This is a genomic window from Brenneria nigrifluens DSM 30175 = ATCC 13028, assembly GCF_005484965.1.
Lineage (GTDB): Bacteria > Pseudomonadota > Gammaproteobacteria > Enterobacterales > Enterobacteriaceae > Brenneria > Brenneria nigrifluens.
Map to the genome: position 1 here is coordinate 346,030 of NZ_CP034036.1, position 115,343 is coordinate 461,372.

Here is a 115,343-nt window from a genome sequence, read left to right on the forward strand (position 1 = left end):
ATCCGCCAGCGGCAATGATGCGGTGATCATGCCCGCCTGTCTGGGGCTGGATGGAGCGGCGGCGCTGGACGGGCTGCGCCAGGCGCTCGGCAAGCCGCTGCTGCTGTTGCCGACGTTGCCGCCTTCGTTGCCGGGGTTGCGTTTGCATCAGGCGCTGTTGCGCCGCTTTCGCCAACAGGGTGGGATCGTCATGCCGGGCGATCGGGTGGAACGCGCCGTGCTGGAAGCGCAGGGCGCCGCGCTCTATACCCGTAACCACCGCGATATTCCGCTGCGGGCGCGACACCTGGTGCTGGCCAGCGGCAGTTTCTTCAGCAACGGTCTGCTGGCGCGCTTCGACCGGGTTAGCGAGCCGGTGTTCGGGCTGGATGTTCGCTTCGCGGCCCGGCGGGAGGAGTGGAGCCGGCAGGATGTGTTCGCCGCCCAGCCTTACCGGCAATTCGGCGTGATAACCGATGACAACCTGCGCCCCGCCATCGCCGGCAAAACGGCGGATAACCTGTATGCCGTCGGCGCGGTGCTGGAAGGGTTCGATCCCATTGCGCAGGGGTGCGGCGCGGGCGTATCGCTGCTCAGCGCGCTGTATGTCGCCGACCTGATACTGCGGGAGGACAACCAATGAGCCTGCTTGACGATAACAGCTTTGAAAATTGCATCAAATGCACGGTTTGCACCACCTATTGTCCGGTATCGCGGGTTAATCCGCTCTATCCGGGGCCGAAACAGGCCGGGCCGGATGGCGAACGTCTGCGGCGCAAAGATCCCGCGCTGTATGACGAGGCGCTGAAGTACTGCACCAACTGTAAACGCTGCGAAGTGGCCTGTCCGTCGGACGTTAAAATCGGCGACATCATTCAGCGCGCGAAAGCCAACTACAGCAGCCATAGGCCCACCTTGCGCGACGCCATTCTGAGCCATACCGATCTGATGGGGACGGTTTCCACCCCGTTTGCTCCGCTGGTGAATACGGCGACCGGCCTGAAACCAGTCCGTCAGCTACTGGATAAAGCCTTAAAAATCGACCATCGCCGTCAGTTGCCGAAATATTCCTTCGGCACCTTCCGCCGCTGGTATCGCCAGCAGGCGCAAAGACAGCAAGGCTACCCCGAGCAGGTCGCCTACTTTCACGGCTGCTACGTTAACTATAACCACCCCCAGTTGGGAAAAGACGTTGTGCGGATTTTTAACGCCATGAATATCGGCGTTCAACTGCTGAGCAAAGAAAAGTGCTGCGGCGTGCCGCTGATTGCCAATGGCTTTCACGATCGGGCAAGAAAGCAGGCGCGGGTGAATATTCAATCGCTGGACGAGGCGATCAACGGCAAGTCCATACCGGTGGTGGCGACGTCGTCCAGCTGCGCCTTTACCTTGCGCGATGAATATCCGCATCTGCTGGGCGTGGACACCGACCGCGTGCGCGATGGCATTGAACTGGCTACCCGGCGGCTGTACCGGCTATTGGAGGAAGAGGACCGTGAACTGCCGTTGCGCGCGTTGCCGCTGCGGGTGGCCTATCACACCCCCTGCCATCTGGAAAAGATGGGCTGGACCGCCTACACGCTGGCGCTGCTGCAGCGCATTCCCGGTATCGAACTGACGGTGCTGGATTCCCAGTGCTGCGGCATTGCCGGCACCTACGGCTTCAAAAAGGAAAATTACGCCACCGCGCAGGGGATCGGCGCGCCTCTGTTTCGGCAGATCGAGGAGAGCGGCGCGGATGTGGTGATCACCGACTGCGAAACCTGCAAATGGCAAATCGAAATGTCCACCGGCAAGCCGTGCGAACACCCGATCACGCTGCTGGCGCGGGCGCTGATTGAGGCGTGAGTGGAGATGGGCAGGGAAGCCCATCATAAAAAAATACTTTACAGACGCGAATGATAATGATTATTATTGCACTGCTTTCCGGGGAAACCAACCGGAGGACCGGGTGGAGACATCCAGGTCACAGGGCGGTTTCTGCGAAGGCACGACATTGCTCACATTGCTTCCAGTATTTATTTAGCCAGCTCGGGTGCTGGCTTTTTTTTTAGGCCATCCCTGCCCGTCCTCCCCTAACCGCCACTGCGTGACGCTGAACTCAGCGTACTTACCCCGTTCTGATTTTTTGAACCGGGCGGTGAGTTTTTTGCGCTATCTTATTCCCGGCTACCCGTTAGACTTTGACTTAAAACCTATCCCATCAGGCTGCTAACGAAACGCGGGGAGAAACCGACATGATCGACGAACGTAAAGCGCAACAGCGCGGACATGCAAACCACGGCTGGCTTGACAGCTGGCATACTTTCTCATTTGCCGATTATTATGAACCGGAGTTTATGGGCTTCTCGGCGCTGCGCGTTATCAATGAAGACCGGATTGAAGGCGGCAAAGGCTTCGGCACCCATCCGCATAAGGATATGGAAATCCTCACCTACGTTCTGGAAGGTACGGTGGAGCATCAGGACAGCATGGGCAACAAAGAACAGATTCAGGCCGGCGAGTTTCAGATCATGAGCGCCGGCAGCGGGATTCGCCATTCGGAATACAACGCCAGCCGTGATGCGTTGCTGCATCTGTACCAGATTTGGATTATCCCGCAAAAAGCCGGGCTGACGCCGCGCTATGAACAGAAACGCTTCGATATGCCGCAGGGGCGCCAACTGGTGCTGTCGCCTGATGCCCGCGACGGCTCGTTGCAGGTTTTCCAGGACATGACGCTGTGGCGCTGGGCGCTGAAGCCGCAGGAACAGTCGATTTATCGGGTGCGGGCTGAACGCCGGATCTGGATCCAGGTGGTGCGCGGCAGCGTGGAGATTAACGGTCATCAGGCGGCAACCAGCGACGCGCTGGCCGTGTGGGATGAAGAAACCCTGTCGGTTCATGCCGATCAAGAGAGCGAAATCCTGCTGTTTGATTTACCGCCGGTATAAGCGTCGAGGCATTAACGCATCCGGATCTTGCCGCGCCTCCCCATGGGCCGTCGTTGCGCAACGTTAAAATATACCCTGCGCGCTTTTTTTGCTAGACTTCCGCTCAATATTTTCAGGCGTGATCCGTGGCTAATGAAGAAAAAAAGACCGGTTCTCCAGGATGTTGCCGACCGGGTCGGCGTGACGAAAATGACGGTAAGCCGTTATCTGCGCAATCCTGCTCAGGTCTCCGTGGCGTTGCAGGAAAAGATAGCCATAGCGCTTGACGAGCTGGGCTACATCCCCAATCAGGCGCCCAATATGCTTGCCAGCGCCACCAGCCGGGCGATCGGCGTGCTGCTGCCGTCGTTGACCAACCAGGTGTTTGCGCAGGTGCTGCGGGGGATTGAACGGGTTACCGAAGCGCAGGGCTATCAGACCATGCTGGCGCACTATGGGTATCACCCTGAAAAGGAAGAGCAGCGGCTGATGTCGTTGCTGGCCTATAACATCGACGGCCTGATTCTGTCCGACCGTTTGCATACCGAACGCACCCGTCAGATGATTGATGTGGCGGGTATTCCGGTGGTGGAACTGATGGACTCGGTTTCTCCCTGCCTGGATATCGCGGTGGGGTTCGATAATTTTGAAGCGGCGCGGCAGATGACCCAGCATATGATTGAACGGGGGCGCCGCCATGTGGTTTACCTCGGCGCGCGTCAGGACGAACGGACGATCATAAAATGCCGCGGCTATCAGCAGGCGATGCGGGATAACGGGCTGGCGAGCTATTGCGTGATGAGCGAGTTGGCCTCTTCCTATTCGCTGGGAGGGGAGTTATTGCGGCAGGCGCAGGCTGAGCATCCGCCGATCGACAGTATTTTCTGTACCAACGACGATCTGGCCGTCGGCGCGATGTTCGAGTGTCAGCGTCAGGGATTGCGCGTGCCGCAAGATATGGGGATCGCCGGTTTTCACGGGCACGACATCGGTCAGGCAATGGTGCCGAAGCTGGCCAGCGTGCTTACCCCACGCGAGCGCATGGGGCAGATTGGCGCGGAGCGCCTGCTGGCGCGTTTGCGCGGCGAGCGGGTTGCGCCGGAGATGGTCGATGTCGGTTTCACCTTGTTGGATGGCGATAGCATTTAGCGCCAGTCCCCGCCGGACGATATCACGCCCGCTGATGGCTGCGCAGCGCCTCAACGCAGCGGTTAACCACCTCTTCCATGCTGCCGTCGATATCTATCGTCAGCACATCCGGCTCGTCGCCGCCCGGTTCTTCCAGCGCGTCAAACTGGCTTTTGAGCAGTTCCGTCGGCATAAAGTGTCCGGCGCGGGCTTTATGCCGCGCCAGAATGATATCGAAACCGCCTTTCAGATAGAGAAAGACCATCCCTTCATTGTCGCGGCGCAGGCGGTCGCGATAGCGTTTTTTTAATGCCGAACAGACGATGATGCCGATTTCATTCTTGTGAAACAGGCTATAGGCGGCGTCGTTCAGACGTTCCAGCCAGGGGGCGCGGTCTTCGTCATTCAGCGGCGTACCACCGGCCATTTTCTGAATATTGGCGCGGGGATGCAGATCGTCGCCGTCAATGAGTTTAGCCTGAATCGCCCGGGCGAACGCGGCGCCTACCGAAGATTTCCCGCTACCTGAAACGCCCATAAGAATAATGCTTTGGCCCGGCATAATTTGATCTCCATCCCAAAATGTAAATTAAATGAAACATATCAGTTCCCGATCTTAACATGTTACCCGTATCATGTTACCGGTATCAAATGGCAATGTGACATATCTCACAAACAATCAGTCATTCCATTCCACTGGGTGATTGAAAGGATAATAACCATGACAGAAATAACATCTGCTTATAGTGCCGGCGTGCTGCTGCTGATTGCGGTAGGTGCAGTGGCCTTGTTACTCGTGCTGATTATGCGTTTTAAAATCCATGCTTTCCTGGCGCTGGTGTCAGTCAGCCTGGTGACCGCGCTGGTAACAAAAACGCCTTATGAAAATATCGTCCCTACGCTATTGAGCGGTTTCGGCAGTACGCTGGCGTCGGTCGCCTTGCTGGTCGGTCTGGGGGCGATGATTGGGCGTTTGCTGGAGATCACCGGCGGCGCCAATGTGTTGGCCGATACGCTGATCATTAAATTCGGCGAGCGCCATGCGCCGTTTGCGCTGGGTATTGCCTCATTGTTGTTCGGTTTCCCCATCTTTTTCGATGCCGGTCTGATCGTTATGCTGCCGATCATCTTTAGCGTGGCGAAGCGTTTCGGCGGCTCAACCCTGAAGTATGCGCTGCCCGCCGCCGGGGCATTCGCGGTGATGCATGCGTTATTGCCGCCTCATCCGGGGCCGGTTGCCGCCAGCGAACTGCTTGGCGCCAATATTGGTCTGCTGGTGATCGTCGGTCTGATTATCGCCTTTCCTACCTGGTATCTGGGCAGCTATCTGTTTGGTCTGTGGGCGGGTAAGAAGTTTCATTTACCGCTGCCTTCCACCTTTCTGGAAGAGGTCAAGGCCGATGAACAACATACGCCGCCTTCGTTTTTGGTGGTATTGAGCGTACTGCTGCTGCCGCTGGTATTGATCTTTCTCGATACCGGGCTGAACACGCTGACGGTTATGGGGATAATCAACGGCGACAACGCCTTGGTGCAGTTCCTGCGGATGCTGGGGAAAACCCCGGTGGCTCTGTTGATCACCGTACTGTTTTCTCTGATCATGTTCAGCGGACAGCATAGCCGCAGGCACCTTGATAAAGCCTGTGAAGGGGCGCTCGGGCCGGTGTGTTCCATTATTCTGGTCACCGGGGCCGGCGGTATGTTCGGCGGCGTATTGCGCGCCAGCGGGATCGGTACGGCGCTGGCCGATATGCTGGCTGATAACGGTATGCCGGTGATTGTCGCCGCATTCGTGGTTTCCGCCGCGTTACGTATCGCCCAGGGGTCGGCCACCGTGGCGTTGACGACCACGGCGGCGCTGATGGCGCCGGCGGTGGCGGCGACCACCGGGCTGAGTCAGTTCGATCTGTGCTTTATCGTTATCGCCATTGCCGGCGGCGCGACGGTGCTATCGCACGTTAACGACTCCGGCTTCTGGCTGGTCGGGCGTTTCCTGGAAATGGATGAGAAAACCACGCTGAAAACCTGGACGGTAATGGAAACGCTGATCGGCACCATTGCCTTCCTGCTGGCCGCGGTAGGCAGCGTTTTCCTCTGACGGTAATCAGACGGGGCCGCAGCGCCCCGTCGATTTAAAGCTTCATATACGCCCGTACGCCGTCCAGAAACATCTGCGTCGACAGCATCACCAGAATCAATCCCATCAGTTTCTCCAGCGCGCTGACGCCTTTCTCGCCCAGCAGCCGTAAAAACAGGTTCGACATCAACAGAATGATGAAAGAGATCGCCCAGGCGATAAATAGCGCCAGCGTCAGGTGGGGCAACTGATTGGGATATTGGTGGGAAAGCAGCATCAGCGCCGCCAGAATCGACGGGCCGGCCACCAGCGGGATCGCCAACGGCACCAGAAACGGCTCCTCCCCGGCGGGCAGGCCGGTGCTGCTGCCCTCCTTGGAGGGAAAGATCATGCGGATGGCGATCAGGAAAAGGATGATGCCGCCGGAAATCGATACCGTTTCGGTGCGCAGGTTAAGAAAAACCAGGATCCGCTCTCCGGCAAACAGAAAGGTCAGCATCAGCCCCAGGGCGATAAGCATCTCGCGGATCAGTACCACGCGTCGCCGCTTGGGATCCAGATGTTTCAGCACCGACATAAAGATAGGCAGGTTGCCGAGGGGATCCATAATTAGCAGCAACAGCACGGTTGCGGAGATCATTTCTGTCATGGTGGTTTTTTGCTCCTGAAATCGAATGCGGATGTACACCATCCTGCGCCACGGCGGCCATATTAGAATGACTGCTGAAAAACGTCTTACTATCGAATAAATTCACTTGCGACTTTGCGTACATTTTGTATGGTGGAAAGTCGTTACTCTTAATGTGTTTACTATCATAACTAATGTGTTTACTACACTAAGACGGCAGCCGTAATTCTTTTTGTTACCCCCAAGGCAGGACAGTTACCATGAAAAATGTTGGTTTTATTGGCTGGCGCGGTATGGTCGGTTCGGTTCTCATGCAGCGCATGGTGGAAGAACGCGACTTCGACGCTATCCGCCCGGTGTTCTTTTCCACTTCCCAGCACGGAGATCCAGCGCCGGCGTTGGGGGGGCAGCAAGGCGTATTGCAGGACGCCTACAATCTGGACGCGCTGCGCGCGCTGGATATCATCATCACCTGCCAGGGCGGCGATTATACCAATGAAGTCTATCCAAAGCTGCGTGAAAGCGGCTGGCAGGGCTATTGGATCGACGCCGCCTCTTCCCTGCGCATGAAGGGCGAGGCGATTATCATCCTTGACCCGGTCAACCACGCGGTGATTAGGCAGGGGCTGGATAAAGGCGTGAAAACCTTTGTCGGCGGCAACTGTACCGTCAGCCTGATGCTGATGTCGCTCGGCGGCCTGTTCGCCAACGATCTGGTGGACTGGGTGTCCGTCGCCACCTATCAGGCGGCTTCCGGCGGCGGCGCGCGCCACATGCGCGAACTGCTGGTGCAGATGGGCATGCTGCATGGCGACGTGGCGAAAGAGCTTCAGGATCCGGCTTCGGCCATTCTGGATATCGAACGTAAAGTGACGGCGCTGACCCGCAGCGGCGCGCTGCCGAACGACAACTTCGGGGTGCCGCTGGCGGGCAGCCTGATCCCGTGGATCGACAAACAGCTGGATAACGGCCAGAGCCGTGAAGAGTGGAAAGGCCAGGCGGAAACCAACAAGATCCTCGGCGGCAGCCGGACGATCCCGGTGGACGGCCTGTGCGTGCGCGTGGGCGCGCTGCGCTGCCACAGCCAGGCGTTTACCATCAAGCTGAAAAAAGATGTGGCGCTGCCGGAAATCGAACAACTGCTGGCCACCCATAACGACTGGGTGAAAGTGGTGCCTAACGATCGCGAAATCACGATGCGCGAACTGACCCCGGCGGCGGTGACCGGTACGCTCTCCACCCCGGTCGGGCGCCTGCGCAAACTGAATATGGGGCCGGAGTATCTGTCCGCCTTTACCGTCGGCGACCAGCTGCTGTGGGGAGCCGCTGAACCGCTGCGCCGTATGCTGCGCATCTTGCTCTAACCGCTGCGCGCTGGCGCAATTCCCTTGACGGATTGCGCCGGCACTGTTTTTATTGCGCCGATAATGTTTTTCCTGCCGATTTGACCGACCTGTTTTTCCCTTGAGGACGACGATGCAAAGACTGACGATATCAATGGATGATCAACTGGCGCGAGACTTTGATGAACTGATGCGGCGTAAGGGCTATGTCAATCGTTCCGAAGCGTTCCGCGATATGTTGCGTCGTGAGCTGGGGGAAATGACGCTGGAGACGGATGAAAACGGAGAGTGCGTAGCGGTACTGAGCTACGTCTACGATCACCACGAGCGCCAGCTTTCCAGCCGGCTGGCCGAAATGCAGCACGACCATCATGATTTAACGGTCTCCACCATGCACACGCATCTGAGCCATGAAGAGTGTGTGGAAACGGTGATCCTGCGCGGTACTTCCTCACGGGTGGAGCATTTCGCGGAATCGGTAATGGCGCAAACCGGCGTGCGTCACGGGAGTTTGAATCTGATCTCATTGTCCGATGTGCCGTAAATTAAGCCCAGATCAAAAAAGTATGATTTTTTTTATAAAGTTCATACTCCGCCATTCAACCAGGCCATCCTATCTGTTATAAGTTGGACATCTTCCGCGCAACGCCGGTGTAGATACCGGCTTGAATAGTTAATAGGACAATCCCGCGTGAGCCAACTTCTTGCCGAAAATGAAAGCCGCGAGCTATTGGATGATGTGCAGTGCTATTGGACGTCCCGCGCCGCCGGCTACGCCCAGTTGAACGCCGCCGAACTGGCCAACGCCAAGCGCGCCGCCTGGCTGAAAAAAATCACTGAATATGCCCCGGACAAACCGCGCTTAAAGGTGCTGGATATCGGCACCGGACCGGGCTTCTTCGCCGTGACGCTGGCGCTGGCCGGGCACCGCGTGACGGCGGTCGATATCACCCAGGCGATGCTGGATCAGGCGCGTGGCAACGCGGCGCATTACGGCGTTGCGGTGAATTTCGTGCTATCGGACGTGCATGCGCTGCCGTTCGCCGACGACAGCTTCGACCTGATCGTCGCGCGCAATGTGACCTGGAATCTGGACGCCCCGCAATACGCATATCGAGAGTGGCGCCGCGTGCTGGCGCCGGGAGGGCGGCTGGTTAACTTTGACGCCAACTGGTATCTGCAACTGTTTGATGAGCAAAGCCGCCTTGGCTATCTGGCGGACCGGGCCAACGCGCGCCGCCTGGGACTGGACGATCACTACGTCAATACCGATACCGTCGCCATGGAAAACATCGCCCGTCAGCTGCCGCTCAGCCGGGAACGCCGCCCGCAGTGGGATACGCAGGCGCTGCTGCAATGCGGTTATCACAAGATCATGCTGGATACGCGCGTCGGCGATGAACTGTGGGATGAGACGGAAAAGGTGAATTACGCCTCGACGCCGATGTTTCTGGTCTGTGCGGAAAAATAGTTATCGGGAGCGGCGATGCCGAGTATCAAAACAGCGTTATCGCAGATGTTTTCCGCCTGTGTCCGGGTCGGGTGCCTGGCGTTGCTCGCGCTGGCGGCATCGGAGGCATCCGCCGCGGTAAGCGTAACACCGGGTTCCGTTTCCTTAAGCTACGCCAGCACCAAAGATATCCGCGATATCAACCCGCATCTCTACGGCGGCGAGATGGCGGCGCAGAATATGGTGTTCGAGCCGCTGGTCGTTAACGGCGAACAGGGCGTACGGCCGTGGCTGGCGCAAAGCTGGGAAATATCGCCGGACGGCAAGCAGTACACCTTCCACCTGCGCCAGGGGGTGAGGTTCAGCGACGGCGAGCCGTTCAATGCGCGGGCGGCGAAACAGAATTTTGAGGCCGTATTGGCGAATTATCAGCGTCACGCCTGGCTTGAGCTGGTACGGCAGATCGATAAAATCGACGCGGCGGATGATGACACTCTGGTTCTGCATCTGAAAAATCCCTATTACCCCACGCTGGTGGAACTGGGTCTGACCCGGCCTTTCCGTTTTATCTCCCCGCGCAGTTTTATCGACGGCCAGACCAAAAACGGCGTCCGCTCCTATGCCGGAACCGGACCCTGGCTGCTGGCGGAGCAGGTAAAAAACCAGTATGCGACCTTTAAGGCCAATCCCCGCTACTGGGGAACGCCGCCCAAACTGCAAAGCGTGACGTGGAAGGTGATCCCCGACCGGCAAAGTATGCTGCTGGCGTTGGAAAAAGGCGACGTTCAGCTGATCTTCGGCGCGGATGGCGACATGATTGACGGCGATACCTTTATGGCGTTGCAGGCGGCGGGCAAATTTCATACCGTCATCGGCGAGCCGGCGGCTTCGCGGGCGCTGGTACTGAACAGCAGCCGGGCGATCACATCCGACCGTCAGGTGCGTCTGGCGCTGCAGTACGCGGTGGATAAGCAGGCGATCGCGCAAGGCGTCATGTCGGGCAGCGAAAGCGTGGCGGATACGCTGCTGGCCCGTAGCGTGCCCTATGCCGATATCGCCGATCTGCCGGTCTACCGCTATGACACGGCAAAAGCCGCCGCGCTGCTGGACGAGGCGGGCTGGCGCTTACCCGCAGGCGGGGCGATCCGTGAGAAACAAGGCAAGCCGCTGCGGCTGGTGTTCTCTTATAGCACCAACAATGCGGGCGAACAGCAGATCGCCGAAGTGGTGCAAAGCAATTTCCGTCAGATCGGGGTGGATGTCTCGCTGCTGGGCGAGGAGAAACAGGCGTATCTGGACAGGCAAAAGTCCGGCGATTTTGATCTGCAATACTCCCTGTCCTGGGGAAAACCTTACGATCCGCAATCTTATCTCTCCTCGTTTCGTATTCCGGCGCATGCCGACTATCAGGGGCAAAAGGGATTGTCGGACAAGGCCGGGCTGGACGCGCTGATCGGCCGGGTATTGATTGAGCCGGACGAGACGCAGCGCCGGGCGCTGTACCGCCGGATACTGCTGCGGCTGGCGCAGGAAGGGGTTTATATCCCGTTGACCTATTCCCGCGCCAAGGCGGTATTCAGCCCCGGACTGCAAGGCGTGACCTTTAATCCTTCCCAGTATGAGATAGCTTTTGAAAAGATGTACTGGCGCTAGGTAAGCGGTGAGCTGATGACGCGTTATATTTTACGGCGCCTGTTGATGATGGTGCCGCTGTTGCTGGCGATATCAGGGATGGCGTTCGCACTGATGCAACTTTCCCCGTCCGATCCCGCCGAAGTCGCGCTGCGGGTGAATATGATCGTGCCCACGGATGACGCCATTGCCGAGATGCGCCGGGAGCTGGGGCTGGATCTGCCGTTGTGGCGACAGTACCTTTCCTGGCTGCAACGCAGCCTGCATCTGGATTTCGGCACCTCGTTCGTCACCCGCACCGGCGTATGGCAAGAGCTGATGCGGGCGCTGCCGGTGACGCTATGGCTGGCCGCCGCCGCGCTGGGCATAATTCTGCTCTTTTCGCTGTCGCTGGCCATGCTGTGCGTGGCAACCCGGGATCGCTGGCCGGATAAGCTGTTGCGGGCGCTGCTGTTTTTGCTTACCGCCATGCCGAACTACTGGATTGGCCTGCTGCTTATCTGGCTGCTGGCGGTCAAGCTGGATTGGCTGCCCGTCGGCGGCGTTCAGGCGTCCGGCGCGGTGATATTGCCGGCGCTGACGCTGGCGCTGGGCTATATCGGCACCTATGTCCGGCTGCTGCGCAACAATATGCTGGGGCAGCTTAACCAGCCCTACGTGGGGTACGCCCACGTTCGCGGCCTGACGCCGCGCCGCATCCTGTGGCGGCATGTGTTGATTAACGCGCTCTATTCGCCGCTGGTGGCGCTTGGCATGAGCATTCCCAGGCTTATCGCCGGCACGCTGATCATCGAAAACATTTTTTCCTGGCCCGGTCTGGGCCGGCTGTGCGTGACGGCGATTTTTAACCGCGACTATCCGGTTATTCAGGCCTATGTATTGCTGATGGCGCTGTTGTTCGTGGCGGCGAACTTTCTGATTGATTTAGTGCAAATGTGGCTGGATCCCCGCTTGCGGCGCGGCATCGCCGGATGAACCGCCGTCTGTGGCTGCGGCTGCGGCAGGATCGGCTGGCGCTGGCCTGCCTGTGTCTGCTGGCGCTGATCCTGGCGGCGGGGTTGCTGGCCCCCTGGATTGCGCCGCACGATCCGCTGCTGGTTTCCTGGCGCGACAAATACCACGGCATCAGCCTGCGTTACCCGCTGGGGGCCGACCATCTGGGCCGCTGCGTATTTTCCCGCCTGCTTTACGGCATCCGCACCACGGTGCTGGTCTCGCTGTCGGCGATGGCGGCGACGCTGGCGATCGGTCTGCTGATTGGCATGCTGGCGGGCTACTTTCGCGGGCGCGTTGATGCGCTCTTGATGCGATTGTGCGATGTGATGCTCTCTTTTCCCGGCGAGGTGATGATTTTTGCCCTGGTGGGAATGATGGGGCCGGGGCTGCAGAATATTATCCTGGCGGTGCTGCTGGTGAAATGGGCCTGGTATGCGCGGATGATCCGCGGCATCGTGCTGCAATACAGCGATCGGCACTACGTCCAGTTCGCCAGAGTTATCGGCGGGCCGGCACGCTATATCATCCGGCGGCATCTGCTGCCGGTGACGGCCGCCGAAATAGCGGTACTGGCCACCACCGACAGCGGCGCGGTGATCCTGCTGCTCTCGGCGCTCTCCTTTATCGGGCTGGGGGTTCAGCCGCCCGCGCCGGAGTGGGGCGCGATGCTGGGCGAAGCGAAAAACCTGATGCTGACGCACCCGGAACAGATGCTGCCGGCGGGACTGGCGATTATGCTGGTGGTCGCCGCGTTTAACTATCTGGGGGACTTTTTGCGCGACGTGCTGGATAAGCAGGGACCGGATTGAGGTTGAGTCGTCGTTCGGCTCTCTGCGGTTATGTTTACATTGCTTTTAGTACTTTGATGAAATCAGGCTTGTTTTTTAGAATGTTCAGGACTTTTAGCGCTGTGCCTGTCGGTTGGCGTCGATGTTGCTCCCATGCCTGAACAAGGGAAGGCGAGACGCCTAGCGCTGAAGCAAAATCATCTTGTTTCAACCCTGATAATGTTCGAATTGCTTTCACGTCAGGCATTTCATAGCGAGTGATACGTGCTGCGGTTGTTTTGCCCTCGCTGATTGCGACAGCTTCGTTGACAGACGTCATTAAGTCATTGAAGAAATCACTCATAAAGCCCCCTTTTTCAAACTTTCAAACGCTCTATTGCTGACTTGAGCACGTTTTTCTCTGCCCCGGTCAACGTGTCTTTCTGCATCCGCCAGTTCCAACAATGACACTCCCCAACTTCAGGTCGGTAACTAACAATTTTTGAAACTCCGTATACTCATCTTCACTAAGAAGTCTTTCACGTTGTTTGCTGAAAAAGTCAGTTTCAATGAACTCAACATATCTCATTGCGGCGTCCTTACCCTGTTTATGTGTAAAATTTACTCTTACAGGGGGGGTGTCAATGTATATAGACCGCTAGCGTGAGACGAAGGGGAAGCAGGAATAGCGGCCAGTTCTCAGGCCGCATCGCCGATATGCGCCAATTCCTTGCGCGGTGAAATAAACGGTACGCGCACTTCCACCCGGGTAAATCTGTCGGCCTTACAGACCACGGTGAGGCCGAAACGGTTGCCGTAGCGGGCCTTGATGCGCCGGTCCACCAGATTCATCCCCAGACCATCTCCGCCGCGAGGCGGTTGATACATGCCGGCGTTGTCTTCCACCGTCAGCTCCAGCGTATTGGCATGCAGACGTCCGCTGATGCGAATATGACCGACGTCGATCATCTGCGAAATACCGTGCTTGATGGCGTTTTCGACAATCGGTTGCAGGGAAAAGGCGGGCAGCCGCGCTTCCAGTAGCTCATCCGGCAGGGATATATCCACCGTCAGATGATCGGCGAAGCGCGCTTTCTCAATCTCCAGATAGGAATTCACGTGTTCCAGTTCGTCGTTGAGCGAGACCTCATCGTTGCTGCGCTTGAGGTTTTTACGGAAAAAGGTCGATAGCGATAGCACCAGCTGGCGGGCGTGAGCGGGATCGCGGCGTATTACCGCCGACAGCGTATTCAGCGCGTTAAACAGGAAATGCGGGTTCACCTGCGCGTGCAATAGCTTGATTTCCGACTGTACCAGCAATTGCTTTTGCCGTTCGAAGCGCCCGGCCAGAATCTGCGCGGAGAGCAGATGGGCGATCCCTTCCCCCAGCGTACGGTTGATGCTGGAAAACAGCTTGTTTTTGGGCTCATACAGCTTAATGGTGCCGATTACGCGCTGTTCTTCGCCCCGCAGCGGGATCACCAGCGTCGATCCCAGTTTGCAGCTCGGTGAAATGGAGCAGGTGTAAGGCATTTCATTGCCATCGGCGTAGACCACCTGATTCTTCTCGATCGCCCGATGGGTGTGGCGCGAGGTGATCGGCGAGTCTACGGTATGGTGATCGTCCCCCAGGCCGATAAACGCCAGCAATTTTTCACGGTCGGTAATGGCGACGGCCCCAACGCCCAGCTCTTCATACAGAATGCGGGCCACGCGCATACTGTTTTGCTGGTTGAATCCCTGTCGCAGCGCCCCTTCGGCGCGGGCGGCGATTTGCAGCGCCTTGGCGGAAAAGGCCGACGTGTACTTTTCGAAAATGGCGCGCCGGTCGAGCAGAATACGCATAAACATCGCCGCGCCGACGGTGTTGGTGATCATCATCGGCAGGGCGATGTCCTGCACCAGCTCCACGGCATCGGCAAAAGGGCGCGCCACCAGCAGAATAATGGCCATTTGCAGGATTTCCGCCGCCAGCGTGGTCAAGGCCACCACCGAGGGCTGAAACAACAGGTCGATGCGGTTGCGCTGCGTCAGATAGCGGTGCAGCAGCCCGCCCATCAGGCCTTCCGCAATGGTGGAGAGCATACAGGCCAGCGCCGTCATCCCTCCCATGGAGTAGCGGTGGAGCCCGCCGGTCAGCCCCACCAGAAAACCGACCGACGGCCCGCCCAGCATGCCGCCCAGCACCGCGCCGGTGGCGCGGGTATTGGCAATGGAATCATCGATATGCAGGCCGAAATAGGTGCCCATGATGCAGAACATGGAGAAAACCAGATAGCACACCAGCTTATGGGGCAGGCGGATGGTGACCTGCATCAGCGGAATAAATAACGGCGTTTTACTTAACAGATAAGCGATAACCAGATAAACGCACATCTGTTGCAGTAAAGAGAGGATTAAGTCGACTTGGCTGATCATAAGAAAATACGCCTTGCTGCCCAAGCGCAGCATTGTAGCGCGTTATCCGCAACAGGAATACCGATCGCGCTCTGTGAGAAATAAACCGACGCCGCCAATCGGTTCCCGTTGCTAAACGTTCTTTATGATTGGCTGTTTTTTACCGTCAGCATGCCTTCCGTTTCAAGGAAACGGATGATGGCTTGCAGTCCGTCGCCGGTCTTCAGATTGGTGAACGTCCAGGGGCGCTGCGGACGCATGCGATTGGTGTCGCGCTCCATCACCTCCAGCGACGCGCCGACGTAGGGCGCCAGATCGGTTTTGTTGATCACCAGAAAATCCGAGCGGGTGATGCCCGGTCCGCCCTTGCGCGGGATTTTCTCGCCTTCGGCCACGTCGATGACGTAAATGGTCAGATCGGCCAGCTCCGGGCTGAAGGTGGCGCTCAGGTTATCGCCGCCGCTTTCCACGAACACTATGTCCAGATCGCCGAAGCGGCGCGCCAGATCTTCGACGGCCGCCAGATTCATGGAGGCGTCCTCACGGATGGCGGTATGCGGGCAGCCGCCGGTTTCCACGCCGATGATGCGTTCCGGCGCCAGCGCGCCGGCTTCGGTCAGAATGCGCTGGTCTTCTTTGGTGTAGATATCGTTGGTCACCACCGCGAGCTGCCAGGCGTCGCGCATGGCCTTGCACAGCGCTTCCAGCAGCGCGGTTTTCCCCGACCCGACCGGGCCGCCGACGCCGACGCGCAGCGGTTGTTTGTAATCCGTCATAGTGCCTCTCAGGAACGAAAAAGTCTGGTGTACTGTGTTTCATGGCGGGCGGAGGCGATCGCCGCCAGCGGCAGCCCCGCGCCCATATCGTCATCTTGCAGCGCCAGCGCGGCCGGCAGCAGCGCCGTCAGCTGTTCGCCCAGCTCCAGCAGCAGGTTCTGCGCGGCCTGCTGGCCGAACGGCACCAGCTTCACGCCGGCCATGACCGCGCCTTCCAGCCAGCCGTAGCCGTAGGCCAGTGCCAGCTCCGGCAGCGGGAGCGACCAGCGCGGCCCTAGCCAGGCCATGCCGCACAGCTGGCTGCTCGCCAGCGTATCACGCCACTCGGCGTCGAGTTCCTGCGCGAATCCCCAACCGGCGAGAATGCGCATAAACGCCTGGCCGCGCTGGCGCTCCTCCGCCCGCAGTTCGCTGGTTTCGCGTCCGGCCAGCAGCAGGTCGCGCCACTGGCGCAGCGCGGATGCGTCGTGCCGTTCGCAGGCATGGTACAGGCGCTGTAATAACGGCCAGTCGAAGCGCGCCAGCGTGTGGGTCATTTGCTGGCGCTGCCAGCGGCGAAAGCTCTCTTCATCATGCACCCAGCCCGCTTCCACCGCCCACTCCAGCCCTTGCGAATAGGTGAACCCGCCGACCGGCAGGGTGGCGCTGGCCAGTTGCAGCAGGCGCGGCAGACGTAAGGAGGCGTGCATCATGCTTCCCATGTCGCGAATAACGCGCTTTTCTTTATGCCTTTCATGCGCGCCGGCCGTTAATGATGCGCATGGTGATGGTGGCCGTGCGCATGCGGCGCGGCCTGATAGGCCCCGCTTTCCGGTTCGAAGGGCGCCATGACCACGCGCACCTCAAGCCCCAACTGGCGCACCATGTCGTCCAGCACGTGGTCGTGGTGATAGCGCACCAGTCCCTTTGCTATCTGCAACGGAACGTGGCGGTTGCCGAGGTGATAACAGGCTCTGGCGAGCAGCAGCGGATCGGCGCATTCCGCCTGCGATACCTGCTCTTCGGCGGCGATCACGCGCACAATTTCCTGCCCCGCGTCGTCGCCGAGCAGGTCGCCGCCGCGAATCAACTGACCGCGATCCAGCATCAGTCCCGCTTCCCGCCCGTCGTCCAGGGTAATTCTGGCGCGGCTTTTCAGCCGGGTCGCCAGATCCAGCGTGGCGGTCGCCGTCGCCGTTTCAGCCTGGTCCAGGCGTTGTGTGAGTAGCTTCATCAACCTTCCTTAAAACAGAAAATAGCGCTGCGCCAGCGGCAGTTCGGTCGCCGGTTCGCAGGTCAGCCGTTCGCCGTTGGCGCTGACTTCATAGGTTTGCGAATCGACCTGAATATCCGGCAGCGCGTCGTTGTGCACCATGTCGCTTTTGCGCACCGTGCGGCACTGGCGCGCCACCCCGATCGGGCTTTGCAGCCGCAGCGCGCCGGCGACGTCGGCTTCGGCCGCCGCCTGGGAAAGAAACGTTATGCGCGTCTGATGGCGCGCCGCGCCCAGCGCGCCGAACATTGGGCGATAGTGTACCGGCTGCGGCGTGGGGATAGAGGCGTTGATGTCTCCCATCGGCGCGCTGGCGATCATGCCGCCCTTGACGATCAGCGCGGGCTTCACGCCGAAAAACGCCGGCGACCACAGCACCAAATCCGCCAGCTTGCCCGCTTCGACCGAACCGACTTCGTGCGCGATGCCGTGGGTGATGGCCGGGTTAATGGTGTATTTGGCGATATAGCGCTTGACGCGAAAGTTGTCGTTGCGTTCGCTGTCTTCCGGCAGCGCGCCGCGCTGTATCTTCATCTTGTGCGCTACCTGCCAGGTGCGCAGCACCACTTCGCCCACCCGGCCCATGGCCTGGGAATCCGACGACGTCATGGAGAACGCGCCGATATCGTGCAGGATGTCTTCGGCGGCGATGGTTTCCCGGCGAATACGCGATTCGGCGAACGCGACGTCCTCCGGAATGTTGGGGTCGAGATGGTGGCAGACCATCAGCATATCGAGATGCTCGTCCACGGTGTTGACGGTGTAGGGCAGCGTGGGGTTGGTGGACGAAGGCAGCACGTTCGGCCGGGCGCAGGCGGTGATGATGTCCGGCGCATGGCCGCCGCCGGCGCCTTCGGTATGGAAGGTGTGGATCGCGCGGTCGCCGATGGCGCGCAGCGTATCCTCAACGAAACCGGCTTCGTTCAGCGTATCGGTGTGAATGGCGACCTGCACGTCCATCTCTTCCGCCACGCTCAGGCAGCAGTCGATCGCCGCGGGCGTCGACCCCCAGTCTTCGTGCAGTTTCAGTCCGATAACGCCCGCCGCCACCTGTTCGCGCAGCGCGTCCGGGCTTGACGTGTTGCCCTTACCCAACAGGCCGATGTTTACCGGCAGCGCGTCGGCCGCCTGTAGCATGCGCGCGATATACCACGGGCCGGGGGTGCAGGTGGTGGCGTTAGTGCCGGTCGCCGGGCCGGTGCCGCCGCCGATCATGGTGGTTACGCCGGAGGTCAGCGCTTCCTCCGCCTGCTGCGGGCAGATGAAATGAATGTGCGAATCGATGCCGCCGGCGGTGACGATCTTGCCTTCCGCCGCAATGATTTCCGTCGCCGCCCCGATGGGGATATCCACGTCCGGCTGAATATCCGGATTGCCCGCCTTGCCGATGGCCCGAATGCGGCCCTCTTTGATGCCGATATCCGCCTTTACAATGCCCCAGTGGTCGATAATCAGCGCGTTGGTCAGCACCAGATCCATCGCCTCGTCCGCCGGCATCTGGCCTTGCCCCATGCCGTCGCGGATCACCTTGCCGCCGCCGAACTTGACCTCTTCGCCGTAGACGGTGAGATCCCGTTCCACTTCCACCCACAGCGCGGTATCGGCGAGTCGCACCCGATCGCCCACGGTGGGGCCGAACATATCGGCGTATGCCTGCCGGGAAATGCTAGTCATCGCGTTGTCCATCCAGTTTGCCCATCACCTCGCCGCGCAGGCCGAAGACCTGACGCCTGCCGGCCAGCGCCACCAGCGTCACCTCCCGCGCCTGGCCCGGTTCAAAACGCACGGCGGTGCCGGCCGCGATATCCAGCCGGTAGCCGCGCGTCATGGCGCGATCGAACGCCAGCGCGGGATTGACCTCATAAAAATGGTAGTGCGAGCCGACCTGGATCGGCCGGTCGCCGTGATTTTCGACCACGACGCTGACGCGCTTTCGCCCCGCATTCAGTTCTATGCGGCCGTCGGCGACCTGTATTTCACCTGGGATCATGCTCAGGCCCTCACTCAATCGGATTGTGTACGGTGACGAGCTTGGTGCCGTCCGGAAAGGTGGCCTCCACCTGCACGTCGGTAATCAGTTCGGCGATGCCGTCCATCACCTGATCGCGCGTGAGGATGTGCCGCCCGAACTCCATCAGTTCGGCCACGCTTTTGCCATCCCGCGCGCCCTCCATAACGGCCGCGCCGATCAGCGCCACCGCTTCGGGATAGTTGAGGCGCAGACCGCGCGCCAGGCGGCGTTCGGCCACCAGACCGGCGGTAAACAGCAGCAGCTTGTCTTTTTCTCTGTGGGTGAGTTCCAAAATCGTTTCCTCAATTCACGTAGACCATATTCTCGGCGGCAGCGGCGGCAGCCCGACGATGGCGCCGCGCAGGCCGAACCAGAGCGCCTGCTGGAGGGATTGCATCTGCCGGTTGTCGCCGGCCAGCATTCTGACGACCAGCAATCCGTCCAGCAGCGTGGCCCCGGCGGGCAGGGCGCTGGACGCCAGCAGCGCGCGCGCCTTTTCCAGCGTTTCCGGCCCGGCGGGCGTCATCAGCATGGTGCCGACCAGCGCGTGTCCGGCAAGACAGTCGAGATCGCCGTCGAGAATGCGCAGCGTTTCATGCAGCGTCAGCGCGCCGTCGCGCAGCACGCGCAGCCGCGTTTTCAGTTCGCCGCTGGCAAAGATTTCCCGCATTACGGGACGGCCGAGACAGAAGGTTTCCCAGGCGATCAGCCGGGCGTCGTTCTCAAGGTGAAAGCAGGTGTCCGCCTGCGCTCTGGCCCCGGGAAAGACAATCGTGTCCTGCGGCAACCATTCCAGACAACTGCCGGACGCCAGACGAAACGTCTGTTGCAGACGCGCGGTTTCGCCCGCGCTGCGATAAAACTTGGTCGCTCCCGGCGTGGTGATCAGCGCCCGCGCTTCCGGCGCCAGACAGATTTCGACGCCGAGCCGGTCGCCGCCCACCACGCCGCCCGGAGGATGCAGCAGGTACACATGGCAGGTTTCGCCCTCGGGATAAAATGGCCGCTGGATCAGCAACGGCCCGCTATGGCGGCGTTCGGCGACCACGGTGCGCCCCGACTGGCGGCGCAGTCCGAGGTAAAGGGACGCGCGCCAGCCCGCCGGCGTCTTATCCGCGGTGATGGTAGTGCCGTTGTCGCTGCTGAACATGTAAATACGCCTAAATATTGTGAACGCGCTATGCCGACGCATACGCTTCTTCAAAACACCGCTATCTATTTGGCATGGCGGGAGAAACGATCAGTAATATTTTTTTCTTATGGCTAGACCGGTCCATGCCGGCAAAGGTCAATGGGCGGCGTCATAAACGCCCATAAACTGCCGGATGCGCCGTAGCGCTGGGTCCGTCCCGCCCGCGCGGATCGCCGCCGGCGACGCGTCCGCCTGAATGTCGCCGTGTTCCATCAGCACCACCCGGTCGGAAATCGCCAGCGCGAAGTCCATCTCATGCGTGACGATCAGCATGGTCATGCCTTCCTGAGCCAGGGAACCGATCACTTTCAGCACCTCGCCCACCAGTTCCGGGTCGAGCGCCGACGTCGGTTCGTCGAACAGCATGATATCCGGCGACAGCGCCAGAGCGCGGGCGATGGCCACGCGCTGCTGCTGGCCGCCGGATAGCTGGTGCGGATATTTTTCCGCATGGGCCAGCAGCCCGACCTTATCCAGCAGGTAGAGCGCCTGCGCGCGCCGCGTGGCGTTGTCGCCGGGCCGACCGTGGTAGCGCGGCGCCAGCATCACGTTTTGCAAAATGGTGTAGTGGGGAAACAGGTTGAAGCTCTGAAATACCATGCCGATGCGCCGGATGCCGCGCCGCAGGGCCTCGTTCTCCCGCGGGCCGCCCGCGACGATAAATTCCTCGCCGAACAGGATGATTTCGCCGCGATCGAGGTTTTCCAGCCCGTTGACGGTACGGATCAGCGAGGTTTTACCCGAACCCGACGGACCGATGATGCTGATCGCTTCGCCGGGCGCCACCGTCAGATGAATGCCTTTAAGTACCTGATGCCGGCCGTAGGCCTTATGGATATTTTTCAGCAGCAGCGCGTTAGGCTCGCCGGGGCGCGCCGACGGCTGGCGGAACACCGGGGCGATCGCCTGCCGCCGCAGCGCGGCCAGCGCGCTTTCCGCCAGCGTGTCCGGCGCGCGCGCCTGAACGTTAACCCGCCGCTCCAGCCACTGAAACAGCAGGGTAAACAGGGATACGATCAGAATGTAGTACGCCGCCACCGCGGCCAGCGTCTCCATCACCAGAAAATTTTCCGCGTACAGGCGCTGGCCGGTCATCAGCAGTTCCGGCAGGGAGATGACCGATACCAGCGACGTCTGTTTGACGATGGTGACGAATTCGTTGACCAGCGCCGGGAGCGAAATGCGCAGCGCCTGCGGGATCACCACCAGCCGCTGTACGCCGAGAAAGCGGACGCCGAGCGCGTGCCCGGCCTCATGCTGCCCTTTCGCCACGGAGAGCAGACCGCCGCGGTGAATTTCGGACATGTAGGCGGTTTCCACCAGTACGGTGGCGACCAGCCCGGCGAAAAAGGCGTTGCCGAGCACTGCGCCGGTGGCCGGCAGCATTTGCGGCAGGTTGTAGACGAATACCACCAGCACCAGCAGCGGCACGCTGCGGAACAGCCAGATATAGACCTGACACGCGCCGCGCAGCCAGAGGGGGCCGGACTGGCGGGCGCTGGCGACGATAAAGCCCAATATCAGGCCGATGAGCCAGGACAGGATGCTCAGCTCCACCACGGTGACGCTGGCTTGCCAGAACGCCCGCATGGAAAACAGCGAGAAAAAGTAGGTCCAGTCGAAAATCATAGCGGCCAAAACTCCCTGAGCTGATAAAACCTGATGTCGCGCGTTAACGCGCGGCGGTGTCGGTGATGCCGTAAGGCCGGTATTTTTCCAGCAGGGCGGCGTATTCGCCGTTATCGCGGATCGTTTGCAGCGCGGTTTTCAGATCGTTCAGCAGCGCCTGATTGCCCTTTTTCACGTAGATGCCCAGCGTCTGCGGATAAATGATCTGCGGCGAACTGATTATCGCCCGGCCGTGGCTGCGCTCGGCGAACATGCGCGCCGCGCCCGCCATCTCGACCTGCGCCTGAATATGGCCCGCCAGCAGCGCCTGCAAGGTTTCCGGCGCGGTAGGGTATTCCTTGACGGCGATGGGCTGTTTGCCGTTGGGCAGACAGTCGTCGGCGGAGAGTTGCCGCAGCTGCTTCACCCAGACGGAGCCCTGTTGCAGGCCGACGGCCAGGCCGCACAGCGCTTTTTCATCCTGCGGCGCGGCCTTGCCGTCGCGGCGCGTCAGAATGTAGGCGCCGGTATCGGCGTATGGGATGGCGTCCGCCTGCGCGGTGCGGTCGGCGGTGACGTACAGGGCGGAAATCACCGCGTCGTGTTTGGCGGCGTTCAGCCCGAGGATCAGTCCGGAAAACTGCGTGTCGGTCAACGCCAGCCGGGTGCCCAGGTGTTTATTGAGCAGGGCGGCGAGCTCGGCGTCAAAGCCGACGACCTGCCCGTCCTGCCAGGATTCGAACGGCGGGTAGGCCACTTCGATGCCCACCTTGAACACGCCCGGCGTCAGCGTGGGGGGAACGGCTGCGGCATGAGATGACGACAGGACGTTTGCGCCCAGCGTCAGGGCAAATAGAGCGGCGACGCGCAGTCGGCGCCTAACAATGAATGATTTCATGGCGGTGCTCCCGTGAGTAGGTCGTAAGTTGATGTTTGATGGCGAACCGGCAACGCAAACGCCGCGGCGCCTGCTCATCGCTGCGCCACTCCCGGCAGTACGCACAGCATTTCGTACAGCAGGTTGGCGCCCATCTGGGCGGTCATGCCGCTGATGTCATAGGGCGGCGAGACCTCAACCAGATCGCAGCCCACCAGATTGAGCCCCTGGCAGCCGCGCACAATCTCCAGTCCCTGCATCGAGGTCAATCCGCCCACTTCCGGCGTACCGGTGCCGGGCGCCCAGGCCGGATCGAGGCTGTCGATATCGTAAGAAAGGTATACCGGCCCGTCGCCCATCCGGGCGCGCACTTCCGCCATCAATGGCGTCAGGCTGCGGTGCCAGCACTGCTCGGCCGGGATCAGGCGAAAGCCCTGATCGATGCCCCACTGGAAATCTTCGCTGGTATAGCCCTGCGCCCGCTGGCCGATTTGCACCACGCGCCGGCAGTCCAGCAGGCCTTCTTCCACCGCCCGGCGGAACGTGGTGCCGTGGGCGATCTTTTCGCCGAACATCTCATCGTTGGTATCCGTATGGGCGTCCACGTGGATTAGCCCTACCGGGCCGTGCTTCTTCGTCAACGCGCGCAGGATCGGCAGCGTGATGGTATGGTCGCCGCCCAGCGTCAGCGGGATCAGCGGCCAGTCGTTGAGCGCGGTGTAGTAGTCTTCGATGATGTCCACCGACTTCAGCAGGCTGTAGGTGTTGATCGGCACATCGCCCAGATCGCCCACCTGCAGAGAGTCGAACGGCGCGGCGCCGGTCGCCATGTTGTAGGGGCGGATCATCACGGATTCACTGCGGATATGGCGCGGCCCGTAGCGGGCGCCGGCGCGCTGGGACGCGCCGATATCCAGCGGAATGCCGATAAAGGCGGCGTCCAGCCCTGCGGGGCTGTCGCTGTAGGGCAGACGCATCATGGTGGCGCGTCCGGCGAAACGCGGCATTTCGTTGCCGCCCTGAGGCTGCTGATACTGTTTTTCCATTGTCACTGTTTCCCACCTCGACTGCGGCCGGATATGCGCCGGCCACGCGCCGGACACGAATTAGCGGGAAAATAGTGCGGTAGACGACGGGTGGGGAAAAATAGCAGAATACAAAAAATCAGTTCAGTAATTAGAAAACTAATCGTCTCTCTTCCTTGCGGAAACAATGTGATGTCCATTGGAAAACTGCCTAATCTGCGCTTGCTGTATATTTTCACCGTCGTGGCGAAACATCAGGGGTATGCCCGCGCCCAGCAGGAGCTTAACCTGACTATTTCCGCCATCAGCAACTACATGAGCGAATTGGAAGAGAAGCTGGGATTCGTACTCTGCCAGCGCGGCCGGGGCGGTTTCGCGCTGACCCTCAAAGGCGAGGCGTTTTTGCAGCAGACGCTGTATCTAATGAACAATCTGGAAAATTTCGATCGCTATACCGCCACGCTACAGGGAGAACAGGGCGGGACTTTGCGCCTAGGCGTACTTGACGCCACGGTCACCGATCCGGTGCTCTCCATCGCCGACGCCATCGGCCGCTTCAGCGACCGGTTTCCTTTGGTGCACATCAATCTGCAAATCAAAAGCCCGCATGCGCTGTTGCAGGGCATTCTGGATAACGAGCTGGATGTGGCGGTAGGCAATTTTCCGCTACAGGGCAACAGCGTGATCGCCCACCCGCTGTACCGCGAACAGCATTGGCTGTATTGCAGCGACCAGCACGAGCTGTTCGGGGTGGCGCATCCCGAAGCGTCGCATGTCGCCCAGATGCGTATGGTGACGCGCAGCTACTGGAGCTCGTCGGATTTGGGCAAACGGGGTTTCAAGCAGAGCACCGCCACCGTGGAAAGCATGGAGGCGCAGCTGTTGTTGATCCTGTCGGGAAAATATATCGGCTATTTGCCTGAGCACTATGCGTTGCCCTGGGTGCAGAGGCGGCGACTGCGCGCGCTGCTGCCCACCGACTATGGCTATCAGGCGCCGTTTTCGTTGATCTTCCGCCGCGGGCGCAGCAAAGAAGTATTGATTCGCGCGATACGCGACCTGTTGCGTTCGGCCTCCAAAGCGCAGCGCGCCCGGCTGTGACCAAGGAAAGCGCCTTAGCGGACGATGTGTTTCGGTTTTCAGACCGATAATGTTTCTAATATCTTAATTAGTAGGCAGTATTTAAATTTCTGCTTAAATAGCGCCGTTTTTCCTCTTGGTGCAAACAGTCTTTTAATCAATATGTGCTAAAGCCCTTTTTCCATAACTTATTTGTATAAATATAAAAGGAAAAATTGGGTAGGGTCTCAGATATTTGCTCATTCTTTGGCTACGCTGAATAATAGTTAGTTGTTATATGCATTATTTCACGCTGTAAATTATTTTTTTCGCGGGTGATTAATGTCTTATTTTTTCAATGCATTGTTTTTATTAATTTTATTTTTAAATGTTAATAAGGAGAAATATAACCGCATCATGGTGGGCTATTTACGTAACATATTTATTTAATTCAAATGGTTAATCAGAGGATGGATACCATGCCGGAGTTTTCTGATGCGATTAATTCACTTATTGCCGGGCATTATGCCGATCCATTTTCACTATTGGGAATGCACCAAAGCGCCAAAGGTCTTGAAGTACGGGCATTATTGCCCGATGCCCGGGAAGTATGGGTGGTGGAGGCCGATAACGGGCGTAAGGTAGCGCAGTTGGGGTGCGATGATGAGCGCGGTTTTTTTTCCGCCGTGCTGCCGCGCCGAAAAAAACCGTTTCACTACCGCCTGGCGGTGACCTGGCAACAGGAAACCTATCTGCTTGAAGATCCCTACCGTTTCGGGCCGCTGTTGCAGGATCTGGATATCTGGCTGCTGGCGGAAGGCACGCATCTGCGTCCGTATGAACGTCTGGGCGCGCATCTGACAACGCTGGATGGGGTGGAAGGAACGCGTTTTGCGGTCTGGGCGCCGAATGCGCGGCGCGTTTCCGTCGTCGGTCAGTTCAATTTCTGGGACGGTCGCCGCCATCCTATGCGTTTAAGAAAGGAGAACGGCATTTGGGAGCTGTTTCTGCCCGGCGTGACGCAGGGACAGCTGTATAAATATGAGATGATCGACCGCGGCGGCAACGTGCGTCTGAAGGCCGATCCCTACGCGTTTGAAGCGCAAATGCGCCCGGATACCGCTTCTCTGATTACCCCGTTGCCGGATAAGGTCCCCACCAGCGAAGCGAGGCGCCGGGCGAATGGCTTACAGGCGCCGATTTCCATTTATGAAGTTCATCTTGGCTCCTGGCGGCGGCATACGGATAACAATTTCTGGCTCAGCTATCAGGAACTGGCGGAGCAGCTTATCGCCTACGTCACGGAAATGGGCTTTACCCATATCGAACTGATGCCCATCAATGAACATCCGTTTGACGGCAGTTGGGGCTACCAGCCGCTCGGCCTGTATGCGCCGACGCGCCGCTTCGGCACGCCGCAGGAGTTCAGAAAATTTATCGACGCCTTTCATGAGGCGGGCATCAACGTGCTGCTGGACTGGGTGCCGGGGCATTTCCCCGGCGACGAATACGGTCTGGCGCAGTTCGACGGCACGGCGCTGTATGAATATGCCGATCCCAAGGAAGGCTACCATCAGGACTGGAATACCCTGATTTACAACTACGGCCGCCATGAGGTGCGCAATTATCTGGCGGGCAACGCCCTGTTCTGGATGGAGCACTACGGCATCGACGGGCTGCGGGTGGACGCGGTGGCGTCGATGATCTATCGCGACTACAGCCGTAACCAAGGGGAGTGGGTGCCGAACCACTACGGCGGAAAAGAGAATCTCGAAGCCATCTCCTTCCTGCGCTACACCAACCAGATGCTGGGCCATGCCGCGCCGGGCGCCATTACCCTCGCCGAGGAGTCGACGGATTATCCGGGGGTGACGCTCCCCCCCGACTGCAACGGTCTGGGGTTTCATTACAAGTGGAACCTGGGATGGATGCACGACACCTTGTCTTACATGCAGCTCGACCCGGTTCACCGCAAATACCACCACGACAGGTTGACGTTCGGCATGCTGTACGCCTACAGCGAAAACTTCGTCCTGCCGATTTCTCATGACGAAGTGGTGCACGGCAAGCGTTCGCTGCTTGACCGCATGCCCGGCGACGCCTGGCAGAAGTTCGCCAACCTGCGGGCGTACTTCGGTTTTATGTGGGCGTTTCCCGGTAAAAAACTGCTGTTTATGGGGTGCGAGTTCGCGCAGGGGCGCGAGTGGAATTACGACGCCAGCCTGGACTGGCATCTGCTGGACGAGCCGGAGGGCTGGCATCGCGGCGTGCAGCAGCTGGTGCGCGATCTCAACCACTGTTATCGCCAACGGCCGCCGCTGTATCAGCTGGATTTCCAGCCGCAGGGCTTCGAGTGGCTGGTGGTGGATGACCGGGAAAACTCGGTGTTCGCCTTTGTGCGGCGCGACGAGCAGGGCAATGAAATTCTGGTGGTGAGTAATTTTACCCCGGTGCCGCGCTACGGCTATCGCATCGGCATCAATCAGCCCGGCTGGTGGCGGGAGATAGTCAACACCGACTCCCATTATTACCACGGCGGCAATCTGGGCAATGACGGACCGGTGCACAGCGAAGATATCGGCAGCCACCAGCGGCCGCAGTCGCTGGTGCTGACCATTCCTCCATTGGCGACGCTGTATCTGGCGAGGGAGGCATGAATGGCGGTATTGCAAGCGGGCAGCCCCACCCCGCTGGGGGCGAGTTTTGACGGCGAAGGCGTTAATTTCGCGCTGTTTTCGGCTGATGCCGAACGGGTTGAACTCTGTCTTTTTGATGAGCGTCAGCAGGAACGGCGGCTGGAGTTAACCGCGCGCAGCGGCGATATCTGGCACGGCTATCTGCCCGGCGCGCAGCCGGGGTTACGCTATGGTTTCCGGGTGGACGGGCCTTTCGAACCGTCGCAAGGCTTACGCTTTAACCCGCATAAGCTGTTGCTTGACCCGTGCGCCCGTCGGCTGGACGGCTGGGTGGCGGACGACGACAGCCTGCAAGGCGGCGTCGACGCCCGCGACGAGCGCGACAGCGCGGCGGTGATGCCCAAGTGCGTGGTCGTCGCCGAGGACTATGACTGGCAGGGCGACCGCCATCCGCAGACGCCGTGGAGCCGGACTGTGATTTATGAAGCCCACGTGCGCGGGCTGACCCAGCTGCATCCCGCTATCCCGCAGGCGATCCGCGGCAGCTATGCCGCGCTGGGCCACCCGGCGATTATCGACTATCTGCAAACGCTGGGCGTCACCGCGCTGGAACTGCTGCCGGTCCAGCAGCACGCCGACGAACCGCGGCTACAGCGCCTGGGGCTGCGTAATTACTGGGGCTATAACGTGCTGCTGCCGTTCGCGGCGGATAACAGCCTGGCCGCCGGCGAGGACGCGCTCAACGAATTCCGCGATGCGGTGAAAGCTCTGCATAGCGCCGGTATCGAAGTCATTCTTGACGTGGTGTTTAACCACAGCGCCGAACTGGACGTGGAAGGGCCGACCCTTGCGCTGCGCGGCATCGATAACCGCAGCTATTACTGGCTGGGCGACCACGGCGAATACCACAACTGGACGGGCTGCGGCAACGTGCTGCGCCTTAACCATCCCGCGGTGGTCGACTGGGTGATGGACTGTCTGCGTTTCTGGCGCGAAACCTGCCGCGTCGACGGCTTCCGTTTCGATCTGGCGACGGTGCTGGGGCGCACGCCGGAATTCGACGCCGCGGCGCCGCTACTGACGGCGATGAAAAACGACCGCCGCCTTCAGGGCTGCAAGCTGATTGCCGAGCCGTGGGATCTGGGTCACGGCGGTTATCAACTGGGGCGTTTTCCGCCGCCGTTCGCCGAATGGAGCGATCGCTATCGCGACGATATGCGCCGCTTCTGGCTGCATGGCGATATCCCGCTCGGCGCGTTCGCCCGTCGTTTTGCCGCCTCCAGCGATATCTTCCAGCATCACGACCGCCTGCCTTATGCCTCGGTCAACAAGCTTACCGCCCACGACGGTTTTACCCTGCGCGACCTAGTCAGCTTTAACCATAAACATAATGAAGCGAACGGTGAAAACAACCGCGACGGCACCGACGGCAATTTCAGTCACAACCACGGAACCGAGGGACTGGACGCTGATGCCGACACGCAGCGCCGCCGCCATGCCAGCCGGCGGGCGCTGCTGACCACGCTGCTGTTGTCGCAGGGCACCCCCATGCTGCTGGCGGGGGATGAACAGGGGCACAGCCAGCAGGGCAACAACAACGCCTACTGTCAGGATAACGAACTGACCTGGCTGCACTGGGATGACGTTGACGAGGATCTGATCCGCTTTACCGCCGGGTTAATCCGCCTGCGCCGCGCCATACCGTCGTTGCGACAGGAGGCGTGGTGGCGGGAGGGGGATGGCGCGGTGCAATGGCTGGATATAAACGGGCAACCGTTGACCGCGCAGCAATGGGAGCAGGGGGAGCGCCAACTGCAGATTTTGCTTTCCGAACGCTGGCTGCTGCTGATTAACGCCGGCGCGCAGGCGGGAGATTTCACCCTGCCGCCGGGGCAGTGGCGGGTCTCTCCACCTTTTGATGACAACACATACCGGATTAACGATGGGGTATGGCAAGGGAATGCACCGGCGGTCTGTATCCTTACAAAATAATGAAAAGGAGTTAGCCATGGTGAGTAACGATAAAAACGATCCCCTGATGCTGGCAAGACAATTACCGCTTAAATCGGTGGCGTTAATTCTGGCGGGAGGCCGGGGAACGCGTTTAAAAGATCTGACGGCTTTGCGCGCCAAGCCCGCCGTTCATTTCGGCGGCAAATTCCGCATTATTGATTTCGCCTTGTCCAACTGTCTCAACTCCGGCATCCGGCGCATCGGGGTGATTACGCAATATCAGTCGCATACGCTGGTGCAGCATATTCAGCGCGGCTGGTCTTTCCTGAACGTGGAGATGAATGAGTTTATCGATCTGCTGCCGGCGCAGCAGCGCAACTCCGCCGCCGAACACTGGTATCGCGGCACCGCCGATGCGGTGTGTCAGAATCTGGATATCATCCGCCGTTATCGGGCGGAGTACGTGGTGATACTGGCGGGCGATCATATCTACAAGATGGATTATTCACGCATGCTGATCGACCATGTGGAAAAGGGGGCGGAATGCACCGTGGCCTGCCTGCCGGTGCCGCTGCGGGAAGCCAGCGCCTTCGGCGTGATGAGCGTGGACAGCCAGCTCCGCATCCTCGATTTCGCCGAAAAACCGGCGCAGCCGGTGCCGATGCCGGATAACCCGGATATGGCGCTGGCAAGCATGGGGATCTATGTTTTTAATGCCGACTACCTCTACCGACTGCTGGAAGAAGATCTCAGCGTGGCGGAATCCAACCATGATTTCGGTCAGGACCTGATCCCGAAAATTGTTTCCCAACGCGACGCCTGGGCCCATCCCTTTACCCTCTCCAGCGTCACCTCTGGCGATAGCGATCGCCCCTACTGGCGGGATGTCGGCACCCTGGAGGCGTACTGGCAGGCGAATCTCGATTTGGCGTCCGTTACGCCGGAACTGGATATGTACGACCGTAGCTGGCCGATTCGCTCGGCGATCGAGTCATTGCCGCCGGCGAAATTCGTTCAGGATCACTCCGGCAGCCACGGTATGACCATGAACTCGCTGGTTTCCGGCGGCTGCATTGTTTCCGGTTCGGTGGTAACGCACTCGGTGCTGTTTCCGCGCGTGCGGGTTAATTCGTTTTGCAGCATAGATTCAACGGTATTGTTGCCGGACGTGGTTGTCGGGCGCTCCTGTCGTTTGCGCCGCTGCGTCATCGACCGCGCCTGTCAGCTCCCGGAGGGCACCGTCATCGGCGAAAATGCGGAAGAAGACAGCCGCCGGTTTTATCGCTCGGAGGAAGGGATTGTGCTGGTGACGCGGGCGATGCTGGAAAAACGGTAATCGGGAAATCAAGCTCGCCATCTGTTTCCCGCGTAAAGTCATTGGGGCAAAACAGGAGTGACAATGCAGGTATTACATGTTTGTTCAGAGCTGTTTCCACTGTTGAAAACCGGTGGTCTGGCGGATGTGGTCGGGGCATTGCCGGCGGCGCAGATTGCGGCGGGCATGGATGTCCGGGTGATGCTGCCCGCCTTCCCCGCGCTGAAAAAAGGGATCGTCAATACGCAGGTGGTACGTGAACTGGATACGTTCGCCGGGCATGTCACCCTGCTGTTCGGCCATTTTAACGGCGTCGGAATTTATCTGATCGACGCCCCGACGCTGTATCAGCGCGCGGGCAGTCCCTATCACGACCCCGCGCTGTACGCCTATGCGGATAACTATTTACGCTTCGCGCTGCTGGGCTGGATGGGGAGTGAAGTGGCCTGCGGGCTGGATCATTACTGGCGGCCCGACATCGTGCATGCCCATGACTGGCATGCCGGATTGACCTGCGCCTATCTGGCCGCCCGCAACCGCCCGGCAAAATCGGTATTTACCGTCCATAATTTAGCCTATCAGGGGTTGTTTGACGCCCGGCATATGGCCGAGCTGCAACTGCCTGCGGATTTCTTTCAGGTTTATGGGCTGGAGTTCCATGGGCAGCTTTCCTATCTCAAGGCCGGGCTGTATTACGCGGATCACGTTACCACCGTCAGCCCGACCTATGCGCATGAAATCACCCTGCCCGAATACGGTTATGGTTTGGAAGGATTATTGAAAACCCGCGAGGAGGAGGGGCGTTTATCGGGCATTCTCAACGGGGTGGACGACGCCATCTGGAATCCGGCGTATGACTCCTTGCTGACCAGCCATTACAACCGGGACGTGCTGGCGAACAAGGCCGAGAATAAACGGCATCTGCAAACGGCGATGGGACTCAAAGTGGATGACAAAGCGCCGGTGTTCGCCATCGTCAGCCGCCTGACCAGCCAGAAAGGGCTGGATATTGCCTTGAGCGCGGTGCCCGATCTGCTGGACCAGGGAGGGCAACTGGTGGTATTGGGGGCGGGCGACGCCCAATTACAGGAGGGATTTCTGGCCGCCGCCGCCAAGTATCACGGTCAGGTCGGGGTGCAGATTGGTTATCACGAAGCCTTTTCTCACCGCATCATCGGCGGGGCGGACGTCATTATGGTTCCCAGCCGGTTTGAGCCCTGCGGGTTAACGCAGCTCTACGGGCTGAAATACGGCACCTTGCCGCTGGTGCGCCGTACCGGGGGGCTGGCGGATACGGTGGCGGATTGTTCGCTGGAAAATCTGGCGGATGGCCTGGCGAGCGGCTTTGTGTTTAACGATAGCAATGTCGGGTCGTTATCCCGGGCGATCCGTCGGGTGTTTGTACTATGGTCGCGCCCGACGCTGTGGCGTTATGTGCAGCGTCAGGCGATGGCGATGGATTTTAGTTGGCAGGTCGCCGCTCAGGCTTATCGTACGTTATATCAACGCTTGTGGTAATCACTACGCTTACTTGGGAATGAATATTATGAACACGCCGTTTACTTATACTGCACCAACGCTCAGTGTAGAAGCGTTGAAACATTCCATCGCTTACAAGCTGATGTTCGCCGTGGGCAAAGATCCGGCCATCGCCACCAAGCATGACTGGCTGAACGCCACGCTGCTGGCGGTGCGCGACCGTATGGTGGAGCGCTGGCTGCGTTCCAACCGGGCGCAGCTGTCGCAGGATGTCCGCCAGGTCTATTACCTTTCCATGGAGTTTTTGCTCGGGCGCACGCTGTCAAATGCGTTGCTGGCGATGGGGCTGTATGATGATTTAAACGCCGCGCTGGACGGTATGGGGCTGGAGCTGGACGACCTGTTGCAGGAAGAGAACGATCCCGGTCTGGGCAACGGCGGATTGGGGCGGCTGGCGGCCTGTTTTCTGGATTCGCTGGCCACTCTGGCGCTGCCGGGGCGGGGCTACGGCATCCGTTATGAATACGGCATGTTCAAACAGAACATCGTCAACGGGCAGCAGGCCGAATCGCCGGACTACTGGCTGGAGTATGGCAACTCGTGGGAGTTCCCCCGCCACAGCACCCGCTACAAAGTACGTTTCGGCGGACGGATTCAGCAGGAAGGCACCAAAGCCCGCTGGCTGGAAACCGAAGAGATTATCGCCTGCGCTTACGACCAGATCATTCCCGGTTTCGATACGGATGCGACCAACACCCTGCGTTTGTGGAGCGCGCAGGCCAGTAATGAAATCAACCTGGGCAAGTTTAATCAGGGCGACTATTTCGCGGCGGTGGAGGATAAAAACCATTCGGAAAACGTATCCCGGGTGCTTTATCCCGATGATTCAACCTATTCGGGGCGCGAACTGCGCCTGCGTCAGGAGTATTTCCTGGTTTCCGCCACGGTGCAGGACATCCTTAACCGCCACTGGATGATGCATAAAACCTACGACAATCTGGCGGAGAAGTTCGCCATCCACCTGAATGATACCCACCCGGTGCTGGCGATCCCGGAATTGATGAGGCTGCTGATCGACGATCACAAATTCAAATGGCAGGCCGCCTGGGAGGTGGTCACCAAAGTCTTTTCCTATACCAACCACACCCTGATGCAGGAAGCGCTGGAAACCTGGCCGGTGGATATGCTGGGCAAGATCCTGCCGCGCCACCTGCAATTGATTTTCGAGATTAACGAGCATTTTCTGGAGTACGTCCAGGAGCAGTTCCCCGGCGACAATGAGCTGTTGGCGAGGGTTTCCATTATTGAGGAAACCAACGGGCGCAGAGTCCGCATGGCCTGGCTGGCGGTGGTGGCGAGCCATAAAGTGAACGGGGTGTCGGAGCTGCATTCGGACCTGATGGTGCAGTCGCTGTTCGCAGACTTCGCGCGTCTGTTTCCCGACCGCTTCTGCAACAAGACCAATGGGGTTACGCCGCGGCGCTGGCTGGCGCTGGCCAACCGCCCGCTGGCCAAGGTGCTGGACGATACCATCGGGCAGAGCTGGCGCACCGATCTCAGCCAACTGAGCGAACTGAAACCGCATATCGACTATCCGGCGTTTGTGCAGAAGATCCGTCAGGCCAAGCTGGAGAATAAACAGCGGCTGGCGCTTTATATCGCGGAAAACCTGAATATCGAGGTGAACCCGGAGGCGTTGTTCGACGTACAGATTAAGCGGATCCACGAATACAAACGGCAACTGCTCAACGTGCTGCATATCATCACGCTGTATAACCGACTTAAGGACGATCCGGGGGTGGATCGCGTGCCGCGCGTGGCGATTTTTGCCGGCAAGGCGGCCTCCGCCTACTATATGGCGAAGCATATCATCAATCTGATCAATGACGTCGCTCAGGTGATCAACAACGATCCCGCGCTGCACGATCGGCTGAAGGTGGTGTTTATTCCCAACTACGGCGTCAGCCTGGCGCAGATCATCATCCCGGCGGCGGATCTCTCCGAGCAGATCTCGCTGGCGGGCACCGAAGCCTCCGGCACCAGCAATATGAAATTCGCGCTTAATGGCGCGCTGACCATCGGTACGCTGGACGGCGCGAACGTCGAAATGCAGGAACATATCGGCGAAGAAAACATATTTATCTTCGGCAATACCGCCGATCAGGTGGACGCGCTGCGTCAAAACGGTTACAACCCGCGTGAATATTACGATAAGGATGAAGAACTGCACCGGGTGCTGACGCAAATCGCCACCGGCGTTTTCAGCCCGGATGACGCCAGACGCTACAGCGACCTGTTTGATTCGCTGGTGAACTTTGGTGACTACTACCAGCTGCTGGCGGACTACCGCAGCTATGTGGATACGCAGGCCCGGGTGGACGAGCTATACCGCAACGTTGACGAATGGACGCGCTGCACGGCGCATAATATCGCCAGCATGGGCTATTTTTCTTCCGATAGAACCATCCGCGAGTACGCCGAGGAAATCTGGAATATCAAGCCGATACGGCTGTAGCGGTTGATTGGCGAGCGCTGGCGTTCCAGCGCTAAATTTTTTGGCAATGTCCGCGCTTGCCGCCGCCGCGTAGCGATGCAATATTGAACTATACCCAAGTTGGGGATAATCTATACCCAAGTTAAGGACAACAAGCGAAAACCATGGAAGCTATTTTCGTAGAATTACCTTTCTTTGAAAGGCACAGGGCAGAATATCTTTCCGATGATGAATATCGGGATTTTCAGCAAATGCTATTGGCTTACCCGCAATGTGGCGACGTTATTCAGCACACAGGGGGGCTTAGAAAAGTTCGGTTTGGCGATAACAGACGAGGTAAAGGGAAACGCGGCGGTATTCGTGTTATCTACTATTGGTGGATTGAAAAATCACGCTTTCTGCTTTTTACGGTTTACGGCAAAAACGAGCAGGACGATTTGTCAAAACAACAACGTGAAATTCTGCGGCACATGCTGGATAGGCTCAAGAAAGGGCAAAGTATATGAGTAATCGTAATCTATTTGATGAGCTGGTTGACGGAATGAAGGCATGGGGTGAGATGAATGCGGGTAAGAAAACGCTGAAATCCCATCGTGTCGCCATCAGAAAACGCGTATCCATGACGCCGGATGAACTCAAATCCGTACGGGAAAAGTTGAATCTGTCGCAGGCGGTTTTCGCTCAGTATCTTCATACCGCGGAAACAACCTATCAGAACTGGGAACAAGGCAGGGCAAAACCTAATCCACAGGCGGTTTTATTGATTAAAATGGTAGAACAAAACCCGGATACGCTTCGCACGCTGGCCGCATTGTGAACGGTATGGGCGCGAGTCTCCCCGTTAATTTTACCCGGTTGCGCCGTAAAGCCTCGGCCTTCAGGCCGGGGATATAAGGCGAGGGAACAGCCTGACTGAGTGTTTCCTGCTGTTATTGCCTGATGATCGAAATCGGAGCGCCCCCGCAGTTGCTGGCAAAATAACTCGGATTCCACAAAACACCCTTGAGGCTGTTAACTATGCTGGACACCGATAACTTGGGTGGGTAGTTGATCAGCAAGTGAACGTGATCCCGCTCTCCATCCATCTCAACCCGTTGCGCAGACGCTGGTGAAGTAACCCCGCAATCTCTCAATAGCATCCTGATCAAAAATTTTTCGCCGCTACCTGGTGACAAACGCCAAATGAACGTGCATCAGGAAAACACAGTGTCTACCACGGTGCATTTCGGTTTTCTTTTTCATAGACCAAAGTACAATCTTCTGTATGAAACGACTACAAGCCTTCAAATTCCAGCTACGGCCGAACGGCCAGCAGGAGCGCGATATGCGGCGCTACGCCGGGGCGTGTCGTTTCGTTTTCAACAAGGCGCTGGCACTTCAGAAAGAAAACCATGAGACCGGGAACAAATATATTCCCTACGCCAAAATGACTTCATGGCTCGTAGAATGGAAAGCCGCCACCGAAACGCAGTGGCTGAAAGAAGCGCCATCGCAACCGCTACAGCAATCCCTGAAAGATCTGGAACGCGCCCATAAGAACTTCTTCCAGAAACGCGCGGAACTTCCACGGTTCAAAAAGCGCGGCCAGCACGATGTCAACCGCACGCCTCCAGTTCGAATGACGCGTTAAGGCGGTATTTTACCCCGGCGGCGACGCCGTTTTCCCCTTCATACACCACCAGAAAGCGGGTGCGCGCGCCGTCGTGGTAGGTTAATGCGGCGCAGCCGCCTTTACCCAGCACCAGCGTGTTCACGCTGCCGGATGACGTCACCACGGCATTCTCGCCGGTTACCGTGATTGACACGTTGTCGCCGCTATTGCTGATGCGGCTTTCATTGCCCGCCGCGCCGAGCTTGCACATATCGCCCACGTTGGCGATGGTCGAACCGTCGCCCGCGTTGCTGATATAGCTGCGCATGCCACTGTTGGCGACGTGCGTGCCGCGTCCGGCGCCGCTGATTTTGGCGGAATTTCCGCTATTGCTGATGCGGGCCCGTCCGCCCAGGCTGCCGATGCGGCAGTGCTGACCGGCATTGCTGATCTTCACGGCAAAACCGGTACTGACCAGTTGGCAGGCGTAGCCTACGCTGGCGATGCCGCTGTTTTCGCCGGAATTACCCATAAAGTTATGGGCGCCGGATAAAGCGACTTTACTTTGCAGGCCGATGCAGCCGATATCCAGCGCCGAGTCGCCGGAGGCCAGCTGGACCTCTCTGGGGATGTTTGCCGCATATTTCCCGGCGCGGGGTTTTACCTGAACGACGCCGTCACCGCCGTGCGTTAACCGTTCAGCCATCGTCCGTGCGGCGCTGATTTCCTGCGCCATAAACTGCGGCGTGTCGAAGCCCAGCGCATAGCCGTACTCCACCAGGCTTTCCAGCCATTCGCTATACCCGTCGCACAGCAGGGCGTAATGAATATCTTGATACTCTCCGCCCTGCGGGAAACGTCGCAGGAACCAGCGATAAATCCGCGGGCTGACCTGTAATGAATGGAGTTGCTGTCGGGTGATTTTGTTCATTTTCGCCTGCTATTCCACATTGTCTGTTTCCCGCCTCAGTGACGATGATAGCCATCAATCATGCAGCGAAAGGTTTGGGCGGGCGTCCGTCCGGTGGTACACAGATAGATATGCCCGCAGAGGAAAAACAGGCCGGCGACGGCCAGCAGCAGATGCAGCGGCAGCAGCCAGGCTTTGAGCAGCACGAAATCAGCCGGGATCCACAGCGGATTGCTTAACAGCACGCCGGTTATCAGCAATGCGGGCAGCAGCGCGTACATCACACCAAGATAAGCCGCCTGCTGCAACGGATTAAATTTGGCGCGCGGCGTGGCCGGGAACGGGTGCTCTTCCCCTTTGATAATGCCGTACAGGTAGAAACGAACCTGAAGAAAGGTGCGCTGCCCCCAGTTTTTACGCTCGATAAGGTAATGGCGTCCGTTGCCGCCGAACGCGTTGATCAACACAAAGGCGACCCAGCTGATTAATAACAGGTAGCCGCACAGCTCATGCAGGGCGACCAGAATAACGGTGTCTTTTAGCGAACCGACGGCGAAGTGGTTAAGCAGGCCGCTGACGAGCAGCAGAATAAACAGCGACGCGTTGCTCCAGTGCCATAGGCGGACGGCCCGCGAATAGAGATACACTTTTTCTTCATGTTCCCTGGCGTGAGGCGGCGCGAGCCGGTAGCGCAGCAACCCGTGCAGGGTTAATACCCCCAGCATGCCGACAAAAAATACCCCCGCCAGAATAAGCCATACCGGCCAGAAGTCAGGCGTATAGATATAAACATATTGATAAAGCTGAGCCTGAAATAGCTCGGCATTCGGCATAATATTCATACGTTCACCTTTGCGACGTCGTGCGGGCCGGGGCGGCGATAAATATGCGGCTTGCCGACGTCGGGCAGTTGGTATTGGTAATATTCATGCGTTTTCAGCCAGGCCTGAACGGGTTCGCTCTCCTCTGGTCCGAAAATAAGCGCATTCTGCGGGCAGGCGCTGACGCAGATGGGCGGAAAGCCCTTTTGCAGGCGCGACTCCAGACAGAAATCGCATTTATCGGCGACGCGGGTCGTCGGGTTGAGATAACGCACCTGGTAGGGGCAGGCTGAAATGCAGTAGCTACAGCCAATGCATTTCGCCTTGTCCACCCGGACGATGCCGTTGCTTTCATCGCGGTAGGACGAACCGGTCGGGCACACGGTGATACAGGGGGCATCGTCGCACTGCTGGCAGGCGTGGCGGAAAAAGTGGTAGAGGTTTCCCTGTTCCGGGGGCGTCATCGCGATATGGGCGATGCTCATCCGTGCCGCGCCCACCGGGACTTTATTCACTTTATGGCAGGCCACGGCGCAAATATTGCAGCCGTTGCACAGCACTTCATCGTGGATCATGGCGTAGCGCACGGGCCTGTTTTTATCCGTTCCGCCCAGGGCGGAGAAGAGCGGCGCGCTGAAAAAAATCACCGATCCCATGCCGAGGACAAATTTACGGCGTGAGCATGTCATCTTCCTTGCCTCCCAGAAAATGAGTCGTTCAAAGTCGGTTGCCGCCGGGACGTTAAAGCTCGCTTTTTCATCAGCTCTCCAGTGAGTCGCTCGCCGCGGCGCAGAGCGGTTTTTTCCCCCGGCGCGCGTTGATAAGAAAATGGTTAAGGATTGTCAAACTGTTCAACCTCAATCCACTCACATAGCCCTTTTGCCTTGCCATAACTCATAAAACGTTCGCTGAACAAATAGGGTTCGCCGTTGGAAGCCGCAATAGGGCGGATATCCTGAAACTCGGCGGACCGTTGGAAAAAAAGCAGCGCCTCGTCGATCTTTTGCCGATCGAAAGAGTAGGGCGGCAACCGCAGCATCTGCACCTTGTAAGGCCGCGGATAGGTCTGGCACTCGAAACGCACGGTGTCGGCAATGGTTTTGCAGATATCCTGCTCATGGGTGAAAATCAGGATCCGCGCATAGTTGTGACTGATGCTGCGATCCGAGTAGTAATAGCGCTCTTTATCGTTGCTGACGGAGAGAATGTCCGCGCAGGCTTCGCTGGCGCCGATCTGTTCAAACAGCCGGCTGGCGGTTTCCTTATCCAGTGCGTAAGGCACCTGCTGAAAGTCCTCTTCGTTGGTCAGTTCGCCCGCCGCCGAACGCCGGCGGATATACTCCGCCACGGCTAAAAACGGCGCCTGGGGTTCGCTAACCTCGTCCGTCGCAACAACGTTATCCACCGCCTGAGTCTGCTGGGATAACGGCAGCAGCAGTCGTCTTTTCGTTAAATCCGGCGGCGAGTCATGTTGTTCTTCAGACTCGGAGCGCCTTGCGGTCAATGATGGTGTCGTCTTCATAATCAATACCCTGCGATAGCGCTTATGCGGGGAGCAAATCCCGGGCGGCCAGATCGTCGGCGACGTCTTCCAAATCCAGCCTGACCAGTGTTTCCCGGGTCGGACAGCCCAGTTCGGGATCCCAGCCCATTTCCGTATAGAACATCGTCAGCGATTTTTGCATATCCGCGCGCTCCATCTTGTCCGTGCCTTCGGTAAACGCCGGGATATCGGGGTCTTTATCAAATACCCAGCTACATATTTGGTCGTGCTCATGGCGCATATCTTTGGTATTCATCTGCTTCACGGTGTAGGCGCGGTGCAGCGTGAAGATACGCTCCGCCGCCAGATCCAGACTCTCTTCCGTGGTGGTTTCGCCGGTTACCGCCGCGAAGAATTTGGCTTCCATTGTCAGGTCGCCGCGATAGTTACGACTCTTCAAGGGCGACACGGTCATCGGCCAGACCCAGTTACACAATGTCACCGCGTCATGCAGACAACATTTGAGGATGGTCCATTTGGCGTATTTGATTTTGTAGGGGTTGATCGGCGTGTAGTTCTTGGTTTCGTCGTAGGCATCCCCTGAACCGAACAGTTCGGCGGCGATCTCTTTTTGCAGCTTTAACGGTAATCCGCTGCCGATGTAGTTGATATGGGTGTGGGTCATGGCGTCACGGTTGAACATGCAGTTGACGATAGCCCCCACCTGCGCCGAGGCTTCATTGGCGTGATGCACCGGAAAACCCATCGGCGACCACAGTTTGTTTTTGGCGGCCGCCCAGTACTCCTCGCCCAGACCCCACCTTTGCGCCAGCAGATAAGAGCCGTCCGCCAGATGGCTGATTTCCCCCTGACGATGCGCCAGACGCAGATAGAGATCTTTGATAAACGCCGGATCGCCCGCCTCCAGAAGATCCCAGCGGATTGATGCGTATTCATCCGCGGGAAGGACGCGTTTGAATACGTCGTGTGAATAACAGTAAACAAAATCGCGCTGTAGCTGGGCGTAGTTGCACCACAGCCCCATATCGTCAAACACGTTTAGCGCCACAAAATTGGCGATGACCTTGCCATCCCCTTTTTCCTCAAAATCTTTAGGGCCGTGCGGGAACATCGAGCTATGCGCGGTTTGCGCGACGCAGGTGTTGCCCCCGGTGGTCGGCACGCCGTACTCGCCGGCCAGTGGAACTTTCAACTGCGCCGAACAGCGGATCGGGCAGGAGTGGCATCCGCCCATTTTCACGGTGTATTTTTCGGCCGCCGGCCCCAGGTCGAATACCGATTTCATGGTACGCAAACCGACGGTATTCTGGTCGCCGGGGGGAATTTCGCCGGTTTCGATCGGGCCGCCTTCGGCCGCTTTCCAGTACAGCCCTTTACGCGCCGTCCAGCGGGATCTCGGATGGGAATATTCCGCCCAGGCTTGCGGCGTACTCGGCACCACGTGGTTATTATTGGCGCCGATTAACTGCGTCATCATGTAATCGTTCAGGTTTTTAAGTTCTTCCCGATTCGAGACGTTGACGCCGCGGGTGCCGATGACCGAGATGGCCTTCAGGTTTTTGGAGCCGAGCACGGCGCCGGTGCCGGCGCCGCCGCTATGATTACGGCTGTTGAGAATGCCGGATAGCGGCACCAGATTTTCCCCCGCCGGGCCGATAGCGGCGACGCAGGCTTCCACATTGGTGGCGCGGCAGATCTCTTCGGTGGTGGCGCGGGTGCCTTTTCCCCATAGAAACGCGGCGTTTTCAATGCTGACCTCGTCGTCCTGAATATTGATCCATACCGGGGCGGCGGCCTTCCCTTCAATAATAATGGCGTCGTAGCCGGCGTATTTCATATAGGCCGCAAAGAAGCCGCCCATATGCGCATCAATAACTAAATTACCGCGGGTAAAGGTGGACAGCGTGGTGATATTAACGCGTGAACTGCAGGGGGCGCCGGAACCGGTTAACGGCCCGACGGCGAACACCACCTTATTGGCTTCGTCAAAAGGTTTGGTTCCGGGGGCGACTTCGTCGTACATAATCTTATAACCAAATCCCATTCCGCCAATAAATTTTTTATATTTGCTGGAGTCTTCTTTGGTAATCGCACCGCTGCTTAAATTGATTCGTAATATATTGCCAGTCCAACCGTTGATCATGATTTATTTTCCTGAGTGTGAAGCATCGTCATGGATAAATGGATAGACGTAAAGCCGGGCGGCTCACACCGTAATTTCCTTCCATTCGATAATGCTTAAAGCACCTGTAGGGCAAGCGGTGGCGCATTCGCCGCATAAATTACACTTACCGGACTTTTTGATCTGCGGATTTACCGTTGCCATCATCCACGGGCAGGCGGTGGTACAGGCGGCGCAGCCGATACAGCGTTTGGCGTCGACCGTAATACAGCCGTGCTCCTCGTTATAGGCGATCGCTTTTATCGGGCAGACCTTCATACATTCGGGATCTTTACACTGTCGACAGGTGTCGGTGGTAAAATTAAGATCGCCGTACAGTCCGCCGCCGGAGCCGATACCGCCGTCGCCGTAATAAAAGTGGCGATGGATCTTCACCCGTGAAAAGAAGGAGCCGACGCTGCCGTCGTTATAGGTGGTACAGGACGTTTCGCAGCGATGGCAGCCGGTGCAGCGGGCCCTTTTGGTCACCAGCACCCCTTTCGGCGTGGTGGTCAGCCCGACGCTGCCGCTGTTAACCTCCTCCTGCCTGCATCCCAGCAGGGAAAGCAGCGCCGGCGCGATGGTGATTCCCGCCAGGCCTTTGCCTGAAATTCGCAGAAATTCCAGCCTTGTTAACCCCAGATCCAATAAAGGACGTTCAACCTGATTAGGCATTTAATTCTCATCCCCCACATCCCCGTCATACTTCAAGCTGCATGTGCGTTGGCTGCATTAACCCGCCATCTTGCAAATTACAGACGCGTTGGTTTCCTGCATCCTGAAATCTGCGGGAATAAATAAATGAGCATGAAATAAGCCCATAGCAAAATATCAAAGACGTCGTGGATTACGTTTTTACTATCGGACCTTTTTATGCATTTCATTAACCGCACTCATGATGTGGTTATAATGTTTTTTATTCTGTGACTAATCTCTTATAAATTATTTATTTTAAATCTGTTTATCGATATTGATTATTATTCTTATTCTTGTTTAGTAATTCAAAAAGTGAAATGTACATGGGTTTTTTAAACTATAAATAAATATAATGCGTCATTTATGTAAAATAAAATAAGCAGTAGTTAATAATATTTATTCTTTTGTTGTTTTATGCGATGTTAATATTTTTCTGGAAACATTCTATTCCATGTGATCGGAATATAATATTTTTTGATTTATGCCATGATGAGCGGGATTAATGGTATTGCTTAAAAATGAGGTATATCCGGGTGAAGAGAAAAAACCGCCGGTAAAAGCGGTTTTTTAGTTTGAAAAATAGCGACGAAGAAAATTCGCTTCTTACCAATGATGCAGAACGTTTGCAAAAATGTAAACGTTCCGCAAAGGCATGTTAGCCTACTTTTGCCACCTGATGATGATAAGCGTCCAACCACTCGCCGATATGCCGCTGCTGCGCTTCATTCAGCCACATACCCAGTTTTGTCCGCCGCCAAATGACGTCATCCAACGTGACGGTCCACTCTTTCTCCACCAGATAGCGCAGTTCCGCTTCATACAGGTCATGGCCGAAATGTTCTCCCAGCGAATCAAGGCCTTTGGCATCGGCCAGAATCAGTTCGCTGTTTGAACCGTAGGTGCGGCTGTAGCGGCGCGCCAGCGCTTCCGGCAGATTAAAGCGGCGGCGCAGGGCGGCGGCGTAGTCATCACGTGTACCGGAAATATCGCCGCCGGGCAGCACGGCATTTTTGGTCCAGGCTTTTCCGGCCTGAGGATAGTATTTTTCCAGTTTATCCAGCGCATGTTCCGCCAGTTTGCGATAGGTGGTCAGTTTGCCGCCGAATACGGATAACAGGGGCGCCCGGCCCTGTTCATCGTCAACCGACAGCGTGTAATCGCGGGTGATGGCCTGCGGCGAATCCGATTCATCGTCGCACAGCGGGCGTACGCCGGAATAAGTCCAGACGATGTCATCGCGGCTTAACGGCTGCTTAAAGTGATCGTTATACACGTCCAGCAGATAGCTGATTTCGTTATCGTCGATCTTCACGTTATGGGGATCGCCATGATATTCCACGTCGGTGGTGCCGATGATCGAGAATTCATCCTGCCAGGGGATCACAAACACAATGCGGTGATCTTTATTCTGCAGAATATACGCCTGAGGCTGATCGTGTACTTTGGGCACCACGATGTGGCTGCCTTTGATCAGGCGGATCCCGTAAGGCGATTTCAGGTGCAGGCCGTCGTCAAAGAACTCCTTCACCCAGGGGCCGGTGGCGTTGACCAGACCTTTGGCGCGCCAGGTGAGCGTTTCGCCGCTGAGTGAATCGACGGCTTCCACCACCCACAGATCCTGTTCGCGCCGGGCGCTGATGACTTTGGTGCGGGTGCGGACTTCGCCGCCGCGCTTGACGACTTCCTGCGCGTTCAGCACCACCAGACGCGCATCATCCACCCAGCAGTCCGAATACTCAAAGCCCTGGGTCAGTTCTGGTTTCAATACCGAGCCGGCGCCGAATTTCACGCTTTTACTGGCGGGCAGGCTAACGCGCTTGCCAATATTGTCATACATAAACAAACCGATGCGGATCATCCAGGCCGGGCGCAAATGCGGCTGATGCGGCAGGCGAAAACGCAGCGGGAAAATGATGTGGGGGGCCATTTTCAGCAGGGTTTCACGCTCGGAGAGCGCTTCGCTGACCAGACGAAACTCATAATGTTCCAGATAGCGCAAGCCGCCATGAATCAATTTGGAGCTGGCGGAGGAGGTGGCGCAGGCCAGATCTTGCGCTTCCAGCAGCAGGACGGATAATCCGCGCCCGGCTGCGTCCGCGGCGATGCCCGCACCGTTAATGCCGCCACCGATCACAATCAGATCTTTGGTTTCCACGTTTTACCTCCACCAGTAAAATAACGGCTAAAATGTTCGTTTTCGCGCATTATGATAATCGAAAACAAACAATACAGCCAATACTTAACCAGATAAAAACATTTATGCGTGATGGAGGTAACAATTTAGTGATGATTGTCACATTAAAATAAGGGTTATTGTGGTGTTTGGGGGCGGTTATGGAGCTTAGCGCTGCCCATAATAAGCATCGGGACCGTGCTTGCGGCTAAAGTGCTTGTCCATCAGATAATCGTCAATCGCCCGCAGGCGCGGATTAATCGAGCAGGCAATCCACGCCATTTTCGCCACCTCTTCCATTACCACCGCATTGTGGACCGCTTCGTCGGCGTCCCTGCCCCAGCAGAAGGGGCCGTGCTGATAAACGACGATCCCCGGTGTGTGCAGCGGGTTGCCGTCGCCAAGGGTTTGGGCGATGGCCACGCCGGTATTCTTTTCATATTCCTCCGCCACTTCCCGCGGCGTTAACGGCCGGGTGCAGGGAATATCGCCATAAAAGTAGTCGGCGTGGGTGGTGCCCAGCGCCGGGATCGCCAGCCCCGCCTGCGCCCAGGCGGTGGCATGGGTGGAATGGGTATGGACGATGCCGCCGATTTGCGGATAGCGGCGATAAAGCTCCAGATGGGTGGCGGTATCGGAGGAGGGGCGGTATTTTCCGTCCACCACCTTTCCCTGCATATCGACCACCACCATGTCGTCGGCCTGCATCACCTCGTAGGCCACGCCGCTGGGCTTGATAACCATCACCTGCCGTTGCCGATCGATGGCGCTGACGTTACCCCAGGTATAGGTCACCAAACCGTGGCGCGGCAGCGCCATATTCGCCGCAAAAACCTGCTGTTTCAGTTGCTCTGGCATACGATTTCCTCCACCGGTAGCCCGGCCAGTGCCATCTGCCGTTTAACCCAGTCGCGGGCGGCGGCGATCTCCGTTAGCGGGTCGGGCGAGGTTTCGCTCCACATTTCAATCAGATAAGGGCCGCAGTAGCCGCTCTCCCGCAGCGTGGTAAAGCAACGGGTAAAATCGACCACGCCGCTGCCGAACGGCACATTTTTGAAAACCCCCGGCCGCGTATCTTTAACATGCACCGCCACGATATGGCCTTTCCCCGCGCTCAGCTCCATCTGCACGTCATTGTCCCACGCCGACAGATTGCCGATATCCGGGTAAAGCTGAAACCAGGGATTATTGAGGTAGCTGGCGTAGCCCAGCGCTTTGCTGATGGAGTTCATTAACGGGTAGTCCATGATCTCCATCGCCAGCGTCACCTGGGCCCGGCTGGCCATTTCCACCGCCAGTTGCAATCCCTGGCGAAAACGCTCCCGGGTCAGGTCGTTGGCCCGCTGGTAGTAGACGTCGTAACCGGCGAGCTGGATAACGCGAATGCCCACATCCTGCGCCAGGCGGATGGCCTTGCCCATGATCTCCAGCCCCTGATTGCGAATGTCGTCATCCTCCGAGCCTAACGGAAAGCGCCGGTGGGCGCTCAGACACATGGACGGAACGCGGATGCCGCTGGCGGAAACGGCGTTGACCAGCTCCAGGCGCTGTTCGCGGCTCCAGTCGAGACGCGCCAGCCGGCCGTCGCTTTCATCCAGCGACATTTCGACAAAGTCAAAGCCCAGCGTTTTCGCCAGTTGCAGCCGCGTCAGCCAGCTTTCGCCCGGCGGCAGGGCTTTTTCATAAATACCGAGAGGAACCGCTTTCGTGAGCATGAGGCCACCTTATCCCCAGAGCTGGGCGATGCGGCGCTTGAATTCACGCGCCGCCTCTACCGGGCTCGCGGCGTCGCGGATGCTGCGCCCGGCGATAAACACATGGATGGGAATGCCTTTGAACAGCGGCAGATCCTCCAGCGCCAGCCCGCCGGTGACGGTGACCTTAAAGCCCATATCGGCCAGGCGCCTAATCGCGTCGATATCGGCCTCGCTCCAGGCGATGCCCGCGGCCTGCGCGTCCCGGCTGCGGTGATAGACCACTTGCCGGATACCGATATCGCGCCAGGCCTGCGCCTGTTCCCAGGTCCAAAAACCGGTCAGCTCGATCTGGATGTCGCCCTGAAACTCGCCGGCGACCTCCAGCGCGCCCGCCGCGGTGTTGATATCCGCGCAGCAAATAACGGTCACCCAGTCGGCCTGCGCGGCAAAGCACATGCGCGCCAGAATTTTTCCGGCATCGGCGATTTTGGCATCCGCCAGCACAATCTTGTGCGGGTAAAGGGATTTCAGGTCGCGGACCGCGCGCACCCCCTCGCCGACGCACAGGATGGTGCCGACTTCAATAATATCCACCTCTTCGGCAATCAGTCGGGTGGTCCGGTAAGCATCGGCCAGCGTCTGGTTATCCAGCGCGACCTGTAACATCGGTAAATGAGACATCGGTAAACTCCTTAATCAGCATGCCGCCGCGGCGGTCCGGTCAATCAAATCCAATACCTCCCGCGCGGTGCGGCAGGCGCGCAGGCGGTCAAAGTTGGCCTCGTCTGCAAACAGATTGACGATTTGCATAATGCCCACCTCCTGATGGGTATTGGCATCGACCGCGGCAAGGGTGATCAGGATGTCCACCGGGTCGTTATCTTCATGATTGAAAATCAGCGGCGTTTGCAAGGTAACCAGCGCAAAGCCGGTTTTTTTGACCCCTTCCTCCGGGCGGCCGTGTGGCATGGCGAGGCCGGGAGCGATAACGAAATAGGGGCCGAACCGTTGTACCCCATCCAGAATGGCCTGGTAGTAGCGCGGCTCGACGACATCGGCGGCGACCAGTAGGTCAACGCCGATTTTTACCGCCTCCTGCCAGCTATCGGCTGCGGCTTGCAGTCGTATGGAGTGATTTTCCGCCAATGAATCGCGTAGTTTCATCGTCACGTCCTTATTGCTTGAGGTCCGCCGGAAAGTGCGCCTTGATGACCTCCAGCAGCTTCGGGCCGAAATCGGCGGCGGAGAGCATATTGCGCACGCCAACCACATATTTATTGCCGCTTACGGTGATTTCATCCGCGACGTGGGTGGAGGCGATAATGATGTCGGCGCCGCTCAGTTCGGCTTTGTATTCGCCCACCGCGCAGCTGTTCAGGCTATGATCGATTCCCTGCTCGGTCAGAAACTGGCCGACCTTCATTTTCATGATCATGGAACTGCCTTGCCCGCAGCCGCAGACGGCCAGAATTCGTACGGTCATAATGATTTCTCCATGGACTCGGTGAGTTTCTTTTCAGCATCTTCTTCAGCCCGTAAGGTGCGGCCGGCGAAGACCATGTAAATCAGCGCAATGACGATAACCACGCTCATAAACCACAGGCCGAGCGTTAGCCCCTGCATCAACGGCGGCGCCAGAATCGACCAGTCCGCCATGCCCATCCAGGCGCTCAGGCCGGTCAGTTTTACCGCCCAGACGCAGCCGAATATTTCGATCATGCCCATCACCAGACAGATCTTCAGCGCCGCGCGCCAGCCGCCGAAGTGGTTGGCGAATACGCCGATGGTGGCGTTGGAGAAGAACATCGGAATAAAACCGGGAATGATCATGATGGGAGAACCGATGCCGATCAGGATGCCGACGGCGATCAACTGGCCGATGGTGCCCCACATAAATCCCCATACCACCGCATTGGGGGCGAAGCTATAGATCGCCGCGCAGTCGATGGCCAGCACCGCGCCGGGGATCAAACGCTGGGAGATACCGTTAAAGGCCTCGGAGAGTTCGGCGACAAACATCCGCACGCCCTGGACGATGATGAAAATGGCGACGGCAAACTGGAAGCCGGTTTGCAGGATATAAATCGTCCAGTGCGTTTTCCCGGCCATTTGCTGCACGGTATTCAGACCGAAGGAGATCAGGATGGCGCCGAAGAAGACCGTCATAACGATGGCGGTGGAGACAATGTTGTCATGGAAAATGTTCAGCCAGCCCGGCAGTTTCAGATCTTCGACGCTCTCCTCTTTTTTCCCCAGGTAAGGCGCGAGCTTGTAGGCCAGCCAGGAGGCGAACTGTTGCTGGTGTCCGATGGAGAAACCGCAGCCGTCCGTTACCGCTTGCGTGGGTTTGTACATCATGTTTGCCGTAATGCCCCAGTAAAGGGAAACCAGTACGGCGCTGCAGATGATGGTGGTCCACATCGGATAGCCGAGAATATAGAAGAAAACCGCCAGCAACCCGGCCTGCTGAAACATGATGTGACCGGTGAGCATAATGGTGCGGATGCCGGTTATCCGGCGCAGCAGGACGTAAAGAATATTCAGCGCCAGCGCCAGCAGCACCGCATAGCCGACCCAGCTGTAGGCGTCGCCCATGCGTTCGACGGTCGCCATCATGGAGGCGTAGGTGTCCGAGATGGCGCCGCTGATGCCGTAAACTTCAGACATTTTGGCGACCACGGGTTTGAAGGTGCTGGTCAGAATGCCGGAGCCGGCCTGCAACAGCATAAAGCCGATGATGGTTTTGATGGTGCCTTTAATGATGACAGTGGCGCTTTTCCGCAGCAGCAAATACCCGAGAAAGGTGACGATCCCCAGCAACAGCGGGGCGTTGGTCATGACCTGATTAAAGAAGATCGTAAAGATGTTATAGAGAGTTTCCATAAGCACTCCGTTCGGCTTTCGGTCATCCTGTGGCGCGTCATATCCGCATGAGTCTGGCGCGGGCAGGCATTTTTTGTAGGGCGCATTTACTCTATCAATCATAAATAATCATAAAAAGACATTTATTGATTATTTGTGAGTAACTTCGCAATTATCCTTTCCAGTGGAAATCATTCTCAATCAGTAAAATTGAGTTGTATTTTTAATCGTTATTTTTCATGTGATTAATTTGTGTTTTCGCTATTTTGGGTCAGCGGAGAATCTGCGGATAACGCGTTTGTTCGGCAAGCCGTCGATTGTCAGTATGGGAAAATGGTGATAGATTCGCAAAATAAAATCATATATTTTCATTTTGTGATTTTATTTGATTTTATTGTTCAGTAATGTACCAAGCCGACCGATGATGAGGTTCACACTATGAGTAAAATCGACAGCATTACCCGTGAGTCATGGATTCTGAATACCTTCCCGGAATGGGGAAGCTGGCTGAATGAAGAAATAGAACAGGAGCAGGTGGCGCCGGGCTCGTTTGCCATGTGGTGGCTGGGCTGCACCGGCATCTGGCTGAAGTCGCAGGAGGGGGCGAATATCTGTGTGGATTTCTGGTGCGGCACCGGCAAACAGAGCCACGCCAATCCGCTGATGAAAACGGGTCATCAGATGCAGCGCATGGCGGGAGTGAAAAAACTACAGCCCAATTTGCGTACCACGCCGTTTGTCCTCGATCCCTTCGCCATTCGTCAGATTGACGCCGTGCTGGCAACCCACGACCACAACGATCATATCGATGTGAACGTGGCCGCCGCGGTGTTGAAAAATTGCGCCGGCGCCGTGCCGTTTATCGGCCCGCAAAGCTGCGTCGATCTATGGATAGGCTGGGGCGTGCCGCGCGAACGCTGCATCGTGGTGAAACCGGGCGATATCATCAGCATAAAAGACGTTGAGATTCACGCGCTGGACGCCTTCGACCGCACTGCGTTGATTACGCTCCCGGCGGATGAGAAAGCGGCGGGCGTATTGCCGGACGGCATGGATAAGCGGGCGGTGAACTATCTGTTTAAAACGCCGGGCGGCAACCTTTACCACAGCGGGGATTCACATTATTCAAACTATTACGCCAAACACGGCAACGAACATCGGATAGACGTGGCGCTGGGCTCCTATGGCGAGAACCCGCGCGGCATCACCGATAAAATGACCAGCGCCGATATGCTGCGCATGGCCGAGGCGCTGAACGCCAAAGTGGTGATTCCCTTTCATCACGACATCTGGTCGAATTTTCAGGCCGACCCGCGGGAGATCCGCGTGCTGTGGGAAATGAAAAAAGATCGCCTGAAATATGGCTTCAAGCCTTTTATCTGGCAGGTCGGCGGCAAGTTCACCTGGCCGCAGGACAAGGATAATCTGGAGTATCACTATCCGCGCGGATTTGATGATTGTTTTACCCTCGAACCGGATCTGCCGTATAAATCTTTTCTGTAAAACCGGCGGGGCGGCGTAGTCAACCCTTGAGATTGCTGACAAAGTCGCCTGTAAGCCTGAGATACCCGGGCCTACCGTACCGAGGGGCGCTCCGGCGGCTTAAGCCGCTACGGCCCCTCGCCACGCTCTCCCTAATAATGGGCTTTGTCTATGGTCTGCAGGGTGAGCGTTTTATTCGCTGATGATATTTCCGTGCGTACTTTTGACAAGTTATGATTCAAATTGCGGCAAACGCTGATTATAATCGGTATCCAGAATCCATTTAGCGGGGCCAGTATGACCGAATCTCAGCGCCATAATGCCATCATTGATTTCCTGCAACGCCAGCGGCAGATTACCGTCGCCGATCTTATCGAGCATTTTGACGTCTCACCGGCAACGGCAAGACGGGATATCAATAAGCTTGATGAATCGGGCAAGCTGCGCAAAGTCCGCAACGGCGCCGAAGCGGTGAATATTCCGCGTCCCGCCTGGTCGCCGCTGAATATTTATCAGGCGCAGAACCTGGATGAAAAAATGCGCATCGCCAAAGCCGCCGCGCAGCTGTGCCGTCCGGGGGAGAGCGTGGTGATTAACTGCGGCTCCACCGCCTTTTTGCTGGGGCAGGAAATATGCGGCAAAGACGTTCAGGTGATCACCAACTACCTGCCGCTGGCGAACTACCTGATTGAGCAGGAACACGAAAGCGTGGTCATTATGGGCGGGCAGTACAATAAAAGTCAGTCGATTACCCTGGCGCCGCAGGAAGGGGACGCCAGCCTCTACGCCGGCCACTGGATGTTTACCAGCGGTAAGGGGCTGACGGCGGAAGGGCTGTACAAAACCGATATGCTGACGGCGATGGCGGAACAAAAGATGCTGAGCTACGTCGGCAAGCTAGTGGTGGTGGTGGACAGCAGCAAGATTGGCGAACGTGCCGGGATGTTGTTCAGCCGGGTGGAGCAGATCGACGTGGTCATTACCGGCAAGCAGGCCGATGCGCAGATTGTGGCGCAGCTGCGCGCACAGAATGTGGAAGTGATATTGGTGTAGTTTTCGCCATAGCCCTATGGTTTGTCTGGTTTAATACGCGCCTTTGCGGGTTACAATAACGCCCTCGGTGATTAACAAGGCTGTAACCTTTAATGGAACAATTTGAAGCGATTGGTATTGAAAACGCCTATTCCCGCTGGCGACAGGGCGGTATGGTGGTGGATATCCGCGATCCGCAGAGCTTCGCCGTGGCGCATGTGCCCGGGGCGACGCACCTGAGTAATGAAAATTTGGCGGATTTCGTTCGCGGGGCGGACCTTGACGCGCCGGTGATGGTGATTTGTTATCACGGCATCAGCAGCCGCCATGCGGCGCAGTATCTGCTTAGCCTGGGGTTTGCCGCGGTATACAGCATTGACGGCGGGTTTGAGGCCTGGCAACAGCGCTATCCCCAGGATATTGACGCGCAGATTTGAGCGTGCCGCGCCGGTATCGCCGCCATCGGCGTTAACGCGCGCCGATGGCGGATTCGCCGTTACGCGCGGTTTTTAAAGGTCTGAATAATACTTTTCCCCTGCATAATAACCACCAGCAGAAAAAGCGCGGCCAGAAAGGCGGATATCGGCCGTTCGACGAATGCCGTCCAGTCGCCGTCCGATTTGATCAGTGAAGACAGCAGGCTCTTTTCAAACATCGGCCCGAGCACCATGCCTAAAATAACCGGCGCGATGGGATAGTGATATTTCTGCAAATAGTAGCCGATAACCCCCATAACCAGCATCACGACCACCGAGGCCATCGAATTATTCATGGCGAAGGCGCCGACGATGCTGAAGACGATCACCACGGGGTAGATAATATCCTTATTAACGGATATCAGCCTTTTCAGAAAATTGACCACAATCAGCGCCAGCGGCAGCAGGGCCAGGTTGGCGATAAAAAACAGCATAAAGATGGCGTACAGCTTTTCAGGGTGAAAGATAAACAGCGAAGGGCCCGGCTGCATATCTTTCATATACAGCACGCCGATAACAATCGCCGCCACCGAATCGCCGGGAATGCCGAATACCAGGGTGGGAATATAGCTGCCCGCCAGGCTGGCGTTGTTGCTTGACGAGGCATTGATCACCGCCTCCTCCGAGCCTTTACCGTATTTTTCCGGGTTGCGGGAGAATTTTTTTGCCACGGCGTAGGAGATCCAGGCGGCAATATCCGCTCCGGCGCCGGGCAGCACGCCAATCAGCGTGCCGATGGCGCTGCTGCGCGCAATGCCGAGCCGGTTTTTCTTCAGCGCCGGGAAAATACCGGCGAGGATATTGAGAGAGGACTTTTCCGCGGCGTGAGCGGGATGGTTTACCGGCGCGGCGCCGTTGCGGCTGGCGTAATATTCAATGGCGTTGGCGATGGCGAACATGCCGATCATCGCCGGGATAAAGCTGATCCCTTCCAGTAAGGATACCTGGCCGAAGGTGAAGCGCGGCTGTCCGGTAAACTCATCGTAACCGATGGTGGCCAACGCCAGCCCCAGTAGCAGCGCCAGCAGGCTTTTAACGATATATTGTCCGGCGATCAGCGTGGAGCAGCTTAGCCCCAGCAGGGCCAGCCAGGCGTATTCGAACGAGCTGAATTTTAAGGCGAACGACGCCAGTAACGGGGAGGCGAAGGTTAAGACGACGGCGCCGATAATGCCGCCGATCACCGAGGTGCTTAACCCCAGTCCGAGAACGTAATTGGTTTTTCCCTGCTGGCTGAGGGCATAGCTGTCGTCCACGTAGGCCGCGGATGCCGGCGTTCCGGGAATGCGCAGCAGGACGCCGGGAATATCGCCGGCATAGATGGTGGAGGCGCCGACGGAGATCATCATCGCCAGCGCGGGGATCGGATCCATAAAAAAAGTAAAGGGAACCAGCAATGCCACGGCCATGGTGGCGGTGAGTCCGGGTATCGCCCCCACGAACAGGCCGAACAGCCCGGCGGCCAGAATAGCGATGATGGCGCTGAGGGTAATATATTCACTGGCGTTAATCAGGATATCCATTAACTGGCTCCATTAAAAAAGCGTGCCGGACGGTAATGGCACCAACAGTATTGTCGAAAAAAGATAATAAATACCGGCTGCAAGACCGACGGCGACGACGGAGGCGAGAATTTTGTTATTTTTCAGAAACAGCAGCAGCAGGCCGACCATGATGACGCTGGCGGTCAGGATAAACCCGAGTAATTCGACGCAATAAATATAGAAAACCACCACCGCCACCAGCAGGGCGACGCTGGCGATATCCTGCCAGCCGGTGACGCCCGGCTGATTTTTTACTTTTCCGCGCCAGACGGCGATAAGATCCAACGCGGACAGCAGCACGATAAGGCAGCCGATGATGGCTGGCATGAAACCGGCGCCGAAAGAGCGGATATCCCCCAGCGCGATATAGGAATAAAGAAAAATACCGCCCCCGAAGAGTAAAAACAGCAGCGGCAGCGCTAACGCTAATCTCATGGCGTATCAGGTGTTATTTGCATAACACCCGCCTGTTTTATTTATCGGTGGAGAGCAGTTCGCCAAAACGGGCATCTTCCTGGCGCATAAACTGATACAGAGCGTCGTCGTATAACGCGCCGACCTCAAAGCCTTGGTTATTGGCGAATTTCTGTAACTCCCCGGACTCATAGACCTTTTTCATCGCTGCGGTCAGCGTGGTCTGAATGTCGGTGGGAAGTCCCTTGGGCGCGGCCAGCACATTCCAGGTGGTGAGTGACCAGTCGTAAGGCGTGGCCTGTTTAAACAGCGGGATACTGGCGTACAGTTCGGAAGGCTGGGCGGACATAATGGCCAGATGGCGCACCATGCCGGCGTCGACCATGCCCTTGGCTTCGCCGGGCGAAGAGGTGACGAAATCGACCCCGCCGGAGACCAGTTCCTGTAAAGCGCCGCTGGCGCCCTGCGACGGAATAAACCTTACGGCATCCTCCGGCAGGCCGGCGCTCTTCAGCATGCCCAGGGTGTTGAGGTGCCAGACCGATTTAAGCCCGCTGCCGGAAGCGCGCAGTTTGCCGGGCTGCTGTTTGATCGCCTCGATCAGCTGATTGGCGTCCTGGTACGGCGAATCCTTGGCGACCTGAAGCCCGCCGTAAATCACCGCCAGCCGGCTTATCGGCGTGTAATCCTGATAGCTGAGCTCGGCCATCTTCTGGTGGTGCATCATGGCGATCTCCACCGTTACGATGCCGAGCGTATAGCCGTCGGGCCTGGCGCGCTTGATGGCGTCATGGCCCACGACGCCGCTGCCGCCGGTACGGTTGACCACGTTGACATTGACGCCCAGCTCTTTTTGCAGTCCGGAAGCAACCAGACGGGCCACGGTATCGGTGTTTCCGCCGGCGCTCCAGGGCACGATAATGGTGATGGGTTTTTCCGGCCATGCGGCGAAAGCCGAGCTGGATATCAGCAGGGTGGCTAAGGAGGTTAACCGGATCATATTCATGTGATGGTTCCTTCTTGTCGGGGTATGAGGCGTAAATTTGTTTATCTTATTGATGCTATTTTCTTTTTATAATGCTCGGTGCCGCTGCGAATCTGATCGAGCAGTACGGTTAACGCCCAGTATTTTTCCAGGACGTTATCTTTGTTGACCCGGCAATGTTCGCTGTCGAAGGTTCCCAGCCGCTGATGGTAGATTTTGGCGTTTTTCGGGTAGCCCAGCGTCTCCGTTACCGCCGCCAGAGAGAGGAATATCGCCAGTTCCTGCGCCAGCGCCGGATCGCGGGCGTGGTGATGGTAAAGCCAGCCATACAGTTCGGGATGAAAATTGGTGAACACGCCGCTGAAGCCTTTGGAGCCGGCCTTGATAGCGTCAAAAGCGATGGCCGCGTTGGCGTTGATAATATTGAGCGGCGTGCCGGCCACCAGTTTCACCCGCCGCGCGACGGTCGGCAGATCGCAGCTGACGTCTTTCAGCACCACAAAACGTCCGCTATCGGCGCAATAGCGCAACTCGTCATCGCTCAGCAGGCGGCGGTAGGGCGCCGGGCATTCATACAGCCCGAGCGGCATCGTTTGCGGCAGCGCCGCCAGCAGGCTATGCAGCGTTGCATGGAATGTCTCGCTGCCCTGATTGCGCGGGTCCAGATGGTTGGTCACCAGCACCAGCGCATCAATGCCGGTTTCGGCCATGGCGCGGAGTTCGGCGATTTGCTCGTTAAGATCGTCGCTGATATGCCCCGAGGCGATCACCGGAATACGGCCGGCGACCCGTTCCACCACAAAACGCGCCAGCGCCAGGCGCTCCGGCAGGCTGAGAAACTGCATTTCGCTTGACTGACAGACGGCGAACAGCGCGTCGACGCCTTGCTCAAGATACCAGTCGATCAGTTTTGCCAGACCGGGATAATCAATGTCGTTGCGTGCGGTAAAGGGGGTCAGCATGACCGGAACGATGCCTTCGATTTTTTTCATTCTTCACTCCTTGCGGCGGATGCGGTGCTTAAAAGCGGAAAGATCGGAAAACGCCCGCGGCTAGCGCTGCGCCAAACGGGCCATGACCTGTTGATGGCGCGGCATATTCGACGCGCCTTCGCGCTCGACCGCCAGGGAAGCGAACGCGGCGGCGTAAGTCGCCGCCTGGGCGATGCTCTGGCCGCCGGCGATGGCGGCGGCAAAGGCGCCGTTAAAGGCGTCGCCCGCGCCGGTGGTGTCCACGCTCAGCGCGGGGAATGCCGGAATATGCCGGAATTGCCCGTCGTCGAGAATCAGGGCGCCGTGCGCGCCCATGGTTATGATGACCCGCGCCGCGCCGAGGGCGACAATCTTCTGCGCGGCCTGTTTCGCGCTGGCCAAATCGCGCACTTCGATACCGGAAAGCAGCGAGGCTTCGGTTTCATTGGGGGTAATCACGTCGACATATTCCAGACAGTTGAGCGCATCGTGGGAATAGGGCGCGGGATTAAGCACCACTTTACTATTTAATGTTTTCGCCAGCTTCATGGCATTAAGCGTGGCGGCGAAATTATTTTCCAGCTGTAGCAATAATACATTCGAGTCGGCAAGCTCCGGCATAATAGCCGCGACTTCATCATCGGTAATGGTTTTATTGGCGCCGGGATAAATGGCAATCATATTTTCGCCATCCTGTTGGGAAACATAAATAATGGCATTCCCGGTCGGTTCGCTATCGGACTGGTAGAGTTTAAAGGAGAGTATTTCCGAGGAAGAGAGATGATCGTAGGCGAACTGGCTGAATTGATCTTTTCCCACCTTGGCGACAAAATGCACCTTGGCGCCCGCGCGGCTGGCGGCCATAGCCTGATTGGCGCCTTTCCCGCCGGGGCCGAGCGTGCTGCCCAGCGCCAGCAAAGATTCCCCGCCTTTGGGGAAGCGCGCGACTTTGGCGACGATATCAACGTTAAACGAGCCCAGGATACAGACCTTACCTTGCATTTTATTTCCCTTCTTCGGCTGGTTTTTATTTCTTTGCCGGCTTTTAAGCTGGGTTAAAAGTACCTCGAAATCGCCTCCGGTATCGGCAATGAGTTTTGACTGTAAGCTGCGGCGGATAATAATGGCGCCGCCGTGGCAGCGCTGCACCAGATTTAATCGGGCCAAGGCATTTAAGTCGCTGCGAATGGTTTCTTTGGATACCGAAAACATATCGGCCAGGCAGTCAACGCCGGCCCGCTCTTTTTTATCCAGATACGCCAGAATATTATTTCTTCGTTCGATGAGAAACATAATCGCTCCCGCCCTTACGGTAAGAGTAAATGAGCCCACCTGGCCAAAAAGTGATTGTGATCATATGTTGTCAGGCAAAACGGAAGTAAACAAAAATCGCATGTTATGTTAGCGGGAACGCCGGGTTTTATCTGTGACGTAAAGAATATTTATCAGGATGGCGCGCTAAAGAAGCGGTACGAAGATGGCGGTGCGATTGTCCTGCCTATTAAAACGAATTTTTATTACTATATTGACCAATCAACTTACTCTATGGTTTGCAACAAGATTATGATCCGAGTGATTGCCCTATCCAACCCGCGTCTGGCACAGGCGTTTGTTGATTACATGCAGACGCGGAACGTCCGTCTGGAAATGCGTACCGCCGGGCAGGAAGCCGAGCTGTGGCTGGCGGACGATCGGCAACTGGACGAGGTGCGGCAGGCGCTGGAAATTTTTCTGCGCGACCCGTTCAATCCGCGCTATCAGGCGGCGAGCTGGCATACCGGCTCCACCGATTCCGGCATCCGCTATCAACGCTTTTCCTATCTGCAAACGTTGCAGCAGCGGGCGGGGCCGCTGACGTTATCGATCATCATTGCCGCCATCGCGGTTTTTTTGCTGATGCAGATTTCGGGTTACGAATCGGTGATGGCGTGGCTGTCCTATCCGGACGCCGGACAGGAATGGCAGCTGTGGCGCTGGTTCAGCCATGCGTTGCTGCATTTTTCCCTACTGCATATTCTGTTCAATCTGATGTGGTGGTGGTATCTGGGCGGGCCGGTGGAGAAAGTTCTGGGCACCGGTAAACTGTTGATGATTACCCTGATTTCCTCAGTGGCGAGCGGCTGGGCGCAGTCCTGGTTCAGCGGGGTTCACTTCGGTGGATTGTCCGGGGTTGTTTATGCTTTGATGGGATATGTCTGGCTGCGTGGGGAAAGGGAGCCCGAAGGCCGTTTATTTATGCCGCGTAGTCTGATGGCTTTTGCCGTGCTGTGGCTGATAGCCGGATATTTCGATATTTTGGGTATGTCGATAGCCAATGCGGCGCATGTGGCGGGATTAGTCGTCGGGTTATTGATGGCCTTTTGGGATACTTACAATAAAACCGATACCCGGTAAAGCCGGGCGCTTAGGGGATTAACGTGAAGCAAACACAACGGCATGAGGGCATCATTGAACTGGTGCGTCGTCAGGGGTATGTCAGTACCGAAGAGCTGGTGGAACATTTTGCGGTGAGTCCGCAAACCATTCGCCGGGATCTGAACGAGTTGGCGGAACAGAATAAAATCCATCGCCATCATGGCGGCGCGGCCTTGCCTTCAAGTTCGGTTAATACCGCTTATAATGACCGTAAAATGATGTGGTCGGAAGAGAAAGCCCGCATCGCCCGCAAGGTCGCCAGCCAGATCCCGGATGGCGCGACGCTGTTTATCGATATAGGCACCACACCCGAAGCCGTCGCCCATGCGCTGATGCAGCACAAAAATCTGCGCGTGGTGACCAATAACCTGAATGTGGCGACGCTGCTGACGGCCAAGGAGGATTTTCGCTTGATCCTCGCCGGCGGGGAAGTGCGTAGCCGCGACGGCGGCATTATGGGCGAGGCGACCCTGGATTTTATTTCTCAGTTTCGTCTGGATTTCGGTATTTTGGGTATCAGCGGCATTGACATGGACGGTTCATTGCTGGAGTTTGACTACCATGAAGTACGAACCAAGCGGGCAATCATTGAAAATTCCCGTTGTGTCATGCTGGTGACGGATCATTCTAAATTTGGTCGCAATGCCATGGTAAACCTGGGCAATATGGATTTGATCGATTATCTTTTTACCGATCAACTACCACCACCCAGCGTGCTGAAAATCATTGAACAATATAAGGTGCAGTTGGAGTTGTGCTGATCCAGGCGTGCCTTTTTCCGTGATGGACTAGAGGGGATAGGCGCCATGCCATTGTTTCCGTTTAACCGAGTGTTTTCATCTGCGTTTAACCCATCACAGTTCGCCGCGGCGTTGCTGCGCCAGCGGCAATATTACGGCGTCGCTTCCCTAAGCCGGATGACGCCGGCGCAACGCTGGCGCGCCGTCAGCGCCGCACTGGCCGAACAGCTGGCCGCGTCCTGCCCTTTTCCCGCGCCGCCGGACGACGCCGGAGCCCGGCCGGCGGCGCGCCACGTCAATTACCTGTCGATGGAGTTTTTACCCGGCCGTCTTACCGGCAATAATCTGTTGAATCTGGGGTGGTATGACGCCGCGGCCGAGGTGTTGGCGCAGCAGCAGATTAACCTGAGCGACGTGCTGGAGCAGGAAACCGACCCCGCTTTAGGCAATGGCGGACTGGGGCGGCTGGCATCCTGTTTTCTCGACTCCATGGCCACCGTGGGGCAGCCGGCGATCGGCTACGGCCTCAACTATCAGTATGGCCTGTTCCGCCAGCATTTCGCCCAGGGACGGCAGCAGGAGACGCCGGACGACTGGCGGCGCGACGGCTATCCGTGGTTTTTCCCGCGTCCTGAACTGGCGGTGGACGTCGGCTTCGGCGGCGAATTGCAGCGGCAGGATGACGGCGGCGAATTGTGGCGGCCCGACTTTTTCTTCCGGGGCGAAGCCTGCGATCTGCCGGTTATCGGCTACCGCAACGGCCAAACCCAGCCGCTGCGCCTGTGGCGGGCGTGCCATCGCCGGCCGTTTGACCTGACGCTGTTCAACGCCGGGCGCTATCTTAAGGCGGAACAGGCCGGCGTGACGGCGGCCAGCCTGACGAAGGTGTTGTACCCGAACGACGATCATGCGGCGGGTAAACGGCTGCGGCTGATGCAGCAATACTTCCAGTGCGCCTGCTCGGTGGCCGATATTGTGCGCCGGCATTTGCAGGCGGGGCGAAAATTGGCGGAACTGCCCGATTACGAGGTTATCCAGCTTAATGATACCCACCCGACGCTGGCGATCCCGGAACTGATGCGGCTGCTGCTGGACGAACACCGGATGAGCTGGGACGACGCCTGGTCGGTTACGTCGCGCACCTTCGCCTACACCAATCATACCCTGATGCCGGAAGCGCTGGAGCGCTGGGACGAAAGGCTGTTCGGCCGTCTGCTGCCGCGCCATCTCGCCATTATCAAGCAAATAGATGTTCAGTTTAAAGCGCAGGTGGAGCGGCAGTGGCCCGGCGATCGCCGGGTGTGGGCGAAACTGGCGGTGTGTCATCGGCGCCAGGTGCGCATGGCCAACCTGTGCGTGGTGAGCTGCTTTGCGGTAAACGGCGTGGCGGCGCTGCATTCGGAGCTGGTGGTGAAGGATCTGTTCCCGGAGTATCACCAGCTCTGGCCGCACAAATTTCACAACGTCACCAACGGCATTACGCCGCGCCGCTGGCTGAAACAGTGCAATCCGGCGCTGTCGGCGTTGATTGACGACGCACTGCGCGCCGAATGGGTGAACGATCTGCCCGCGCTGCAAGGGCTGGAGCCTTATGCCGATGACGCCGCATTTCGCGAGCGTTACCGGCGGATAAAATATGACAACAAGGTGAAGCTGGCGCAATATCTGCAACATGGCTACGGGGTGACGCTCGACCCCCAGGCGCTGTTCGATGTGCAAATCAAGCGGTTGCATGAATATAAGCGCCAGCACCTGAACCTGTTGCATATCCTTTCTCTTTACCGGCAATTGCGTGATAACCCGCATCTGGATATAGTTCCGCGCGTCTTTCTGTTTGGCGCCAAGGCCGCGCCGGGATATGCGCTGGCAAAAAATATTATTTACGCCATTAACCAGGTAGCGGAAAAAATTAATCGGGACCGCCGCTGCAACGATCGCCTGAAAGTGGTATTTATTCCCGATTACCGCGTCTCGCTGGCGGAACGGATCATTCCCGCCGCCGACGTGTCCGAGCAGATCTCGACGGCCGGCAAAGAAGCCTCCGGTACCGGCAATATGAAGCTGGCGCTGAACGGGGCGCTGACGGTGGGAACCTGGGATGGCGCCAACGTCGAGATGGCGCAACAGGTTGGCGCGGAGAACCTGTTTATTTTCGGCCATACGGTTGAGCAGGTAAAAGCATTACAGGCGCGGGGATATACCCCCGCGGACTACATTGTTGATACCCCTTTGCTAAGTGAAATATTGGATGAACTGGCCAGCGGCGCGTTTAGTCAGGGAGACAGGCAAGCGTTTGCTCCGCTGTTGAACAGCCTGCTGGAAGCGGGCGATCCCTATCTGTTACTGGCTGATTTCAACCCTTATTGTCAGGTGCAGCGGCAGGTGGATGCGCAATATCGTGAACCGGAGGAGTGGACTCGCCGTTGTGTACTGAATACGGCCAGAATGGGGATGTTCAGCTCGGATAGAGCGATTCATGATTACCAGAAGCGCATTTGGCAAGGGCGTCGTTAAGGAAAAGGAAGATGGTATTCAAGGCGGAGAACGCGGCAATCCAGCAGGTGGGTATTGCGGAAAAATATACCGATGCTTATGGCAATGAGCACATTGTCGACGCATCGATCAGGGACAGGTTGCTGGCGATGATGGATGTCTCCGGGAGCGACGGTGCGCCGCTGCCGCCGGTAAAGGTTTTTCTTCAGGGGCGGGATGCCGTTATCGAACTGGCCGGCAACGGGGAATTTCACTGGACGCTGATGTATGAAAATGGCGGACAGGTTCAGGGCCAGGTGACCGGCGCGACCAGTCTGACGCTGCCGGGGGCGCTTCCGCTCGGGTATCATCATCTCACGCTGACGCAGGCCGACCAGCGCTGGAACTGCCGGATTATCGTGGCGCCGCCCCGCTGTTACGAGCCGCAAGCCCTGTCGCAGGGTAAGCGCTGGTGGGGAGTGACCGTCCAACTGTACACACTGCGTTCGCAAAATAACTGGGGCGTGGGGGATTTTGGCGATTTGCGCCAACTGGTGGAACAGATCGCCCGCCGCGGAGGCGCCTTCGTCGGGCTGAATCCGCTGCATTCGCTGTACCCGGCGGAACCTGAGGCGGCGAGCCCGTACAGCCCCTCCTCCCGTCACTGGCTGAACGTCATCTATATTGACGTCAATCGGGTGGATGATTTTCAGCAGAGTTCGCAAGCGCAGCAGTGGTGGCGGCAAGAGGACATGCAACAGCGGGTGGCGGCGCTGCGCGCGGAGCGTTGGGTGGATTATGAAGCGGTCACCGCGCTCAAGCTGAACGCATTACGCATGGCGTTTAACTATTTTACCACCCGCAGCCCGCTGGACCCGCGCATCAGCGCCTTTCGCCAGTTTGTGGTGAACGGCGGGCAAAGTCTGCAGCTACAGGCGACCTTCGACACCTTGCAGGCCTATCTGAAGCGCCAGGGGGAAAACTATGCCGACTGGCTACAGTGGCCGGCCCGCTATCATGATGTTCACGGCGAGACGGTTAAGTCGTTTCGCCATGAATACGCCGATGAGATCAGGTTTTATTGCTGGCTGCAATGGGTGGCTTATGAACAGCTGGCGGAGTGCTTCGCGCACAGCAAGCAGCTTGGTCTGCCTATCGGCCTGTATCGCGATTTAGCCGTGGGCGTGGCGCAGGGGGGGGCTGAAACCTGGGACGAGCGGCAGCTTTACTGCCTGGACGCCTCCGTGGGCGCGCCGCCCGATCCGCTGGGGCCGCAGGGGCAAAACTGGCAGCTATCGCCGATGAACCCCAGGATGCTGCGGCTGCGCGGCTACCAGCCGTTTATCGATGTGCTGCGCAGTAATATGGCGAACTGCGGCGCGCTGCGCATCGACCATGTGATGGCGCTGCTGCGCTTATGGTGGATACCCAAAGCGGAGTCCGCGGTTAACGGCGCCTATGTGCATTACCCGCTGGATGATCTGCTGGCGATACTGGCGCTTGAAAGTCAGCGCCATCGCTGTCTGGTGATCGGCGAGGATTTGGGAACGGTGCCGCCGGAGATCGTCAGTAAGCTGCATGACGGCGGCGTCTATTCCTATAAAGTCTTATTTTTTGAAAAGGACGAGCAGTATCGCTTCCGTTCCCCCGACCGCTATCCGCGACAGGCGATGGCCACCATCACTACCCACGATCTCCCCACGCTGCGCGGTTACTGGCAGGCGATGGATCTGTCGCTGGGCAGGGATTTGGGGCTGTATCCGCATGACGAGCTATTGCAGCAGCAAATTCAATCGCGTGAAAAGGCCAAACAGGGGCTGTTGAATGCGCTGCATCAGCACGGGCTGCTGCCGCAGCGGGTGGGGCGAAATTCCGCCTTGACGACCATGGGGGCGCCGCTTAACCGTGGCGTTCAGCGTTTTATGGCCGACACCGCCAGCGCGCTGGTCGGTTTTCAACTGGAAGACTGGCTGGATATGGCGACTCCGGTCAACGTGCCCGGCACCAGCCGGGAATATCCCAACTGGCGGCGTAAGCTTAGCCGCACGCTGGAGTCGATCTTCGTCGACCGCTATCTTGAACGTTTGATTCGGGATATCGATTTGCGCCGCGGCGTGGCGCTGCCCGCCGTCGCCTGCGGGGAGGATGCCGCGGACGGTAAATGACCCGGCATCATGATGGAAACGCTAATAGTAGGAATGCTCGCCGCGCTGGTGCTCGGTGAGGTCCCTTACGCCTTTCAGCTCGGGGAATTTTTCCAGCAGCTCTTTCTCAATCCCTTCCTTCAGCGTGTAGTCGACCATCGAACAGCCGTTGCAGCCGCCGCCGAATTGCAGGATCGCCAGACCGTCGTCGGTAATTTCCATCAGCGTCACGCGGCCGCCGTGGCCGGCCAACTGCGGATTGATCTGCGATTGCAGCACATACTCCACGCGTTCAATCAGCGGCGCGTCGTCATCCACTTTACGCATCTTGGCGTTGGGCGCTTTCAGCGTAAGCTGGGAGCCCAACTGGTCGGTGACGAAATCGATTTCGGCGTCTTCCAGATAGGGCGCGCTGAGTTCGTCCACATAGGCTGAAATTTTCTCAAACTTCAGTTCGGTATCGCTGGCTTCCACTGCGTCCGGCGGACAATAGGAGACGCCGCACTCGGCGTTCGGCGTGCCGGGATTGATGACGAAAACGCGGATTTGCGTGCCTTCTTCCTGTTTCGCCAGCAATTTTAGAAAGTGTTCCTGAGCAGCGTCAGTAATACGGATCATAATGTTAGACTCAATGTTGACCATGCTTACCGGTTATAATACGCCCATCCCCCCGCGAACTACAAGGTGCGGCACAAACACCATACCTGAACCCCGACCGCCCCCCGATCCAGCAACACCCGGCTGATTTCCGCCGCGGTACTGCCCGTCGTCACCACATCATCCAGCAACGCCACCTGTTTTCCCGTCAATGACAGATCGCAGCGAAAAGCGCCGCGCAGATTTTTACGCCGGGCGCCGGCGCTAAGCCGTTGTTGAATCCGGGTTTGGCGCACGCGCGCAATCGCCCGCGGTTCATAGTCGCAGCGCAGCCAATGGCTCAGGGGGCGGGCCAGCAGTTCGGTCTGGTTGAATCCGCGCGACCAGTGACGCCGTTTATGCAACGGCACGGTGAACAGCTGCTCGGGCCGCGGCAGATAAGGCGCGGCCGGCAGCGCCCGTTCACGGTAGGCCGCCAGCCAGCGTAATAAAATTTGCCGGGCAAGCACCGCGGCCAGCTCCGTTTTACCGTTGAATTTAAACTCTTTTATCAACGTGCTAAGCGGTGGAACATAGTCGCTGACAAAGATGATTGCTTGCCAGGGCGGCGGATTGCGCAGGCAGCGGCCGCATGGCCGCGTGGTATCGGCCGCGGGCAGTCCGCAGCGCGGACAGCAGGCGGGGAGCGGGGGAAAATGGCGCTGGCAGAATGAGCAAATCCCGTGGCGGCTGTGATAAAGCGGCAGCCGGCATAGCCAGCAGCGGGCGGCGATGGTTAACATAGGCGTATCCCCGAAAAATGATAAAACAGGAAGATAACGGATGAAATCGCTGTATTGGCAGACCGAAGGCGCAGGAAAAACAGAACTTGTGTTGCTGCACGGCTGGGGACTGAATGCGCAGGTATGGGATGGCATAGCGCCGCGACTGGCTGCGCATTTTCGCCTGCATCGGGTGGACCTGCCCGGCTACGGCAGAAGCCGGGGATTCGGGGCGCTGTCGCTGGAGGAGATGGCGGCAACGGTGCTGGCGCAGGCGCCGGAGCGCGCCATCTGGCTGGGCTGGTCGCTGGGCGGGCTGCTCGCCAGTCAGATAGCGTTAAGCGCGCCGCAGCGGGTGAGCGGCTTGATCACCGTGGCCTCATCCCCCTGCTTTGGCGCCAAAGAGGCGTGGCCGGGGATTAAGCCGGAGGTGTTGCACGGCTTTCAGCAACAGCTCAGCGAGGATTTTCAGCGCACCGTCGAACGTTTTCTGGCGCTGCAAACGCTGGGCACGGAGCGCGCGCGCCAGGACGCCCGGTTGCTGAAACGCGTGGTGCTGGAACAGCCCATGCCCTCCGTCGAGGCGCTGAACGGCGGGCTGGAGATTCTGCGCCGGACGGATTTGCGCCAGCCGCTGGCGTCGCTGGCGCTGCCGTTTCTGCGCCTGTACGGCACGCTGGACGGACTGGTGCCGCGCCGGGTGGCGGGATTGCTGGATAGCCTGTGGCCGAACAGCGCTTCCGTGGTTATCCCCAAAGCCGCCCATGCGCCGTTTATTTCCCATCCTGACGCGGTGGCGGAACGGCTGTTGGCCTTTAGCCGGCGGCCGGAGGTGATATGAGGGCATGTAAACGGATGTCAGCAAGGATATCCATGTTCATCAAACTGTAAAAAAAGACCATTAGGTTATGTCCTGTTAATTTCGCAATCTAGGACATCTCGATGAAAGCTCGTTGGTTACTGCCTTTACTGTTTGCCGCCGCACTGCCGGGGATCGCCCAGGCGCAGGCTATTTATCCCATCGACCGCGCCACCATTCTTACCGGCGGGAAGTTCGATTTTAAAGTCGAGTTTGATGAGGTGCTCAAGCCGGAAGACATTCGTATCCTGATCAACGGCAAAGATTATCAGCAGGTGCTGGGAAAATCGGCCGCCTTTGTCGAACGTGAAGACGGCGAAAACGTCTCCGCCGTGTGGGTGCGGGATGTCAGCCTGCCGGAAGCGGGCAAATACGTGGTGGAAGCGCGCGCCAAAGGAAAAACCTCCGCGGTAACCTGGGACGTTTACCCGACGTCCGCTGAGCGTAAAGCCAAAAACGTGATCCTGTTTATCGGCGACGGCCTGTCGGTGGCCCACCGTACCGGCGCCCGCATTCTGTCTAAAGGCGTGACCGAAGGGAAAGCCGACGGCCGCCTGGCGATTGACGATCTGCAATATATGGCGTTCGCCGGGACTTCCAGTACCGACTCCATCGCCGCGGACAGCGCCAATACCATGAGCGCCTACATGACCGGCCATAAATCCGGCGTAAATGCGCTGGGCGTGTACGTCAGCCGCAGTAAGAACTCCCTGGAGCATCCGAAACAGGAAACGCTGGGCGAGCTGATTACCCGTTCGACCAAGATGTCCGTCGGCGTGGTCAGCGATGCTGAAATTGAAGATGCGACGCCGGCGGCGGTGGTATCCCACACCCGCCGTCGCGCGGATAAAGCGGAAATCGTCGAGATGTTTTACCAGGTCCAGCCCAGCGTGATCCTGGGGGGCGGTTCGGCCTATTTCCTGCCCAAGAGTACGCCCGGCTCAAAACGCAAAGACGAAAACAACTATATTGAAAAATTCCAGCAGGCGGGCTACCAGTTGGCGACCGACGCCGACGCCCTGAAGCAGAACGCGGCGCAGGCCACCAAGCTGCTGGGGCTGTTCCATACCGGCAATATGGACGGCGTGCTGGATCGCCGTTTCCTGAAAAACGACGTGGCGAAAAAATTCCCCAATCAGCCGGATCTGACCGAGATGACCCAGGCGGCGCTGGACGTGCTGTCTAAAAACCAGGACGGTTTCTTCCTGATGGTGGAGTCCGCGCTGATCGACAAAGCCTCGCATCCGCTGGATTGGGAACGATCCTTCTATAACACCATCATGCTGGATCAGTCGGTGGCGCTGGCGCAGAAGTTTGCCGAGAAAAACCCGGATACGCTGATTATCGTGACCGGCGACCATACCCACGGCATCTCCATTATCGGCACGGTGGATGACGAAAAACCGGGCGACGATATGCGCGAAAAGGTCGGCGTGTATGAAGACGCGGGCTATCCGAACTATCAGGACGCCAATAAGGACGGTTACCCGGACGACGTAAATGTATCCAAACGTCTGGCGGTCTTCTTCAACAACTTCCCTGACTACTACGAAACCTTCCGTCCGAAACTGGATGGCACCTTTGTGCCGGCCGTCAAGAACGAGAAAGATGAGTATGTGGCGAACAAAGCCTATGAAAAAACGCCGGGTGCGGTGTTCCGCGAGGGCATCCTGCCGCGCTCTTCCGACACCGGCGTGCATGCGGTGGACGATATGGTGATTCAGGCCAGCGGTCCGGGGGCGGAACGGATCCGCGGTTATATGGAAAACACCGAGCTGTTCCGGGTGATTGTCGATGCCCTGGCGATAAAACCGCAGGACAAGAAGTAATTGAGCGGTATGAACGAGTCCAATGGCAATCCGGCGGGGGCAACCCCGCCAGCGTTTAATGCTATGCATGACCCTCTCCCGGCCTCCCCCTTCGCAGGGGGAGGAGCCGCAACGCGCCCTCCCCTGCGAAGGGGAGGGACGGGGTGGGGTAACAACCTGAGGGTTTGTTATCAAGCGGGAGTGGGGGCAACCCCGCTATTTATCTGGCTGAAAGTCATCGTGCTGATCGCGCTGTTGGCGCCGTCGGCACATGTGAAAGCCGCGCCGCCCGAACTCTCCTTCGACAGGCTGTATGCGTCTTATGGCGTATTGGGGCTGGAATTCTCCGACGAGGTTAAAACGTTATCCGGCAAGCGGGTAACGATGCGCGGCTTTATGGCGCCCCCCCTGAAGGCTGAATCGCAGTTCTTCGTGTTAACCAAAATGCCGATGGCGCTGTGCCCGTTCTGTTCCTCCGACGCCGACTGGCCGGAAGACATTGTGGTGGTCTATCTGGCCAAGAGGCAAACCTTCGTGCAGAACAACGCCATGATTGAGGTGGAGGGCGTGCTGGAGCACGGTTCGTGGACCGATGCGCAAACCGGTTTCGTCAGCCTGCTGCGGCTGCGTGAAGCGACGTTCGATACCCTGTAAGGAGGGGTGATGGCGGAGTTACTGATTCAAGACCTGAGCGTCACCTTTCCCGATACGCCGGATGCCGTGCTGGATATTCCGGCGTTGCGTATTGCGGCGGGGGAGCGGGTGGCGGTGATGGGGCCGTCCGGCTCGGGCAAAACCACGCTGGTGAATGCCATTACCGGCATGGATAACAGCGGTACGGGCAGCGTGATCTGGGCGCGGCAGGATATCCGCCGGCTGAATGAAGCGGGACGCGATCGCTGGCGGGCCGGACACGTGGGGCTGGTGATGCAGGATTTTCATCTGTTTCCCGGTATGAGCGCGCTGGAAAACGTCTTGCTGCCGGCGCGTTTTCATTACTTGCGCCTGCCCGCCGCGTTAAAGCGGCGAGCGGCCGATCTGCTGACGCAGGTCGAGCTGGATACCGGCACGCGCCCGGTTGAGGTGCTGTCGCGCGGCGAAAAACAGCGGGTGGCGGTCGCCAGAGCGCTGCTGAGCGCGCCGAAAATTATCGTCGCCGATGAACCGACGGCCAGTCTGGATGCGCGCAGCGGCGAGCACATCGCCGATCTGCTGGCGACGCTGGCGCGCAACAACGGCGCCACGCTGGTGGCCATCACTCACGATCGCCATCTGGCGGCGCGCATGACCCGTTGTCTGCAATTGGAAAAAGGGCGGCTGATCGCCGACCGCGCCCAACCGGAGGCGGCATGATGATCCCATGGCGGCTGATTTGGGTTGACTGGCGCCGCTTATGGCCGGGCATCCTGGTCGTGGTGTCGCTGATCGCGACCGCCACGGCGTTGAGTATTTCCGTCAGCCTCCAGGAAAGAGCGCTGCGCATGGGGAGCGCGCAGGCGGCGGATCGCTTTGATCTGGTGATCGGCGCGCCGGGCAGCGAAACGCAGCTGGTGCTCTCTTCCGTTTTCCTGCAACCCTCGGCGCTGACGCTGATCCCCGCGCAGGTACTGGACGACCTGGCGAAAAATCCGCTGGTGGCCTGGGCGGCGCCGGTGGCGTTTGGCGACTTCTATCAGGGGATGCCGATTGTCGGCACCACGGCGCCGCTGGTGACCGATAACGGCAAGCGGCGGCTGACGGCCGGGCGGGTATTTAACGATGGTTACGAAGCGGTGGTGGGCGAGCACAGCGGTTTGGCGCTGGGGGACAAATTCAGTCCCGTGCACGGGCAGATCGGCACCGAGGGCGCGCATGCGCACGACGGGGTGACTTACACCGTGGTGGGGATTTTGCCCGCCGACGGCAGCGCCTGGGACAAGGCGATTCTGGTGCCGGTGAACGCGGTCTGGCGGGTACACGGCATTCAGCCGCCGGGCGACGCCGGGCATGACCATCACGAGGATGAAGAGCCTCAGGGCGCGCATAAGCACCATGATGACGATCGTCACGGCGATGAGCGCCATGCGGACGAACGCCATAACCACGACGAAGGGCATCACGCAGAGGAGCACGAGCGCGACGCGCGGCAGGAACATGCTCATCCGGCGGGGGTGCCGGCCATTGTGGTCAAGCCCAAGAGTATCGCCGGGGCTTATCAGCTGCGTTCGCTGTATCGCAGCAACCAGACTCAGGCGGTGTTTCCCGGCGAAGTGCTGGTAAAACTCTATTCTATTCTGGGGGATATCCGCGAGCTGCTGGTTTACCTCTCCGTGGGAACCCAGGCGCTGGTCGGCGTGGCGGTGGCGATGGTGGCGGTGATTCATCTGCGGCAGCGGCAAAAACAGATTGGCGCGCTGCGGGCGTTCGGCGCGCCGCGTTACGGTATTTTCGCGCTGATCTGGTGCGGGCTGATGTCGCTGGTGAGCGCCGGGGTGCTGCTGGGGACGGGCATCGGCTATGCCGCCGCCCGGGCCATTGCGGTGATCATGAGCGAGAAGAGCGGTTTTATCCTGCCGGTGACGCTGGAATGGGAAGATATAAGGTTCGTCTTGCTCTTGCTGCTGGTCGCCGCCGGAGTACTGACCCTTCCCGCCATGCTGGCTTATCGCCGGTCGCCCGCCGCGGCGCTGCGGGGGGCGTGATGGCCTGGAATCTGCTTTGGCAATAAAGTGTCGGACTTGAGCAAGTCAGAATAACTAATGCGTAGTGCTCTGCATCTTTGTTCCGTCATTATCGTTTTTAGCCGCTCGCTGTCCCATGATTGGCGGCATGTAATAATCATGGGGCGCAGAGATCGTGAGAAACGGAATTGTTGCGATCGTTGGGTCCCTGGATATTCCGTGGGGCGAGGTGAAAATTTTTAATCGGCGTGAGCGAACCGGACTAAGGCGTGAACTGCGTCAAAATCCTACCGAACCTGAACGCCGGCTGTGGGAGAAAATTCGGCATCGTCAGTTAGGCGTGAAATTCCGCAGACAGCATGGCATTGGTATTTATATTGTCGATTTTTATTGTGCCGAGTGCCATTTGGTCATTGAAGTCGACGGCGACAGCCATTTTTCGGCGCAAGGCAGCGCGCATGATTGTTTACGGGATGACTATATACGTTCTCTGGGTTTAAGCGTGTTGAGAATATCCAATACCGACATTATGAAAAATATTGATGGCGTATTGATGTTGATTAGCAGCGGGCTGGCGTCTGCCAAACGGAAGTGAATATCTTTTGCCGCACGACCCCCTCCCGACCTCCCCCTTCGCAGGGGGAGGAGAAAACCTGCTCCCTCCCCTGACAAGGAGAGGGTTGGGGTGGGGTCGGCACAGGATCAACGCTTTTTAAACGCCGCGGCCAGCGCGTCGCTCATGGCGCTGTTGCCTGCCGCCTGCGCGTTGGCCGGGCGGGGGCGGGATTTGCCGGCCGGCCGGTTGGCCGGGGCGCTGGCGTCGCGCGTTCCGGCGCCGCGGCGCGCGGCGGTTTCCCCCGGCTGTTCGTCCAGCCGCATGGTCAGCGCGATGCGCTTGCGTTGCAGGTCGACCTCCATCACTTTGACTTTTACGATATCCCCGGCTTTCACCACCTTATGCGGGTCATCGACAAAGCGCTCGGCGAGGGCGGAGATATGCACCAGCCCGTCCTGGTGGACGCCGATATCCACAAAGGCGCCGAAGTTGGTGACGTTGGTGACCGCGCCTTCCAGGATCATGCCCGGCAGCAGATCGTTCATGGTTTCCACGCCGTCGGCGAAGCTGGCGGTTTTGAACTCCGGCCGCGGATCGCGCCCCGGCTTCTCCAGCTCTTTGATGATGTCGGTGACGGTGGGCACGCCGAAACGCGCGTCGGTAAAGTCGGCGGGCTTCAGGTTGCGCAGCGCCTCGGGGTTGCCCATCAGGTTCTGAATGGCCTGTTCGGTGGCGGCAAGAATACGTTCCACCACGGGATAGGCTTCCGGGTGAACCGTCGAGGCGTCCAGCGGGTTATCCCCGTGATTGATACGCAGAAAACCGGCGCACTGCTCGAAGGCTTTCGGTCCCAGGCGGCTGACTTTCAGCAGCTGTTCCCGGCTGCGGAAACGGCCGTTTTCGTCGCGCCAGGCCACCACATTCTGCGCCATCATCCGCGTTAGGCCCGCCACGCGGGTCAGCAGGGCGACGGAGGCGGTATTCAGATCGACGCCGACGGCGTTGACGCAGTCTTCCACCACCGCATCCAGCTTTTTCGCCAGCAGACTCTGGCTGACGTCGTGCTGATACTGGCCGACGCCGATGGATTTCGGATCGATTTTCACCAGCTCCGCCAGCGGGTCCTGCAAGCGGCGGGCGATGGACACCGCGCCGCGCAGCGACACGTCGAGATCGGGGAATTCCTGCGCCGCCAGCTCCGAGGCCGAATACACCGAGGCCCCCGCTTCGCTGACGATCACCTTCTGCGCTTTGACGTCCGGGAACTGTTTTTGGGTATCAAGGAAGAAGCGTTCGGTCTCCCGCGAGGCGGTGCCGTTGCCGATGGCCACCAGCTCCACCTGATGCTTGATGCACAGCGCGGCGACGATAGCCGCGGCTTTGGTCGCCTGGCCGGTATGCGGATAAATGGTATCGGTGGCCACCAGTTTGCCGGTGGCGTCCACCACCGCCACTTTCACCCCGGTGCGCAAGCCGGGGTCCAGTCCCATAGTGGCGCGCATGCCCGCCGGCGCCGCCATCAGCAGGTCGTGCATATTGCGGGCGAAGACGTTGATCGCTTCATCTTCCGCTTTTTCGCGCACGCTGCCCATCAGCTCGGTTTCCAGGTGCAGCAGCACCTTGATGCGCCAGGTCCAGTTAATCACCGCCCGCCGCCAGCCGTCCGCCGGCGCATTGCCCAGCCGCAGGTTCAGATGGTCGATAATAATCTGCTCGCAGTAGCTTTCACGCGGCGCTTCCTCAAACTGCGGATCGGCGTTGAGCGCCAACTGCAATATCCCTTCGTTGCGGCCGCGGAACATGGCCAGCGCCCGGTGGGAAGGCACTTGGGCAATCGGCTCATGATGGTCGAAATAGTCGCGAAACTTCGCCCCTTGCTCCTCTTTCCCTTCCACCACGCGGGAAACCAGGTGGGCGTTCTTCCACAGATAGTGACGCACTTTCGCCAGCAGCGCCGCGTCCTCCGCAAAGCGCTCCATCAGAATATAGCGCGCGCCGTCCAGCGCCGCTTTCACGTCCGCCACGCCTTTGTCGGCGTCGACGTAAGCCTGCGCCGTCCGTTCCGGCTCCTGGGTCGGATCCCGCCACAGGCTCTCCGCCAGCGGTTCGAGGCCGGCCTCGATGGCGATCTGGCCGCGGGTGCGCCGCTTGGGCTTGTACGGCAGATAGAGATCTTCCAGTTCGGTCTTGCTCAGCGTGCCGTTAATGGCAGCGGCGAGCTGATCGGTCAGTTTTCCCTGTTCGTCGATGGATTTCAGAATAGTCCGGCGCCGATCGTCCAGTTCGCGCAGGTAACTCAGACGGGTTTCCAACTGACGCAGCTGCGTATCATCCAGCCCGCCGGTCACTTCCTTGCGGTATCGGGCGATAAAAGGGACGGTGTTGCCTTCGTCCAGCAGGCGGACGGCTGCGTCCACTTGCTCCGTACGCGCCTGCAGTTCGCCGGCGATAATCTGGCTTAATGAATCATTCATAGGTCTGATATCGATAGTCATCAATTAATGGGTTAAACAACTGGAGGACAGTTATACGGTTTGATAACAAAAAATGCCAGCCGTACCCGTCGCGGGAAGAGGGCTATCGCCGCGGCGGCATGGTAAAAAAACGGTTACCGGGGTAGGGTAAACTTTATCTGCATCAATTTTAGATAAGATTGTGATCACCGCGCGGCGTTTTTAGCGTATTAAATAAGCATGGGGAAGTTGTTCGGCGACGGCGGGCGACCATAGCCATAAAATAGCCACCACCAGTAGCAATTGGGTCAGGAGAGCATCAATGACAGTAAGAAAGGCCGCCCTTGTGCGCGACGGGCAGGAAGATATCACGCTGGATATTCGTTCGGGGCTGATGGGAAAGGATGCGCTGGATATCCGCCCGTTTGGCGCGCAGGAACTATACAGCTACGATCCCGGCTTTGCCAATACGGCGGGTTGCGAATCGGCGATTACCTACATTGACGCCGCCAACAGCGTGCTGTTGCACCGCGGTTTTCCCGTCGAGCAACTGGCGGATAAATGCGATTTTACCGAAGTCTGCTTTATTCTTCTGTACGGCGAGGCGCCCTCCAGGGACGAATACGCCAGCTTCGCCAATACCATCACCCGCCATACCCTGGTGCATGAGCAGATCGGCCGGATGTTCAGCGGCTTTCGGCGCGACGCCCATCCCATGGCGCTGATGTGTGCGGTCGTCGGGGCGCTGGCGGCGTTCTACCATGACGTGCTGGATATTGATAACGCCGAACACCGTGAGCTGGCCGCGGTCCGGCTGCTGTCGAAAATGCCGACGCTGGCGGCGATGTGTTACAAATATTCGGTTGAACAGCCCGCGGTTTACCCGCGCAATGCGCTTTCCTATACCGGTAATTTCCTGCATATGCTGTTTGCGGTGCCGGCGGAAAAATATGAAGTGAATCCGGTGCTGGAAAGGGCGATGAACCGGATTCTGATTCTGCACGCCGACCACGGCCAGTGCCCCTCCACCATGGCGGTCCGGGCTTCCGGTTCGTCCGGCGCCAATCCCTTCGCCTGCATCGCAGCGGGGCTGTCCTCGATGTGGGGGCCGTTGCACGGGGGCGCCAACGAAGCCTGTATGCGTATGCTGGAAGAGATCAAAACGGTCGATCGCATTCCCGCATTTTTACAGCGCGCCAAGGATAAGCGCAGTTCGCTGCGGCTGATGGGGTTCGGTAATTCGATCTATCACCATTTCGATCCGCGCGCCGCCATCCTGCGCAAAACCTGCCATGAAGTGCTCAGCGAACTGGGAATGGAAGACAGCCTGCTGCAGGTCGCCGTCGAGCTGGAGCATATCGCCATTACCGATCCCTATTTCCTGGAGCATAAACTGTATCCCAGCGCCGATTTCTACACCGCGGTGATCCTGAAAGCGATGGGGCTGCCGTCATCCATGTTTACGGTGATCTCCGCGGTCGGCCGCACCGTAGGCTGGATTGCGCACTGGAATGAAATGCATGGGCAGGAGCTCAGGATCTATCGTCCGCGTCAGGTTTACACCGGGAAGCCTCGCCGGGACTATGTGTCCCGGCAGGATAAATAACGCCGGGAAGCCTGGTTGACGCCCTGAGCGGCCGATTTATACCGTGAATCAGGCGGCCGCTTTGCCGCCGGGGCGAGCGGCGCCGAGGCGGTGTTAACGCAGCCAGTTGGTTTTCGCCAGCTCAATCACTTCATCGCCGCGTCCGTTGATAATGGCGCGCAGCATGTAAAGGCTAAAGCCCTTTGCCTGATCCAGTTTGATCTGCGGCGGCATCGCCAGCTCTTCGGTGGCGGTGATGACGTCGAGCAGCACCGGGCCGTCGAAGGCAAAGGCCTCTTCCAACGCGGCGTTCAGCTCAGAGGCTTTTTCCACCCGGATGCCTTTCACGCCGCAGGCGTTGGCAATCGCCGCAAAGTCAGGATTTTTCAACTCGGTGCCGTCCGTCAGATAGCCGCCGGCCTTCATCTCCATGGCGACAAAGCCCAGCACGCTGTTGTTAAACACCACGATTTTCACCGGCAGCTTAAGTTGGGCGACCGACAGGAAATCGCCCATCAGCATGCTGAACCCGCCGTCGCCGCTCAGCGAAATAACCTGGCGCCGGCGATCGATCGCCTGCGCTCCCAGCGCCTGCGGCATGGCGTTGGCCATTGAACCGTGGCTGAACGAGCCGATCAGGCGGCGTTTGCCGTTCATTTGCAGATAGCGTGCGGCCCATACGGTCGGCGTTCCCACGTCGCAGGTAAAGATCGCATCCTCGCTGGCGTAGCGGCTGATCTGCTGCGCCAGATACTGCGGGTGGATCGCCTGTTTATCGTTGGCGGTCGCCAGATCGTCGAGCCCTTTACGCGCGTCGGCGTAGTGCTCTAACGCCTTGTCGAGGAATTTGCGGTCGGTTTTTACCCCTAGCTGCGGCAGCAGCGCGGTCAGCGTGGATTTGATATCCCCCATCAGCGCCATATCCACATGGCAGTGCGAACCGAGGCTGCCGGGGTTGATATCGATCTGCACGATAGCGGCGTCGGCCGGGTAGAAGGCGCGGTAAGGGAACTGCGTGCCCAGCAGCACCAGCGTATCGGCGTTCATCATTGCGTGGTAGCCGGATGAGAAGCCGATCAGGCCGGTCATGCCGACGCTGTACGGGTTGTCATATTCAATATGCTCTTTGCCGCGCAGCGCGTGGACCACCGGCGCTTTCAGCGCGGCGGCCAGTTGCACCACTTCATCATGGGCGCCCGCACAGCCGCTGCCGCACATCAGCGTAATGTTTTTGGCTTTATTCAGCAGCTCGGCCAGCTTGCGCATCTCGCTTTCGTTGGGCTGAACCAGGGGATGCTGCGGCGGATACCAGTCCGCCGTCGCCTCTTCCGGCGCGGGTTGTAGCGCGATATCGCCGGGCAGTACCACCACGGAAACGCCGCGATTGAGAATCGCCTTGCGCATGGCGATGCCCAGCACCTGGGGGAGCTGTTGCGGATTGGAAACCAGCTCGCAGTAGTGGCTGCATTCGCGAAACAGTTCCTGCGGATGGGTTTCCTGGAAGTAGTTGCTGCCGATTTCACTGGAAGGAATATGCGCGGCGATGGCGAGCACCGGAACGTGATTGCGATGGCAATCAAACAGGCCGTTAATCAAATGCAGGTTTCCGGGGCCGCAGGAGCCGGCGCAAACCGCCAGCTCGCCGCTGATTTGCGCCTCGGCGCCGGCGGCAAACGCCGCCACCTCTTCATGACGCGTCGGCATCCATTCGATGGTGCCCATACGGTTCAGGCTATCGCTCAACCCGTTCAGCGAATCGCCGGTTACGCCCCAAATGCGTTTTACGCCGGCGCTTTCCAGGGTTTTTGCTACTAAAGCGGCCACGGACTGTTTCATACTTTTTCGCCTTTTGCTGAATGACTATGTTCCCGATTGCGAATCATTCTCCTCAAAAAAGCATACACCCATTACGCCGCATGAGACGGCCAGGGGCGCGGTAAAATTGTGAACTAATGTTGTTACGGGCGGGATGCCGGTCAGACTCGATGTGATAAGACTCGTCGGCTATTCGCGGCGGATCCGGCGGGCGATATGGTTTCCCAGCGATTGCAACAGCTGTACCAGCGCGATCAGCACCAGCGCGGTGGCGACGGTGGCGAAGGTGTCGAAACGTTGATAGCCGTAGGTGATCGCCAGATCGCCGATCCCGCCGCCGCCCACGGTGCCGGCCATGGCCGTCGCGCCAATCAGGCCGATGGTGGCGGTGGTCAGGGCTAAAATCAGCGACGACAGCGCCTCGGGCAGCATAAAGTGCCAGATGGTCTGCAACGGCGTGGCGCCCATCGCCTTGGCCGCTTCGATAATGCCTTCGTCCACCTCCAGCAGCGAGTTTTCCACCAGGCGGGAGATATACGGGGCAATAAAGACAATCAGCGGCACGATGGCCCCCGGCGTACCTATGGTGGTGTTCACGATCAGCCGGGTCAGCGGCAGGATGGCGATCAGCAGGATAATGAACGGCAGCGAGCGGATAATATTCACCAGCGGGTTCAGTATGCGGTACAGCGCGGCGCTTTGCAGCAGCCCGCCGGGGCGGGTGACAACCAGCAGAATGCCGAGCGGGATGCCGAACAGCGAACCGAGCGCTAGGGAGACGCTGACCATGATCAGCGTATCGTGCAGGGCGAGAAGGAATTGATCGGCGGTTATGGCGGTTTCAAACATGGCTACGGCTCCTGAATAATCACGCCGGCGGCGGCAAAATAAGCCATGGTTTGGGCTATCTGCGCATCATCGCCGTTTAACAGCACCATCATAAAGCCGAGCGTGGTGTCCTGAACTTCGGACATGCTGGCAAACAGAATAGTGATCTCCACATCGTATTTTTTGATGGCGTTACAGATCACCGGCCGGCTGGCCGAAAGCCCGACAAATTCAAGACGCAGCAGCTTGCCGCTTTCCGCGTGCAGGGTTTGCGCCAGGCTGTCCGGCAGACGATCCTGAATTACCGTGCGGACAAAATTGACCGTGGCGGGGTGGGCGGGACGGCCGAATACCTCAATCACCGCACCCTGTTCAATCACCCGGCCTTGCTCCATCACCGCGACTTTGTTGCAGATTTTTTGGATCACCGACATTTCATGGGTGATCAGCACCACCGTAATGTTGTATTCGCGGTTAATGCGTTTTAACAACAGCAGGATCTGAATGGTGGTTTGCGGATCCAGCGCCGACGTGGCCTCGTCGCACAGCAGAATCGACGGGTTCATCGCCAGCGCGCGTGCGATGCCGACGCGCTGTTTCTGACCGCCGGACAGCTCGTTCGGATAGCTGCGGGCGCGATCGCCCAGACCGACGTAGTCCAGCAGCTCGGCAACCCGCTGGCGGATATATGTCTTACTCTTGCCCGCCAGCACCAGCGGCATCGCCACGTTGTGAAATACGGTTTTCGACCTCAGCAAACTGAAGTGCTGGAAGATCATGCCGATATCCCTTTTCAGGGTGCCTAACTGACGCTGACGCAGGGTATTCAGCGACACGTCGTTAATCAGCACCTCGCCCGCGGTGGGCGTTTCCAGTCCGTTGATCATGCGCAGCAGGGTGCTTTTCCCCGCGCCGCTATAGCCGATAATGCCGAAAATATCCCCTTTTTCTATCCGTAAATGAATATTCTGCAACGCGGTTACGCCGCTGCCGTTGCGCTGAAAAGTTTTACTTACGTTTCTCAGCTCAATCATTATTGTTACTCATCCGTTTCCGCTGCCGGTTATTTAAAATAATCAGGCAACAGATAACCTTCATACTGCGGATGGCTTTGGATATAGTTTTTAAATTCCGCCGAGTGATAACCGGCGATAATATCCTTGGCAAACTGCGCGTCTTTATTTTTCCCGGCGACGGTGACGACATTAATAAAGCCCTGGGTCGGATTCTCCAACTGCAGGGCGGAATTAAGCTTGAGTCCGCTTGAAACGGCGAAATTCCCCTGAATGGCGCCGTAGTCGACGTCCGGCAATGCCCGCACCTGTTGGGCATTATCCAGCTCTTTTAATACGATCTTGTAGGGGTTCTCGATAATATGCTTCTGCGAAAATGTCGCCGGCTCGGCATTGTCCGCAATTTTTATCCAGCCTAAATCCTGCAGCAGCAGCGCCGCCCGATATTCGTTGGAGGGCTGGTTGGGAACGGAGATAATCGTGCCGGGCCGCGGTTTGTCTGCATGTTTATGCTTTTGCGAATAGAGGCCCATAGGCGGCGTCGGCACCTGTACAATCCCGACATTATTAATTCCCAATCGCACATTGACCGACTCAAGGTATACCGGATGCTGCATAACGTTGGCGTCGATATCACCGGTATTGACGGCGTGATTAACCTGAATGCCGTCGCTGAAATCAACGTATTCGATGTTATATCCTTTTTGCTGCAGATAAGGCGCGACGCCCTCGGCGAACTGCTCTTTATAAGGACCGGGGTTAAAGCCCAGCTTCAGCGTTTTTTTATCGCCTTCCGCCCCGTGTGCGCTAAGGGTGCTCATCAATGCCACGGCGGAAAAAAAGCCGGTGAAAAGGCGCCATTTCATGTTAATTTCCTTATGAAGTAACCAGATAACAACTATCGCGGTAATAACGGTTTTGCTGATTCAAACACGCGGAAATTTAATGGCAAACCATGAATTTGGCGTTTGCTTATCTATTTTTTAGCATTGCCGGCGGCGCGGCAAAGGGGCTTGATTATCGTTCCGCTGCAATAAACGGCGCAATATAACGCTGATGGCGGGAAGGCTTTAGCTGCTGCAGATCCACCAAAACCAACCCGTCGACACAGTTGTTGAAATCGGGATCGATGCCGAAGTCGATAAACTGTACGCCCCCGGGTTCGCAGATCTCCGAATATTGTTTATACAGCGTGGGGATGGCGCACCCCATATTGCCGAGCATGCTTTTCAGCAGGGTCAGATCCCGCTGGTAATCGGTGCCTGAAAACTGTTGCAGCACGCCGGGCAGGGAAGCCGGATAAGGACGCCGCGAGCGGGCCAGCGGCTGGCGGGGAGCGAAATGCAGCCGGTAAAAGGCCACCAGCAAATCTCGCGCCGTGGGCGGCAAACTGCCGGACAGCGATACCGGGCCGAACAGGTAGCGGCATTGCGGGTAGCGCGCCAGATAGGCGCCGATGCCCAGCCAGAGATAGTCCAGCCCGCGTTTGCCCCAGTATTTGGGCTGGATAAAACTGCGCCCCAGTTCCAGACCGGAGGCCAGTATCGGATTCATTTCTTCGCCGTAATGGAACAGGCTGTGGCTGTACAGGCCGTTTTTGCCTTTTTCCTCTATCTGCCGGGCGGTGGGAATAAAACGATAGGCGCCGACAATCTCCAGATCGCTCTCGTCCCACAGAATAAGATGCAGGTAATCGTCGTCGTAGCCGTCCAGATCGCGTCGCTGGCCCGAACCTTCTCCCACCGCGCGGAAGGCGATTTCCCGCAAGCGTCCCAGTTCGCGCAGGATCGGCGCGTAATCTTCCTCGCCGCGTCGATACAGGTAGACTGTCTTACCATCCGGCGTGGCGCCCAGCGTTTCGCAGGCGGCCAGCGCGTGTTTCAGCAACGCGCGGTCTTCGCCCAGCGCAATCGGCTTCTCGGCGGGAAAACAGCCGGGTTTGCCCTGTCCCAGGCGGTAAACATGGCGTCTGAAGCGGGCTGCCAGATCGTCGGCGCTCCACTCTCCCTGACTCCAGGAGGCATAGGGAATGCGGGCGCCGATGCGGATTTTAAGCGAATGATCCCGCTGGCGAAACATTTCCCTGACCAGCAGCAGGGTGGAGAGCGGGCGGTACATCAGCGAGGAAAGATAAAACAGACCGCTGTTGCGTCCGCTGATATGTATCGGTACCACCGGCGACCGGGCTTTGCCCGCCATACGGATAAAACCGTTGTGCCAGTGGCCGTCGCGTATGCCCTGCAGGCTGATGCGGGACACTTCGCCCGCCGGAAAGACAATGATGGCGCCTTCGTTTGCCAGATGTTGCTGGATAGCGGCGATGTGTCGGCGTTTGGTGCGGTTATTAAAGTTATCGACCGCAAAGAACAGGTTTTTGAGCGGCTCGACGTAAGACAGCAACTGGCTGGCGACGATGCGCACATCCGGCCTGACGCCGGCCACCGTGCGCAACAAGGCGAGGCCGTCCAGCGAGCCGATCGGGTGATTGGCGACCAGCACCACCGGCCCCTGGCTGGGGATATTTTCCACGTCGCCCTCGACCATTTCGCTGCTGAAGTTAAAGTAATCGAGGATTTGCTCCACCAGATCCAAGCCTTTTAAATAGGGGTAGCGTTGAGAAAATTGCTGAATTTTGTTTTCGAATAGCAGGGCGCGTAATAAGGTACGCTGCCAGGCCGGAGTGTGGCGATGAGGGGCAAGATCTTGCAATATGGCGTCTAAGCTAAACATAAACCGTTCTCCATAGCTCTATCGAGGCTCAAAGTACGGGATGGAAATGACACATTTATGTCCGTTGCCAGATTATTAATCAGAATTATAAAATTGCGTAATAAAGAGTCAGCCAACGGTGGATGCCGGGCGAGGTTACAGACGTGAAAACCAACCTGATAACCCGGGAGGGTTACAACAAACTGCGTGAAGAGCACGACCATCTGTGGAACGTGAAGCGGCCGGAGATAACGAAAATCGTCTCCTGGGCGGCCAGCCTGGGCGATCGCTCCGAGAACGCGGACTACACTTACAACAAACGTTTGCTGCGCCAGATCGATCGCCGTTTGCGCTACCTGCGAAAATGCCTGACGGAGCTGAAGATCGTCGATTATTCGCCGCAGCAGGACGGCAAGGTGTTTTTCGGCGCCTGGGTGGAGATCGAAAACCAGGAGGGCGAGGTAAAGCGTTTGCGCATTGTCGGACCGGATGAAATCTACGGCGAGAATAAAGAGTATATCTCGATCGACTCCCCCATGGCGCGAGCGCTGCTGAAGAAGGAAACCGACGACGAGTTTACCGTCAATACCCCGCACGGCCCGCGCGAGTGGTTTATCAATACCATCGAATATGTAAAACCGTAACGCGGCGAGCGCGCCGCCGGGCTTTCACCACTTATCCAATTGTTTAAAGAATGAAGTCTGTGACTTTTTATTGGCTAACGGGTCTTTATAATCCACTACAAGGCGCGGATTTTGCCGCCGGCGGATAAAGGAAATGGTTGATTAAACGTGTTTTAATATGCTTTGTAACAATTTTGCCTGGAATGTACACCAGAAACGGCTGTCAGTAATTCGTATGTTTCTGAACAATAGCGGCATCGGCGGCGATCACGCCTTTGGAGAAAGAGAATGCAAGAGAATTATAAAATTCTGGTTGTGGATGACGACATGCGTTTGCGCGCGCTGCTGGAGCGCTATCTGACCGAGCAGGGTTTTCAGGTACGCAGCGTCGCCAATGCTGAACAGATGGATCGTCTGCTGACCCGCGAGTCTTTTCACCTGATGGTGCTGGATCTGATGTTGCCGGGGGAGGACGGTCTGTCTATCTGCCGCCGTTTACGCAGCCAGAGCAACCCGATGCCGATCATCATGGTGACGGCGAAAGGGGAAGAGGTTGACCGTATCGTCGGTTTGGAAATCGGCGCCGACGACTATATTCCCAAGCCGTTCAACCCCCGCGAGCTGCTGGCCCGCATTCGCGCGGTGCTGCGTCGTCAGGCCAATGAGTTGCCGGGGGCGCCGTCGCAGGAAGAGGCGATTATCGCGTTTGGCAAATTCAAACTGAATCTGGGCACGCGCGAAATGTTTCGCGATGACGAACCGATGCCGTTAACCAGCGGCGAGTTTGCGGTGCTTAAAGCGCTGGTCAGCCATCCGCGCGAGCCGTTGTCGCGCGACAAACTGATGAATCTGGCGCGCGGCCGCGAATACAGCGCCATGGAGCGCTCCATCGACGTGCAGATTTCCCGTTTACGGCGCATGGTGGAAGAAGATCCGGCGCATCCGCGCTATATCCAAACGGTTTGGGGCCTGGGCTACGTCTTTGTACCGGACGGCAGTAAGGCATGATCCGCTGGCGCTTTTCTCCACGCAGCTCGTTCGCCCGAACGCTGCTGCTGATTGTCACGCTATTGTTCGTCAGCCTGGTCACCACCTATCTGGTGGTGCTCAACTTCGCTATTTTACCGAGTCTGCAGCAGTTCAATAAGGTGCTGGCCTACGAGGTAAGAATGCTGATGACCGACAGCCTGCAACTGGAGGATGGCTCCACGCTTGAAGTGCCGCCGGCGTTCCGGCGCGAGATTTACCGCGAGCTGGGTATCTCGTTATATACCAATGAGGCGGCGGAGGAGAGCGGCCTGCGCTGGGCCCAGCACTATAAATTTCTCAGCCAGCAGATGGCGCAGCAGCTGGGCGGCCCGACGGATGTGCGGGTCGAGGTGAGCAAGAATACCCCGGTGGTATGGCTGAAAACCTGGCTGTCGCCGGATATCTGGGTGCGGGTGCCGCTAACCGAGATCCATCAGGGGGATTTTTCTCCGCTGTTTCGCTACACCTTGGCGATCATGCTGCTGGTGATCGGCGGCGCCTGGCTGTTTATCCGGGTGCAGAATCGCCCGTTGGTTGAACTGGAACATGCCGCTTTGCAGGTGGGGAAGGGGATTATTCCGCCGCCGCTGCGCGAGTACGGCGCTTCGGAGGTGCGCTCCGTCACCCGGGCGTTCAACCAGATGGCGTCCGGCGTGAAGCTGCTGGCTGACGATCGTACCCTGCTGATGGCGGGAGTCAGCCACGATCTGCGTACTCCGCTGACGCGCATTCGCCTGGCGACGGAAATGATGAGCAAGGAAGATGACTATCTGGCGGAGTCGATCAATAAGGATATTGAAGAGTGCAACGCGATTATCGAACAGTTTATCGACTACCTGCGCACCGGGCAGGAAATGCAGACGGAAGCGGCCGACCTGAACGCCATTATGGGCGAAGTGGTGGCGGCGGAAACCGGCTATGAGCGCCAGATCGACAGCAATTTCGCCAGCGGCGAACTGCTGGTGCGCGTCAGCCCGTTATCCATCAAGCGCGCGGCGCTGAATCTGGTGGTGAACGCCGCCCGCTACGGCAACGGCTGGATAAAAGTCAGTACCGGGCGCGAACTGCAGCGCGCCTGGTTTCAGGTGGAGGATGACGGCAGCGGCATTGAACCGGCGCTGCTGAAGCACCTTTTCCAGCCTTTTGTACGCGGCGACAGCGCGCGCAGCACCAGCGGCACCGGTCTCGGCCTGGCGATCGTCCAGCGCATTATCGACGCCCATGACGGGGTGCTGGATGTGGGCGTCAGCGAGCGCGGCGGGCTGTGCGTGCGGGCCTATCTGCCGCTACCGTTCGATATCGCCGCGCCCGAAAGCGGGGCGGCGAAAGAGAGTTAAAAGGCGTCTCTTCCGTCGTTCCCGCCAACAACTTCCGTCATCCCCTCCGACAAATTCCGTCGTCCCCGCGGCAGTAGGCGGGGATCTGCTTTTACCGGCGACCCGGCGTTGCGTAAGATCCCCGCTTTCGCGGGGAGGACGGTGGTGGTAAGAGGTGTGCGCTATCCAACCCTTATAGCTTCGGACCGGCCTTAACCAGCGCGGCGCCGGCCGGCGCATCGGTGTATTTATCAAAGTTGGCGATAAAGCGTCGCGCCAGATCTTCCGCTTTCTCCTGCCATTGCGCCCGATCGGCGTAGGTATCGCGCGGATCGAGGATCGCGGGATCGACGCCGGGCAACGACCTGGGGATCTCCAAATCGAAGATCGGCAGCGTCTGCGTTTCCGCGTCATCGATGCTGCCGTTCAGGATGGCGTCGATAATGCCGCGCGTATCCTTGATGGAGATGCGTTTCCCTGTGCCGTTCCAGCCAGTGTTGACCAGATAGGCCTGAGCGCCCGCCGCTTGCATGCGTTTCACCAGCACCTCGGCGTACTGCGTGGGATGCAGAGACAGAAAGGCGGCGCCAAAGCAGGCGGAGAAGGTGGGCGTGGGCTCGGTGATGCCGCGCTCGGTGCCCGCCAGTTTGGCGGTGAAGCCGGAGAGGAAATGGTACTGCGTCTGGTCCGACGTCAGGCGCGATACCGGCGGCAACACGCCGAACGCGTCGGCCGTCAGGAAGATCACCTTGGTGGCATGTCCGGCTTTGGAAACCGGTTTGACGATATTGTGAATGTGGTAGATCGGGTAGGAAACGCGGGTGTTTTCGGTTTTCGAACCGTCGTTGAAATCGATACTGCCGTCCGCCAGTACGGTGACGTTTTCCAGCAGCGCATCCCGCTTGATGGCGCCATAGATATCCGGCTCCGCCTCTTTGGACAGCTTGATGGTTTTGGCGTAGCAGCCTCCTTCAAAGTTGAATACGCCGTCGTCATCCCAGCCGTGTTCGTCATCACCGATCAGTTGGCGTTTCGGGTCGGTCGACAGGGTGGTTTTCCCGGTGCCGGACAGGCCGAAGAACACCGCCACATCGCCGTCCTCGCCGACGTTCGCCGAGCAGTGCATGGAGGCGATGCCTTTCAGCGGCAGCAGGTAGTTCATAATGGAGAACATCCCCTTTTTCATTTCGCCGCCGTACCAGGTGCCGCCGATCAGTTGGATACGTTCCGTCAGATTGAACGCCACAAAGTTCTCGGAGTTCAGCCCCTGTTCCCGCCACTGCGGATTGGTGCATTTGGCGCCGTTCATCACGATGAAATCAGGTTCGAAATCCTGTAATTCCTTATCGCTGGGGCGGATAAACATGTTTTTCACAAAGTGCGCCTGCCAGGCGACCTCGGTGATAAAGCGCACTTTCAGCCGGCTGTCGGGGTTGGCGCCGCAGAAGGCGTCGACGATAAACACTCGTTTAGCGGACAGTTGTGTCGTGACCAGCTGTTTCAGGTGCGTCCAGATTTCCTGGCTCAGGGGATGGTTATCATTTTTGCCGTTCCCCTGATCGGACCACCATACGGTGTCGCGCGTTACGTCGTCGCGGACGATGTATTTATCTTTCGGCGAGCGGCCGGTGAAAATGCCGGTATCGACGGCAACCGCGCCCAGGTTGGTTTCTATACCTCTTTCATAGCCTTGTAGGGTAGGGGAGATTTCTTCTTCAAAAAGTAATTCATAGCTGGGGTTGTAGACAATATCGCGGACATTCTGGATTCCATAAGCCGCGAGAGCTTGTGGTGAAACACCTTTAATCGGCATGCGCTACTCCTCAATTGTTATATTTCGACTAACTAACATTGTAGGGTGTGAGCTTATTTTAACCGCGAGAACAATCATAAAATTAAATAAATTCTTTAATAACTTTGCCAATTTGCTGGGTTGAAAAATCAGATGTGGTTGTTTTTTATACAGTTCAATTTGAAAAAAAGGGTACATCATAAAGTACCCGTGCAAAAATCAATGGAGAAGATGAGTCGCTGAACCCTGTTTAAGCGCCCGTATGTCATCGGCGTTGAAAAGGTAGTGATTGCCGCAGTAATCACAGTGCATATCGATCTCGCCGTCCTGCTGCAGCATGTCATGCACTTCCTGTTCCGGCAGGGTCATCAACGCGCCGGCGCAGCGCTCGCGCGAGCAGTGGCACTGGAAAGAGACCGCCTGCGGTTGATATACCGTCACCTGCTCCTGATGGTAGAGGCGGTAGAGCACCTCGTTTGCCGGCAGAGCAAACAGCTCTTCCTCTTTGACGGTGGCGGTGAGCTGGGCCAGATGGTCGAAATCATCGCGGGCGGCGTCCTGCGCGGGCAGCACCTGCAACAGCATGCCCGCCGCGGCCCGGCGGCCGTCCTGTTCGCCGGTACGGATAAATAACCGGGTGGGGAGCTGCTCGGACTGCAGGAAATAGTTTTCCAGACAGTCGGCGAGCGTTTCGCCCTCTAACCCCACCACGCCCTGATAGCGTTCGCCTTCGGTGGGCGTAATGGTGATGACCAGATAGCCGTTGCCCACCATCTCCTTCAGCGAGCTGTCCGGGGCGATTTCACCTTGCAGGCGGGCGACGCCGCGCATTTTCTGCTGATGGTTACCGTTAATCACCGCCAGTTTCAGCGCGCCGTCTCCCTGCAGCTGTACGGTGATATCGCCGCTGAACTTTAACGTTGCCGTTAACAGGCTGGTGGCCACCAGCATTTCGCCCAGCAGGGTTTGCACCGCAAGCGGGTAGTCATGATTGGCCAGAATCTGTTGATAGGTCTCGCTGACCGTCGCCAACTCGCCGCGGACGGCATGATTTTCAAACAGGTAACGGTGTAGCTGGTCATGGGTGGACATGGTTTTCTCTCGCTGTGGCGCCAGGTTATTCCCGATCGCTGTATTTAAATTTAATCAGATCCCGCCGTTCTTTCTTATCCGGACGACGATCCGGGTGCGGCATGGTCAGCGCATTCATTTTTCGCGTCAGCGCCAGCTTTTCCCGTTTCTCAATACTCTCGGCGGTTTCCTGATACAGCGCCTGCGCTTCCGCGGCGCTTCTGCGCTGGCCGCTGAGCCCACAAACAATCACGGTGCGCTCGTCGTTCCCCTGGCGTAACTTGATTGCCGCATTCAGCTCAACCAGTTTACTGGGCTTGCTGCGCTGGCCGTTGTAGTGAACTTTGCCGCCGTCGACCATTTCGCGGGCAATCGCCCGGGTTTTATAGAAACGGGCGGCCCACAGCCACTTGTCCAGACGGATGGCGTCGCCGGAATTTTCGGTGTTTTTCATCATCAATTCTCCTGATTAACCGACCGATGCAACGCCGGCAACAGCCGGAGATAGTCATTCATTGACGGGTGCTGGCGGAATGCTTTTTCCTGCTGGCCGGAATCAGGATTACTGACGCCCAGACAATAGCGTATGCCGAAATTTTTGGCGGCGTCCAGAATCGGTTCGCTATCATCGATAAACAGCGTGCGGGCGGGATCGAATCCCGTTTGGCGCTGCACGGCCCGCCATAACAGCGGATCCTCTTTCGGATACCCATAAGTATGGGTGGAAAGCAATAAATCAAGGTGCCGGTCTAATCCGGTATGGGCGATTTTCACCGCCAGGCTGTGCGGGTGGGCGTTGGTCAGCAGAATGGTTCGTTTGCCGCCGTCGCGCAGGGCGGCCAGAAACGGCGCGCTGTCTTCACGCAGCCGGGCGCGCTCGCCGATATCCGTGGTCATCTGGTAAATATCCAGATCCAGTTTTGCGCTCCAGTAATCGAGGCAGTACCAGTTGAGCGTGTGCTGCACCGCCCGGTACTCCGCCGCAATAAGTCGCTGGGCCTGTTCAAGGCTGATGCCGCGTTTATCGCTGAGCGACTGCGGCACCAATTGCAGCCAGAAGTAGTTATCAAAAGCCAGATCCAGCAGCGTGCCGTCCATATCCAAGAGAACGGTGTCGATTTCATGCCAGTTAAAACGGGGGCTCATAGGTACTCCAGATACAGAACGCAGCCGGACAAGACAGGCGGCTTTGGGTGAGCGGATAAATACGGCGGCGCGGTCAGAATAACATAACAATGCGCTGTTTCACGATTATCAGAAGCGGCGCGTGCCGTTGTCCGTCAGGAATGCCGGGGAGCCGCCGCCAAAACGTGTGGCGTAATAGCGCTGAATATGGGTTATCCGCTGTTTGCTCTTGCGTATTTTTATCGTCAGCAGAGCGGCGTTGGTAATCAGCATGGCGGATAAGAGCAGTAACAGCAGGCAACTGCCAAGATAACGCCACAGGGTAATCACGTCCGGTTCGCTGTGCAGGCTGATATGCTGAGTGCCGTTGGCGTCTTTACTGAGGTGGGTGATGACGCCCGAGGCGTTAAACGGCGTGTGCAGCAGCGTGGATGATAACCGCTGCAGTTCCTGCCATTGATCCGCAGGCCGGTATTCATTCAGCGGCATGGGCGGCAAAGGGTGGCCGACGAGCTGACGCCCTTCGTCGCTGCGAATTAAAAAGCCGCCGGGAGGAGGACTATTGAGTAAATCCGCGGCGTGGTTGATTTCCTGATAGAAGAAAAAGTCGGTGGCGCTGTTGACGATGGATTCCAGCGCTTCGGCGCTTACCGGGCGCAACAGCACGTTCATGCCTCTGAGCGATCCTGAAGAGGCGCGTTTTACCAACTCGTCCCAGCTTTTCACGTTGCCCAGATTGACCAGGGCGTTTTTCAGCCGGATACAGTCGCCTTCCCGTTCACAAAGAGCCTGGGTTTTCAACACGATTTCAGAGAAATTATTCAGCAGGATCATCCCTGATTTCTGAATGGCGGAAGCCAGCTGCGAGTTAACCCTCCCCTCTTTATCGGTTTGCGGGTGCAGCTGGTTGTTCACCGCTTTCAGCAATGCCGAGGTTTTTTCAATGATATCGGATTCCGGCAAGGGTAAAGGGTCCGCCTTATTCCAGTAAATCGCCGAGCAGTCAAAAGGGGCATAGGCGGAGACGTAGTAGCCCGCGGGATAAACCCGGGTCGGGACATAACACATCCCGGTGCCTTGCACCTGCAGCGTATCGCCAATTTTTAGCGCTATCTTTTCCAACTCGTCAACCTGGGCGACCTGAATATTTTGTGCGCCCTGTAGCCAGGCCATGCTGAGCTTTAACGGCAGCCCAAGCGGGACGTAGGTCAATAGAAAAATCAGGCAGAGCAGCGAACCCGCCGCCAATAGCAGATTTTTCCCCCAGCGTTGCAGGGGAAAGTTTTTGACTTCTTCATGTAGCGAAAGATGCTCGCCCTGACGGATAACCTGTCGATTAAGATAGATATCCACATCCGTTTTTCTTCCCAAATCATGGGTGATATAGGGCTGCCAGTGGGGTGGATAGATAAGATCGATATTCCCCAAGGAGACGTTGCTGAGCTGCCCCTGGTTGGATTCGCCAAAAAGACCGAGACCTTGCGGCGTGCCGTGGAGGCAATGAACATCGCGCAGTTCCTGCTCCGAGGGGGAGCGGAAAAGCTGCCAGATGCTCCAACCGGCGAGCAGCACCGCCGTGCCGGTCAGCCAGGGAAGCAGCGCGATCGGGCTGTTGAGACTGATTAACAGCAGCAGGAATGCCAAACACAGAACGGCGGCTTCTTTCAGCCCCGCCGAGTGATGTATGGCATGCTCTTCTCTGGTTTCCTTACGAATGGTCACCAGCTCGGCGTGTTCATGTTCTTCATGATGGATGGCGGCATTGGGCGGTGGAATTTCCGGGGCGGAACTCGTCTGACGGTTGTCGATGCACTCCACTAATGAGTGCCCGTTAAGGGAAATAACCAGCGGAATCGAGCGGGTCTTAATCAACTCAACGGTATTGTTTTCAGTAATATACTGTTCCCAGCAAGGGGGCAGGTGAATCTCCTGCGTATCAATATAGTATCGCCACTTATGCTGCGAGTCAGTGCTCAGGCCGTAACGCGTAATGGTATGAGTCAGCGGATATACCCGACTGCTTTGCAGTGAACGGGGTAGTCTGAGGGAGGGCGTAGGGGGGGCGAGCGGCGTTGTTTTCTGACGGTTCTCCTGAGCAAGGTAGTGCTCAACGGCGATGCGCTCTTCCGCGGTCAGTTGACGAAGCGACGATTGTTTCACCGGTAAGGGTTTGACGAAAGGCAGACACCGGCGCATACGGTAGTCAATGATACTTCCGACAGCGATCAGACAGGCGAGCAATATAGCCAATAGGATAAATATTGTGCTCATGTCATCTTCATCCCAACGTGACCTACTCCTTGTTTTGTCGAATTTTAATCAACTTACCCAATCGATAATAACCCGTACGGCTTGGTCTTATAAGATTAATAGCTAACAATAACGGTGGTTATCCGCGTAAGGAAGCAATGGTAACAATCGGCAAGAGTGCCTGAAATGAGGATAATCCTATTTTTGGGCAAGTCATTGACTTTTTATTTTTATGACGGGCCGTCGCCTGCGGTAATGTGTGTCTTATGTTATAAAAAAGTAAATTCATAATCGTGACTGTTGCAGCGAAGGCTACTGTTAACGCACAATGTGAGCAACATCAAAAAGAATATTAACGATCGCTTTTCATTCCGCGATACACCGGCATCTAGGGTAAGGGTAAATATGACCGAGCATTCGGGCTGGGCTAAGTGTCGTTGTGGTCGTAATTTCTCTATGGGGCCATTATGAGTCATAACCTGCAGAAACCTAAAATCCTCAAGGTAGAAACGGTTGCCTGTTCGCGCTTGTTCAACGTCGAATCCATCGATCTGGAGTTCAGTAACGGCGCCCGCCGGGTTTATGAGCGCATGCGTCCGACCGGGCGGGAGGCGGTGATGATCGTGCCGATCATTGATGATGAACTGCTGCTTATCCGCGAGTACGCGGTCGGTATCGAACAATATGAGCTTGGCTTTCCCAAAGGGTTGATCGACCCCGGCGAGACGGTATTTGAAGCCGCCAACCGCGAGCTGATGGAGGAGGCGGGATTTGGCGCACGGCAGATGGATCTGTTGGCCACCTTGACGATGGCGCCCTCCTACTTTTCCAGCCAGATGAATATCGTGGTGGCGCGCGGGCTGTATCCGCAAAGCCGTGAGGGCGATGAGCCGGAGCCGATGCCGAAAGTGCGCTGGCCGCTGAGCGATATGATGACGCTGCTGCAGGAGCCGGATTTCCGCGAAGCGCGTAACGTCAGCGCGCTATTTCTGACTCAGCATTGGCTGAGCCGCGCGGCGCGCTGATGCGCGTGAGAGAAACAAAAGGCGCCGATTTTGGCGCCTTTTGCGTATTCATAACCCGATAGCGCTATCAGAACAGCTCTTCGCTTTGCCCGTTATCCATCAATGTGGTGCCGGCTTCATGCACTTCGTACTCGGTCGGCTGCGTGCCTTCGATAAAGTATTCGGAACGGCTGTTGCCGCCGCCGTTGGAGAGCTTGCCGCTGCTGCGGTCGATAGTCACGCTGACTATGCCGGGCGGCGGCGTCAGCGGCTGTTCGGGAACGCCGTCCAGCGCGGCCTTCATAAACTCATCCCAGGCCGGCTGTGCGGATTTCGCGCCGCCTTCGTAGCCTGAAATCTGGTCCTTGATGACGCCGGAGGCGCTGCTGGCGCCCAGCGTCCGCCGATGATCGTCAAAGCCGATCCACACAGAGGTGACAAAGTTAGGGCCATAGCCCGAGAACCAGGCGTCTTTAGAACTGTTGGTGGTGCCGGTTTTACCGCCGATATCACGGCGTTTCAATTCGCGGCCCGCGCGCCAGCCCGTTCCCATCCAGCCCGGTTCCCCGAAGACGTTGCTGTTAAGCGCATCTTTAATCAGGAAGGCGAGCGGGGTGCTGATAACGTGCGGCGCATAAGGCTGAGCGGTGCTTTGCTGCGCCTCCGCGGGCGTAACCGGTTCCAACTGCGGCATGGGCAGCACGCCCTGCGGCGCATTTTCCCGCGAGGTGGCGACGTCTTCCGTATTGTTGACGGCCAGCACCGGCGAGCGCCGGGTTTCACCGTACACCAGCGGCAGATTGCAGGTATCGCACACCACTTTAGGGGTGGCGGTAAAGACGGTGCCGCCGGCCTCGCTCTCTATTCTGGTAATAAAATAGGGATCGACCAGATAGCCGCCGTTGGACATCACCGCGTAACCGCGCACAACCTGCAGCGGCGTAAAGGACGCGGCGCCCAGCGCCAGCGATTCGGTATGCACGATGTTCTGTTCCGGGAAGCCGAAACGCCGCATATATTCGGCGGCATAGTCCACGCCCATGGCGCGCATGGCGCGCACCATCACCACGTTTTTGGATTGCCCCAGCCCCTGGCGCAAACGGATCGGGCCGTCATAGGTGGCCGGCGAGTTTTTCGGCCGCCAGTCCGAACCGGCGCCGGCGTCCCAACGGGTAATGGGGACGTCATTGAGGATGGTGGCCAGCGTCAGGCCTTTATCCATGGCCGCCGTATACAGAAACGGCTTGATGTTGGAGCCAATCTGGCGCAACGCCTGGGTGGCGCGGTTAAACTTGCTGTGGTTGAAGTCGAAACCGCCCACCAGCGCTTCGATGGCGCCGTTATTCGGATTCATCGACACCAGCGCCGAATTGACGTTCGGCACCTGGGCGAGCCACCAGTCGTTTTCCACCTGACGCACCCACACCTGCTGACCGGCCTGAACCACGTCGGTGACCCGTTTGGGCGTCTGGCCCTGCTGAGTATCGGAGCGATAGGGCCGCGCCCAGCGCATACCGGCCATCGGCAGGGAAATATTGCTGCCGTCGGCCATCATCGCAACCGCCTGATCGGCGCTGGCGCCGGTAATGACAGCCGGAAACAGCGGCCCGTAGACCGGCAGGGTTTTCAGCGAGGCGACGATTTTGTCGCGATCCCACGCGCCTTCGCCCACTTTCCACAATACGTCGGCGGGACCGCGATAGCCGTGGCGCATATCGTACGCCAGCACGTTGTTGCGCAGGGCGTCCTGGGCGGCCAACTGCAGTTTGCGGGTGATGGTGGTATAGACCTTATAACCGTCGTTATAGGCATCGTCGCCGTAACGCTTGATCATTTCCTGACGCACCATTTCCGCCACATAGGGCGCGGAAAACGCAATGCGCGGCGCATGGTAGTCGGCCACCAGCTTTTCACCGCGCGCGGCGTCATATTGCGCCTGGGTGATGTAGTTCTCATCCCGCATCCGCGCCAGAACCACGTTGCGCCGGGCGATCGCGCGGTCATAGGAGTAGAGCGGGTTAAAGGTGGAAGGGGCCTTCGGCAAACCGGCGATCATCGCCATTTCGCTCAGCGTAAGCTGATCGACCGGGCGGCCGAAATAGACATGGGCGGCCGCCCCGACGCCGTAAGAGCGATAGCCGAGATAGATCTTGTTCAGATAGAGCTCGAGAATTTCATCTTTGGTCAGCAGTTGCTCAATGCGGATAGCCAGAAAGACCTCTTTGATTTTACGGATCAGGGTGCGTTCCGGGCTAAGGAAAAAGTTTCTGGCAAGCTGTTGCGTAATGGTGCTGGCGCCCTGCGAGGCGTGACCGGAGGTTAACGCAATAGACGCGGCGCGGATAATTCCCACCGGATCGACGCCGTGGTGCTCATAAAAGCGGCTGTCTTCGGTGGCGATAAACGCATGCACCAGCACCGGGGGAATTTGATCCAGTTTCAACGGGATGCGGCGATGTTCGCCAAATTGCGCGATCAGTTCGCCATCGGCGCTGTATACCTGCATCGGCGTTTGCAGCCGAATGTCTTTCAGCGTGGCGACATCGGGCAACTGGGGTTCGATATAGCGGTACAGACCATATATCGAGGCGGCTCCCAGCAGGATGCAAGTCACTGCAAGGATAAATAGATACTTTACGAACTTCACCTGAGATTTTCCATTCAGTAGCGTTTGGACAGTTTATAAACAATCGCGCGCTAGTATAAAGGTAAGCCTGTTCCGTGGATACGTTCTTTGATAAGGAAATTGGGTTGAACATGGCTTATCACATCTGGCGGGTTGGATTAGATATACAAAACGGGTTTATGCGCGCGCTGGCGGTTCAGCGTCGTCGCCACGGCTGGCAGCTGCGCTGCTGGTGGCAGTTTCCGCTGCCGGACGACACGTTGCGCGCGGGTAGTCTACACCATACCGCGGCGCTTTGTGAGACCTTACTGCAATGGCGCAGACTATTGCCCCGCCATATTTCACTGCGGGTGGGGTTTCCCGCGCAGCGGGTATTGCAGCAGTATTTGCCGGCGCCGGACAGCCGGTTACAGGAGCCGGAGCGCAACGAATACATACAGGCCATGGCCGCACGCAAGCTGCCGGTGAGCAGTGATTTATTGTCGATAGACTATCGGCAGGATCCCCATACGCCGGGTTCCTTACTGATTACCGCCGCGCGGCGGCCTGAGTTGCACAGCTGGCTTGAATGTCTGCGCACGGCGGATTTGCATCCCGACGTCGTCGAGGTTTCAACCTGCGCCATTCGCTGTATGGCGCGGTCGGCGGGGCTGGAGCATCGCCTTCTATTGCTGCATCGGCTGGCGGACGGTTGGCTATGGATATCGCCGCTGAGCGATGCCTTTCAATTCGGCGTAATACATCCCGATGAATTGCTCCCTGACGGGGATATTTTTTCGTTGGTAAGTACCCGCTATCCTAAAGCGTCGCATGATGCGGTCTATTACAGCAGCACATTGCCGGAATTAGCCGGCAACCGTCCGGACGTGCTGATTCCCTGGTCTCCGTTGGCCGCCTTTGACCAGATGCAACCGCCGTTACCTGATTTTCCGCCGGCATTCGTTATCGCCGGCGGGTTGGCTTTGCGCCCTGAGGATAGCTGAACATGGTGCTGGTAAATCTTCTGCCCTGGCGGAAACGGCGCTTGCGCCGCCGGGCGCGCAACTGGCTGATGCTATTGCTGCTGCAGCTGGCGTTGATCGCGCTAACGCTCGGCGGGTGCTACCGGGTCTGGCAGCAGCAGCGCCTGATGTTGCAGCATCAGCTGAGCGATATGTCGGCGCAGCAGCGGCAATTAACGGCGCAGTACCGGCAAACCCGCCAGACGTGGAATAGGCTGCGGGATTATCAGGCGCAGCGCGACGCCGATGCCGCCGGAACGCGGCATAACCAGCGCTATCTGAAGCTGCTGGAACAGATGGCATCGATGATGCCCCGGCGTCTCTGGCTGACCGATGTCGTCGATCGAGGCGAACGCCTGGTGATCTCCGGGCTGAGCGAAAGCTATGGCGATATCGTCGATTTAAACCGTTCGCTGGGGCGTCATCCGGCATTGGGGCGGGTACGGGTTCTGCAGGCGTCAAGGCAGCAGAGCGAGCGTTCGCTACTGCGTTTTTCCCTACAGGCGGATTGGGCGCCCGTCGACCTCTGGCGCGACGGGAGGAGCGATGACTGATTCGATGCCCGGCTGGGCCGCCTGGGTCAGTAAACCGCGGTGGGTATTGGCGGCGGCGCAGGTTATCCCGCTGCTTGCCTTCGCCCTGCCGGTGGCGAGGTGGGCGCTGTGGGAAGAGCAACGGCAAATGGCCGATATCGAACGGCAGCTTGCGCAGCAAACTCTGGCGGTACGGCATATCCGACAAGAGTTGGCGACGATGCCGGCGCTGCCCGCCATGCAAACGCAACTGGCCGCATGGCAGGCGGAACAGCGCTTATTCCCGGCCGATATGCCGGCGCAGCTGGTCGCCGCGCCGCTGTCGCAGTCCGGCGCCGTGCTGCTTTCCTTGCAGCCGGCGCAGTCGCCAGAGCGGGATTCCGCCGATCGGGCGGTGTGGTTGTTAACGTTTCGCGCCGATTATCGCGGCGTTTTGCAGGTGCTGCGTCAATTTATCGCGCTACCCCATGTGCTACGCATTGAACAACTGACCATGAAGTCCGCGCAGGGAGGGCTGCATATTGAAATGACATTAATGAAACCGCAGGCTGAGCGGAGGGACGGCGTTGAATAGCATCGCCGGGGGAACCTTTGCGGCGCTGGTTGTTATCACCCTGTGGCGCGCCGTGCCGGGAGAGGCTGCGGCCGTCGATCGCGATCCCTTTCATCCGCTTTCGGCGGAACGCTGTACCCGGATGGAGGCACTGCAACAGTGGCGGCTAAAAGGTGTTATTGGTTCAGGCGAACGATGGGTAGGATGGTTAGTCCGCTCGGAAAGCCAATGGCAGAGAGTCGTGCCGGACGGGGTGCTCCCGCCGGGCGACTGGCGGGTCAGCCGCCTGGATAAGTCGGGCGCCGCGCTGACGGCGATCGATGACGCCGGACGCTGCGACGGATCGCCGGCGGAGGTTTCCCTGGCGTCGCCTTTCGTTATTCCGCGGGCGGCGGCCTCGGCCGCGCCGACCGTGCCGTTACGCCCAGGCGCGGCAATGGAAAATGAAAAGCGATAAATCGACGGCCCTTTGAGACAAGGAATGTTATGACGTATCCATCAGTGCAAAAAATCGCCGTCTTGTTGATGCTTGTGGGGAGCAGCGCCTTGGCGCCGGCGCAGCATAAGGAGCCGGTATCCATCGCCTTTGAGGAGTCGCCCATCGCCCGCATATTGCAGGCGTTGGCGGACCATCGGCAGTTGAATCTGGTGGTGGCGCCGGGCGTGGAGGGGAAACTCAGTCTGCGGTTGGCGGAGGTTCCCTGGCGGCAGGCGCTGGATATCGTTTTGCATATGGGCCAGCTTACCATGGCGCAGGAAGGCAATGTTTTACTGGTTTATCCCGCCGCCCGCCTTGACGAATTGCAGCTGCAAGAAGAAGAGCGCCTCGACCGACAGATGCAGACCCAGCCGTTGCGGAATCTTTCCGTTGCCTTGCAGCACGCCGATGCCGCCGAGGTGGCTTCAAGCGTTCAGGCCCAGCGCGGCGTGTTAATGACGGAGCGGGGGAGCGTCACCGTGGATAAACGCACCAATACGTTACTTATCCGCGATACGCAGGCCGCGCTGGAGCAGCTCAGGCCGTGGCTGAATGAACTGGACCTGCCGCTGGCGCAGGTGCAACTGGCGGCGCATATCGTGACCATCAGCAGTGAAAACCTGCAGGAACTGGGCGTCAATTGGGGGCTGGGGGCCGGCGACTCGGCTAATAACGCCCTGCGGTTAAGCAATTTTACCGTCAGTTTGCCGCTGGAGACGCCCGCGATCAGCGCCGGCTTCCATCTGGCCCGGCTCAACGGCCGCCTGCTGGATTTGGAGCTAATGGCTTTGGAGCAGGAAAACCAGGTCGAGATCATCGCCAGTCCGCGGCTGTTTACCGCGCACCAGCAAACCGCCAGCATCAAGCAGGGGACGGAAATTCCCTATCAGGTCTCCAGCGGCGCCAGCGGCTCAACCTCCATCGAATTCAAGGAGGCGGTGCTGGGCATGGAGGTGACGCCCAGCATTCTGCGCGCCGGCCGGATTACGCTCAACCTGAAAATTAGCCAGAATATGCCGGGACAGACGATCAAACAGGGGGACAACGGCGAGGCGCTGGCAATCGATAAGCAGGAGATACAGACGCAGGTCACCGTCGCCGACGGGGAAACCATTGTGCTGGGCGGAATATTTCAGCAGCAAAAAACGCGTGGCGTCAGCCAGGTTCCGGGGTTAGGCGATATTCCGCTGCTGGGGCGCCTGTTCAAAAATAGCGTGCAAAAGCATGCGCGGCGCGAACTGGTTATTTTTATTACCCCGACGTTAATTCCGCCGACGTAGGCGTATTAGAATGCGCCGTTGGCATAAAAAACGGCGCATTATTTTGCCGGATTCATGGCTTCTAAGTTTGACGCTGCGGCGGATTTAGCTTACAAGGGTTAGCGAATTGAGCACAGAAGTGTTGTTCCGCCGAAAATGTGTATAAAACACACTATATTACCACCTGTAGCCAGTGTGGCATTTTATTCGGTTGCCAAACTACCCTGAGTATTGAGATAATTTTTTGTCTGATTCTCGCACTATCGCTCATGAGGTTTCAGTTTAGGTCCCGTCGCTGAGTTGATTGGCGGGGCGGGTTATCATTAACGAATTGTCTTAGTAATACCAAAAAACATGGCAGAGAAACGCAATATCTTTCTGGTTGGGCCTATGGGTGCCGGCAAAAGCACTATTGGCCGTCAGTTAGCTCAACAGCTCAATATGGAGTTTTTCGACTCCGATCAAGAAATTGAGCGACGCACCGGGGCTGATGTGGGCTGGGTATTCGACGTGGAAGGCGAAGAAGGCTTTCGTGAACGCGAAGAAAAAGTCATTAATGAGTTGACGGAAAAACAGGGTATCGTCCTGGCGACGGGCGGAGGCTCGGTCAAGTCTCGTGAAACACGTAACCGTCTTTCAGCGCGCGGGGTCGTCGTTTATCTTGAAACGACGATCGAGAAGCAGCTTGCTCGTACGCAGCGCGATAAAAAGCGCCCGCTGCTTCAGGTTGAGGCGCCGCCACGCGAAGTGCTGGAAGAATTGGCGAGAGAGCGCAATCCGCTGTACGAGGAGATTGCCGATGTCACCATTCGGACCGATGAGCAAAGCGCCAAGGTAGTTGCCAACCAGATTATCAATATGCTGGAAAGCAACTAAAGTGTAGGACATCATCTGCGTACGCAGGTTTCAACAGGTTATTAAACGCGCATGGAAAGGATTACCGTAACATTGGCGGAGCGTAGTTATCCCATTACGATAGCCGCCGGATTGTTTAATGATTCGACTTCTTTTATGCCGTTGAAGGCCGGGGAGCAGGCCATGCTGGTGACCAACCAGTCGTTGGCCCCTCTCTATCTTGAACAGGTCCGCCGCGTGCTGGAACAAAGCGGCGTACACGTCGATCAGGTCATTCTGCCTGACGGGGAGCAATATAAGTCCCTGAGCGTGCTGGATCAGGTTTTTACCGCGCTGCTTGAAAAACCACACGGCCGCGACACCACGATTGTGGCGTTGGGCGGCGGCGTGATTGGCGATTTGGCCGGTTTTGCCGCCGCCAGCTACCAGCGCGGCGTGCGCTTTATTCAGGTTCCGACCTCCCTGCTGGCGCAGGTTGATTCTTCCGTCGGCGGCAAAACCGCGGTGAATCATCCGCTGGGCAAGAATATGATCGGCGCGTTCTATCAACCCGCCTCCGTGGTGGTTGATCTGGATTGCCTGAAAACCCTGCCGGCGCGCGAACTGTCGTCCGGGCTGGCGGAAGTCATCAAATACGGCATTATTCTGGATCGCGACTTCTTTGTGTGGCTGGAAGAAAATATCGACGCGCTGCGTACATTGCAGCACGATGCGCTGGCTTACTGTATCCGCCGTTGCTGTGAACTGAAAGCGGCGGTGGTGGCGGCGGATGAACGCGAAAGCGGCATGCGCGCGCTGCTCAACCTGGGGCATACCTACGGTCATGCCATTGAGGCGGAAATGGGATACGGCAACTGGCTGCACGGCGAGGGCGTCGCCGCGGGAATGGTAATGGCCGCGCAGGCGGCGCGGCGTCTTGGGCAATTTTCCGCCGATGACGTCGAACGTATCAAGGCCCTATTGGTACGGGCCGGTCTGCCGGTTAACGGGCCGGAGCAGATGGCGCCGGAATCTTATCTTCCCCATATGATGCGCGATAAGAAGGTGCTGGCGGGCGAGCTGCGTCTTGTGCTGCCGACTTCTATCGGTCATGCCGAAGTCCGTGGCGGCGTAGCGCATGATATTGTGCTCGCGTCGATAGCTGATTGTCTTGCCTAAGGCGTTTTACCGTTTTTATTGACCATAGATGTGTTAACGACAGATAGGCGCTGATGGTTTATGGTTAATAAAATACAATGCGTTATGATTTAATCATTCGCTCCGGGAACAGGATTGCGAATTTTAGCCTTTCAGTTGGGGGGTATTAAGTGGATGAGTTTAAGCCGGAAGACGAACTGAAGCCCGATACCAGTGATCGTCGACCTACGCGTCAGCAGAAAAGAAGTCATTTTTCCGTACCGAAAATCGAGCTTTCCAGACAACACCTGATGATCGCCATCGGGATTTTGGTGCTGGTGCTGCTGATTATCGGTATCGGTTCCGCCCTGCAGGCGCCTTCTCACCAGCAGACCTCCCAGCCTCAAAGCCAGGGTGAAAAGAGCATCGATCTTTCTTCATCATCTCCCACGGCGCCAACGGAAAGCGCCGCGCCGGTTGAGAATCCTTCCGCCGTAACCGGACAGGCGCCGCAAACGCTGAGCGCGCCGCCGGTTTCCGATACGCCGACGCAAGCGCCGGTTCAACCGCCGGTCAGCGGCCAGCAGCGCATCGAGCTGCCGGGAAATATTACCGACGCGCTTGCTCAGCAGCAGGGCCGCGTTGACGAATTTTCTCAAGGCGCTGCGGGTGGTTCAACGCTGCCGACGGCGCCCGCCACGGTTGCGCCAACGGCTAAAGCGCCGGCGCAAGGGCCCGCTGAAAAGCCGGCGCGCAGCGGCAATTCCGCTCAGGGTAATAACAGGCAGGCGGCAACGAATACGCAGAAAGCGGCGGCGCCCGCCGCGACGGGTAAATCAGCGGCAGGGTCCGGCGCCGCCATTCAAAACGCGCCGGCCAGCCATTTTACCTTGCAGTTGAGCGGCGCTTCCCGTTCCGATACGCTGAAAGCTTACGCCAGGCAGCATAATCTGGCCCATTCATGGGTTTATGAAACTAAACGTGACGGAAAATCCTGGTATGTGTTAGTTACTGGAGTCTATGCTTCCGCAGCAGAAGCAAGGCAGGCAATCGCAACGCTACCTGCTGATGTACAAGCGAAAAAACCATGGGTTAAGCCGATCCGTCAGGTGAAGCAGGACTTGAATAAGTAACGCCAATTTTAGCCCTGATGTGCTGTCTGACACAGAGTACAATCCGCGGCTCTGATAAAGTAAGAGTAACTAACGACGGCATGAAGAAAAACCGCGCTTTTTTAAAATGGGCTGGTGGCAAATATCCACTGGTGGAAGAGATTCGTCGCTACTTACCCGAGGGAGGCTGCCTTATCGAGCCTTTTGTCGGTGCGGGTTCCGTATTTTTGAATACCGAGTACGACAGCTATATATTGGCCGATATTAATAGCGATCTCATTAATCTCTACAATATCGTCAAGTCGAATACCGATGATTTTGTCCGCGACTCGCGCAAGCTTTTTACTGATGAAGTGAATACTTCAGAGGTTTTCTATCTGCTGCGCCAGGAGTTTAATCTCTGCGCTGACGCCTACCGGCGCGCGGTATTGTTTCTTTATCTCAATCGCCATTGTTATAACGGGCTGTGTCGCTATAACATGCGCGGTGAATTTAATGTGCCGTTCGGGCGTTATAAAAAGCCCTATTTCCCGGAAGAAGAAATTCGCTGGTTCGCCTTTAAGGCCAGGAACGCCACCTTTGTTTGCGAGCACTACCAGCAAACGCTGATTAAAGCCGCGCCGGGATCGGTGGTTTATTGCGATCCCCCTTACGCGCCCTTATCGGCGACCGCTAACTTTACCGCGTACCACACCAATAATTTTAATAATGTCGACCAGCAAGATCTGGCCCGCATGGCCCATCGCCTATCGGTTGAATACCGCATCCCGGTGCTGATTTCCAACCACGATACGGTATTGACCCGCGAGTGGTATCAGGATGCTTCACTTTATGTGGTAAAAGCGCGTCGGACCATTAGCCGCAATATTCTGGGTCGTAGTAAAGTGAACGAACTGCTGGCCTTGTATTGCTGACGCCGAAGCCGAGTAGGAAACGGTAGGCGGGACAGCGCGGCGACAAGCCGGATATGATTGACCGCAAGTTGGTTTGCGCAGCAGCCATTGCCGATCGGGATGATGGATAAACCGGCATCCCGGCGGCAGGAGTTCGGACTTTATCGTTTGGAGATGCGAATGAAACCGTTTTTAATCGCCCCGTCTATTCTGTCGGCCGACTTCGCCCGGCTTGGCGAGGATACCGCCAACGTGCTGGCGGCCGGCGCCGACGTGGTTCACTTTGACGTGATGGACAACCACTATGTGCCTAATCTGACCATTGGTCCGCTGGTGCTTAAATCCTTGCGGGACTACGGCATCAGCGCGCCGATTGATGTGCATTTAATGGTTAAGCCGGTCGATCGCCTCATTCCCGACTTCGCGCAGGCGGGGGCCAGTTTTATCACCTTCCATCCCGAGGCTTCGGAGCACGTCGATCGCTCTCTGCAATTGATCAAAGATCACGGCTGCAAGGCCGGTCTGGTTTTTAACCCCGCCACGCCGCTCAGCTATCTCGACTACGTGATGGACAAAGTGGACATCATTTTGCTGATGTCCGTGAATCCCGGCTTCGGCGGGCAGTCCTTTATCCCCGCCACCCTGGATAAGCTGCGTCAGGCGCGCCGGCGCATTGACGACAGCGGTTATGATATCCGTCTGGAAGTGGACGGCGGCGTCAAGGTCGATAATATCGGCGCCATCGCCGCCGCGGGCGCTGATATGTTTGTCGCCGGTTCCGCCATTTTCAGCCAGCCGGACTACCGCTCGGTCATCGAGCAGATGCGCGGCGAATTGGCGCGGGTGACCGATGAATGACGCGATACGCATCCGCGGGCTGGCGTTCGACCTCGACGGCACGCTGATTAACAGCGCGCCGGGGCTGGCCGAGGCGGTCGATTTGGCGCTACAGGCGCAGTCGCTTCCGGCGGCGGGGGAAGAGCGGGTCGCCGCCTGGATCGGCAACGGTGCCGATGTGCTGGTCGAGCGGGCGCTGCGCTGGGCGGGCGAGGAGCCTACGCCGCAGCGCATCCGCGCCACCCGTGAGCAGTTCGACCGCTATTACGCGCAAACGGCGGAGCGCGGCAGCGCGCTGTTCCCGCAGGTACAAGAGACGCTGGCGCAGCTGGCGCGGCAAGGGTTTCCCATGGCCGTGGTGACCAATAAGCCCACGCCTTTTGTGGCGCCTTTGCTGGTATCGCTGGGCATTGACGCCTATTTTTCCCTGATAATCGGCGGTGACGACGTTATCGTCAAAAAGCCCCATCCGGCCCCGCTATATCTGGTGCTGGGCCAGTTGGGACTGCGGGCCGGCGAGTTGCTGTTCGTCGGCGACTCCCGCAATGATATTCAGGCGTCCCAGGCCGCCGGCTGCCCCTGCGTCGGTATGACCTACGGATATAACTATGGTGAAGCGATCGCCTTGAGCCGCCCGGACCGGGTGCTGGATCGTTTTGCCGACCTATTGCCCCTTGTCGGGCCGTCATCTTCAAAAAATCAGGAAACATTAGTATGAGCAAGCCCATTGTATTTAGCGGCGCGCAGCCGTCTGGTGAATTGACCATTGGCAACTACATGGGTGCGTTACGTCAGTGGGTTAATATGCAGGATGACTACGATTGCATCTATTGCATCGTTGATCTGCATGCCATTACGGTACGTCAGGATGCGCAGCAGCTACGCAAGGCCACGCTGGATACGCTGGCGCTTTATCTGGCCTGCGGCATCGATCCGCACAAAAGCACCATCTTCGTACAGTCGCACGTTCCCGAACATACCCAGTTAAGCTGGGTGCTGAACTGTTACGCCTATTTCGGCGAACTGAGCCGCATGACGCAGTTTAAAGATAAGTCGGCGCGCTATGAAGAGAACATCAACGCCGGTTTGTTTGATTACCCGGTGCTGATGGCGGCCGATATCCTGCTGTATCAGACCACGCAGGTGCCGGTGGGTGAAGATCAGAAACAGCATCTGGAGCTGAGCCGCGATATCGCCCAGCGCTTCAATACGCTTTACGGCGACACTTTCAAAGTGCCGGAGCCGTTTATACCGAAGTCGGGCGCGCGGGTGATGTCTTTGCTGGATCCGAGCAAAAAGATGTCCAAGTCCGACGAAAACCGCAACAACGTGATTGGCCTGCTCGAAGATCCTAAGTCGGTGGTGAAGAAAATTAAACGTGCGGTAACCGACTCCGATGAGCCGCCGGTGGTGCGCTATGACGTGGCGAATAAAGCCGGGGTGTCCAACCTGCTGGATATTCTTGCGGCGGTAACGGGAAAAACCATTGCCGAACTGGAGCAGGAGTTCAGCGGCAAGATGTACGGCCACCTGAAAGGGGCGGTCGCCGACGCGGTATCCGGTATGCTGAGCGAATTGCAGGAGCGTTACCACCGTTTCCGCAATGACGAAGCCTTCCTGCAGCAGGTGATGCGCGACGGCGCCGAAAAAGCCGGTGTCCGCGCGCAGCAGACCCTGAAGAGAGTGTACGACGCCGTGGGTTTTGTCGCTCGTCCGTAAGCCCGGCTTATTCCGTTATCCCTCCTCCTGATGAGGGGGAGGTCGGGAGGGGGGAGCGGCAGGCGTCGCTGGAGCAGTGATTCACCCCACCCCGACCCTCCCCTTCGCAGGGGAGGGCGTTGGCTCCTCCCCCTGACAAGGGCTGCCTCTTATACACAAATCCAAGGAACCTCTAGAGGCCATGTGTATTCTGGTCTTGGGGTCATTCTTGGTTCTTTGTTTTTTGCTTTTCGTCGGCATAATTTCAGCCGGAAGCCAGGGTTCTCAGGGCTGCGGCGCTTGAGCGTCCTGAGTCGGGCGCGTGCTACGACGTGGCATAAAAATACTATTCTTTTCGCGCACGAAATAACACTGAGCTTACATATACCGTTAACAGTAAATGTGACTAAGAGACAGTCTCAGGGGAGGGAGTTTGGCTCCTCCCGTTCCGACCTTCCCGCTTTATCTCTCGCTCTGCGGCAGCGGCGGAGAAACATCATCCGGGATCGGGTTCTCAAACGGCGTCTGTTGCAGCTTGGCCTGATGGTCGGCTTTGGCCTGGCTGATTAAATCAGGCGTCAGCAGCAGGTCTGCCGCCAGAGAAGCCATCGCTTTGGCGGCATACTCCATTCCCTTGTGCGCCGCCGCGGTTTTCCCCTGCGCGACCAGCTGCCATGAGTGCGCCGGCGTGCCGATGGCGTAGGTGGCGCTGCGAATTTGCACCGTCGGCACCACCCAGCTTACGGTTCCCACATCGGTTGAGCCGATAAAGGCTTCGTTGGGGCTGTAAAGCGGATAGATGCCGTCGTGCAGCCTCAGCCCCGGCTGCGGTTTCACGCCGAAGCGGGCGTAAGATCCGCTAATATCCTCCGCCGTCATCGCCGCCTGGAACGTCGCCGCCAGTTGGCGATCGGCTTCGTCAAAGGCGATCGGACCGAGCGCCAGCAAATGCTCATGCATGCGCTGCTCCAGCGGCGGGTTGCCGAGCAGGTTGGCGTCGCCGCTCAGCACCTCGCTGCTGACTTCGGTTTCGGTCATCAGCGCCGCGCCTTCGGCGATCTTTTTCACCCGTTGGACCAACTGGTGCAGCTCCGGCAATTGGCGGGCGCGCACCAGGTATCTTACCGTGGCGTTGGCCTGCACCACGTTGGGCGCATGGCCGCCGCTGTCGGTAATGGCGTAATGCACCCGGGCGGAGGAGGGCATATGCTCGCGCATATAGTTGACGCCGACGTTCATCAGCTCCACGGCGTCCAGGGCGCTGCGGCCGAGGTGCGGACTGCTGGCGGCGTGGGAGGCCCGGCCTTTGAAGTAGAAGTTTAGCTCGTTGCAGGCCAGCGATACCGGGCTGTTGACGCCGGTAAAGGTGGCGGGATGCCAGCAGATGGCGATATCGACATCGTCAAACACCCCTGCCTTGACCATAAAGCCTTTCGACGAACCGCCTTCTTCCGCCGGGCAGCCGTAAAAACGGATCGTTCCCGGAATGTCGTGCTTTTGCAGGTAATCCTTGACCGCCGTCGCCGCCTGCAAGGCGGCGGTGCCGAGCAGGTTATGCCCGCAACCGTGTCCGTTGCCGCCGTTTTCCAGCGGTTTAGGTTCGGCCACGTTCGCCTGCTGGCTTAGCCCCGGCAGCGCATCGTATTCGCCAAGGATGGCGATAACCGGCGCTCCGCGGCCGAACTCGCCCAGCAGGGCCGTCGGCATCCCGGCAATGCCGGTGGTCAGGCGAAAACCTTCCGCTTCCAGCACCGCTTGGTGCTGCGCCGCCGAGCGATACTCCTCATAGTTCAGCTCCGGGGTGTCCCAGATGCCGTCGCTCAGGGTGAAGAATTGCTGACGCTTGCCGGCAATCAGCTCGCAGATTTCCGCCACGGTTTGACGGTCGATAGAGGGCAAGCTCTCTTCTGCCTGTATTGAATTCATGTGCTATATGCTCGTTATTTTTCCGTAAAGAGAGGTCGGCAAGGTTTTCTCCGCCAGACTCAGAGCGGCGAGGTGTCCATACCGAACCATTTTTCACTCAGCGTTTTCAGCGTGCCGTCGTTTTTGGCTTTCTCAATCGCGGCGTTAAACAGGGCTTTCAGTTCGGGATCGCCTTTACGCAGGCCGACGGAGGAGCCGCTGCCCAGAATGCCGCCGATAAACTGCGGGCCGGGGGTGACGATATCGGCGTTGCCGGGTTTTTCGGTAATCCCTTTCAGATAGGCGGCGGAGGCGATAACCAGATCGACGCGGCCGGCTTTCAAATCAAGATCGTGTTCCTGGGTGGTTTTATACTCTCGCACTTTCATCACCCCTTTGAGATAGTTATCCAGAAAGGTGCTGGCGATAGAGGCGGACTGCACGCCGATGGTTTTGCCTTGCAGCAGCGGTTTCAGCTTTTCGATTTCTTCCCGCGCCACGGCTTCGTTTTCCGGTTTAAGCGAGAAGCGTTTGCCCGCGTCGGGGAACTGCCCGGCCAAGGGGCTGGATTTCAGTACGGCGAAGGTTTGCCCGGCCTGGGTGTAGGGTTGGCTGAAGTCGATGACTTCCCGGCGTTTGTCCGTGGCGGACATGCCGGAAATGATGGCGTCGAACTTGCCCGCGTTCAGCGCCGGAATGGTGCTGGTGAACGGCTGCACGATGATTTGACATTTCACTTGCATACTGTCGCACAGCACTTTGTACAGCTCGATTTCAAAGCCGTCCAGCGTACCGTCGGGCTTGGTGAAATTATAAGGGTGGAAAGCCCCTTCGGTGGCGATACGCACCGTGGTCCATTTTTTCTCCTGCGCCGCGGCGCTGACAGAGGCGACCAGCGTGCTTGCCAGGCACAGTGAACAGGCGATCATTTTTAATTTTGCTTTCATGATGGAACGATTCTCCCGGTGTGGTGTTATTGCTTACTTATTGAATTTATGGTCTACCAGCTGGCGATAAACTGCCGGAAACGGGCCGACCGGCTGGCGGTGAAAACCTGCTGCGGCGTGCCCTGCTCCTCGATTTCTCCCTGATGGAGGAACACCACGCGATTGGAGACTTCACGGGCGAAATCCATCTCATGGGTCACCACCAGCATGGTCATGCCCTCGTCGGCCAGCGTACGCATCACGCGCAACACTTCGCCGACCAGTTCCGGATCGAGCGCCGAGGTCGGTTCGTCGAACAGCATCACTTTCGGCGCCATCGCCAGCGCGCGGGCAATGGCCGCCCGCTGCTGCTGGCCGCCGGAAAGGTGAGACGGGTAATAGTGCCGCTTGTCCGCCAGGCCGACCTTTTCCAGCAACTGTTCGGCGCGCTCCACGCTCTCCGCATGGGGGCGCTTTAAGACGTGCACCGGCGCTTCAATCACGTTTTCCAGCACCGTTTTGTGCGACCACAGGTTAAAGTTCTGAAACACCATGCCGAGCTGGGTGCGAATGCGGTCGATCTGCCTGGGATTGGACGGCCGGCTTTGCCCACTGCGGTTTGGCTTCATTTCGATGGATTCGCCGGCGACGATAATTTCGCCCCGATCGGGAAGCTCCAGCATGTTGATACAGCGCAGCAGGGTGGATTTCCCCGAACCGGATGAGCCAAGAATGGAAATTACTTCGCCCTGGGCGGCTTCAAAAGAGATCCCTTTCAGCACCTCCAGCGAGCCGAAGCTTTTGTGAATGTTGCGCAGGCTGATCGCAGGCGTGGTCATTGCAGGTCTCCCAATTTCTTGATTTTCTTCGTCGCCGACTGCGCGCCCGGCGCGCGTAAATGCGGGGTAACGGTGAACTCCGCCCACAGCAGCAGACGCGTCAGGATAAGGTTGATAAATAAGTAGATCGCCCCGGCGACCAGAAAGACTTCCAGCGCCCGGTAGGTTTCCGCGATGATGCGCGCGGCAATGCCGGTGATTTCCATCAGGGTGATAATGGAGGCCAGCGAGGTTGATTTGATCATCGAGATCAGTTCGTTGCCATAGGCCGGCAGAGCCTGGCGTATCGCCAGCGGGAAAACAATGCGCTTAAAGATCATCGGTGACGGCATGCCGCAGGCGCGGGCCGCTTCTATCTGCCCCTGCGGTACGGATTGCAATCCGCCGCGGATAATTTCACTGGCGTAGGCCCCGGTGCATAGCGTCAGCGAGAGCAGCGCGCACCAGTAAGGTTCCCGCAGCAGCGGCCATAGAACGCTCTCCCTGACCCAGGGAAACTGCCCCAGGCCGTAATAGATGAGGAACAACTGCACCAGCAGCGGCGTGCCGCGGAAAAACAGCACGTAGGTGCGCGCCGCGGCGCGCAGAGCCGGGTTGCCGGAAAGCTGCATCAGCGCCAGCCCCAGCGCCAGAAAGAATCCCAGCAATACCGAGCCGACGGCCAGTTGCAGCGTAAGAGGGATGCCGGTGATGATTTCCAGAAACGTCTGGTAAAGAAAAGGAAAATCCATCAGCGCTTCACACCCCGGGAATAATGAGACTCCGCCCGGCGCATAATCCAGCCGGAAGCGAGAGAAATAAGCAGATATAGCATGGCCGCGGCCATAAAGAAGTCGAACGGTTTCCCCGTCGAGCCGGCGCCGGTCTGCGACTGGGTCAATAGCTCCGCGACACCGGTGACCGACACCAGCGCCGAGGCTTTCAGCACCAACTGCCAGACGTTGCCCAACGCCGGGATCGCGTGGCGCAGCAACAGCGGCATAATGATGCGCCGCAGGCGCAGCAGGGTGGGCATGCCGCAGGCTTTGGCGGCTTCTATTTCACCCTGGGAAACGGCATAGAACGCGCCGCGGTACACTTCGGTCTGCTGCGCGCCGGAAGAGATGCCCACGGCGATCACCCCGGCGAGAAAGCCGGGAAAGCCCAAAAACTCATTGCTGCCCCACAGCCTGGCGATCAGGGTAAGCGCCGAACTGCCGCCGAAATAGAGCAGGTAGATGATCAGCAGGTCCGGAATGCCGCGGGTGATGGTGGTATAGGCATCGGCCAGGTAGCGTACCGGACGGTTGCCGCAAATTTTCGACCATGCCCCGATGGCGCCAATCAGGGCGCCGAGCAGGAAGCCGCAGGTCGCCAGGGCGATGGTCATTGCCGCGCCAATCAGTAATAATTTTCCCCAGCCATTTTCACCAAAACTGATGAGTTGCCAGAAAGTAACCTCTTCCACAAAGTAGCTCCCAAATGCTTATAGTCTGTATCCGGCGCCGGCGCGCTATTGCCGGGCGCATCGGGTAAACGCTTAGCAGGAAAAGCAATATCCGGGCCACGTTGCGCCGCTTTAGTCATTGACTATTTATTCATATAATTTGCGTATTCATTATTTTGAACTTAGCTAAAATAAGGGAGATAGGCAGCAGGGTAAAGCACTAAAGTGATGCTTTGCAGTAGGGTGTCATCAAATTAGTGCATTGTTATGCTTTGTTGTGGTGCATTGCCTTATACTGGTGCGCAATCGCCGTCTAACCGGTAAACCAGTTCAGTTTTTCTCTCAGGCCGACCACATCGCCGATGATAATCAGGCTTGGGCTGGCGGCCTGTTGCGCCAGTTCGCCGAGCTGTGACAGCTGTCCGGTCAATACCCGCTGCGCGCTGAAGGTGCCATTTTCGATCAGGGCGACGGGAACCGTTTCCGGGAGTAGATGTTCCAGCAGTTTGCGCTGAATATAATCCGCCTGCTGCAGCCCCATGTAGAACACCAGCGTTTGCTTGTCAGCCGCCAGGCCGGCCCAGTCAAGCTCGCCATCATGCCGGACGTGTCCGGTGATTAACCGCACGCTCTGCGCATAGTCGCGGTGGGTCAGGGGAATGCCGCTATAGGCGGAACAGCCGGAGGCGGCGGTGATGCCGGGCACCACGGAAAACGGAATGCCCGCCCGTTGCAAATGTTCCAGCTCTTCGCCGCCGCGGCCGAAGATAAAGGGATCGCCGCCTTTCAGCCGCACGACCCGCTTACCCGCCAGCGCTTTTTCCAGTAATAGCTGGTTGATCTGTTCCTGCGGAATACTGTGATGGCCGGACTGTTTGCCGACATAAATACGCTCGGCGTCGCGTCTTATCAGGTTAAGCACCCCCTCCGAAACCAGACGGTCGTAAACCACGATATCGGCCTGTTGCAGCTGCTGTAGGCCTTTCAGCGTCAGCAGACCGGCGTCTCCCGGCCCCGCGCCCACCAGCACCACTTCGCCGCGATCGTCCAGCGGCTCGGAGAAAAGCTGTTCGGTAAGCTGTTGCACGCGGTCGGCGTCGCCATTGTCCAGCGACTGGGCCAGCCGGTCGTGGCTAAACAGCTTTTCCCAGAAACGGCGGCGGATACCCGCTTTTCTGAAACGGTTTTGCACCCGTTGCCGCAGATCGCCGGCAAAGACGGCCAGCTTGCCAAGATTCTGCGGTAGGGTGCTTTCCAGTTTTTCCCGCAGTATACGCGCCAGCACCGGCGCGCTTCCCCCGGACGACACGGCGACCATCAGCGGGGAGCGGTCGATGATCGAGGGCATGATAAAGCTGGCGCGCCGCGGCGAGTCGACCACGTTACAGAAGATGCGGCGCAGAGTGGCGCTGGCATAGACCTGGTCGTTGACCTGGCGATCGTCCGTGGCGGCGACCACCAGCCAGACGTCGTTGAGCAGCGCCGCATCGAATGCGCCCGGCGCCAGCGTGAGCCGCGCCTCTTCCCGCCAGGCGAGGAACTGCGTGTTAAAGTCGAGGGCATTGACCGTAAGACGCGCCCCGGCGTCCAGCAACAGCCGCGCCTTGCGCTCGGCTATCTCTCCGCCGCCCACCAATAAGCAGGGTTTATCGCGTAGCTGACAAAATATTGGCAGGTAGTCCATGTAATCCTCTTGTGCGGCTCAAATTGAATAATTCGTCCCGCTATATCCGCCCTCTTCCGGGGGCGGGGCCGCGGCGGCCCGCCTCTTGAGAGGGTATAGGCATAGAACGAAAAGGGTTATATCAATGATGACGTATTATCACGCGCGGATGCACGCTTAATTTTCCTGTCGCCGCCAATTTATTGGCGCGCCGGCGGGGGATTTACCCCTTTCCAGGGTAAAGTTTTGGATTTTTGTCGTGATAATGCTCACAGGATGATGGGCATTTGCCTAATTATCCGCCGCATAATTTTTCCAGATGAAAGAAATTGCCTAATGACTAGCCCGCCAATAATCTCAATACTTAAAAAGTAAAACGCTATTTTTTTAAAATTAATACATGGTTTCTTTTTGTGTGATGGCGATCTCGCCGTGAGAGACGGCGGATAGATATCTCCGTTTTTTCTCCTATACAGAGTTATATCGCGCAGCGGATCGCGCTCGGCATACGCGCAGTTTTTCACTGCAAATCTTGTACATGAGTCGTGTTAAATATCAAGGCAGGTAACAAGGTGAAAATAGAATCAATTGAAGTCACGGTTTTTACTTACTCTACGCGCCGGGTTGCCGACAGCGCAGGGCACTCACACCCTGGGGCGGAGAATCAGGCCAGGATGGCGCTGCTGACCGTCAGCAGCGATGACGGTCACCACGGCTACGCCTTTGCGCCGCCGGAAGTGATTCGCCCTTATATCGTCAACGCCTTTTTCCGTAAGGTGCTGATCGGACAAAATCCGTTCGATCGCGAGCGTTTGTGGCAGGATCTGGTGCACTGGCAGCGCGGCAGCGCCAACCAGCTGACCGACCGCGCCTTGTCGATCGTCGAATCCGCCCTGTGGGATCTTCAGGGGCGGGCGCTCAATCTGCCGGTGCACAAACTGCTGGGAGGCTATCGCGACAAAGTGCCCGCCTACGGCAGCACCATGTGCGGCGACGAGCTGGAAGGGGGCTTGTCCACGCCGGAAGAGTACGGACTGTTTGCCGAGCAGCTGGTGCGGCGCGGCTACAAGGCCATCAAGCTGCACACCTGGATGCCGCCGGTGTCGTTCGCGCCCAGCCCGCAAATGGACGTCAAGGCGTGCGCCGCCGTACGCGAAGCCGTCGGCCCGGATATCTCACTGATGCTGGATGGCTACCACTGGTACAGCCGCAGCGAGGCGCTGTATATCGGCCGCGAGCTGCAAAAGCTCGATTTCACCTGGTTTGAAGAACCGATGGAAGAGCAGAGCATGGCCTCCTACAGCTGGCTGACCAAAAGCCTGGATATCGACGTGATTGGGCCGGAAAGCCTGGCCGGCAAATATTTCAGCCGCGCCGACTGGGTGAAGGAGGGCGCCTGCGATATCTTGCGCGCCGGCGTACAGGGCGTGGGCGGCATCGCGCCCTGTATGAAGGTGGCCGCTCTGGCGGAAGCCTTTGGTATGGACTGTGAGGTTCACGGCAACGGCGCGCCGAATCTGGCCGTGGTCGGCGCGATTAAAAACTGCCGCTGGTACGAGCGCGGCCTGCTGCATCCTTTTCTGGATTACGACCAGCCCGCCGCCTATCTGCATGCCATTGTCGACCCGATGGACGATGAGGGCTTTGTGCATCTGCCGCAGCGTCCGGGGCTGGGGGAGGATATCAATTTCGATTGGATTGAGGAGCACACCCTGAGCAAAGATTAGTTTTTGTGTGTAAATACAAATTGTTAAACATTAAAAATACGGTTTGACGTCTGAAAAAGCAGGCTATTAAAAAATAATAAAGTTGTCGTCTTCCATACTTCCACACCTGGAGAAGAGTGATGAAAGCACGAGCAATACTTCGCATCCTACTGTTGAGTACCCTCTGTATGGCGGCCGTTCCGGCCGTTCTATCCGCAAAAACCCCCGACGATCAGCTGATCGTCGGCATGAATATGAATAATATGCTGTCGCTCGACCCGGCCGCCATGACCGGCAATGAAGTGGTCGGGGTGATAGTGAATCTCTATGACTCGCTGGTGGAGCTCGATCCGCAAAACCTCAGCACCGTGCTGCCTTCGCTGGCGAAAAGCTGGAGCGTCAGCGACGACGGTAAGGTCATAACCTTCAATCTGGTGGATAACGCCAGGTTTCATTCCGGCAACGCGGTGACGGCGCAGGATTTCGCCTGGTCGATGAACCGGCTGCTGCACCTCAATATGGCGCAGGCTACCACCTGGAAATCCTACGGTTTTAGCGCGGACAACGTGGAAAAAATGATCCGCGCCAAAGATGCCCATACGGTGGAAATCGAGCTACCCAAACCGAACGACCCCAAGCTGGTGATCTATTCCCTGGCCACCCTGGGCAGCGGCTCGGTGCTGGATCGTCAGACGATTATGCAGCATGAGAAGAACGGCGACTGGGGCAACGGCTGGCTGACCACCAACGCCGCCGGTTCCGGCCCGTTCAAGCTGGACGTGTGGCAGGCGAAGGACGTGCTGCGCATCAGCCGCGTCGAGGGGTACTGGCGCGGCGACGCCAAACTGAGGCGCGTTATCTTCCGCCATATGACCGAGTCGCAGGCGCTGCGTCTGATGATTGAAAAAGGGGATATCGACGTTGCGACCGGGATGTCGGTGCCGGATATCAATGCCCTGAAACAGAACCAGGGCGTGGTGGTGGACGAGGTGAAAAAGGGCACGATCTACTACGTGGCGATGAGCCTGAAGAACGAACACTTCGCCAAACCCAAAGTGCGCGAAGCGGTGCGCTATCTGATCGATTACGACGGCATCAACAAGACGGTGATGACCGGCTACGGTTTCTATCACCAGCGTCCGATCCAGAAAGGGATGGACGCCACCTTGCCGGATCCGGGCTACAAGCTGGACGTGGCGCGCGCCAAAGCGCTGCTGGCGGAGGCGGGCTATCCCAACGGGTTCGCCACCACGCTGCGCGTGTTGTCGGATCAGCCGTTCCTCAATCTGGCGACGTCGGTACAGTCGACGCTGGCGCAGGCCGGCATCAAGGCCAGGATTCACTCCGGAACCGGCAATCAGGTGTACGGCGCGATGCGCGATCGCAACTTCGATATGCTGGTCGGCCGCGGCGGCGGCGGGGTCGATCCGCACCCGCACTCCAGCCTGCGTTCGGTGGCCTACAACCCGGATAACAGCGATGCGGCCAGGCTGACCAATTTTCAGGGCTGGCGCACCTCATTCTACGATAAACAGCTGAATGAGCTGATCGATCGGGCGCTGCTGGAAAAAGATCCGGCGCGGCAGAAGCAGCTGTATGCCGAGGTGCAGAACCGTTATGAAGCGCTCTATCCGGCCATCATTCCGGTTTCCCAGATGATCGACTCCGTGGCGCGGCGTACCGACGTGCAGGGGTATGTGCCGCATCCGTCATCGACCACGCACCTGCGTGAGGTCTATAAACAGCGCTAGTGCGCTGCCGGTCGGATGATGGGTCCGCGTCCGTCGGTCCGTCATCTGCATCCTATTCCTCACCTCACCACCGCGTCAGCGGCGACTTGATGTCGCCGCGCCGGGATATCGGGAGAAAGAATATGGTTTTCTCTGAGTGGATCAAGTCGGGCGGATTGCCGTATCGCCTGGTAAAACGCCTGTTTCAGGTCATCGTCACGCTATTCGGGTTATTGATTCTGACGTTTGTGATTGGC

General features: G+C 58.0%; 104 protein-coding genes and 2 pseudogenes (2 of these 106 only partly in view). 53 read left to right on the forward strand and 53 right to left on the reverse strand.

Annotated elements, in window-relative coordinates:
- The 4 genes from glpB to gntR form a co-directional block, all read left to right on the forward strand.
- Nucleotides 1-622: the 3' end of a glycerol-3-phosphate dehydrogenase subunit GlpB gene (gene glpB, locus EH206_RS01550; RefSeq protein WP_009111072.1), read on the forward strand. Its footprint begins 641 nt before the window's first position; only the last 622 of its 1,263 coding nucleotides appear in the window; its start codon lies off the left edge, out of view; it ends in the stop codon at nucleotides 620-622.
- Nucleotides 619-1,827, forward strand: a complete 1,209-nt coding sequence (gene glpC, locus EH206_RS01555; RefSeq protein ID WP_009111073.1) for an anaerobic glycerol-3-phosphate dehydrogenase subunit GlpC — start codon at nucleotides 619-621, stop codon at nucleotides 1,825-1,827. The genes glpB and glpC overlap by 4 nt, the downstream gene beginning before the upstream one ends.
- A 389-nt stretch (nucleotides 1,828-2,216) precedes the next feature.
- The gene (locus EH206_RS01560; RefSeq protein ID WP_009111074.1) at nucleotides 2,217-2,912 is read left to right on the forward strand and encodes a pirin family protein; all 696 of its coding nucleotides are present in this window, start codon (nucleotides 2,217-2,219) and stop codon (nucleotides 2,910-2,912) included.
- 132 nt (nucleotides 2,913-3,044) lie between these two features.
- Nucleotides 3,045-4,040: a gluconate operon transcriptional repressor GntR gene (gntR, locus tag EH206_RS01565; protein ID WP_009111075.1), complete on the forward strand. Its 996-nt coding sequence runs from the start codon at nucleotides 3,045-3,047 to the stop codon at nucleotides 4,038-4,040.
- 22 nt (nucleotides 4,041-4,062) lie between these two features.
- On the opposite strand, the gene EH206_RS01570 is transcribed toward gntR, so the two are convergent.
- The gene (locus tag EH206_RS01570; protein WP_009111076.1) at nucleotides 4,063-4,581 is read right to left on the reverse strand and encodes a gluconokinase; all 519 of its coding nucleotides are present in this window, start codon (nucleotides 4,579-4,581) and stop codon (nucleotides 4,063-4,065) included.
- Nucleotides 4,582-4,740: 159 nt separating this feature from the next.
- On the opposite strand from EH206_RS01570, the gene EH206_RS01575 reads away from it, so the two are divergent.
- Entirely contained in the window at nucleotides 4,741-6,117 is a 1,377-nt protein-coding gene (locus EH206_RS01575; protein WP_009111077.1) for a GntP family permease, read from the forward strand.
- A 34-nt stretch (nucleotides 6,118-6,151) separates the two neighbouring features.
- On the opposite strand, the gene EH206_RS01580 is transcribed toward EH206_RS01575, so the two are convergent.
- Nucleotides 6,152-6,745 carry a YhgN family NAAT transporter gene (locus EH206_RS01580; protein ID WP_009111078.1) on the reverse strand — a complete coding sequence of 198 codons (594 nt, stop codon included), beginning with the start codon at nucleotides 6,743-6,745 and terminating at the stop codon, nucleotides 6,152-6,154.
- Between the two features lie 239 nt (nucleotides 6,746-6,984).
- On the opposite strand from EH206_RS01580, the gene asd reads away from it, so the two are divergent.
- The 6 genes from asd to opp1C all read left to right on the forward strand — a co-directional run bounded on the left by asd (nucleotide 6,985) and on the right by opp1C (nucleotide 12,954).
- Nucleotides 6,985-8,088, forward strand: a complete 1,104-nt coding sequence (asd, locus tag EH206_RS01585; RefSeq protein WP_009111079.1) for an aspartate-semialdehyde dehydrogenase — start codon at nucleotides 6,985-6,987, stop codon at nucleotides 8,086-8,088.
- A gap of 112 nt (nucleotides 8,089-8,200) precedes the next feature.
- On the forward strand, nucleotides 8,201-8,611 hold the full coding sequence (gene nikR, locus EH206_RS01590) for a nickel-responsive transcriptional regulator NikR (RefSeq protein ID WP_009111080.1): 411 nt from the start codon (nucleotides 8,201-8,203) through the stop codon (nucleotides 8,609-8,611).
- 147 nt (nucleotides 8,612-8,758) lie between these two features.
- Complete coding sequence (locus EH206_RS01595) at nucleotides 8,759-9,538, forward strand: class I SAM-dependent methyltransferase (RefSeq protein WP_009111081.1); 780 nt, start codon at nucleotides 8,759-8,761, stop codon at nucleotides 9,536-9,538.
- A 15-nt stretch (nucleotides 9,539-9,553) separates the two neighbouring features.
- Complete coding sequence (nikA, locus tag EH206_RS01600) at nucleotides 9,554-11,170, forward strand: nickel ABC transporter substrate-binding protein (RefSeq protein WP_009111082.1); 1,617 nt, start codon at nucleotides 9,554-9,556, stop codon at nucleotides 11,168-11,170.
- A gap of 15 nt (nucleotides 11,171-11,185) precedes the next feature.
- Nucleotides 11,186-12,124, forward strand: a complete 939-nt coding sequence (gene opp1B / locus EH206_RS01605; RefSeq protein WP_009111083.1) for a nickel/cobalt ABC transporter permease — start codon at nucleotides 11,186-11,188, stop codon at nucleotides 12,122-12,124.
- Nucleotides 12,121-12,954: a nickel/cobalt ABC transporter permease gene (gene opp1C / locus EH206_RS01610; RefSeq protein ID WP_009111084.1), complete on the forward strand. Its 834-nt coding sequence runs from the start codon at nucleotides 12,121-12,123 to the stop codon at nucleotides 12,952-12,954. Before opp1B ends, opp1C begins: the two co-directional genes overlap by 4 nt.
- A 34-nt stretch (nucleotides 12,955-12,988) precedes the next feature.
- Here the strand turns inward: opp1C and nadS are convergent, their stop codons facing one another.
- The 12 genes from nadS to speB all read right to left on the reverse strand — a co-directional run bounded on the left by nadS (nucleotide 12,989) and on the right by speB (nucleotide 24,071).
- Complete coding sequence (nadS, locus tag EH206_RS01615) at nucleotides 12,989-13,276, reverse strand: NadS family protein (RefSeq protein ID WP_009111085.1); 288 nt, start codon at nucleotides 13,274-13,276, stop codon at nucleotides 12,989-12,991.
- Nucleotides 13,277-13,611: 335 nt separating this feature from the next.
- Nucleotides 13,612-15,330, reverse strand: a complete 1,719-nt coding sequence (locus EH206_RS01620; RefSeq protein WP_040343593.1) for a sensor histidine kinase — start codon at nucleotides 15,328-15,330, stop codon at nucleotides 13,612-13,614.
- Between the two features lie 122 nt (nucleotides 15,331-15,452).
- The gene (gene ureG / locus EH206_RS01625) at nucleotides 15,453-16,085 is read right to left on the reverse strand and encodes an urease accessory protein UreG (protein ID WP_009111088.1); all 633 of its coding nucleotides are present in this window, start codon (nucleotides 16,083-16,085) and stop codon (nucleotides 15,453-15,455) included.
- A gap of 8 nt (nucleotides 16,086-16,093) precedes the next feature.
- Entirely contained in the window at nucleotides 16,094-16,777 is a 684-nt protein-coding gene (locus EH206_RS01630) for an urease accessory protein UreF (protein WP_342774595.1), read from the reverse strand.
- A 56-nt stretch (nucleotides 16,778-16,833) separates the two neighbouring features.
- A complete protein-coding gene (gene ureE, locus EH206_RS01635) occupies nucleotides 16,834-17,298 on the reverse strand; it encodes an urease accessory protein UreE (RefSeq protein WP_009111090.1) in 465 nt (154 codons plus the stop codon).
- 9 nt (nucleotides 17,299-17,307) lie between these two features.
- Nucleotides 17,308-19,011, reverse strand: coding sequence for an urease subunit alpha (ureC, locus tag EH206_RS01640; RefSeq protein ID WP_009111091.1), 1,704 nt, complete (start codon nucleotides 19,009-19,011; stop codon nucleotides 17,308-17,310).
- Nucleotides 19,004-19,327, reverse strand: coding sequence for an urease subunit beta (locus EH206_RS01645; protein ID WP_009111092.1), 324 nt, complete (start codon nucleotides 19,325-19,327; stop codon nucleotides 19,004-19,006). Before EH206_RS01645 ends, ureC begins: the two co-directional genes overlap by 8 nt.
- A 10-nt stretch (nucleotides 19,328-19,337) precedes the next feature.
- Complete coding sequence (locus tag EH206_RS01650; protein ID WP_009111093.1) at nucleotides 19,338-19,640, reverse strand: urease subunit gamma; 303 nt, start codon at nucleotides 19,638-19,640, stop codon at nucleotides 19,338-19,340.
- Nucleotides 19,641-19,655: 15 nt separating this feature from the next.
- The gene (locus EH206_RS01655; protein ID WP_009111094.1) at nucleotides 19,656-20,498 is read right to left on the reverse strand and encodes an urease accessory protein UreD; all 843 of its coding nucleotides are present in this window, start codon (nucleotides 20,496-20,498) and stop codon (nucleotides 19,656-19,658) included.
- 138 nt (nucleotides 20,499-20,636) lie between these two features.
- Nucleotides 20,637-22,169 carry an amino acid ABC transporter permease/ATP-binding protein gene (locus tag EH206_RS01660; RefSeq protein WP_009111095.1) on the reverse strand — a complete coding sequence of 511 codons (1,533 nt, stop codon included), beginning with the start codon at nucleotides 22,167-22,169 and terminating at the stop codon, nucleotides 20,637-20,639.
- Nucleotides 22,170-22,212: 43 nt separating this feature from the next.
- Nucleotides 22,213-23,046 carry a transporter substrate-binding domain-containing protein gene (locus EH206_RS01665; protein WP_009111096.1) on the reverse strand — a complete coding sequence of 278 codons (834 nt, stop codon included), beginning with the start codon at nucleotides 23,044-23,046 and terminating at the stop codon, nucleotides 22,213-22,215.
- 74 nt (nucleotides 23,047-23,120) lie between these two features.
- The gene (gene speB, locus EH206_RS01670) at nucleotides 23,121-24,071 is read right to left on the reverse strand and encodes an agmatinase (protein WP_009111097.1); all 951 of its coding nucleotides are present in this window, start codon (nucleotides 24,069-24,071) and stop codon (nucleotides 23,121-23,123) included.
- Nucleotides 24,072-24,242: 171 nt separating this feature from the next.
- Here speB and EH206_RS01675 point away from each other — a divergent pair, with 171 nt between their 5' ends.
- The 8 genes from EH206_RS01675 to EH206_RS01710 all read left to right on the forward strand — a co-directional run bounded on the left by EH206_RS01675 (nucleotide 24,243) and on the right by EH206_RS01710 (nucleotide 35,803).
- Nucleotides 24,243-25,151 carry a LysR family transcriptional regulator gene (locus EH206_RS01675; protein ID WP_009111098.1) on the forward strand — a complete coding sequence of 303 codons (909 nt, stop codon included), beginning with the start codon at nucleotides 24,243-24,245 and terminating at the stop codon, nucleotides 25,149-25,151.
- Between the two features lie 437 nt (nucleotides 25,152-25,588).
- Entirely contained in the window at nucleotides 25,589-27,766 is a 2,178-nt protein-coding gene (gene glgB, locus EH206_RS01680; RefSeq protein WP_009111099.1) for a 1,4-alpha-glucan branching enzyme, read from the forward strand.
- Nucleotides 27,767-29,737, forward strand: coding sequence for a glycogen debranching protein GlgX (gene glgX, locus EH206_RS01685; RefSeq protein WP_009111100.1), 1,971 nt, complete (start codon nucleotides 27,767-27,769; stop codon nucleotides 29,735-29,737). It begins immediately after the preceding gene.
- A 16-nt stretch (nucleotides 29,738-29,753) separates the two neighbouring features.
- The gene (gene glgC, locus EH206_RS01690) at nucleotides 29,754-31,034 is read left to right on the forward strand and encodes a glucose-1-phosphate adenylyltransferase (RefSeq protein ID WP_009111101.1); all 1,281 of its coding nucleotides are present in this window, start codon (nucleotides 29,754-29,756) and stop codon (nucleotides 31,032-31,034) included.
- Between the two features lie 63 nt (nucleotides 31,035-31,097).
- Nucleotides 31,098-32,531: a glycogen synthase GlgA gene (gene glgA / locus EH206_RS01695; protein WP_009111102.1), complete on the forward strand. Its 1,434-nt coding sequence runs from the start codon at nucleotides 31,098-31,100 to the stop codon at nucleotides 32,529-32,531.
- 28 nt (nucleotides 32,532-32,559) lie between these two features.
- Nucleotides 32,560-35,007: a glycogen phosphorylase gene (glgP, locus tag EH206_RS01700; RefSeq protein WP_009111103.1), complete on the forward strand. Its 2,448-nt coding sequence runs from the start codon at nucleotides 32,560-32,562 to the stop codon at nucleotides 35,005-35,007.
- Nucleotides 35,008-35,150: 143 nt separating this feature from the next.
- A complete protein-coding gene (locus EH206_RS01705; RefSeq protein WP_009111104.1) occupies nucleotides 35,151-35,492 on the forward strand; it encodes a type II toxin-antitoxin system RelE/ParE family toxin in 342 nt (113 codons plus the stop codon).
- Complete coding sequence (locus tag EH206_RS01710; RefSeq protein WP_009111105.1) at nucleotides 35,489-35,803, forward strand: helix-turn-helix domain-containing protein; 315 nt, start codon at nucleotides 35,489-35,491, stop codon at nucleotides 35,801-35,803. The genes EH206_RS01705 and EH206_RS01710 overlap by 4 nt, the downstream gene beginning before the upstream one ends.
- 112 nt (nucleotides 35,804-35,915) lie before the next feature.
- Here EH206_RS01710 and tnpA read toward each other — a convergent pair.
- Nucleotides 35,916-36,228 (reverse strand): annotated as a pseudogene (gene tnpA, locus EH206_RS01715) (IS200/IS605 family transposase).
- A gap of 22 nt (nucleotides 36,229-36,250) precedes the next feature.
- Here tnpA and EH206_RS01720 point away from each other — a divergent pair.
- Nucleotides 36,251-36,595 (forward strand): annotated as a pseudogene (locus tag EH206_RS01720) (RNA-guided endonuclease InsQ/TnpB family protein); the annotation flags it as partial.
- On the opposite strand, the gene ydhT reads toward EH206_RS01720, so the two are convergent.
- From ydhT to ulaA, 13 genes are all read right to left on the reverse strand, one after another.
- Nucleotides 36,582-37,508 carry a protein YdhT gene (ydhT, locus tag EH206_RS01725; protein WP_009111107.1) on the reverse strand — a complete coding sequence of 309 codons (927 nt, stop codon included), beginning with the start codon at nucleotides 37,506-37,508 and terminating at the stop codon, nucleotides 36,582-36,584. The pseudogene EH206_RS01720 and the gene ydhT sit on opposite strands and share 14 nt — an antisense overlap.
- A gap of 35 nt (nucleotides 37,509-37,543) precedes the next feature.
- The gene (gene phsC / locus EH206_RS01730; RefSeq protein WP_009111108.1) at nucleotides 37,544-38,329 is read right to left on the reverse strand and encodes a thiosulfate reductase cytochrome B subunit; all 786 of its coding nucleotides are present in this window, start codon (nucleotides 38,327-38,329) and stop codon (nucleotides 37,544-37,546) included.
- Nucleotides 38,326-38,997, reverse strand: coding sequence for a 4Fe-4S dicluster domain-containing protein (locus EH206_RS01735; protein WP_009111109.1), 672 nt, complete (start codon nucleotides 38,995-38,997; stop codon nucleotides 38,326-38,328). Before EH206_RS01735 ends, phsC begins: the two co-directional genes overlap by 4 nt.
- 143 nt (nucleotides 38,998-39,140) lie before the next feature.
- The gene (locus EH206_RS01740) at nucleotides 39,141-39,830 is read right to left on the reverse strand and encodes a YdhW family putative oxidoreductase system protein (protein WP_009111110.1); all 690 of its coding nucleotides are present in this window, start codon (nucleotides 39,828-39,830) and stop codon (nucleotides 39,141-39,143) included.
- A 22-nt stretch (nucleotides 39,831-39,852) separates the two neighbouring features.
- Nucleotides 39,853-41,955 (reverse strand): aldehyde ferredoxin oxidoreductase, encoded by a 2,103-nt coding sequence (locus EH206_RS01745; protein ID WP_009111111.1) that lies wholly within the window; start codon nucleotides 41,953-41,955, stop codon nucleotides 39,853-39,855.
- Between the two features lie 63 nt (nucleotides 41,956-42,018).
- Nucleotides 42,019-42,648, reverse strand: coding sequence for a ferredoxin-like protein (locus EH206_RS01750; RefSeq protein ID WP_009111112.1), 630 nt, complete (start codon nucleotides 42,646-42,648; stop codon nucleotides 42,019-42,021).
- Between the two features lie 676 nt (nucleotides 42,649-43,324).
- Entirely contained in the window at nucleotides 43,325-44,824 is a 1,500-nt protein-coding gene (gene glpD, locus EH206_RS01755) for a glycerol-3-phosphate dehydrogenase (protein WP_009111113.1), read from the reverse strand.
- 186 nt (nucleotides 44,825-45,010) lie between these two features.
- Nucleotides 45,011-45,700 carry an L-ribulose-5-phosphate 4-epimerase gene (locus EH206_RS01760; protein ID WP_009111114.1) on the reverse strand — a complete coding sequence of 230 codons (690 nt, stop codon included), beginning with the start codon at nucleotides 45,698-45,700 and terminating at the stop codon, nucleotides 45,011-45,013.
- Nucleotides 45,685-46,557: an L-ribulose-5-phosphate 3-epimerase gene (locus EH206_RS01765; RefSeq protein ID WP_009111115.1), complete on the reverse strand. Its 873-nt coding sequence runs from the start codon at nucleotides 46,555-46,557 to the stop codon at nucleotides 45,685-45,687. The genes EH206_RS01760 and EH206_RS01765 overlap by 16 nt, the downstream gene beginning before the upstream one ends.
- 9 nt (nucleotides 46,558-46,566) lie before the next feature.
- The gene (locus EH206_RS01770) at nucleotides 46,567-47,220 is read right to left on the reverse strand and encodes a 3-keto-L-gulonate-6-phosphate decarboxylase UlaD (RefSeq protein ID WP_009111116.1); all 654 of its coding nucleotides are present in this window, start codon (nucleotides 47,218-47,220) and stop codon (nucleotides 46,567-46,569) included.
- A gap of 15 nt (nucleotides 47,221-47,235) precedes the next feature.
- Entirely contained in the window at nucleotides 47,236-47,703 is a 468-nt protein-coding gene (gene ulaC, locus EH206_RS01775) for a PTS ascorbate transporter subunit IIA (protein ID WP_009111117.1), read from the reverse strand.
- Nucleotides 47,704-47,713: 10 nt separating this feature from the next.
- Entirely contained in the window at nucleotides 47,714-48,022 is a 309-nt protein-coding gene (ulaB, locus tag EH206_RS01780) for a PTS ascorbate transporter subunit IIB (RefSeq protein WP_009111118.1), read from the reverse strand.
- Nucleotides 48,019-49,422 (reverse strand): PTS ascorbate-specific subunit IIBC, encoded by a 1,404-nt coding sequence (ulaA, locus tag EH206_RS01785; protein WP_009111119.1) that lies wholly within the window; start codon nucleotides 49,420-49,422, stop codon nucleotides 48,019-48,021. Before ulaA ends, ulaB begins: the two co-directional genes overlap by 4 nt.
- Before the next feature lie 417 nt (nucleotides 49,423-49,839).
- On the opposite strand from ulaA, the gene ulaG reads away from it, so the two are divergent.
- The 3 genes from ulaG to glpE all read left to right on the forward strand — a co-directional run bounded on the left by ulaG (nucleotide 49,840) and on the right by glpE (nucleotide 52,352).
- Nucleotides 49,840-50,904 (forward strand): L-ascorbate 6-phosphate lactonase, encoded by a 1,065-nt coding sequence (gene ulaG / locus EH206_RS01790; RefSeq protein WP_009111120.1) that lies wholly within the window; start codon nucleotides 49,840-49,842, stop codon nucleotides 50,902-50,904.
- 276 nt (nucleotides 50,905-51,180) lie between these two features.
- Nucleotides 51,181-51,936: an HTH-type transcriptional regulator UlaR gene (gene ulaR, locus EH206_RS01795; RefSeq protein ID WP_009111121.1), complete on the forward strand. Its 756-nt coding sequence runs from the start codon at nucleotides 51,181-51,183 to the stop codon at nucleotides 51,934-51,936.
- Between the two features lie 92 nt (nucleotides 51,937-52,028).
- Nucleotides 52,029-52,352: a thiosulfate sulfurtransferase GlpE gene (glpE, locus tag EH206_RS01800; RefSeq protein ID WP_009111122.1), complete on the forward strand. Its 324-nt coding sequence runs from the start codon at nucleotides 52,029-52,031 to the stop codon at nucleotides 52,350-52,352.
- A 59-nt stretch (nucleotides 52,353-52,411) separates the two neighbouring features.
- Here glpE and EH206_RS01805 read toward each other — a convergent pair whose 3' ends face one another.
- Genes EH206_RS01805 through rbsK form a run of 5 tightly spaced genes read right to left on the reverse strand, consistent with a single transcriptional unit; the run spans nucleotide 52,412 to nucleotide 57,598 of the window.
- The gene (locus EH206_RS01805; RefSeq protein WP_009111123.1) at nucleotides 52,412-53,914 is read right to left on the reverse strand and encodes a tripartite tricarboxylate transporter permease; all 1,503 of its coding nucleotides are present in this window, start codon (nucleotides 53,912-53,914) and stop codon (nucleotides 52,412-52,414) included.
- Between the two features lie 12 nt (nucleotides 53,915-53,926).
- Nucleotides 53,927-54,370, reverse strand: a complete 444-nt coding sequence (locus EH206_RS01810) for a tripartite tricarboxylate transporter TctB family protein (protein WP_009111124.1) — start codon at nucleotides 54,368-54,370, stop codon at nucleotides 53,927-53,929.
- Nucleotides 54,371-54,407: 37 nt separating this feature from the next.
- Entirely contained in the window at nucleotides 54,408-55,355 is a 948-nt protein-coding gene (locus EH206_RS01815) for a tripartite tricarboxylate transporter substrate binding protein (RefSeq protein WP_009111125.1), read from the reverse strand.
- A 41-nt stretch (nucleotides 55,356-55,396) separates the two neighbouring features.
- Nucleotides 55,397-56,326 (reverse strand): dihydrodipicolinate synthase family protein, encoded by a 930-nt coding sequence (locus EH206_RS01820; protein WP_009111126.1) that lies wholly within the window; start codon nucleotides 56,324-56,326, stop codon nucleotides 55,397-55,399.
- A 60-nt stretch (nucleotides 56,327-56,386) separates the two neighbouring features.
- Nucleotides 56,387-57,598, reverse strand: coding sequence for a ribokinase (gene rbsK / locus EH206_RS01825; RefSeq protein WP_009111127.1), 1,212 nt, complete (start codon nucleotides 57,596-57,598; stop codon nucleotides 56,387-56,389).
- Between the two features lie 270 nt (nucleotides 57,599-57,868).
- On the opposite strand from rbsK, the gene glpG reads away from it, so the two are divergent.
- From glpG to malQ, 4 genes are read left to right on the forward strand one after another with little or no spacing between them, the layout of a single operon-like run.
- Nucleotides 57,869-58,699 carry a rhomboid family intramembrane serine protease GlpG gene (glpG, locus tag EH206_RS01830; protein WP_198008311.1) on the forward strand — a complete coding sequence of 277 codons (831 nt, stop codon included), beginning with the start codon at nucleotides 57,869-57,871 and terminating at the stop codon, nucleotides 58,697-58,699.
- Between the two features lie 23 nt (nucleotides 58,700-58,722).
- Entirely contained in the window at nucleotides 58,723-59,481 is a 759-nt protein-coding gene (locus EH206_RS01835; RefSeq protein ID WP_009111129.1) for a DeoR/GlpR family transcriptional regulator, read from the forward strand.
- 45 nt (nucleotides 59,482-59,526) lie between these two features.
- Complete coding sequence (gene malP, locus EH206_RS01840) at nucleotides 59,527-61,974, forward strand: maltodextrin phosphorylase (RefSeq protein ID WP_009111130.1); 2,448 nt, start codon at nucleotides 59,527-59,529, stop codon at nucleotides 61,972-61,974.
- An 11-nt stretch (nucleotides 61,975-61,985) separates the two neighbouring features.
- Nucleotides 61,986-64,097 carry a 4-alpha-glucanotransferase gene (gene malQ, locus EH206_RS01845; RefSeq protein WP_009111131.1) on the forward strand — a complete coding sequence of 704 codons (2,112 nt, stop codon included), beginning with the start codon at nucleotides 61,986-61,988 and terminating at the stop codon, nucleotides 64,095-64,097.
- Between the two features lie 21 nt (nucleotides 64,098-64,118).
- Here malQ and nfuA read toward each other — a convergent pair whose 3' ends face one another.
- Together nfuA and gntX are read right to left on the reverse strand one after the other, a co-directional pair.
- Nucleotides 64,119-64,694, reverse strand: a complete 576-nt coding sequence (gene nfuA / locus EH206_RS01850; protein WP_009111132.1) for a Fe-S biogenesis protein NfuA — start codon at nucleotides 64,692-64,694, stop codon at nucleotides 64,119-64,121.
- Between the two features lie 59 nt (nucleotides 64,695-64,753).
- Nucleotides 64,754-65,455: a DNA utilization protein GntX gene (gene gntX / locus EH206_RS01855; RefSeq protein ID WP_009111133.1), complete on the reverse strand. Its 702-nt coding sequence runs from the start codon at nucleotides 65,453-65,455 to the stop codon at nucleotides 64,754-64,756.
- A gap of 40 nt (nucleotides 65,456-65,495) precedes the next feature.
- On the opposite strand from gntX, the gene bioH reads away from it, so the two are divergent.
- The 6 genes from bioH (at nucleotide 65,496) to EH206_RS01885 (ending at nucleotide 71,356) form a co-directional block, all read left to right on the forward strand.
- Nucleotides 65,496-66,275 carry a pimeloyl-ACP methyl ester esterase BioH gene (gene bioH, locus EH206_RS01860; RefSeq protein ID WP_009111134.1) on the forward strand — a complete coding sequence of 260 codons (780 nt, stop codon included), beginning with the start codon at nucleotides 65,496-65,498 and terminating at the stop codon, nucleotides 66,273-66,275.
- A gap of 101 nt (nucleotides 66,276-66,376) precedes the next feature.
- On the forward strand, nucleotides 66,377-68,122 hold the full coding sequence (locus tag EH206_RS01865; protein WP_009111135.1) for an alkaline phosphatase: 1,746 nt from the start codon (nucleotides 66,377-66,379) through the stop codon (nucleotides 68,120-68,122).
- 180 nt (nucleotides 68,123-68,302) lie between these two features.
- Nucleotides 68,303-68,755: a hypothetical protein gene (locus EH206_RS01870; RefSeq protein ID WP_050815586.1), complete on the forward strand. Its 453-nt coding sequence runs from the start codon at nucleotides 68,303-68,305 to the stop codon at nucleotides 68,753-68,755.
- Between the two features lie 9 nt (nucleotides 68,756-68,764).
- On the forward strand, nucleotides 68,765-69,454 hold the full coding sequence (locus tag EH206_RS01875) for an ABC transporter ATP-binding protein (RefSeq protein ID WP_009111137.1): 690 nt from the start codon (nucleotides 68,765-68,767) through the stop codon (nucleotides 69,452-69,454).
- Entirely contained in the window at nucleotides 69,454-70,782 is a 1,329-nt protein-coding gene (locus EH206_RS01880) for an FtsX-like permease family protein (protein ID WP_040343604.1), read from the forward strand. Before EH206_RS01875 ends, EH206_RS01880 begins: the two co-directional genes overlap by 1 nt.
- A gap of 154 nt (nucleotides 70,783-70,936) precedes the next feature.
- The gene (locus EH206_RS01885; RefSeq protein ID WP_009111139.1) at nucleotides 70,937-71,356 is read left to right on the forward strand and encodes an endonuclease domain-containing protein; all 420 of its coding nucleotides are present in this window, start codon (nucleotides 70,937-70,939) and stop codon (nucleotides 71,354-71,356) included.
- A gap of 107 nt (nucleotides 71,357-71,463) precedes the next feature.
- On the opposite strand, the gene EH206_RS01890 is transcribed toward EH206_RS01885, so the two are convergent.
- A complete protein-coding gene (locus tag EH206_RS01890; protein ID WP_009111140.1) occupies nucleotides 71,464-73,791 on the reverse strand; it encodes a Tex family protein in 2,328 nt (775 codons plus the stop codon).
- A 301-nt stretch (nucleotides 73,792-74,092) separates the two neighbouring features.
- Between EH206_RS01890 and EH206_RS01895 the strand changes: the two genes are divergently transcribed.
- A complete protein-coding gene (locus EH206_RS01895) occupies nucleotides 74,093-75,376 on the forward strand; it encodes a citrate synthase (protein WP_009111141.1) in 1,284 nt (427 codons plus the stop codon).
- Between the two features lie 93 nt (nucleotides 75,377-75,469).
- On the opposite strand, the gene poxB is transcribed toward EH206_RS01895, so the two are convergent.
- From poxB to olsF, 5 genes are all read right to left on the reverse strand, one after another.
- Entirely contained in the window at nucleotides 75,470-77,191 is a 1,722-nt protein-coding gene (gene poxB / locus EH206_RS01900; protein ID WP_009111142.1) for a ubiquinone-dependent pyruvate dehydrogenase, read from the reverse strand.
- A 168-nt stretch (nucleotides 77,192-77,359) separates the two neighbouring features.
- Nucleotides 77,360-78,019, reverse strand: coding sequence for a methionine ABC transporter permease (locus tag EH206_RS01905; protein WP_009111143.1), 660 nt, complete (start codon nucleotides 78,017-78,019; stop codon nucleotides 77,360-77,362).
- 2 nt (nucleotides 78,020-78,021) lie between these two features.
- Nucleotides 78,022-79,032 carry a methionine ABC transporter ATP-binding protein gene (locus EH206_RS01910; RefSeq protein WP_009111144.1) on the reverse strand — a complete coding sequence of 337 codons (1,011 nt, stop codon included), beginning with the start codon at nucleotides 79,030-79,032 and terminating at the stop codon, nucleotides 78,022-78,024.
- 29 nt (nucleotides 79,033-79,061) lie between these two features.
- Nucleotides 79,062-79,877, reverse strand: coding sequence for a MetQ/NlpA family ABC transporter substrate-binding protein (locus EH206_RS01915; protein WP_009111145.1), 816 nt, complete (start codon nucleotides 79,875-79,877; stop codon nucleotides 79,062-79,064).
- Nucleotides 79,878-80,028: 151 nt separating this feature from the next.
- Nucleotides 80,029-81,741 carry a bifunctional ornithine lipid synthase OlsF gene (olsF, locus tag EH206_RS01920; protein ID WP_009111146.1) on the reverse strand — a complete coding sequence of 571 codons (1,713 nt, stop codon included), beginning with the start codon at nucleotides 81,739-81,741 and terminating at the stop codon, nucleotides 80,029-80,031.
- Between the two features lie 143 nt (nucleotides 81,742-81,884).
- Here olsF and greB point away from each other — a divergent pair, with 143 nt between their 5' ends.
- The 3 genes from greB (at nucleotide 81,885) to envZ (ending at nucleotide 84,709) form a co-directional block, all read left to right on the forward strand.
- Nucleotides 81,885-82,364 carry a transcription elongation factor GreB gene (gene greB, locus EH206_RS01925; RefSeq protein WP_040343608.1) on the forward strand — a complete coding sequence of 160 codons (480 nt, stop codon included), beginning with the start codon at nucleotides 81,885-81,887 and terminating at the stop codon, nucleotides 82,362-82,364.
- Nucleotides 82,365-82,631: 267 nt separating this feature from the next.
- Nucleotides 82,632-83,351 carry an osmolarity response regulator transcription factor OmpR gene (ompR, locus tag EH206_RS01930; RefSeq protein WP_005969424.1) on the forward strand — a complete coding sequence of 240 codons (720 nt, stop codon included), beginning with the start codon at nucleotides 82,632-82,634 and terminating at the stop codon, nucleotides 83,349-83,351.
- Nucleotides 83,348-84,709: a two-component system sensor histidine kinase EnvZ gene (gene envZ / locus EH206_RS01935; protein ID WP_009111148.1), complete on the forward strand. Its 1,362-nt coding sequence runs from the start codon at nucleotides 83,348-83,350 to the stop codon at nucleotides 84,707-84,709. The genes ompR and envZ overlap by 4 nt, the downstream gene beginning before the upstream one ends.
- A 172-nt stretch (nucleotides 84,710-84,881) precedes the next feature.
- Here the strand turns inward: envZ and pckA are convergent, their stop codons facing one another.
- The 5 genes from pckA to EH206_RS01960 form a co-directional block, all read right to left on the reverse strand.
- A complete protein-coding gene (pckA, locus tag EH206_RS01940) occupies nucleotides 84,882-86,501 on the reverse strand; it encodes a phosphoenolpyruvate carboxykinase (ATP) (RefSeq protein WP_009111149.1) in 1,620 nt (539 codons plus the stop codon).
- Nucleotides 86,502-86,699: 198 nt separating this feature from the next.
- Nucleotides 86,700-87,572 carry an Hsp33 family molecular chaperone HslO gene (gene hslO, locus EH206_RS01945; protein WP_009111150.1) on the reverse strand — a complete coding sequence of 291 codons (873 nt, stop codon included), beginning with the start codon at nucleotides 87,570-87,572 and terminating at the stop codon, nucleotides 86,700-86,702.
- Nucleotides 87,573-87,597: 25 nt separating this feature from the next.
- Nucleotides 87,598-88,008, reverse strand: coding sequence for a ribosome-associated heat shock protein Hsp15 (gene hslR, locus EH206_RS01950; protein WP_009111151.1), 411 nt, complete (start codon nucleotides 88,006-88,008; stop codon nucleotides 87,598-87,600).
- Nucleotides 88,008-88,697: a GMP/IMP nucleotidase gene (yrfG, locus tag EH206_RS01955; RefSeq protein WP_009111152.1), complete on the reverse strand. Its 690-nt coding sequence runs from the start codon at nucleotides 88,695-88,697 to the stop codon at nucleotides 88,008-88,010. The genes hslR and yrfG overlap by 1 nt, the downstream gene beginning before the upstream one ends.
- A 108-nt stretch (nucleotides 88,698-88,805) precedes the next feature.
- A complete protein-coding gene (locus tag EH206_RS01960) occupies nucleotides 88,806-90,947 on the reverse strand; it encodes an IgaA/UmoB family intracellular growth attenuator (protein ID WP_009111153.1) in 2,142 nt (713 codons plus the stop codon).
- Between the two features lie 446 nt (nucleotides 90,948-91,393).
- Here EH206_RS01960 and nudE point away from each other — a divergent pair, with 446 nt between their 5' ends.
- On the forward strand, nucleotides 91,394-91,951 hold the full coding sequence (gene nudE / locus EH206_RS01965) for an ADP compounds hydrolase NudE (RefSeq protein WP_009111154.1): 558 nt from the start codon (nucleotides 91,394-91,396) through the stop codon (nucleotides 91,949-91,951).
- Between the two features lie 67 nt (nucleotides 91,952-92,018).
- Here the strand turns inward: nudE and mrcA are convergent, their stop codons facing one another.
- A complete protein-coding gene (gene mrcA, locus EH206_RS01970) occupies nucleotides 92,019-94,577 on the reverse strand; it encodes a peptidoglycan glycosyltransferase/peptidoglycan DD-transpeptidase MrcA (RefSeq protein ID WP_009111155.1) in 2,559 nt (852 codons plus the stop codon).
- Between the two features lie 110 nt (nucleotides 94,578-94,687).
- On the opposite strand from mrcA, the gene pilM reads away from it, so the two are divergent.
- The 12 genes from pilM to trpS all read left to right on the forward strand — a co-directional run bounded on the left by pilM (nucleotide 94,688) and on the right by trpS (nucleotide 104,912).
- Nucleotides 94,688-95,539, forward strand: a complete 852-nt coding sequence (pilM, locus tag EH206_RS01975) for a pilus assembly protein PilM (RefSeq protein ID WP_040342815.1) — start codon at nucleotides 94,688-94,690, stop codon at nucleotides 95,537-95,539.
- A 2-nt stretch (nucleotides 95,540-95,541) separates the two neighbouring features.
- The gene (locus EH206_RS01980; protein ID WP_009111157.1) at nucleotides 95,542-96,111 is read left to right on the forward strand and encodes a PilN domain-containing protein; all 570 of its coding nucleotides are present in this window, start codon (nucleotides 95,542-95,544) and stop codon (nucleotides 96,109-96,111) included.
- On the forward strand, nucleotides 96,104-96,664 hold the full coding sequence (locus EH206_RS01985) for a hypothetical protein (protein WP_009111158.1): 561 nt from the start codon (nucleotides 96,104-96,106) through the stop codon (nucleotides 96,662-96,664). Before EH206_RS01980 ends, EH206_RS01985 begins: the two co-directional genes overlap by 8 nt.
- The gene (locus EH206_RS01990; RefSeq protein ID WP_009111159.1) at nucleotides 96,657-97,100 is read left to right on the forward strand and encodes a HofP DNA utilization family protein; all 444 of its coding nucleotides are present in this window, start codon (nucleotides 96,657-96,659) and stop codon (nucleotides 97,098-97,100) included. The genes EH206_RS01985 and EH206_RS01990 overlap by 8 nt, the downstream gene beginning before the upstream one ends.
- A 68-nt stretch (nucleotides 97,101-97,168) precedes the next feature.
- Complete coding sequence (hofQ, locus tag EH206_RS01995) at nucleotides 97,169-98,401, forward strand: DNA uptake porin HofQ (RefSeq protein ID WP_232216589.1); 1,233 nt, start codon at nucleotides 97,169-97,171, stop codon at nucleotides 98,399-98,401.
- A 333-nt stretch (nucleotides 98,402-98,734) separates the two neighbouring features.
- On the forward strand, nucleotides 98,735-99,256 hold the full coding sequence (gene aroK / locus EH206_RS02000) for a shikimate kinase AroK (protein ID WP_009111161.1): 522 nt from the start codon (nucleotides 98,735-98,737) through the stop codon (nucleotides 99,254-99,256).
- Nucleotides 99,257-99,307: 51 nt separating this feature from the next.
- On the forward strand, nucleotides 99,308-100,393 hold the full coding sequence (gene aroB, locus EH206_RS02005; protein WP_009111162.1) for a 3-dehydroquinate synthase: 1,086 nt from the start codon (nucleotides 99,308-99,310) through the stop codon (nucleotides 100,391-100,393).
- A gap of 149 nt (nucleotides 100,394-100,542) precedes the next feature.
- Complete coding sequence (locus EH206_RS02010) at nucleotides 100,543-101,484, forward strand: SPOR domain-containing protein (RefSeq protein WP_009111163.1); 942 nt, start codon at nucleotides 100,543-100,545, stop codon at nucleotides 101,482-101,484.
- A gap of 80 nt (nucleotides 101,485-101,564) precedes the next feature.
- Nucleotides 101,565-102,377, forward strand: coding sequence for an adenine-specific DNA-methyltransferase (dam, locus tag EH206_RS02015; protein ID WP_040342817.1), 813 nt, complete (start codon nucleotides 101,565-101,567; stop codon nucleotides 102,375-102,377).
- 159 nt (nucleotides 102,378-102,536) lie between these two features.
- The gene (gene rpe / locus EH206_RS02020; RefSeq protein WP_009111165.1) at nucleotides 102,537-103,214 is read left to right on the forward strand and encodes a ribulose-phosphate 3-epimerase; all 678 of its coding nucleotides are present in this window, start codon (nucleotides 102,537-102,539) and stop codon (nucleotides 103,212-103,214) included.
- Complete coding sequence (locus EH206_RS02025; RefSeq protein WP_009111166.1) at nucleotides 103,207-103,911, forward strand: phosphoglycolate phosphatase; 705 nt, start codon at nucleotides 103,207-103,209, stop codon at nucleotides 103,909-103,911. The genes rpe and EH206_RS02025 overlap by 8 nt, the downstream gene beginning before the upstream one ends.
- Nucleotides 103,908-104,912: a tryptophan--tRNA ligase gene (gene trpS, locus EH206_RS02030; RefSeq protein WP_009111167.1), complete on the forward strand. Its 1,005-nt coding sequence runs from the start codon at nucleotides 103,908-103,910 to the stop codon at nucleotides 104,910-104,912. The genes EH206_RS02025 and trpS overlap by 4 nt, the downstream gene beginning before the upstream one ends.
- A 441-nt stretch (nucleotides 104,913-105,353) precedes the next feature.
- Here trpS and EH206_RS02035 read toward each other — a convergent pair whose 3' ends face one another.
- The 6 genes from EH206_RS02035 to cysG all read right to left on the reverse strand — a co-directional run bounded on the left by EH206_RS02035 (nucleotide 105,354) and on the right by cysG (nucleotide 111,671).
- Nucleotides 105,354-106,817, reverse strand: a complete 1,464-nt coding sequence (locus EH206_RS02035; protein ID WP_009111168.1) for a M20 family metallopeptidase — start codon at nucleotides 106,815-106,817, stop codon at nucleotides 105,354-105,356.
- A 59-nt stretch (nucleotides 106,818-106,876) separates the two neighbouring features.
- Nucleotides 106,877-107,746 carry a transporter substrate-binding domain-containing protein gene (locus EH206_RS02040; RefSeq protein WP_083832758.1) on the reverse strand — a complete coding sequence of 290 codons (870 nt, stop codon included), beginning with the start codon at nucleotides 107,744-107,746 and terminating at the stop codon, nucleotides 106,877-106,879.
- 50 nt (nucleotides 107,747-107,796) lie between these two features.
- Nucleotides 107,797-108,561 carry an ABC transporter ATP-binding protein gene (locus tag EH206_RS02045; protein WP_009111170.1) on the reverse strand — a complete coding sequence of 255 codons (765 nt, stop codon included), beginning with the start codon at nucleotides 108,559-108,561 and terminating at the stop codon, nucleotides 107,797-107,799.
- Nucleotides 108,558-109,292 carry an ABC transporter permease gene (locus EH206_RS02050; RefSeq protein ID WP_009111171.1) on the reverse strand — a complete coding sequence of 245 codons (735 nt, stop codon included), beginning with the start codon at nucleotides 109,290-109,292 and terminating at the stop codon, nucleotides 108,558-108,560. The genes EH206_RS02045 and EH206_RS02050 overlap by 4 nt, the downstream gene beginning before the upstream one ends.
- A complete protein-coding gene (locus EH206_RS02055; RefSeq protein ID WP_009111172.1) occupies nucleotides 109,292-110,008 on the reverse strand; it encodes an ABC transporter permease in 717 nt (238 codons plus the stop codon). The genes EH206_RS02050 and EH206_RS02055 overlap by 1 nt, the downstream gene beginning before the upstream one ends.
- Before the next feature lie 292 nt (nucleotides 110,009-110,300).
- Nucleotides 110,301-111,671, reverse strand: coding sequence for a siroheme synthase CysG (gene cysG, locus EH206_RS02060; RefSeq protein ID WP_009111173.1), 1,371 nt, complete (start codon nucleotides 111,669-111,671; stop codon nucleotides 110,301-110,303).
- Nucleotides 111,672-112,222: 551 nt separating this feature from the next.
- Here cysG and EH206_RS02065 point away from each other — a divergent pair.
- The 3 genes from EH206_RS02065 to EH206_RS02075 form a co-directional block, all read left to right on the forward strand.
- Entirely contained in the window at nucleotides 112,223-113,377 is a 1,155-nt protein-coding gene (locus tag EH206_RS02065; protein WP_009111174.1) for a mandelate racemase family protein, read from the forward strand.
- Between the two features lie 119 nt (nucleotides 113,378-113,496).
- Entirely contained in the window at nucleotides 113,497-115,107 is a 1,611-nt protein-coding gene (locus EH206_RS02070; RefSeq protein ID WP_009111175.1) for an ABC transporter substrate-binding protein, read from the forward strand.
- 122 nt (nucleotides 115,108-115,229) lie between these two features.
- A protein-coding gene (locus EH206_RS02075; protein WP_009111176.1) for an ABC transporter permease crosses the window boundary here: on the forward strand, nucleotides 115,230-115,343 show its start. Its footprint extends 927 nt past the window's final position; the window shows 114 of its 1,041 coding nt (coding positions 1-114); the start codon lies at nucleotides 115,230-115,232; its stop codon lies beyond the right edge, outside the window.

Bases quoted from the DNA above. Each gene is read 5' to 3' on its own strand.
- EH206_RS01630 (WP_342774595.1), bottom strand. From the start codon at position 16,777: ATGATGCACGCCTCCTTACGTCTGCCGCGCCTGCTGCAACTGGCCAGC.
- trpS (WP_009111167.1), top strand. From the start codon at position 103,908: ATGAGCAAGCCCATTGTATTTAGCGGCGCGCAGCCGTCTGGTGAATTG.
- ulaR (WP_009111121.1), top strand. From the start codon at position 51,181: ATGACCGAATCTCAGCGCCATAATGCCATCATTGATTTCCTGCAACGC.
- EH206_RS01645 (WP_009111092.1), bottom strand. From the start codon at position 19,327: ATGATCCCAGGTGAAATACAGGTCGCCGACGGCCGCATAGAACTGAAT.
- hslR (WP_009111151.1), bottom strand. From the start codon at position 88,008: ATGATGAAAAACACCGAAAATTCCGGCGACGCCATCCGTCTGGACAAG.
- EH206_RS01820 (WP_009111126.1), bottom strand. From the start codon at position 56,326: ATGAAAAAAATCGAAGGCATCGTTCCGGTCATGCTGACCCCCTTTACC.
- hslO (WP_009111150.1), bottom strand. From the start codon at position 87,572: ATGTCCACCCATGACCAGCTACACCGTTACCTGTTTGAAAATCATGCC.
- bioH (WP_009111134.1), top strand. From the start codon at position 65,496: ATGAAATCGCTGTATTGGCAGACCGAAGGCGCAGGAAAAACAGAACTT.
- EH206_RS01560 (WP_009111074.1), top strand. From the start codon at position 2,217: ATGATCGACGAACGTAAAGCGCAACAGCGCGGACATGCAAACCACGGC.
- aroK (WP_009111161.1), top strand. From the start codon at position 98,735: ATGGCAGAGAAACGCAATATCTTTCTGGTTGGGCCTATGGGTGCCGGC.
- EH206_RS02070 (WP_009111175.1), top strand. From the start codon at position 113,497: ATGAAAGCACGAGCAATACTTCGCATCCTACTGTTGAGTACCCTCTGT.
- ydhT (WP_009111107.1), bottom strand. From the start codon at position 37,508: ATGAACAAAATCACCCGACAGCAACTCCATTCATTACAGGTCAGCCCG.
- EH206_RS01735 (WP_009111109.1), bottom strand. From the start codon at position 38,997: ATGACATGCTCACGCCGTAAATTTGTCCTCGGCATGGGATCGGTGATT.
- EH206_RS01865 (WP_009111135.1), top strand. From the start codon at position 66,377: ATGAAAGCTCGTTGGTTACTGCCTTTACTGTTTGCCGCCGCACTGCCG.
- pckA (WP_009111149.1), bottom strand. From the start codon at position 86,501: ATGCCGATTAAAGGTGTTTCACCACAAGCTCTCGCGGCTTATGGAATC.
- phsC (WP_009111108.1), bottom strand. From the start codon at position 38,329: ATGAATATTATGCCGAATGCCGAGCTATTTCAGGCTCAGCTTTATCAA.
- EH206_RS02050 (WP_009111171.1), bottom strand. From the start codon at position 109,292: ATGGATTTTCCTTTTCTTTACCAGACGTTTCTGGAAATCATCACCGGC.
- EH206_RS01580 (WP_009111078.1), bottom strand. From the start codon at position 6,745: ATGACAGAAATGATCTCCGCAACCGTGCTGTTGCTGCTAATTATGGAT.
- nadS (WP_009111085.1), bottom strand. From the start codon at position 13,276: ATGAGTGATTTCTTCAATGACTTAATGACGTCTGTCAACGAAGCTGTC.
- nfuA (WP_009111132.1), bottom strand. From the start codon at position 64,694: ATGATCCGTATTACTGACGCTGCTCAGGAACACTTTCTAAAATTGCTG.
- EH206_RS01750 (WP_009111112.1), bottom strand. From the start codon at position 42,648: ATGCCTAATCAGGTTGAACGTCCTTTATTGGATCTGGGGTTAACAAGG.
- EH206_RS01570 (WP_009111076.1), bottom strand. From the start codon at position 4,581: ATGCCGGGCCAAAGCATTATTCTTATGGGCGTTTCAGGTAGCGGGAAA.
- glgB (WP_009111099.1), top strand. From the start codon at position 25,589: ATGCCGGAGTTTTCTGATGCGATTAATTCACTTATTGCCGGGCATTAT.
- speB (WP_009111097.1), bottom strand. From the start codon at position 24,071: ATGGAAAAACAGTATCAGCAGCCTCAGGGCGGCAACGAAATGCCGCGT.
- nudE (WP_009111154.1), top strand. From the start codon at position 91,394: ATGAGTCATAACCTGCAGAAACCTAAAATCCTCAAGGTAGAAACGGTT.
- olsF (WP_009111146.1), bottom strand. From the start codon at position 81,741: ATGTTTAGCTTAGACGCCATATTGCAAGATCTTGCCCCTCATCGCCAC.
- poxB (WP_009111142.1), bottom strand. From the start codon at position 77,191: ATGAAACAGTCCGTGGCCGCTTTAGTAGCAAAAACCCTGGAAAGCGCC.
- EH206_RS02025 (WP_009111166.1), top strand. From the start codon at position 103,207: ATGAATGACGCGATACGCATCCGCGGGCTGGCGTTCGACCTCGACGGC.
- EH206_RS01665 (WP_009111096.1), bottom strand. From the start codon at position 23,046: ATGAAATCATTCATTGTTAGGCGCCGACTGCGCGTCGCCGCTCTATTT.
- EH206_RS01895 (WP_009111141.1), top strand. From the start codon at position 74,093: ATGACAGTAAGAAAGGCCGCCCTTGTGCGCGACGGGCAGGAAGATATC.
- ureC (WP_009111091.1), bottom strand. From the start codon at position 19,011: ATGACTAGCATTTCCCGGCAGGCATACGCCGATATGTTCGGCCCCACC.
- opp1B (WP_009111083.1), top strand. From the start codon at position 11,186: ATGACGCGTTATATTTTACGGCGCCTGTTGATGATGGTGCCGCTGTTG.
- glgP (WP_009111103.1), top strand. From the start codon at position 32,560: ATGAACACGCCGTTTACTTATACTGCACCAACGCTCAGTGTAGAAGCG.
- ulaC (WP_009111117.1), bottom strand. From the start codon at position 47,703: ATGAAACTACGCGATTCATTGGCGGAAAATCACTCCATACGACTGCAA.
- aroB (WP_009111162.1), top strand. From the start codon at position 99,308: ATGGAAAGGATTACCGTAACATTGGCGGAGCGTAGTTATCCCATTACG.
- cysG (WP_009111173.1), bottom strand. From the start codon at position 111,671: ATGGACTACCTGCCAATATTTTGTCAGCTACGCGATAAACCCTGCTTA.
- gntR (WP_009111075.1), top strand. From the start codon at position 3,045: ATGAAGAAAAAAAGACCGGTTCTCCAGGATGTTGCCGACCGGGTCGGC.
- opp1C (WP_009111084.1), top strand. From the start codon at position 12,121: ATGAACCGCCGTCTGTGGCTGCGGCTGCGGCAGGATCGGCTGGCGCTG.
- EH206_RS01710 (WP_009111105.1), top strand. From the start codon at position 35,489: ATGAGTAATCGTAATCTATTTGATGAGCTGGTTGACGGAATGAAGGCA.
- ompR (WP_005969424.1), top strand. From the start codon at position 82,632: ATGCAAGAGAATTATAAAATTCTGGTTGTGGATGACGACATGCGTTTG.
- glpG (WP_198008311.1), top strand. From the start codon at position 57,869: ATGATCCGAGTGATTGCCCTATCCAACCCGCGTCTGGCACAGGCGTTT.
- glgC (WP_009111101.1), top strand. From the start codon at position 29,754: ATGGTGAGTAACGATAAAAACGATCCCCTGATGCTGGCAAGACAATTA.
- glpE (WP_009111122.1), top strand. From the start codon at position 52,029: ATGGAACAATTTGAAGCGATTGGTATTGAAAACGCCTATTCCCGCTGG.
- EH206_RS01875 (WP_009111137.1), top strand. From the start codon at position 68,765: ATGGCGGAGTTACTGATTCAAGACCTGAGCGTCACCTTTCCCGATACG.
- EH206_RS01620 (WP_040343593.1), bottom strand. From the start codon at position 15,330: ATGATCAGCCAAGTCGACTTAATCCTCTCTTTACTGCAACAGATGTGC.
- EH206_RS01770 (WP_009111116.1), bottom strand. From the start codon at position 47,220: ATGTCTCATTTACCGATGTTACAGGTCGCGCTGGATAACCAGACGCTG.
- EH206_RS01890 (WP_009111140.1), bottom strand. From the start codon at position 73,791: ATGAATGATTCATTAAGCCAGATTATCGCCGGCGAACTGCAGGCGCGT.
- EH206_RS01765 (WP_009111115.1), bottom strand. From the start codon at position 46,557: ATGCTCACGAAAGCGGTTCCTCTCGGTATTTATGAAAAAGCCCTGCCG.
- EH206_RS01675 (WP_009111098.1), top strand. From the start codon at position 24,243: ATGTCCATTGGAAAACTGCCTAATCTGCGCTTGCTGTATATTTTCACC.
- hofQ (WP_232216589.1), top strand. From the start codon at position 97,169: ATGCTTGTGGGGAGCAGCGCCTTGGCGCCGGCGCAGCATAAGGAGCCG.
- glgX (WP_009111100.1), top strand. From the start codon at position 27,767: ATGGCGGTATTGCAAGCGGGCAGCCCCACCCCGCTGGGGGCGAGTTTT.
- gntX (WP_009111133.1), bottom strand. From the start codon at position 65,455: ATGTTAACCATCGCCGCCCGCTGCTGGCTATGCCGGCTGCCGCTTTAT.
- EH206_RS01575 (WP_009111077.1), top strand. From the start codon at position 4,741: ATGACAGAAATAACATCTGCTTATAGTGCCGGCGTGCTGCTGCTGATT.
- rbsK (WP_009111127.1), bottom strand. From the start codon at position 57,598: ATGTTTCTCATCGAACGAAGAAATAATATTCTGGCGTATCTGGATAAA.
- dam (WP_040342817.1), top strand. From the start codon at position 101,565: ATGAAGAAAAACCGCGCTTTTTTAAAATGGGCTGGTGGCAAATATCCA.
- EH206_RS01915 (WP_009111145.1), bottom strand. From the start codon at position 79,877: ATGAAATGGCGCCTTTTCACCGGCTTTTTTTCCGCCGTGGCATTGATG.
- malP (WP_009111130.1), top strand. From the start codon at position 59,527: ATGCCATTGTTTCCGTTTAACCGAGTGTTTTCATCTGCGTTTAACCCA.
- EH206_RS01810 (WP_009111124.1), bottom strand. From the start codon at position 54,370: ATGAGATTAGCGTTAGCGCTGCCGCTGCTGTTTTTACTCTTCGGGGGC.
- EH206_RS01910 (WP_009111144.1), bottom strand. From the start codon at position 79,032: ATGATTGAGCTGAGAAACGTAAGTAAAACTTTTCAGCGCAACGGCAGC.
- glgA (WP_009111102.1), top strand. From the start codon at position 31,098: ATGCAGGTATTACATGTTTGTTCAGAGCTGTTTCCACTGTTGAAAACC.
- ulaA (WP_009111119.1), bottom strand. From the start codon at position 49,422: ATGGAAACTCTCTATAACATCTTTACGATCTTCTTTAATCAGGTCATG.
- EH206_RS01740 (WP_009111110.1), bottom strand. From the start codon at position 39,830: ATGAAGACGACACCATCATTGACCGCAAGGCGCTCCGAGTCTGAAGAA.
- EH206_RS01705 (WP_009111104.1), top strand. From the start codon at position 35,151: ATGGAAGCTATTTTCGTAGAATTACCTTTCTTTGAAAGGCACAGGGCA.
- ureG (WP_009111088.1), bottom strand. From the start codon at position 16,085: ATGACGGATTACAAACAACCGCTGCGCGTCGGCGTCGGCGGCCCGGTC.
- nikR (WP_009111080.1), top strand. From the start codon at position 8,201: ATGCAAAGACTGACGATATCAATGGATGATCAACTGGCGCGAGACTTT.
- EH206_RS01985 (WP_009111158.1), top strand. From the start codon at position 96,104: ATGACTGATTCGATGCCCGGCTGGGCCGCCTGGGTCAGTAAACCGCGG.
- rpe (WP_009111165.1), top strand. From the start codon at position 102,537: ATGAAACCGTTTTTAATCGCCCCGTCTATTCTGTCGGCCGACTTCGCC.
- ureE (WP_009111090.1), bottom strand. From the start codon at position 17,298: ATGAAGCTACTCACACAACGCCTGGACCAGGCTGAAACGGCGACGGCG.
- EH206_RS01905 (WP_009111143.1), bottom strand. From the start codon at position 78,019: ATGTTTGAAACCGCCATAACCGCCGATCAATTCCTTCTCGCCCTGCAC.
- malQ (WP_009111131.1), top strand. From the start codon at position 61,986: ATGGTATTCAAGGCGGAGAACGCGGCAATCCAGCAGGTGGGTATTGCG.
- EH206_RS01655 (WP_009111094.1), bottom strand. From the start codon at position 20,498: ATGTTCAGCAGCGACAACGGCACTACCATCACCGCGGATAAGACGCCG.
- ulaG (WP_009111120.1), top strand. From the start codon at position 49,840: ATGAGTAAAATCGACAGCATTACCCGTGAGTCATGGATTCTGAATACC.
- EH206_RS01745 (WP_009111111.1), bottom strand. From the start codon at position 41,955: ATGATCAACGGTTGGACTGGCAATATATTACGAATCAATTTAAGCAGC.
- asd (WP_009111079.1), top strand. From the start codon at position 6,985: ATGAAAAATGTTGGTTTTATTGGCTGGCGCGGTATGGTCGGTTCGGTT.
- EH206_RS01980 (WP_009111157.1), top strand. From the start codon at position 95,542: ATGGTGCTGGTAAATCTTCTGCCCTGGCGGAAACGGCGCTTGCGCCGC.
- EH206_RS02045 (WP_009111170.1), bottom strand. From the start codon at position 108,561: ATGACCACGCCTGCGATCAGCCTGCGCAACATTCACAAAAGCTTCGGC.
- EH206_RS01805 (WP_009111123.1), bottom strand. From the start codon at position 53,914: ATGGATATCCTGATTAACGCCAGTGAATATATTACCCTCAGCGCCATC.
- EH206_RS02035 (WP_009111168.1), bottom strand. From the start codon at position 106,817: ATGAATTCAATACAGGCAGAAGAGAGCTTGCCCTCTATCGACCGTCAA.
- EH206_RS01960 (WP_009111153.1), bottom strand. From the start codon at position 90,947: ATGAGCACAATATTTATCCTATTGGCTATATTGCTCGCCTGTCTGATC.
- EH206_RS01880 (WP_040343604.1), top strand. From the start codon at position 69,454: ATGATCCCATGGCGGCTGATTTGGGTTGACTGGCGCCGCTTATGGCCG.
- EH206_RS01760 (WP_009111114.1), bottom strand. From the start codon at position 45,700: ATGCCAGAGCAACTGAAACAGCAGGTTTTTGCGGCGAATATGGCGCTG.
- EH206_RS01815 (WP_009111125.1), bottom strand. From the start codon at position 55,355: ATGAATATGATCCGGTTAACCTCCTTAGCCACCCTGCTGATATCCAGC.
- pilM (WP_040342815.1), top strand. From the start codon at position 94,688: ATGGCTTATCACATCTGGCGGGTTGGATTAGATATACAAAACGGGTTT.
- glpC (WP_009111073.1), top strand. From the start codon at position 619: ATGAGCCTGCTTGACGATAACAGCTTTGAAAATTGCATCAAATGCACG.
- yrfG (WP_009111152.1), bottom strand. From the start codon at position 88,697: ATGAGCCCCCGTTTTAACTGGCATGAAATCGACACCGTTCTCTTGGAT.
- envZ (WP_009111148.1), top strand. From the start codon at position 83,348: ATGATCCGCTGGCGCTTTTCTCCACGCAGCTCGTTCGCCCGAACGCTG.
- ulaB (WP_009111118.1), bottom strand. From the start codon at position 48,022: ATGACCGTACGAATTCTGGCCGTCTGCGGCTGCGGGCAAGGCAGTTCC.
- nikA (WP_009111082.1), top strand. From the start codon at position 9,554: ATGCCGAGTATCAAAACAGCGTTATCGCAGATGTTTTCCGCCTGTGTC.
- EH206_RS01660 (WP_009111095.1), bottom strand. From the start codon at position 22,169: ATGATTTTCGACTGGACCTACTTTTTCTCGCTGTTTTCCATGCGGGCG.